Origin of the sequence: Haloarcula sp. CBA1115, assembly GCF_000827835.1 — an archaeon.
GTDB classification, from domain to species: domain Archaea; phylum Halobacteriota; class Halobacteria; order Halobacteriales; family Haloarculaceae; genus Haloarcula; species Haloarcula hispanica.
On record NZ_CP010529.1, the window covers coordinates 784946 to 898406 of the forward strand.

At 64.7% G+C, this 113461-nt stretch carries 111 protein-coding genes, 1 tRNA gene and 1 pseudogene (2 of these 113 cut by a window edge); 62 read left to right on the plus strand and 51 right to left on the minus strand.

All coding sequences use genetic code 11. The features are described 5' to 3' along the window. On the plus strand, positions 1 to 871 hold the 3' portion of the coding sequence (locus SG26_RS03830; protein ID WP_014040958.1) for a DUF92 domain-containing protein. Its footprint begins 488 nt before the window's first position; the window shows 871 of its 1359 coding nt (coding positions 489-1359); its start codon lies off the left edge, out of view; the stop codon is at positions 869 to 871. Then, on the plus strand, positions 868 to 1284 hold the full coding sequence (locus tag SG26_RS03835) for an N-acetyltransferase (RefSeq protein ID WP_050036884.1): 417 nt from the start codon (positions 868 to 870) through the stop codon (positions 1282 to 1284). The genes SG26_RS03830 and SG26_RS03835 overlap by 4 nt, the downstream gene beginning before the upstream one ends. Here the strand turns inward: SG26_RS03835 and dnaG are convergent. Together dnaG and SG26_RS03845 are read right to left on the minus strand one after the other, a co-directional pair. Continuing rightward, complete coding sequence (dnaG, locus tag SG26_RS03840) at positions 1281 to 2618, minus strand: DNA primase DnaG (protein ID WP_050036885.1); 1338 nt, start codon at positions 2616 to 2618, stop codon at positions 1281 to 1283. The two genes, SG26_RS03835 and dnaG, sit on opposite strands and share 4 nt — an antisense overlap. A 180-nt stretch (positions 2619 to 2798) precedes the next feature. Next, a complete protein-coding gene (locus tag SG26_RS03845; RefSeq protein ID WP_050036886.1) occupies positions 2799 to 3509 on the minus strand; it encodes a sugar phosphate isomerase/epimerase in 711 nt (236 codons plus the stop codon). Positions 3510 to 3560: 51 nt separating this feature from the next. Here SG26_RS03845 and SG26_RS03850 point away from each other — a divergent pair, with 51 nt between their 5' ends. From SG26_RS03850 to SG26_RS21500, 7 genes are all read left to right on the plus strand, one after another. Beyond that, positions 3561 to 3905, plus strand: coding sequence for a tRNA-binding protein (locus tag SG26_RS03850; RefSeq protein ID WP_050036887.1), 345 nt, complete (start codon positions 3561 to 3563; stop codon positions 3903 to 3905). 75 nt (positions 3906 to 3980) lie between these two features. Further along, the gene (locus SG26_RS03855) at positions 3981 to 4190 is read left to right on the plus strand and encodes a DUF3311 domain-containing protein (RefSeq protein ID WP_004957724.1); all 210 of its coding nucleotides are present in this window, start codon (positions 3981 to 3983) and stop codon (positions 4188 to 4190) included. Position 4191: 1 nt separating this feature from the next. Next, complete coding sequence (locus SG26_RS03860) at positions 4192 to 5718, plus strand: sodium:solute symporter (protein ID WP_014040963.1); 1527 nt, start codon at positions 4192 to 4194, stop codon at positions 5716 to 5718. A 102-nt stretch (positions 5719 to 5820) separates the two neighbouring features. After that, positions 5821 to 6246 (plus strand): DUF2892 domain-containing protein, encoded by a 426-nt coding sequence (locus SG26_RS03865; protein ID WP_008312632.1) that lies wholly within the window; start codon positions 5821 to 5823, stop codon positions 6244 to 6246. 72 nt (positions 6247 to 6318) lie between these two features. Further along, the gene (locus SG26_RS03870; RefSeq protein WP_014040964.1) at positions 6319 to 7236 is read left to right on the plus strand and encodes a DUF6293 family protein; all 918 of its coding nucleotides are present in this window, start codon (positions 6319 to 6321) and stop codon (positions 7234 to 7236) included. A 229-nt stretch (positions 7237 to 7465) separates the two neighbouring features. Beyond that, the gene (locus tag SG26_RS03875) at positions 7466 to 10138 is read left to right on the plus strand and encodes a valine--tRNA ligase (RefSeq protein ID WP_050036888.1); all 2673 of its coding nucleotides are present in this window, start codon (positions 7466 to 7468) and stop codon (positions 10136 to 10138) included. Between the two features lie 96 nt (positions 10139 to 10234). Beyond that, positions 10235 to 10411 carry a hypothetical protein gene (locus SG26_RS21500; RefSeq protein ID WP_008312626.1) on the plus strand — a complete coding sequence of 59 codons (177 nt, stop codon included), beginning with the start codon at positions 10235 to 10237 and terminating at the stop codon, positions 10409 to 10411. Positions 10412 to 10446: 35 nt separating this feature from the next. On the opposite strand, the gene SG26_RS03880 is transcribed toward SG26_RS21500, so the two are convergent. Beyond that, positions 10447 to 11217, minus strand: coding sequence for a DUF1405 domain-containing protein (locus SG26_RS03880; protein ID WP_050036889.1), 771 nt, complete (start codon positions 11215 to 11217; stop codon positions 10447 to 10449). Positions 11218 to 11383: 166 nt separating this feature from the next. On the opposite strand from SG26_RS03880, the gene pdxS reads away from it, so the two are divergent. Together pdxS and SG26_RS03890 are read left to right on the plus strand one after the other, a co-directional pair. Continuing rightward, positions 11384 to 12292: a pyridoxal 5'-phosphate synthase lyase subunit PdxS gene (gene pdxS, locus SG26_RS03885; protein WP_050036890.1), complete on the plus strand. Its 909-nt coding sequence runs from the start codon at positions 11384 to 11386 to the stop codon at positions 12290 to 12292. Positions 12293 to 12385: 93 nt separating this feature from the next. Further along, positions 12386 to 13609 carry a mechanosensitive ion channel family protein gene (locus tag SG26_RS03890; protein WP_008312620.1) on the plus strand — a complete coding sequence of 408 codons (1224 nt, stop codon included), beginning with the start codon at positions 12386 to 12388 and terminating at the stop codon, positions 13607 to 13609. A gap of 1 nt (position 13610) precedes the next feature. Here the strand turns inward: SG26_RS03890 and SG26_RS03895 are convergent, their stop codons facing one another. Continuing rightward, positions 13611 to 13919, minus strand: a complete 309-nt coding sequence (locus SG26_RS03895; protein ID WP_050007027.1) for a hypothetical protein — start codon at positions 13917 to 13919, stop codon at positions 13611 to 13613. A gap of 213 nt (positions 13920 to 14132) precedes the next feature. Between SG26_RS03895 and SG26_RS03900 the strand changes: the two genes are divergently transcribed. Both SG26_RS03900 and SG26_RS03905 read left to right on the plus strand, forming a co-directional pair. Further along, complete coding sequence (locus SG26_RS03900; protein ID WP_014040970.1) at positions 14133 to 14714, plus strand: DUF2150 family protein; 582 nt, start codon at positions 14133 to 14135, stop codon at positions 14712 to 14714. A 46-nt stretch (positions 14715 to 14760) separates the two neighbouring features. Next, positions 14761 to 16776: a PKD domain-containing protein gene (locus SG26_RS03905; protein WP_050036891.1), complete on the plus strand. Its 2016-nt coding sequence runs from the start codon at positions 14761 to 14763 to the stop codon at positions 16774 to 16776. Between the two features lie 19 nt (positions 16777 to 16795). Here the strand turns inward: SG26_RS03905 and SG26_RS03910 are convergent, their stop codons facing one another. Then, positions 16796 to 17545, minus strand: coding sequence for a CAP domain-containing protein (locus tag SG26_RS03910; RefSeq protein ID WP_014040972.1), 750 nt, complete (start codon positions 17543 to 17545; stop codon positions 16796 to 16798). A 181-nt stretch (positions 17546 to 17726) separates the two neighbouring features. Between SG26_RS03910 and SG26_RS03915 the strand changes: the two genes are divergently transcribed. Both SG26_RS03915 and hmgB read left to right on the plus strand, forming a co-directional pair. Next, positions 17727 to 18413 (plus strand): hypothetical protein, encoded by a 687-nt coding sequence (locus tag SG26_RS03915; protein ID WP_014040973.1) that lies wholly within the window; start codon positions 17727 to 17729, stop codon positions 18411 to 18413. Between the two features lie 98 nt (positions 18414 to 18511). After that, positions 18512 to 19849, plus strand: coding sequence for a hydroxymethylglutaryl-CoA synthase (gene hmgB / locus SG26_RS03920; protein WP_008312608.1), 1338 nt, complete (start codon positions 18512 to 18514; stop codon positions 19847 to 19849). Positions 19850 to 20460: 611 nt separating this feature from the next. On the opposite strand, the gene SG26_RS03925 is transcribed toward hmgB, so the two are convergent. From SG26_RS03925 to SG26_RS03935, 3 genes are read right to left on the minus strand one after another with little or no spacing between them, the layout of a single operon-like run. Further along, positions 20461 to 21168: a helix-turn-helix domain-containing protein gene (locus SG26_RS03925; RefSeq protein ID WP_008312606.1), complete on the minus strand. Its 708-nt coding sequence runs from the start codon at positions 21166 to 21168 to the stop codon at positions 20461 to 20463. 52 nt (positions 21169 to 21220) lie between these two features. After that, positions 21221 to 21769 carry a type IV pilin gene (locus tag SG26_RS03930; RefSeq protein ID WP_079980807.1) on the minus strand — a complete coding sequence of 183 codons (549 nt, stop codon included), beginning with the start codon at positions 21767 to 21769 and terminating at the stop codon, positions 21221 to 21223. A gap of 54 nt (positions 21770 to 21823) precedes the next feature. Beyond that, entirely contained in the window at positions 21824 to 22393 is a 570-nt protein-coding gene (locus SG26_RS03935; RefSeq protein WP_050036892.1) for a hypothetical protein, read from the minus strand. 99 nt (positions 22394 to 22492) lie between these two features. Between SG26_RS03935 and SG26_RS03940 the strand changes: the two genes are divergently transcribed. Then, positions 22493 to 24019, plus strand: a complete 1527-nt coding sequence (locus SG26_RS03940) for a replication factor C large subunit (protein ID WP_050036893.1) — start codon at positions 22493 to 22495, stop codon at positions 24017 to 24019. Here SG26_RS03940 and SG26_RS03945 read toward each other — a convergent pair whose 3' ends face one another. The 5 genes from SG26_RS03945 to SG26_RS03965 all read right to left on the minus strand — a co-directional run bounded on the left by SG26_RS03945 (position 24020) and on the right by SG26_RS03965 (position 27787). Next, positions 24020 to 25000, minus strand: coding sequence for an amino acid ABC transporter permease (locus tag SG26_RS03945; protein ID WP_050036894.1), 981 nt, complete (start codon positions 24998 to 25000; stop codon positions 24020 to 24022). A 3-nt stretch (positions 25001 to 25003) separates the two neighbouring features. Further along, positions 25004 to 25756, minus strand: coding sequence for an amino acid ABC transporter ATP-binding protein (locus SG26_RS03950; protein ID WP_050007030.1), 753 nt, complete (start codon positions 25754 to 25756; stop codon positions 25004 to 25006). Continuing rightward, on the minus strand, positions 25753 to 26433 hold the full coding sequence (locus tag SG26_RS03955; protein ID WP_014040983.1) for an amino acid ABC transporter permease: 681 nt from the start codon (positions 26431 to 26433) through the stop codon (positions 25753 to 25755). Before SG26_RS03955 ends, SG26_RS03950 begins: the two co-directional genes overlap by 4 nt. 3 nt (positions 26434 to 26436) lie before the next feature. Beyond that, on the minus strand, positions 26437 to 27234 hold the full coding sequence (locus tag SG26_RS03960; RefSeq protein WP_050007031.1) for a basic amino acid ABC transporter substrate-binding protein: 798 nt from the start codon (positions 27232 to 27234) through the stop codon (positions 26437 to 26439). A gap of 64 nt (positions 27235 to 27298) precedes the next feature. Then, positions 27299 to 27787, minus strand: coding sequence for a COX15/CtaA family protein (locus SG26_RS03965; protein WP_014040985.1), 489 nt, complete (start codon positions 27785 to 27787; stop codon positions 27299 to 27301). Between the two features lie 128 nt (positions 27788 to 27915). Between SG26_RS03965 and SG26_RS03970 the strand changes: the two genes are divergently transcribed. Then, positions 27916 to 29829 carry a methyl-accepting chemotaxis protein gene (locus SG26_RS03970; protein WP_050036895.1) on the plus strand — a complete coding sequence of 638 codons (1914 nt, stop codon included), beginning with the start codon at positions 27916 to 27918 and terminating at the stop codon, positions 29827 to 29829. 171 nt (positions 29830 to 30000) lie between these two features. After that, on the plus strand, positions 30001 to 32253 hold the full coding sequence (locus SG26_RS03975) for an NADP-dependent malic enzyme (RefSeq protein WP_008312566.1): 2253 nt from the start codon (positions 30001 to 30003) through the stop codon (positions 32251 to 32253). 284 nt (positions 32254 to 32537) lie between these two features. Here the strand turns inward: SG26_RS03975 and SG26_RS03980 are convergent, their stop codons facing one another. The 4 genes from SG26_RS03980 to truD form a co-directional block, all read right to left on the minus strand. Beyond that, positions 32538 to 32798, minus strand: a complete 261-nt coding sequence (locus SG26_RS03980; RefSeq protein WP_014040987.1) for a hypothetical protein — start codon at positions 32796 to 32798, stop codon at positions 32538 to 32540. 333 nt (positions 32799 to 33131) lie between these two features. Further along, positions 33132 to 33794 (minus strand): hypothetical protein, encoded by a 663-nt coding sequence (locus tag SG26_RS03985; protein WP_014040988.1) that lies wholly within the window; start codon positions 33792 to 33794, stop codon positions 33132 to 33134. A 398-nt stretch (positions 33795 to 34192) separates the two neighbouring features. After that, positions 34193 to 34888, minus strand: coding sequence for a phosphoribosyltransferase (locus SG26_RS03990; protein ID WP_014040990.1), 696 nt, complete (start codon positions 34886 to 34888; stop codon positions 34193 to 34195). Positions 34889 to 34958: 70 nt separating this feature from the next. Continuing rightward, a complete protein-coding gene (gene truD, locus SG26_RS03995; protein ID WP_050036896.1) occupies positions 34959 to 36341 on the minus strand; it encodes a tRNA pseudouridine(13) synthase TruD in 1383 nt (460 codons plus the stop codon). A gap of 146 nt (positions 36342 to 36487) precedes the next feature. Here truD and SG26_RS21870 point away from each other — a divergent pair, with 146 nt between their 5' ends. Next, positions 36488 to 36616 carry a hypothetical protein gene (locus SG26_RS21870; protein WP_255355537.1) on the plus strand — a complete coding sequence of 43 codons (129 nt, stop codon included), beginning with the start codon at positions 36488 to 36490 and terminating at the stop codon, positions 36614 to 36616. A 13-nt stretch (positions 36617 to 36629) separates the two neighbouring features. Here SG26_RS21870 and SG26_RS04000 read toward each other — a convergent pair whose 3' ends face one another. Together SG26_RS04000 and SG26_RS04005 are read right to left on the minus strand one after the other, a co-directional pair. After that, the gene (locus tag SG26_RS04000; protein ID WP_014040992.1) at positions 36630 to 37979 is read right to left on the minus strand and encodes an MFS transporter; all 1350 of its coding nucleotides are present in this window, start codon (positions 37977 to 37979) and stop codon (positions 36630 to 36632) included. A gap of 78 nt (positions 37980 to 38057) precedes the next feature. After that, positions 38058 to 39461: a short-chain fatty acid transporter gene (locus SG26_RS04005; protein WP_050036897.1), complete on the minus strand. Its 1404-nt coding sequence runs from the start codon at positions 39459 to 39461 to the stop codon at positions 38058 to 38060. 159 nt (positions 39462 to 39620) lie between these two features. Between SG26_RS04005 and SG26_RS04010 the strand changes: the two genes are divergently transcribed. Next, positions 39621 to 40592: a C-terminal binding protein gene (locus SG26_RS04010; RefSeq protein WP_050036898.1), complete on the plus strand. Its 972-nt coding sequence runs from the start codon at positions 39621 to 39623 to the stop codon at positions 40590 to 40592. A gap of 21 nt (positions 40593 to 40613) precedes the next feature. On the opposite strand, the gene SG26_RS04015 is transcribed toward SG26_RS04010, so the two are convergent. Further along, positions 40614 to 41537: a thiamine-phosphate synthase family protein gene (locus SG26_RS04015; protein ID WP_014040995.1), complete on the minus strand. Its 924-nt coding sequence runs from the start codon at positions 41535 to 41537 to the stop codon at positions 40614 to 40616. 196 nt (positions 41538 to 41733) lie between these two features. Here SG26_RS04015 and tenA point away from each other — a divergent pair, with 196 nt between their 5' ends. From tenA to SG26_RS04035, 5 genes are all read left to right on the plus strand, one after another. Then, positions 41734 to 42393, plus strand: a complete 660-nt coding sequence (gene tenA, locus SG26_RS04020; RefSeq protein WP_050036899.1) for a thiaminase II — start codon at positions 41734 to 41736, stop codon at positions 42391 to 42393. Continuing rightward, positions 42390 to 43154, plus strand: coding sequence for a TenA family protein (locus SG26_RS04025; protein ID WP_050036900.1), 765 nt, complete (start codon positions 42390 to 42392; stop codon positions 43152 to 43154). Before tenA ends, SG26_RS04025 begins: the two co-directional genes overlap by 4 nt. After that, a complete protein-coding gene (locus tag SG26_RS04030) occupies positions 43155 to 44663 on the plus strand; it encodes a sodium:solute symporter family protein (protein ID WP_050036901.1) in 1509 nt (502 codons plus the stop codon). After that, on the plus strand, positions 44660 to 44788 hold the full coding sequence (locus SG26_RS21875; RefSeq protein WP_004957827.1) for a hypothetical protein: 129 nt from the start codon (positions 44660 to 44662) through the stop codon (positions 44786 to 44788). The genes SG26_RS04030 and SG26_RS21875 overlap by 4 nt, the downstream gene beginning before the upstream one ends. An 83-nt stretch (positions 44789 to 44871) precedes the next feature. Next, entirely contained in the window at positions 44872 to 45267 is a 396-nt protein-coding gene (locus tag SG26_RS04035) for a universal stress protein (protein ID WP_014041000.1), read from the plus strand. A gap of 53 nt (positions 45268 to 45320) precedes the next feature. Here the strand turns inward: SG26_RS04035 and psmB are convergent, their stop codons facing one another. The 3 genes from psmB to pth2 form a co-directional block, all read right to left on the minus strand. Next, positions 45321 to 46013, minus strand: coding sequence for an archaeal proteasome endopeptidase complex subunit beta (gene psmB, locus SG26_RS04040; protein ID WP_014041001.1), 693 nt, complete (start codon positions 46011 to 46013; stop codon positions 45321 to 45323). After that, a complete protein-coding gene (gene psmA, locus SG26_RS04045; protein WP_007188840.1) occupies positions 46013 to 46747 on the minus strand; it encodes an archaeal proteasome endopeptidase complex subunit alpha in 735 nt (244 codons plus the stop codon). Before psmA ends, psmB begins: the two co-directional genes overlap by 1 nt. Positions 46748 to 46816: 69 nt before the next feature. After that, positions 46817 to 47155, minus strand: coding sequence for a peptidyl-tRNA hydrolase Pth2 (gene pth2, locus SG26_RS04050; RefSeq protein ID WP_014041002.1), 339 nt, complete (start codon positions 47153 to 47155; stop codon positions 46817 to 46819). Positions 47156 to 47253: 98 nt separating this feature from the next. Here pth2 and SG26_RS04055 point away from each other — a divergent pair, with 98 nt between their 5' ends. From SG26_RS04055 to SG26_RS04070, 4 genes are read left to right on the plus strand one after another with little or no spacing between them, the layout of a single operon-like run. Then, positions 47254 to 47976, plus strand: a complete 723-nt coding sequence (locus SG26_RS04055; RefSeq protein WP_228841572.1) for a YIP1 family protein — start codon at positions 47254 to 47256, stop codon at positions 47974 to 47976. Positions 47977 to 48017: 41 nt separating this feature from the next. Further along, complete coding sequence (dcd, locus tag SG26_RS04060) at positions 48018 to 48605, plus strand: dCTP deaminase (protein ID WP_008312536.1); 588 nt, start codon at positions 48018 to 48020, stop codon at positions 48603 to 48605. Positions 48606 to 48637: 32 nt separating this feature from the next. Then, positions 48638 to 49534, plus strand: a complete 897-nt coding sequence (locus tag SG26_RS04065) for a thiamine-phosphate synthase family protein (protein WP_014041004.1) — start codon at positions 48638 to 48640, stop codon at positions 49532 to 49534. After that, complete coding sequence (locus tag SG26_RS04070) at positions 49531 to 50181, plus strand: class I SAM-dependent methyltransferase (RefSeq protein WP_050036903.1); 651 nt, start codon at positions 49531 to 49533, stop codon at positions 50179 to 50181. The genes SG26_RS04065 and SG26_RS04070 overlap by 4 nt, the downstream gene beginning before the upstream one ends. 83 nt (positions 50182 to 50264) lie before the next feature. Here the strand turns inward: SG26_RS04070 and SG26_RS04075 are convergent, their stop codons facing one another. Continuing rightward, positions 50265 to 51137 (minus strand): ABC transporter permease, encoded by an 873-nt coding sequence (locus tag SG26_RS04075; RefSeq protein ID WP_050036904.1) that lies wholly within the window; start codon positions 51135 to 51137, stop codon positions 50265 to 50267. Beyond that, positions 51134 to 52201 carry an ABC transporter ATP-binding protein gene (locus SG26_RS04080; RefSeq protein WP_050036905.1) on the minus strand — a complete coding sequence of 356 codons (1068 nt, stop codon included), beginning with the start codon at positions 52199 to 52201 and terminating at the stop codon, positions 51134 to 51136. Before SG26_RS04080 ends, SG26_RS04075 begins: the two co-directional genes overlap by 4 nt. An 89-nt stretch (positions 52202 to 52290) precedes the next feature. Between SG26_RS04080 and SG26_RS04085 the strand changes: the two genes are divergently transcribed. Continuing rightward, on the plus strand, positions 52291 to 52965 hold the full coding sequence (locus tag SG26_RS04085; protein WP_050036906.1) for a helix-turn-helix domain-containing protein: 675 nt from the start codon (positions 52291 to 52293) through the stop codon (positions 52963 to 52965). Here the strand turns inward: SG26_RS04085 and SG26_RS04090 are convergent. The 3 genes from SG26_RS04090 to SG26_RS04100 form a co-directional block, all read right to left on the minus strand. Further along, positions 52962 to 53723: a DUF7001 family protein gene (locus SG26_RS04090; RefSeq protein ID WP_050036907.1), complete on the minus strand. Its 762-nt coding sequence runs from the start codon at positions 53721 to 53723 to the stop codon at positions 52962 to 52964. The genes SG26_RS04085 and SG26_RS04090 overlap by 4 nt on opposite strands. Before the next feature lie 193 nt (positions 53724 to 53916). Further along, the gene (locus tag SG26_RS04095) at positions 53917 to 54405 is read right to left on the minus strand and encodes an HTH domain-containing protein (RefSeq protein ID WP_050036908.1); all 489 of its coding nucleotides are present in this window, start codon (positions 54403 to 54405) and stop codon (positions 53917 to 53919) included. A 128-nt stretch (positions 54406 to 54533) separates the two neighbouring features. Beyond that, entirely contained in the window at positions 54534 to 55469 is a 936-nt protein-coding gene (locus SG26_RS04100; protein WP_008312519.1) for a sulfide-dependent adenosine diphosphate thiazole synthase, read from the minus strand. 156 nt (positions 55470 to 55625) lie between these two features. Between SG26_RS04100 and SG26_RS04105 the strand changes: the two genes are divergently transcribed. Continuing rightward, complete coding sequence (locus SG26_RS04105) at positions 55626 to 57047, plus strand: YjiH family protein (RefSeq protein ID WP_050036909.1); 1422 nt, start codon at positions 55626 to 55628, stop codon at positions 57045 to 57047. Here the strand turns inward: SG26_RS04105 and SG26_RS04110 are convergent. Next, complete coding sequence (locus tag SG26_RS04110; RefSeq protein WP_050036910.1) at positions 57042 to 57686, minus strand: helix-turn-helix domain-containing protein; 645 nt, start codon at positions 57684 to 57686, stop codon at positions 57042 to 57044. The two genes, SG26_RS04105 and SG26_RS04110, sit on opposite strands and share 6 nt — an antisense overlap. Positions 57687 to 57767: 81 nt before the next feature. Here SG26_RS04110 and hutU point away from each other — a divergent pair, with 81 nt between their 5' ends. The 4 genes from hutU to hutH are packed head-to-tail and all read left to right on the plus strand — an operon-like array spanning position 57768 to position 63266. After that, positions 57768 to 59516, plus strand: coding sequence for a urocanate hydratase (gene hutU / locus SG26_RS04115; protein ID WP_050036911.1), 1749 nt, complete (start codon positions 57768 to 57770; stop codon positions 59514 to 59516). Beyond that, positions 59513 to 60436: a formimidoylglutamase gene (hutG, locus tag SG26_RS04120; protein WP_050036912.1), complete on the plus strand. Its 924-nt coding sequence runs from the start codon at positions 59513 to 59515 to the stop codon at positions 60434 to 60436. Before hutU ends, hutG begins: the two co-directional genes overlap by 4 nt. Next, entirely contained in the window at positions 60433 to 61695 is a 1263-nt protein-coding gene (hutI, locus tag SG26_RS04125) for an imidazolonepropionase (protein ID WP_050036913.1), read from the plus strand. Before hutG ends, hutI begins: the two co-directional genes overlap by 4 nt. Further along, complete coding sequence (gene hutH / locus SG26_RS04130; protein ID WP_050036914.1) at positions 61692 to 63266, plus strand: histidine ammonia-lyase; 1575 nt, start codon at positions 61692 to 61694, stop codon at positions 63264 to 63266. Before hutI ends, hutH begins: the two co-directional genes overlap by 4 nt. Positions 63267 to 63273: 7 nt before the next feature. Here hutH and SG26_RS04135 read toward each other — a convergent pair whose 3' ends face one another. Both SG26_RS04135 and SG26_RS04140 read right to left on the minus strand, forming a co-directional pair. Beyond that, a complete protein-coding gene (locus tag SG26_RS04135; protein ID WP_050036915.1) occupies positions 63274 to 65826 on the minus strand; it encodes an AAA family ATPase in 2553 nt (850 codons plus the stop codon). Further along, positions 65823 to 66572: a 4-phosphopantoate--beta-alanine ligase gene (locus SG26_RS04140; protein ID WP_050036916.1), complete on the minus strand. Its 750-nt coding sequence runs from the start codon at positions 66570 to 66572 to the stop codon at positions 65823 to 65825. The genes SG26_RS04135 and SG26_RS04140 overlap by 4 nt, the downstream gene beginning before the upstream one ends. A gap of 142 nt (positions 66573 to 66714) precedes the next feature. Between SG26_RS04140 and SG26_RS04145 the strand changes: the two genes are divergently transcribed. From SG26_RS04145 to SG26_RS04195, 11 genes are all read left to right on the plus strand, one after another. After that, the gene (locus tag SG26_RS04145; RefSeq protein ID WP_050036917.1) at positions 66715 to 67626 is read left to right on the plus strand and encodes a PhzF family phenazine biosynthesis protein; all 912 of its coding nucleotides are present in this window, start codon (positions 66715 to 66717) and stop codon (positions 67624 to 67626) included. A gap of 121 nt (positions 67627 to 67747) precedes the next feature. Continuing rightward, positions 67748 to 70057 (plus strand): phosphoenolpyruvate synthase, encoded by a 2310-nt coding sequence (ppsA, locus tag SG26_RS04150; RefSeq protein WP_014041022.1) that lies wholly within the window; start codon positions 67748 to 67750, stop codon positions 70055 to 70057. A gap of 58 nt (positions 70058 to 70115) precedes the next feature. Then, positions 70116 to 71018: a chemotaxis protein CheY gene (locus SG26_RS04155; RefSeq protein WP_050036918.1), complete on the plus strand. Its 903-nt coding sequence runs from the start codon at positions 70116 to 70118 to the stop codon at positions 71016 to 71018. A gap of 144 nt (positions 71019 to 71162) precedes the next feature. Beyond that, positions 71163 to 72215, plus strand: a complete 1053-nt coding sequence (gene mfnA, locus SG26_RS04160) for a tyrosine decarboxylase MfnA (protein ID WP_050036919.1) — start codon at positions 71163 to 71165, stop codon at positions 72213 to 72215. A gap of 138 nt (positions 72216 to 72353) precedes the next feature. After that, positions 72354 to 72938: a YqaA family protein gene (locus tag SG26_RS04165; RefSeq protein WP_050036920.1), complete on the plus strand. Its 585-nt coding sequence runs from the start codon at positions 72354 to 72356 to the stop codon at positions 72936 to 72938. Between the two features lie 46 nt (positions 72939 to 72984). Beyond that, positions 72985 to 73662, plus strand: coding sequence for a LiaF domain-containing protein (locus tag SG26_RS04170; protein ID WP_050036921.1), 678 nt, complete (start codon positions 72985 to 72987; stop codon positions 73660 to 73662). A 71-nt stretch (positions 73663 to 73733) separates the two neighbouring features. Further along, on the plus strand, positions 73734 to 75878 hold the full coding sequence (gene metG / locus SG26_RS04175; RefSeq protein WP_050036922.1) for a methionine--tRNA ligase: 2145 nt from the start codon (positions 73734 to 73736) through the stop codon (positions 75876 to 75878). A gap of 45 nt (positions 75879 to 75923) precedes the next feature. Then, positions 75924 to 76280: a hypothetical protein gene (locus SG26_RS04180; RefSeq protein ID WP_050036923.1), complete on the plus strand. Its 357-nt coding sequence runs from the start codon at positions 75924 to 75926 to the stop codon at positions 76278 to 76280. A 73-nt stretch (positions 76281 to 76353) separates the two neighbouring features. Further along, complete coding sequence (locus SG26_RS04185; RefSeq protein WP_014041028.1) at positions 76354 to 76956, plus strand: NfeD family protein; 603 nt, start codon at positions 76354 to 76356, stop codon at positions 76954 to 76956. Positions 76957 to 77027: 71 nt separating this feature from the next. Continuing rightward, on the plus strand, positions 77028 to 78215 hold the full coding sequence (locus SG26_RS04190) for an SPFH domain-containing protein (protein ID WP_050036924.1): 1188 nt from the start codon (positions 77028 to 77030) through the stop codon (positions 78213 to 78215). Positions 78216 to 78267: 52 nt separating this feature from the next. Continuing rightward, a complete protein-coding gene (locus SG26_RS04195; protein WP_050036925.1) occupies positions 78268 to 78873 on the plus strand; it encodes a MarR family transcriptional regulator in 606 nt (201 codons plus the stop codon). Positions 78874 to 78892: 19 nt separating this feature from the next. Here SG26_RS04195 and SG26_RS04200 read toward each other — a convergent pair whose 3' ends face one another. Both SG26_RS04200 and SG26_RS04205 read right to left on the minus strand, forming a co-directional pair. Next, positions 78893 to 80773 carry a PAS domain S-box protein gene (locus SG26_RS04200; protein WP_050036926.1) on the minus strand — a complete coding sequence of 627 codons (1881 nt, stop codon included), beginning with the start codon at positions 80771 to 80773 and terminating at the stop codon, positions 78893 to 78895. A 200-nt stretch (positions 80774 to 80973) separates the two neighbouring features. Next, a complete protein-coding gene (locus SG26_RS04205; RefSeq protein WP_050007044.1) occupies positions 80974 to 81216 on the minus strand; it encodes a hypothetical protein in 243 nt (80 codons plus the stop codon). 253 nt (positions 81217 to 81469) lie between these two features. Here SG26_RS04205 and SG26_RS04210 point away from each other — a divergent pair, with 253 nt between their 5' ends. Then, the gene (locus tag SG26_RS04210) at positions 81470 to 81868 is read left to right on the plus strand and encodes a TRAM domain-containing protein (protein ID WP_050007045.1); all 399 of its coding nucleotides are present in this window, start codon (positions 81470 to 81472) and stop codon (positions 81866 to 81868) included. Between the two features lie 2 nt (positions 81869 to 81870). Here SG26_RS04210 and SG26_RS04215 read toward each other — a convergent pair whose 3' ends face one another. From SG26_RS04215 to SG26_RS04225, 3 genes are read right to left on the minus strand one after another with little or no spacing between them, the layout of a single operon-like run. After that, entirely contained in the window at positions 81871 to 82620 is a 750-nt protein-coding gene (locus tag SG26_RS04215) for a YkgJ family cysteine cluster protein (protein ID WP_050007046.1), read from the minus strand. Between the two features lie 33 nt (positions 82621 to 82653). Further along, positions 82654 to 83442 carry an MBL fold metallo-hydrolase gene (locus SG26_RS04220; RefSeq protein WP_050036927.1) on the minus strand — a complete coding sequence of 263 codons (789 nt, stop codon included), beginning with the start codon at positions 83440 to 83442 and terminating at the stop codon, positions 82654 to 82656. 9 nt (positions 83443 to 83451) lie between these two features. Continuing rightward, the gene (locus SG26_RS04225) at positions 83452 to 83721 is read right to left on the minus strand and encodes a helix-turn-helix domain-containing protein (RefSeq protein ID WP_004591318.1); all 270 of its coding nucleotides are present in this window, start codon (positions 83719 to 83721) and stop codon (positions 83452 to 83454) included. A gap of 249 nt (positions 83722 to 83970) precedes the next feature. Between SG26_RS04225 and SG26_RS04230 the strand changes: the two genes are divergently transcribed. Together SG26_RS04230 and SG26_RS04235 are read left to right on the plus strand one after the other, a co-directional pair. Beyond that, on the plus strand, positions 83971 to 84675 hold the full coding sequence (locus SG26_RS04230) for a class I SAM-dependent methyltransferase (protein ID WP_014041035.1): 705 nt from the start codon (positions 83971 to 83973) through the stop codon (positions 84673 to 84675). Between the two features lie 93 nt (positions 84676 to 84768). Beyond that, on the plus strand, positions 84769 to 85674 hold the full coding sequence (locus SG26_RS04235) for a glycosyltransferase family 2 protein (protein WP_014041036.1): 906 nt from the start codon (positions 84769 to 84771) through the stop codon (positions 85672 to 85674). 55 nt (positions 85675 to 85729) lie between these two features. On the opposite strand, the gene SG26_RS04240 is transcribed toward SG26_RS04235, so the two are convergent. Then, complete coding sequence (locus SG26_RS04240) at positions 85730 to 86539, minus strand: amidohydrolase family protein (RefSeq protein WP_014041037.1); 810 nt, start codon at positions 86537 to 86539, stop codon at positions 85730 to 85732. A 175-nt stretch (positions 86540 to 86714) separates the two neighbouring features. Here SG26_RS04240 and thsA point away from each other — a divergent pair, with 175 nt between their 5' ends. Further along, positions 86715 to 88274, plus strand: coding sequence for a thermosome subunit alpha (gene thsA, locus SG26_RS04245; protein ID WP_014041038.1), 1560 nt, complete (start codon positions 86715 to 86717; stop codon positions 88272 to 88274). 73 nt (positions 88275 to 88347) lie between these two features. On the opposite strand, the gene SG26_RS04250 is transcribed toward thsA, so the two are convergent. After that, entirely contained in the window at positions 88348 to 88779 is a 432-nt protein-coding gene (locus tag SG26_RS04250; protein WP_050007049.1) for a DUF371 domain-containing protein, read from the minus strand. Positions 88780 to 88805: 26 nt separating this feature from the next. Then, positions 88806 to 88979: a hypothetical protein gene (locus SG26_RS21505; RefSeq protein ID WP_165353761.1), complete on the minus strand. Its 174-nt coding sequence runs from the start codon at positions 88977 to 88979 to the stop codon at positions 88806 to 88808. A 108-nt stretch (positions 88980 to 89087) separates the two neighbouring features. Here SG26_RS21505 and SG26_RS04255 point away from each other — a divergent pair, with 108 nt between their 5' ends. The 3 genes from SG26_RS04255 to SG26_RS04265 all read left to right on the plus strand — a co-directional run bounded on the left by SG26_RS04255 (position 89088) and on the right by SG26_RS04265 (position 92826). Next, positions 89088 to 90932: a hydrolase gene (locus tag SG26_RS04255; protein ID WP_050036928.1), complete on the plus strand. Its 1845-nt coding sequence runs from the start codon at positions 89088 to 89090 to the stop codon at positions 90930 to 90932. A 267-nt stretch (positions 90933 to 91199) separates the two neighbouring features. After that, entirely contained in the window at positions 91200 to 92090 is an 891-nt protein-coding gene (locus tag SG26_RS04260) for a coiled-coil protein (protein ID WP_014041042.1), read from the plus strand. A gap of 37 nt (positions 92091 to 92127) precedes the next feature. Then, positions 92128 to 92826 carry a LysE family translocator gene (locus SG26_RS04265; protein ID WP_050036929.1) on the plus strand — a complete coding sequence of 233 codons (699 nt, stop codon included), beginning with the start codon at positions 92128 to 92130 and terminating at the stop codon, positions 92824 to 92826. Here SG26_RS04265 and SG26_RS04270 read toward each other — a convergent pair. Further along, positions 92821 to 93537 (minus strand): HD domain-containing protein, encoded by a 717-nt coding sequence (locus SG26_RS04270; RefSeq protein ID WP_008312457.1) that lies wholly within the window; start codon positions 93535 to 93537, stop codon positions 92821 to 92823. The genes SG26_RS04265 and SG26_RS04270 overlap by 6 nt on opposite strands. Positions 93538 to 93824: 287 nt before the next feature. Between SG26_RS04270 and SG26_RS04275 the strand changes: the two genes are divergently transcribed. Then, a complete protein-coding gene (locus SG26_RS04275; RefSeq protein ID WP_008312456.1) occupies positions 93825 to 94022 on the plus strand; it encodes a hypothetical protein in 198 nt (65 codons plus the stop codon). Here SG26_RS04275 and SG26_RS04280 read toward each other — a convergent pair whose 3' ends face one another. The 8 genes from SG26_RS04280 to SG26_RS04315 form a co-directional block, all read right to left on the minus strand. Continuing rightward, entirely contained in the window at positions 94023 to 94751 is a 729-nt protein-coding gene (locus tag SG26_RS04280) for a GNAT family N-acetyltransferase (RefSeq protein WP_014041044.1), read from the minus strand. Between the two features lie 283 nt (positions 94752 to 95034). After that, positions 95035 to 95107 (minus strand) — tRNA-Gln (locus tag SG26_RS04285). Positions 95108 to 95227: 120 nt separating this feature from the next. After that, a complete protein-coding gene (locus tag SG26_RS04290; protein ID WP_014041045.1) occupies positions 95228 to 95662 on the minus strand; it encodes a metal-dependent transcriptional regulator in 435 nt (144 codons plus the stop codon). Continuing rightward, a complete protein-coding gene (locus tag SG26_RS04295; RefSeq protein WP_008312442.1) occupies positions 95659 to 96141 on the minus strand; it encodes a hypothetical protein in 483 nt (160 codons plus the stop codon). Before SG26_RS04295 ends, SG26_RS04290 begins: the two co-directional genes overlap by 4 nt. Positions 96142 to 96483: 342 nt before the next feature. After that, a complete protein-coding gene (gene sufD, locus SG26_RS04300; protein WP_050036930.1) occupies positions 96484 to 97695 on the minus strand; it encodes a Fe-S cluster assembly protein SufD in 1212 nt (403 codons plus the stop codon). 2 nt (positions 97696 to 97697) lie between these two features. Beyond that, positions 97698 to 99128, minus strand: a complete 1431-nt coding sequence (gene sufB, locus SG26_RS04305) for a Fe-S cluster assembly protein SufB (RefSeq protein ID WP_050036931.1) — start codon at positions 99126 to 99128, stop codon at positions 97698 to 97700. Between the two features lie 36 nt (positions 99129 to 99164). Beyond that, entirely contained in the window at positions 99165 to 100097 is a 933-nt protein-coding gene (locus SG26_RS04310; RefSeq protein ID WP_014041049.1) for an ABC transporter ATP-binding protein, read from the minus strand. A 125-nt stretch (positions 100098 to 100222) separates the two neighbouring features. Beyond that, on the minus strand, positions 100223 to 104257 hold the full coding sequence (locus SG26_RS04315; RefSeq protein WP_050036932.1) for a DNA polymerase domain-containing protein: 4035 nt from the start codon (positions 104255 to 104257) through the stop codon (positions 100223 to 100225). A gap of 107 nt (positions 104258 to 104364) precedes the next feature. Here SG26_RS04315 and SG26_RS04320 point away from each other — a divergent pair, with 107 nt between their 5' ends. From SG26_RS04320 to SG26_RS04330, 3 genes are read left to right on the plus strand one after another with little or no spacing between them, the layout of a single operon-like run. Then, positions 104365 to 104556 (plus strand): hypothetical protein, encoded by a 192-nt coding sequence (locus SG26_RS04320; RefSeq protein ID WP_004517169.1) that lies wholly within the window; start codon positions 104365 to 104367, stop codon positions 104554 to 104556. A 42-nt stretch (positions 104557 to 104598) separates the two neighbouring features. Then, positions 104599 to 105003 (plus strand): hypothetical protein, encoded by a 405-nt coding sequence (locus SG26_RS04325; RefSeq protein WP_044951976.1) that lies wholly within the window; start codon positions 104599 to 104601, stop codon positions 105001 to 105003. 27 nt (positions 105004 to 105030) lie between these two features. Continuing rightward, positions 105031 to 105453 carry a hypothetical protein gene (locus SG26_RS04330; RefSeq protein ID WP_050036933.1) on the plus strand — a complete coding sequence of 141 codons (423 nt, stop codon included), beginning with the start codon at positions 105031 to 105033 and terminating at the stop codon, positions 105451 to 105453. Between the two features lie 25 nt (positions 105454 to 105478). Here SG26_RS04330 and rad50 read toward each other — a convergent pair whose 3' ends face one another. From rad50 to SG26_RS04345, 3 genes are all read right to left on the minus strand, one after another. Beyond that, positions 105479 to 108154 (minus strand): DNA double-strand break repair ATPase Rad50, encoded by a 2676-nt coding sequence (rad50, locus tag SG26_RS04335; RefSeq protein ID WP_050036934.1) that lies wholly within the window; start codon positions 108152 to 108154, stop codon positions 105479 to 105481. A gap of 13 nt (positions 108155 to 108167) precedes the next feature. Next, entirely contained in the window at positions 108168 to 109424 is a 1257-nt protein-coding gene (gene mre11 / locus SG26_RS04340) for a DNA double-strand break repair protein Mre11 (RefSeq protein WP_050036935.1), read from the minus strand. Positions 109425 to 109493: 69 nt separating this feature from the next. After that, entirely contained in the window at positions 109494 to 109862 is a 369-nt protein-coding gene (locus SG26_RS04345) for a hypothetical protein (protein WP_050036936.1), read from the minus strand. A 190-nt stretch (positions 109863 to 110052) separates the two neighbouring features. Between SG26_RS04345 and SG26_RS21880 the strand changes: the two genes are divergently transcribed. From SG26_RS21880 to SG26_RS04365, 5 genes and pseudogenes are all read left to right on the plus strand, one after another. Continuing rightward, positions 110053 to 110175 (plus strand): hypothetical protein, encoded by a 123-nt coding sequence (locus SG26_RS21880; protein ID WP_023843382.1) that lies wholly within the window; start codon positions 110053 to 110055, stop codon positions 110173 to 110175. A gap of 92 nt (positions 110176 to 110267) precedes the next feature. Beyond that, positions 110268 to 110780, plus strand: a complete 513-nt coding sequence (locus SG26_RS04350; RefSeq protein WP_050036937.1) for a hypothetical protein — start codon at positions 110268 to 110270, stop codon at positions 110778 to 110780. Continuing rightward, positions 110777 to 111250: a hypothetical protein gene (locus SG26_RS04355; RefSeq protein ID WP_050036938.1), complete on the plus strand. Its 474-nt coding sequence runs from the start codon at positions 110777 to 110779 to the stop codon at positions 111248 to 111250. The genes SG26_RS04350 and SG26_RS04355 overlap by 4 nt, the downstream gene beginning before the upstream one ends. Then, positions 111243 to 113101 (plus strand): annotated as a pseudogene (locus SG26_RS22195) (ATPase, T2SS/T4P/T4SS family). The gene SG26_RS04355 and the pseudogene SG26_RS22195 overlap by 8 nt, the downstream one beginning before the upstream one ends. After that, on the plus strand, positions 113098 to 113461 hold the 5' portion of the coding sequence (locus SG26_RS04365) for a type II secretion system F family protein (protein WP_050036939.1). It continues 1382 nt past the right edge of the window; the window shows 364 of its 1746 coding nt (coding positions 1-364); the start codon lies at positions 113098 to 113100; the stop codon falls past the right edge of the window. Before SG26_RS22195 ends, SG26_RS04365 begins: the two are co-directional and overlap by 4 nt.

The window sequence follows — 113461 nt, forward strand, 5'->3', positions numbered from 1 at the left end:
ACTCGTGCTGTTTCTCGCCGCCAGCGGCGCGTTCGTCGCTGCCCTGCTTCGCTCGGTCCTGTTCGAACGGGACGACCCGCTGGTGATGCTCACGGTGGGACTGCTGCTGTGGCTGTTTTTCGAACTCGACCCGTCGGTGACTGCACAGCGCGTCGTCATCGCGCTCGCCGTGACAGTACTGCTCGGCTATCTCTCCTACGCGCTCGACACGGCGTCCCTCCCGGGGATGCTCACCGGCGTTCTCCTCTCGTTTTTGACCATCGTTCTCGGCGGTTTCGGCTGGTTCGCCATGCTGATTTCCTTTTTCGCGCTCGGTGGCCTCTCGACGAAGTTCCGCTACGAGGAGAAACTGGACCGCGGCATCGCCGAGGAGAACGAGGGCGCACGCGGGAGCGGGAACGTGCTCGCGAACTCCATCGTCGCGCTGTTCGCCGTCGTCGCCGCGGCGGCGAGTCCGAGCCACATCGCCGTCGACCCGCTGCTGTTCTTCTATGCCTTCGCCGGGGCCGTCGCCGCCGCGATGACCGACACGTTCTCCAGTGAGTTCGGCGGGCTCTACGACAACCCGCGACTCATTACGACGCTCAAACCAGTCGAGCCGGGCACTGACGGCGGCGTCACCTGGCAGGGCGTGGCCGCCGGGGCCATCGGGGCAGGCATCATCGCTGGCATCGCCGCGCTCACGCAGGACATCAGTACAGTCGGCAGCGGCGTCATCCTCCTGTGTGGACTGGTCGGCATGACCGTCGACAGCCTGCTGGGTGCGACCGTCGAGGGCTCGGTCGTCGGCAACCAGGGCGTCAACATGCTCGCGACCCTGGCGGCCGCGCTGACCGGCGCTGGCGTCGTGCTGACCGCCGGCCTCCTATGATCCGGGAGGCTCGTTCCGAAGACGAGGTTCGTCTTCGGGCCATCCAGACGGACGCGCTCGACGAGCCGTGGCCGGAGCTCCTCGGCGTCGGAATCGACGGCCCGCCGCTCGTGCTGGTCCTCGATATCGGCGAACCGCTCGGCTACGCGCTTGTCGTGCCGGACCACCCGGTCGCGTACCTGGCGGAGTTCGCCATCACGCCCGGCAAACAGGGGCAGGGCCTCGGGACGACACTTATGCACGGGCTTCTGGACAGGCTCCGGACTGGTGGGTTCGAAACAGCGAGACTCACCGCGCGCGCTGACGACGAGCGAGCGCGCTCCTTCTACGACGGGTTCGGGTTCTCGGTCGCCGACGAGCTACCCGACCACTACGACGACGGCGACGGTGTGTTGCTCGTTCGCGAACTCTAGTCCTCGATGCGAACCTGTACGGCCGTCGGCTGTTTGACGTACTCGCCGTGGCCGGCAGCGACGACGACATCGACGCCGCGCTGGGCGGCAACGTCGAGGAGCTTCTGCGTGCAGTCGGCATCGATGACGACGGTCTTGGGAACGGCCTCAGCGGCTGCAAGCAGCGAGACGACGGTATCAGCATCGCCTTCAGCGAGCAGCGTCGCGTCCTCGTCGACCAGCCTGGCCGTCCCGCTGTGGTTCTGAATGACGGCCTCGATGTGGTCCGAAAGCGAGGGGATGGTCGGTCCGTCGCCGCTTTCGGTCGACTCCTCGTCGGCTGCGGCATCCGCCACAGCGGTTGCGTTCGAGTTGTCCGCGACACTCGTCGCCCCCTCGGTCGTTTCGGCCTGCGCCGACCCGGCCTGCGGAGCGGGCGCGGGCTGGCTGTCTGCGGTGTCCTCCGACGTCGCGGCCGCCACGGCACCGCCGTCAGCGGTCGTCGACTCCTCGGGATGGGACATCTCCTCGCGGATGCTGTCGAGGCTCTTGGCGCTTGCGACCGTCTCGTAGGGAACCTTGTCCCGGAGCGCCGACATCACCTCGCTGCGTGAGAGGTCCTCGACGGACTTGCCGGTGGGAGTGACAGCGACATAGTCAACGTCGCCGACCTGCGCGAGTTCCTTCAGAATGAGGTCCCCGCCGCGGTCACCGTCGAGGAACGAGGTCACCGTCCGGCCGGCCGTCAGGTCCGCAATGGCGTCGGGGACGTCCGTTCCCTCGACTGCGACGGCGTTTTTGATGCCGTATTTGAGCAGTTGCATCACGTCCGAGCGACCCTCGACGACGACAATCGCGTCGGAGTCGGCCACCCGCGGGCCGGCCGGGAGTCCCTCGTAGTCGGTCACGTCGGCGACCCGGACCTGCTGTCTGACCGTCTCGACGATGTCCGCGGTCTGGATCGACTTCTCCTCGAAGTCGTTCAGGAGTTCCGTCGCGCGCTCGACGACTTCGCGCCGCTTGGCGCTGCGTACGTCCTCTATCTCTGAGACCTCGATTTCGGCGCGACACGGCCCCACCTGTTCGATGGTCTCCAGTGCTGCGGCGAGGATCGCTGTCTCGACTCTGTCGAGACCGCTCGCGACGGTGATCTCGCCGAAGGACTGTCCGCCTTCGGAGCGTATCTCCACGTCGATGCGGCCGACCTTCTTCGAGTCCTGCAGGTCCCGCAGGTCCAGTTCGTCGCCGAGTAGCCCTTCCGTCTGGCCGAACACCGCGCCGACGACGTCGCTCCGCTCGACGACTCCCGCCGCCGTGATGTCGGCATGTATCAGATATTTCGCCGTATCTTGCATGATTGTCCTGTTTTCCAGCCCGTCGAACGCTGTTCCGACGGACTGCTGTCACTATACTGATGTTGGGAAGTACAGCGGAATAACCTTGCGCACGCGAGTCGGTGGAGGAAAACCTCACTCAGTTGACTTTCGAGCCGACACTGCCTCGATGGATCGCTGTGCACCAGACGGGTCAGCCACTCACTCCAGCAACGGGCGCATACCGCCGATACCCGCCTGGATGGCGTCGACCGGGTCCTCGGGGTCGTCGTGTTCGAAAACGAGCCATTCAGTCCCGGCCTCGCGGGCCGCATCCACCACGGCCTGGAGCGGGACGACCCCCTCGCCGAGAGCGGTCGGCTCCCCGTCCTCTGTCATGTCCTTGAGGTGGACGACGGGAACGCGCCCGTCGAGTCGCCGAATCAGGGCGGCAGGGTCTTGACCCGCCGCGTGCGCCCAGCCGGCGTCGAACTCGAAGTCGATCGTCGTCCGGTCGACGAGCGCGTCGAAGGCGGTGCCATCGCCGAGCGGGACGAACTCGTGGTCGTGGTTGTGATACAGCAGGGGTCGGTCGAACTCCGTGTCGAGCATCCCGAGCAGCGTCGCGGTCGACTCGACGGCGCGCTCGCTCGCGAAATGGTCGTCATCGAGATACGGAAGGACGATGGACGGCGCGTCGAGCGTCCGGGCCTGATTCTCAACGGTGCGAGAATCGGACTGCAGGTCCTCCAGTTGGACGTGGACGCCGGCGATACCGAGCCCCGCCTCGTCGAGCGCACGTCGGGATGCGCCCGGGTCGCCGATGCCGGCGAACTCCACGCCGTCGTAGCCGGCGGCGCTGATGCGGTCGAGCACGTCCGATAGCGGCTCCCGGAGTTCCCGGAGCGTCCAGAGCTGGATCGCTGTCTGCATACCGTTGCTGCGAACGCTGTCGTAAAATAACTGGACGGACTACCGGGGGGCATGGGATTCACTGAAACGGAGATCGACCCCGCGCGGTTCCTCGAAGACGTAGAGATGCGTATCGGCGAAATCGTCGACGTCGGACCGTTCCCCGAAGCCCGCAAAGACGTGTACAAGCTCGACGTGGCGTTTGGCGACGAAACGCGCCAGTCCGCCGCAGGGCTGACAGACGTGTACGATCCTGAGGACTTGCTCGGGTCGCAGGTCGTTGCCGTCGTCAACCTCGGGACGGTCTCAATCGCCGGCTTCGAGAGCGAGTGTCTGGTGACCGGGGTCGACAGCGAGGACGGCGTCGTCCACCTGACGCCCGAACGGGACGTCGAACCCGGGACCCGCGTGTATTGAAGAATATAGTTCTTCAACGGCTGTCGGTGAAGGTTCGTTACCCATTAGTACCGCCAGCGGCTAGACTGTCGTAATATGAGTACAGTCAGGGCCGCTGGGTGGACAGTCGTCGCGCTCGTGTTGATGGCGCTGGCAGTGCCGTGGTTCCTCTGGGACACCAGCACGGTCGCGGCCGGGCTGCCCGTATGGCTGTGGTGGCACGTTGGATGGATGGCGCTTGCGAGCGTCGTCTTTGCTGTCTTTGCGCGCACCGACTGGGGCCTCGGCGTCGAGGAGGTGAACTGACGTGGCCGATACTGCGCTCCAGTTGGGTATCGTCGGCGCGTACATGGTCGTCGCGCTCGCGGTGGGCGCAGTCGCCTACCGGCTCACCGAGCGCACCGCCGAGGACTACTACCTCGCAAGCCGGACGCTCGGCACGGTCGTGCTGTTGTTTACCACCTTCGCGACGCTACTGTCGGCGTTTACCTTCTTCGGCGGCCCGAACCTCGCGTTCAGCGCCGGCCCCGAGTGGATTCTCGTGATGGGGCTGATGGACGGCATCATCTTCGCCGTCCTCTGGTACGTGCTGGGATACAAGCAGTGGCTGGTCGGCAAGCGCCACGGCTACGTGACGCTCGGCGAGATGCTGGGCGACCGGTTCGGGTCGACGGCGCTCCGCGTTGTCGTCGCCGCTGTGAGCCTCGTCTGGCTGTTCCCGTACGTGATGCTCCAGCAGAAGGGGGCCGGCCAGGCCATCGTCGGCCTCACGAACGGCGCGGTTCCGTTCTGGGTCGGAGCCGGCGGCATCACGCTGTTCATGATCGCCTACGTCGCGCTCTCGGGCATGCGCGGCGTCGCCTGGACAGACACGCTTCAGGGGCTGTTCATGCTCTCGCTGATCTGGGTCGCCGTCGCCTGGGTCCTGTCGGCCGTCGGCGGCGCGGGTGAGGCGACGGCCCTGCTGGCGTCCGAAAAGCCGGCGTTTGTCGGTCTCGGCGGCGGCCTCTACACGCCGCAGTACATCATCTCGACCGCAGTCAGTATCGCCTTCGGCGTGACGATGTTCCCGCAGATCAATCAGCGCTTCTTCGCCGCCGGCTCGAAGAAGGTGCTCAAGCGCACGTTCGCGCTCTGGCCGGTACTGGTCCTGCTCCTGTTCGTCCCGGCGTTCATGCTGGGGGCGTGGGCGGCCGGGCTTGGTATCACCGTCCCAGAGGGCGGCAACGTCATCCCGGCGCTGCTGGGCGAGTACACGCCGACGTGGTTCACCGCGCTGGTCATCGCCGGCGCGATGGCCGCGATGATGTCCTCCAGCGACTCGATGTTGCTTTCGGGGTCGTCGTACCTCACCCGTGACCTCTACCGGCCGCTGACCGGCCGCGACGATGCCAGCGACGAGGCGACCGACCGTCGCGAGGCGCTCGTCGCCCGCCTCGGTGTGGTCGCTTTCGCCACCCTCTCGTTCATTGCGAGCCTCTACACGCCGGGGACACTGGTCCAGATTGGTGACACCGCCTTCAGCGGCTTCGCCCAGCTAACTGTCCCAGTCGCGCTGGCGCTGTACTGGCAGGGAACCACACGCACCGGGATGTACGCCGGCGTGGTGGGTAGTCAGGTGTTCTACGGCCTGCATGTCTTCCCGGTCATTGCGACGGTTGGGGGACTGGTCGGCCTCGACGTCGCCCTGCCGACAGCGTACCTGGGCTGGACGCCCGGCATCGTCGGCATTCTGGTCGGTCTCGTGTTGACAGTCGCCGTCTCGCTGGTGACTGCCCCCGCCGCGACCGAGAATCGCACTGCCTACGCCGTCACCGGTATCGAAAGCGACTGAGACACGGTCGGTCTGCGTGCCGCCCTCCGGCACGGCAACCACTGGACGGCGGCCGCCGGCAGACATGTAAACCTACAAAAGCGTCCAGACCAATGTGCCGGTATGGACTCCGACCAAAACGTCGGCGGTCGCGACCGCCTGATCCGAGCGGTGCTGGCAGTCGTTCTGACAATCGTCTCCCTGCGCTGGCTTCGCAGCGGGAAGCGCAAGCGCGGCCTGCTCGCCGGAATCGGCGCGCTCGGCCTGGGATTCAACGCCTCGACAGGCTACTGTGGGTTCAACGATACGCTCGACATCGACACGTCGGCCGATGACGACGACGTGTTTGCCCCGGATGCGGACGACGAGCCGGCAGCCGACGAGTCGACGGACGTGAGCGTGGACTTCACCTCCTCCGGCGATACCGAGGCCTCGAACGGCCACGCCAGCGGTAAGCTGACCTGCGCCGTCTGCGAGGACCCTATTGTTCCCGGGGAGCGCCGTGGGCCGAACGATGACGGCGCTATCGTGCACGAAAGCTGCGAGTAACGCGCCGCCCCGATACGCGCTCGGCAGCCCGAGTCTGGTTCTTTTTATAATCACCGTCCCAGTCTTTCACGTATGCAGACCCACATCGTCCCGGTCGGATTCGACTACGACCGGCTCATCGCGCCGCTCGTGCGCGAGCAACTCGACGTTGACCGCGTCATCCTGCTCGAGGGCGCGGTCGGCAGCGAGGCCAACGTCGAGTACTCGCGAAACCTCGCCGAGAAGTTAGAGAAGGACTACCAGAACCTGCTCGGAGCGGAAACCGAGCGGTTCGTCGTCGCCGACGTGTACGACTACGACGAGGCCTTCGAGCAGGCCTTCGAGCTCATCAACGCCGAACTCGACGCGGGCAGCGAGGTGTGGGTCAACGTCTCCGCGATGCCTCGGACTGTCTCGTTTGCCTTTGCGACCGCAGCCCACTCGATCATGGTCGAGCGCGAGGGCGACCGGGACCGCATCCACACCTACTACACGGTCCCCGAGAAGTATCTGGAGACGGAACTCGCCGAGGAACTGCGCAAGCAGATCGACATGCTAGAGGACATGCGCACGGGCGAAGAAGTCGACGAGCGAATTGACGACCGACTCGAAACCGCGCGGGACCTGCTATCGGAGTTCGACGAGCGGGGGACAACCATCGGCGCGAAGGAGATCGACGGCTCCCACATCGTCGAACTGCCGGTCGCCTCCTTCTCGAACGTCAAGCCCTTCGAGGAGGTCATCCTCTTCACGCTGGGCGAACACGGCGAGTTCGAGTCCGTCTCCGAACTGGCCCAGCAGTTGGCCCGGGATCTGGGTGAGGAGTACACCGACTCCTTCCGCTCGAAGGTCATCTACAACGTCGACCGGCTCGGCCCCGGCGGAAAGGGGTACATCGAGCAGGAGGAACACGGGAAATCCTACCGGACGACGCTCTCCCGCATCGGGCAACTGTGGGTCCGGGCCCACTCCGCCGAGGACCGCAAGCACCGCGAGTCCGACCTGCCGTGAGCTGGTCGCTGGTATGAGCCCGTCGGGACGCTGGCGAAAACCGAAGTCATTAATCCTGCCGTAGGTCGAGTATTGTACAGATGGTGCGTCGACTCTCCCGAACGCTGGTTCTCGCGCCCGTCGGTGTAGGGGCCCCACGCCCCACACCACCCCCACCTATCGACGCACGCACCGCTGATAACCACGCCGCAGTCCGATGCGACCCGGGTGTTACACCCACAGTTTGAATATGAGTGACACACAGGACCCACCGCAGGACGAATCGACCGCAGACGAATCAGAAAACGCCCTCGACGGGGAGTACGACCCCCGCGAGGTAGAGCCGGAGTGGCAGGACCAGTGGGTCGCCGACAAGACCTACGCCTACGACGAGGACGCCGACACCCGCTTTACTATCGATACGCCGCCGCCGACGGTGTCGGGGAACCTCCACATGGGCCACCTCTACCAGTTCACGCTGCAGGACTTCGTCGCCCGCTTCCACCGGATGCGCGACGACACCGTCTACTTCCCCTTCGGCTACGACGACAACGGCATCGCCTCGGAGCGGCTCACCGAGCGCGAACTCGGCATCCGCCACCAAGATTACCCGCGCCGAGAATTCCAGGAGAAGTGCCGAACGGTGTGTACGGAGTTCGAGGACGAGTTCACCGAGGACGTGCAGTCGCTGGCGATTTCTATCGACTGGGACAACACCTACAAGACCATCGCGCCGGACGTGCAGCGAGTCTCCCAGTTGTCCTTCCTCGACCTCTACGAGCAGGGTCGGGAGTACCGCCAGCGCGCGCCGACCATCTGGTGTCCGGACTGTGAGACGGCTATTTCACAGGTCGAGCAGGAGGACAAGGACAAGCACACGAAGTTCAACGACATCGCCTTCGATCTGGTCGAAACCGGCGAGGGACCAGCCGACGAGGGCGCGACGTTCACGATTTCGACGACCCGGCCCGAGCTACTGCCGGCGTGTGTCGCCGTCTTCGTCCACCCCGACGACGACGAAAACCAGCACCTCGTCGGTGGCTCCGCGCGGGTCCCGATCTTCGAGCAGGAGGTGCCCATCATCGCCGACGAGCGCGTCGACATGGAGACCGGCAGCGGCATCGTGATGTGCTGTACCTTTGGCGACCAGAACGACATCGAGTGGTATCAGGCCCACGACCTGCCGCTACGGCTCGCCATCGACGAGTCCGCGACGATGACCGACCTCGCCGGTGAGTACGAGGGGATGCATACCACCGAGGCCCGTGAGGCCATCATCGAGGACCTGCGCGAGGAGGGGTCGCTGCTCGAGAGCCGCGACCACGACCACACCGTGCAGGTCCACGAGCGCTGTGAAGAGGAGGTCGAGTATCTCGTCACCGAGCAGTGGTACATCGAACTGCTCGACAAGAAAGAGGAGTATATCGAGGCCGGCCGCCAGATGGAGTGGTACCCTGAGAAGATGGCCACCCGCTACGAGCACTGGATTGAGGGGCTCGAATGGGACTGGTGCATCTCCCGCCAGCGCGATTCGGGCATCCCGATCCCGGTGTGGTACTGTGACGACTGCGGCGAGCCCGTGATGGCCGAGCGCGAGCAGCTGCCGGTTGACCCGCTGTCGGACGCCCCGCCGGTCGATAGCTGCCCCGAGTGTGGCCACGACTCGCTGACGCCCGAGGAGGACGTCTTCGACACGTGGGCAACCTCGTCGCTGACGCCGCTCGTGAACGCCGGCTGGGACTGGGATGCAGACAGTGAGTCGTTCACCATGGAACTGCCCGAGCTGTACCCCTTCGACCTGCGCCCGCAGGGTCACGACATTATCTCGTTCTGGCTGTTCCACACCGTCGTCAAGTGCTACGAGCACACCGGCGAGGTGCCATTCGAGAACGTGATGATAAACGGGATGGTGCTGGACGAGAACCGCGAGGCGATGTCCAAGTCCAAGGGCAACGTCATCCCACCGAGCGAAGTCCTAGAGGAGTTCCCGGTCGACGCCACGCGCTACTGGGCCGCCGGCACCTCCATCGGCGACGACTTCCCGTACAAGGAGGGAGACCTCGAAGCTGGTGAACGGCTCCTCCAGAAGCTCTGGAACGCCTCGCGGCTGGTCGACCAGCTCACGCCGGCCGCCCAGCCCGACGAGCCCGAGGAGTTGGCCGCGGTCGACGAGTGGCTGCTTGCCGAACTCGATGCGACCGTGGAGTCGGTCACGACGAAGTTCGAGGACTACGAGTTCTCGAAGGCCCGGAACGAACTCCGGTCCTTTTTCTGGAACACGTTCTGTGACGACTACCTCGAAATCGCCAAGCAGCGGCTTTCGGACGGGGAAGACGCGTCGACCGAGTTCACGCTGCTGCAGGCCCACCGGACCTTCCTGCAGTTGTTCGCGCCGTTCCTCCCACACATCACGGAGGAACTGTGGGAGCGGTGCTACGAGGAAGATAGCTCGATCCACACGACGGACTGGCCGACAGCGGGTGGCTATGACGCCGACCTCGAAGCGGGCGAGACGGCGATGGAAGTCGTCTCCGCGCTCCGGCGGTACAAGACCGAGAACGGGCTGCCGCTGAACGCTGACCTCGACCACGTCGAGGTGTTCGGCCACATCGCCGGCTTCGAGGACGCCGTCGCCGAGGCGATGCACGTCACCCAGCTGGACACCTACGATGAGGCCCCGGACATCACGACCGAAGTCAGCGGCATCGACCTCGACTACTCCATCGTCGGCCCCGAGTTCGGCAGCGAAGTCGGCTCGATTGACGACGCTATCGAGAGCGGCGACTACGAGATCGACGGCGACACGCTGCGGGTCGCCGGCGTCGAACTCGACGACGAGATGTTCGCCGTCGAGGAGTCCCGGACCTACTCCGGCGAGGGCGAGATGACCGAAACCGAGAGCGCAGTCGTCGTCGTTCGGTAAGCTCGCCGCGTTTTTCCGACATCCGGCACTCCTATCCGGTCGCACCCATCGCCGCGACCAGTAGCATCAAGACCTGTGGGTCCGGTCATTGGAACCATGCGAACAGAGGAAACGATCCGGGACCGCATCGAGGCGCTGCAGGACGAGTACGACAGGCACGACCCGCCGTCGACCGAGCTAGAAGACGAGGCCGAGGTCGCCATCCTGCGCGCTATCGAGGAACTAGAGTGGGTCCTCGACGAGCGCGAGGCCGAGGACGGGTTCACGACCTGAGACCCGAGGAAACCACTAGCTGAGGACAGCGCCGGTCAGGCTTGCCGCTTCACTTTCTCTACGCGCGTCGCCAGTGCGAGAAACGTCGCCATGAGCGTCAGCACGACCGCCCAGCCGGCCGCGAGGTCGTGGGCCAGCACCGTGTGGTCGAACCCGCCGGCTGCGGCCAGCGGCTCGGCCCGCAGCCAGGTGTGGTGTGGTCCGTCGAGAACCGGGAGGAAGTAGTCCACGATGTCGTTGAAGCCGTACCAGAACACCGCAACGGCGACGGATACGACGGAAAAGCTCGCGTAGCGGTGGATGAGGAAGGCCTCGGCGGCCATCGCCAGGTGGCTCAGAATCAGGAACCAGTAGAGCCACAGCGGAATCCCACCGGGGCCGTTGAGAACGAGTTGGACGTACGGCGTCCACAGACCGAGCTTGATACAGCCGAAGAAGCCGAGCATGTGGAGCCATTGCGTATCCCAGTCGAGCCGCCAGGCCACCAGCGAGAGCCCGATGAACATCGTCGCGACGGGCGAGTCCGGAATCAAGGGGTAGGCGGCCAGCGGAGCCGCGCCGAGTTGGCCCTCCACGAGCGGCGGCGCTGTGTTCAGCGGGCGGCCGGCGTAGTACCAGAAGCCGAACAGCGTCCCGACCAGATTGACGAGCGCGATTGGCCAGGCGAGTCGAAGCCCGACGTTCTCCAGCCACGCCGGCAGCGGCGCGACGTACCGCGGGAGCCCTTCGGCGTCTGGGAGCCGACGGCTGAACACCCGTGCGACAGCCGCGTCGATGCGCCCGCCGACACCCTCGTCCGTAGCCATGTCGATGCAGTGGGGAGACGCGATGAAAACGGTAGTGGTCTCAGCCCCGTCCCCTGGAGAATATTGTGGTCGCTGGCGCGATATCGGGGCCTCTGCGCGTGGGTCAAACGCCGTTCTGTCCCTCGAAAGGACACGCGTTAAGTAAATCCAGTCCTAAGTCTGGGTAATGACTGAAGAGACCGACCTCGAGGACCTCCGTCGCGGGACTGACCTCGTCAAGCGCGGCTTCGCGAAGATGCAGAAGGGCGGCGTCATCATGGACGTCGTCAACCGCGAGCAAGCCCGAATCGCCGAAGACGCTGGCGCAGTCGCCGTGATGCACCTGGAGTCGGTGCCGGCCGACATCCGCAAGCGAGGCGGTGTCGCCCGGATGGCGGACCCCGGCAAGCTCGAAGAGATCATCGAGGAAGTGTCGATTCCGGTGATGGGCAAGGCCCGTATCGGCCACACCGCCGAGGCCCAGATTCTGGAAGCGGCTGGCGCGGACATGGTCGACGAGTCGGAAGTGCTGACACAGGCCGACGACCGCTACCACATCGACAAGCGGGAGTTCACCGCGCCGTTCGTCTGCGGGGCGCGGAACCTCGCCGAGGCGCTGCGCCGCATCGACGAGGGCGCGGCGATGATTCGCACCAAGGGCGAGGCGGGCACCGGCGACGTGAACCAGGCCGTGACTCACCAGCGCAACATCCAGCGCTCCATCGGGATGCTTGAGGGGATGGCCCACGAGGAGCGCGACGAGTGGGCACGCGAACACGGCGCACCGCGGCGACTCGTCCACGAGACGGCGGACCGCGGTCGGCTGCCGGTCGTCAACTTCGCGGCTGGCGGTATCGCGACGCCCGCCGACGCCGCACTGATGATGCAACACGGCTGTGACGGCATCTTCGTCGGCTCGGGCATCTTCGGCGCGGAGAACCCCCAGGCCATGGGCGAGTCCATCGTCGCGGCGGTCAACAACTACGATGACCCCGAACAGCTCAAGGAGATCGCGAAGAACCCCGGCAAGGGCATGAAGGGACAGGCGAACGCGGACCTAGACGAGGAAGAGCAGTTGCAGGGCCGCGGCGTCTAACTGGGGCCGCGACCAGCCGTATTTTCTCCGGTGTCAGGTTCATTACAGACGGCCGCTCAAAGACGAAGACACAAGTTCCTACGGCGGCGATAGGTGGCTGTGCAGGGGACGGCCACGCCGACGCCAGCGGCCAACGACACCGGGGAAGGCCTTTTGGAACTCTTTACCGTGTTACAGCGGTCGCTGGACCAGTTGGTCGCGACGCAGGGGCGACTCGTCGCGACGCTCATCCTCCTGGTCGTCTTGCTTTTCAGTGTCGTCGTCGTTCCAGCAGCCCTCTCCCGGCTTCGGTCTGTCACGTCAGACCGAACTGGCGACTGGCTGCAAGTCATGGCCGACTACACGCCGACGACCATCCGGGGTGTGTTTCTCCGGATCGCCCAGTTCTCGATGGTCGTCCTCGTCGTCGTCTCGTTTCTCATCGTCTGGGGAGTCCTCGATGTAGTCCAGACAGTAGGTCCGTACCTCGACGGGAGCGACCAGTCGGTGCTGGCGACGATACAGACGGTCGTCCTCGTCATGCTGGCCTTTGTCCTGTCCGACCAGATGCAGCGGTGGATCGGCCGGTTCAGCCAGGCCGTCACTGGCTTCACCGAACACCAGGAAGAGATCCTCCTCCGACTGGGGCAGGTCACTGTGTTCGTCACCATCGGCGCGACGATCTTCGCCGTCTGGGGCATCGATCTCAGCGGCCTGCTCGTCGGGGCCGGCTTCCTCGGTATCGTGGTCGGTCTGGCCGCCAGACAGACGCTCGGGTCGCTCATCGCCGGCTTCGTCCTGATGTTCTCCCGCCCGTTCACTATCGGCGACTGGGTGCTCGTCGGCGACCAAGAAGGGATCGTGACCGATATCACCATCTTCAACACGCGGCTGGAGAACTTCGACGGCGAGTTCGTCATCATTCCGAACGACCGCGTGAGTGACCGCGCGGTGACGAACCGTAGCCGCAAGGGGCTGTTGCGTCTCACGGTCGACATCGGTGTGGACTACGACACCGACGTTGACCGGGCGATGGACCTCGCTCGCGAGGCGATGGCCGACATCGAACACGTCGTCGATTCGCCGACGCCGGACGTCGTCCCGAAAGATTTCGGGGACTCCGCTGTGGTGATGGAACTCCGGTTCTGGATAGACCACCCGACGCCACCGCGGAAGTGGCGCGCCATCTCGGCGGTCGTCCGGGGTGTGAAAGCCACCTTCGACGACGAGGACATCACGATCCCGTTCCCCCAGCGGACCCTCTCGAATCGCGTGGACGCGGCGGACGAGGAGTCGCTGGAAGGCGGCGTGGAGATGCGTCCGGACGGCGACGGTTGACCTACAGGTCGAGGCCGTCGAGAAGGAGTCCCAGTCCGAGAACCCAGCATCCCAGTGCGGTCCCGAGCGTGCTGACATAGAACAGCAAAGACAGCCCATGCTCTGTTGTCAGCGGCCCACTCATCGCGGCAGTCGCGGCATCGCTCGCGGCCAAGAGCGACCCAGAGGTCAGAACCATACCGGCGAATGTGCCGACGGCGACCGGTAACGCCACGGCGATCAGCACCAGACCGACACGTTCGGCCAGCGCGGCGACTACAGCCGGGTCGAGGGATCGGCCACAAGTCGGGACCGGCTGCCGCTGTGCCATGTTACTTCATAACATATTCGAATGACATAAAAGTGCGTTCCTCGACAGAGACCGTGACACATATTCGGAGTGCACAGCCGATCCGGTAATCACACAGAACAGCTGCCTTAGGCGCTAAAAATGGTGTTTGCTGTTCGCTCTGGACGGTAGACACGCCGCGGCGGAACGGCCGCCGGTCGAAACTACTATCCCCAACGGGACGAACGGAGTGATATGAGCACTCCGCCGGGGGAGTATTACACCGAAGAACGCTGGCAGAACTGGCTAGACCGTATCGAGGAAGAAGAAGTCGACCCTGAAGACGAGGATTCGGCGCGGCTCCTGTTGAACCTCCAGGACGACGCCGCGATTGCGGTCGCGAAGATCCTCACGGACTACGAGGACGGACCGCTCGACGAAGAGGCGACCATCGACGAGCTTACCGGTGTCCGGGAGATCGTCCTCGACGACATCGACATCGACGACGAGGAGACCGTGATGCTGATCGACGGCGTCCAGACCTCGCTTTTGTGCGTGTTCTACGCAGCCGAGGAGTTCGTCGCGGAAGGTCCCGCGGACGACGCAACCATCACGGACTACATCGAGGCCGCCGCAGACGCGGAAGCGGAGGAGGACCTCGACGCAGCGCTCGGTTACTGTGTGCAGGCCGGCACGCAGATCATCGGCGGGTCGGAGCTCCCGATGGAGGTCGCCGAGGACCTCGAATACGGACTCGTCTCCGAGTGGGTCAACGGACTCGACAGTCTCCAGACCGCGATGAGCGACCCGGAAGTCGTCGAAGAAGACGAGAGTTGATAATTCGGCAGTCAGGTTTTTACCGCCGTCTCCGCAACTCATCGGCATGACTTTCACGGGCGATGAGCGCGCGCAGTCAGTGCAGGTCGGGGCTGTACTGCTGTTCGGCGTGCTTATCATCGCCTTCTCCTCGTACCAGGCGTTTGCCGTGCCGGAGCAAAACCGGGAGGTGGAGTTCAACCACAATCAACAGGTACAGACGCATTTACAGGACCTGCGGAACGCTATCGTCTCCGTCCCGGGACAGCCGAGTCAGCAAGCCGTCTCAGTGCAGTTGGGGACGCGATACCCGAGTCGGCTGGTGGCGACGAATCCCGGACCGCCGTCGGGGCTGCTGTACACGGACGGAACGACCAACGAGTCGCAGAACCTCACGATTCGTAACGCCGAGGCGATTAACCCCGAGACGGCAGATTACTGGGACGGAACCGCACCGCGGCACTACAACACAGGGGCCATCGCCTACAAGCCGGAGTACAACGTCTACGGGGAGGCCCCGGAGACCGTGTACGAGCACTCGGTCGTCTACAACCAGTTCCGCGAGGGGAACATCACGCTCTCGGAACAGGCGATGGTCGATGGGCGCGACATCACGCTCGTCGCACTCAACGGGTCGATGAGCCGCTCGGCGAGCGATTCGGTTACGGTCGACGTGCGGCCGACATCGCAGTCGTCCCGAACGGTTCGCGTCACGAACGCGACAGAGACGTCGAACGTGTCGGTCTCGTTTCTCTCCCGGCTCCCGGCGGAGGAGTGGAGAGTGCTTCTCGAAGACGAAATCGACCCAAGTCCGGGTAACAAAAGCAACGACCGGTACATCGCAAACGTCATCGAGGCCGAGGGGCCAGGCTCGCTCTACAACGTCACAGTCGTCTTCGAGCGGGGAGCCACATATCGCCTGAAGATGGCGAAAGCGGGCGTCGGCACTCGTGTTGCCTCTGAAAGTGACGCGTACCTCACCACTGTCGGCAGTGAGAACGTTACTGTCGCAAAGGGCGACGACGAAGAGATTGTGCTGGAGGTTCGGGACGCGTACAACAACCCCGTAAGCGATGTCGAAGTGAACGGCTCAGTCGATGGGAGTAACGCGGGGTCGCTTACCACGGACACAGAGTCATCCGACAGCGACGGTCGCGTCAGGTTCGTCTACGAGACAAGCCAGTCGACGACAACTGGAACAGCCACCGTCCAGTTCAGCCTCGACGAGATCAATGGTTCGTTCGACGGCGAATCTCCTGAAGACGTCTCAGTGCCGGTGACAGTGACGGAAGCGAATCCCGGATCTGGGGGCGGGTCCGGCAACACAGGTCTCATCTACAACGAGGACGCTATTGCCCTCAACAGCAATGGGAACACTGATGGGGGCGTTGATGGGGGCGTCCAGTTTAGTGTCACCAATGAATTAGGCGAGGAGATCACAATAACGACGGTGGCAATCGACCCGGTTAACGACGATATAATCCGACTCAGTGACACCTTTAGCAACGACCGTGACCCAGCACCACAAGAGAACGAAGTATATATTCAGGCAGACACTAACGGATATACCGACTTCGGTGGCGGAACAGATGTCCCACGGACTGTTGATGTCGACAGTGATGGCAGCCTGAACGGTCCAAACCCAGTGCTGTCCGATACGTCAACGGCGACATTCCACCTGTTCGAGTTTATTCAGGATACCTTGTTTGGCTCTTCCGAGATAGATATGACTGGAGAGAGCGTCACGATAACCGTCACCTACGAGCTATCGAGTGGTGGTACCGATTCGAAGATGTTCACCGTCACTCCCGGAGGTGCGAACACGAACGAGCAACCGAACGCCGACTTCACGATAACCTCTGACGGGTCGGAATCGAATGGCAAGTGGGACTTCGACGCCAGCCCGTCCAGCGATCCGCAAGGCGACATCGTGACCTACGAATGGGATTTCGACGAAGACGGTATCTTCGAAACGACCGGCCAGACAGTAGAAAAGAAAAGAGTGGACTCCGGCACAGTGGTCGCACTCCGCGTCGTTGACTCAGAAGGGAATGCCGACACTGTCCGCAAAGAGGTTCCGTAACGGCCGTTCTCACCGCCCCTCAGCAGAGACTCACGGTAATGTAGACGACGCCGTCAGCGGTGGCCGCACCGACGCCGATGTGGTTCGCGTTCGCCACGTACAACGTGTCACGGGGGCCAGAGAGGTCGAACCAATGGTCGGCGACGGCGTCGGCCGTCCGAGTCGCGTTCGCGCCGTTGGGGTCGACGCTCGTGACCAGTTCGAGGTCGGTTACCGGGCGGATGTACGCGTTTCCTTCGTGGCGGAGGCGACACTGCTCGGACAGTCCGGCGGCCGCGTACCGGTCCGCCGTGTCTGACCCGTTCGCGATCGGTGAGGCCGACCCCTGCGCGGCCATTCGCTCGCTGTGGTTGCCGGCCATGGCTGACAGCGTCTGTCCGGTTTTGGTCTCATCCGAGAGGGAGCCGTCGAAGGCGTCGTTGGCAACCGGGTTGCCGCGTCGGTCGTTGATCGCCGCCACAAGCCGGTCTTCGAGGCGGACCGTATCGATAGCCGTCCCCGAATCAGCTGGCGTGGTCTGTGCCGCGTCCGGGGTCGCGGTCGGTTCTGCGGACTGCGTCACTCCGGCCGCAGTCGCCTCGGTACTCGGCGTCACCGGTGACGCACTTTCTGCACTGGGCGTCGCTGCCAGTGACGGCTCCGTGGATTCCGCCGGCGCTGACTCGGTCGCGTCTGCACCAAGCGTCCCTTCGACTGCTACTCCTGCGAGTCCCGAGACACTGAGTGCCGCCAGAACAATCAATCCGAATGTGATGACCGATCTGTTCATGTGAAACGTTCCTGTCCTGTTCCGAGAGATGATAGCTGAGATACAGTTCTCTCGGGACTGGGTCGAACGGCGTAGATTCGGCTCTCTCTCCACAAATATGTTTGGACAGAATCGGCGTTCTGATTACCAGCGACGAAAACCTGCCCGTAAACATCTTTACTGTGGCTGCGTGTGCTGAGGTATGGGTGACCTGTCGCGGCGCGGCTTCGGGGCCTCGGTGCTCGCCGCGCTCTCCGCCGGCTGTCTCGGGAATCGACCGACACAGGAGTCCGAGACGACGCCAGTTCCGGAACCGACAGCGTCACAGCGTGCTGCTACAACTGACCACGCCGGGGCTGCCTCGACGCCAGCGGCGGACAGTGCTGCGGCTTCAGCGGACCCCCCGACAGCACAGCGCGCCGAGGCGTCGCAGACGAATAGCTCGACGGAAACGTCGGCACGGCTGCAGGTCGAAACCGAGACACCGACGCCGACACCCGAGCCGAACCACCGGTCGGTCGATACGACGTTCCGGCTGGAGGAAGACGAGTACCAGGATTTCACGGTCGAGGCGACCGGCCAGACGACGCTCACCTACGACCTCATCGTTCGGCGTGGCCCGGCCGTCGATGTCATGCTGTTCACCGAGGAAGAGTACCGGGCGTTCCAGAGCCGCTACCGGGCCAGATACGCCGGTGAGGTGTCGCGGTTCCACGAGACGAACATCCGCGACAAGCGGATCACCATCTCGCCGGGGACGTATCGGCTCGTAGTCAACAACACCGACTGGTCGCGTGCCGTTCCGTCACCGGATGAGCCGTACGACGTTCTCGAAGGCGAATGCATGGTCGATTTCTCTTTTAGTACGGAACCGGCGACCAGCGAGTAACTGTCCCACAGAGAGTTCGCGGCCCATCGGCGCAATACTAGTCAACCGTCGAAAAGCCAGTCGACAAGCCCATATACATCCACGCTGACGCTAGACTCATGACTGCAGTCGGTATCGACGCCATGGAGATCTGGACCGGGAAGCTCAAACTTGACCTCGCGGAGACGTTCGCGCCGGCTCAAGGAGACGACCCGGGGAAGTACACGAAGGGGCTCGGCCTGCGCGCGTCGTCGTTCCCGGACGTGTACGAGGATATCGTCACGATGGGGGCGAACGCGGCCCATCGCCTGATGGAGCGCAAGGGGCTGACGCCCGAGGACATCGGCCGGATCGACGTGGCGACCGAGAGCGCCTTCGACAACTCGAAGCCTGTCTCGACGTACATCGCGGGCTGTCTCGAACAGGTGTACGACGAGAACTTCCACCACGCCAACAAGGGCGAGCGGAAGTTCGCCTGTATCTCGGGGACACAGAGCCTTGACGACGCCTACAACTGGATCCGCGCCGGACGGAACCGCGGCCGAGCCGCACTCGTCATCGCAACTGACACCGCACTGTACGCCCGCGACGACCCCGGCGAGGCCACGCAGGGGGCCGGCGCGGTGGCGATGCTCGTCGATGAAGATCCGAATCTGGTCGAACTCTCGACCGAACAGGGGTACGGCAGCGCCGACGAGACTGACTTCCTCAAGCCCAATCAGCAGTTCCCGTCCGTCGACGGCAAGCGCTCGGTGAACGTCTACCTCGCCCGTATGCGCGAGGCGCTGGAGGACTTCGCGGAGGTGGCCGGCGACATCCACCCGGGCGACTACGAGATGATTCCGTTCCACACGCCGTTCCCGGGGATGGTCCGGAAGGCCGCGGCACTCGGCTACCGACACATCATCCGCGGCACCGACGTGGGCGACCTGATGGCCGAGGAAATCGGTCACCAGCCCATGCGCGCGGACTTCGAGACCGACGACGAATTCCACGCCGCTATCAAGGAGTACACCGACGCACTCACGGAAACCGAGCGCTATCAGGACTGGTACGCTAACACCATCGAACCGACGCTTGCGATCTCCCGCGAGGTCGGCAACTGGTACACCGGCTCCGTCCACATCGCCCGCGCCGCCGGCCTGAAACACGCCCGCGAGAGCGGACTGGATCTGGACGAGGCCCGTTTGTTAGTTGCCTCCTACGGGTCCGGCGCACAGGCGGAAGTCCACGCTGAGACCATCGTCCCCGGGTGGGAGGAGGAAATCGGCGCGCTCAACATCGACGAGCAGATACGGAACCGCTACGACCTCTCCTTCGCCGAGTACGAACAGGTCCACGACGTCCATAATCACGAGACCGAGACCGATGTCGAGGAGTTCACCGCGCCCGAAGACGAGTTCGCCTTCGACGGCTGGGGCCGGATGGGTGAGCGGAAATATCGGTACGTGGAGTAGCGAGAGGCACGACCGAAGGGAGTGGCTCTCGAGTCGGAACGGCGACCGCAGGGAGCCGTGGAGAATAGCGAGAGCCCGAGCGAAGCGAGGGGTCTCGTACAGACGAGCGGCGCAGCCGCGAGAATAGCGAGGTTCGGAGCGAGCAGCACGAGCGAGAACCTCGAAATGCGAACGGGGAACGGAGTGACCCGTGAGCAGCGAGGGGTATCCCATCTATTGTCGTGGATACGTGGAATTCTATTTGTGCTGCACTGGACAGTATACACTACCCGACTACGGCTTATCGTTGTTGAGGCGGCTAATACTGTCGTCGAGAGACACAGAGAGGGTTCCCCCACTGTTGTAGTATTGAAGCGCAAGCATCGTCCCGACGAATGAGGCAGCAACAAGAAGTCCAAAGCCGGCGAACGCCCAGAGGATAAGATAGTCCAATTGCACCATGCGTGGACATGACACCTCGGTATCAAAGTAGTTCTCCCTAGAAACTCTGCAGTCCGGCGGAGCAGTTGTGTCACGCTGTCCGGTGAACAAAGAGATCGCAGTCACGACAACAGTCGTTTTCCAGAGAGTACGTCGACGGGCGCGAAACAGCACGGCCGGAACCGGCGCGCTCAGGGAAGACTCCGCAGCCCGCCGAGCAGGTCCTCCAGATCGATATCGGTGATCGCAAGGGAGAAGTCGTCGATGCGGGCGAGGTCCTGTGCGTGCTCCCAGACCGCCTCGTCGTCAAGCCCGTGGAGGATAACCGCGTTCGGCGTCGGTGAGACGACACGGAGCGCGACCAGCGGGGATTCGCCGCGGGTCACGTTCGTGAACACGAGGGCGCGGTTCGTCGACTGCCCGTATAGCTGGTAAAACTCGTCCGAGGAGAGGCGCGTGATGGCGGCGATGGAGTTGATGACGGTGTGGCCCGCGACGGTGTCCTGACTGCCCCGGAACAGTTCTTCGGCGTCGATAGCGTCGTAGACGCGCTCGACGCCGACGTTGGCGGAGTACTCGCGGAGGTCGTGGACAACGTCGCTGTCGAACCCGGCCGAGAGCACGCGGGCGTGCTGGCGGATGTGGTCGCCGCCGCGGTTCTCGTCGATATCGAGCAGTGCGACGACGAGTCGCCTGACCACGCCGATACCGGGGTTGTCGCGCCGCCCGCTCTCGTAGTCCGAGACCACGGACGGAGAGACGTCGAGTTCGTCGGCGAGTTCGGTCTGTGCAACGTCGAAGTCAGTGCGCCACTTCCGCAGGGTCGCCCCTGGGTCGTCGCTCAGTGCCACCTCACCCGCCATTTTCTCCGCGAGGTCGTCGCGTGCGCCCCCTGCCATTAGTTCACACGCTGGAGGGTCGCGAATAAAAGGGTATCGGAACCACGGGCGCTTACCGGCGGGCGGTCAGTTCGACCGCAGCGAGGACGCCGTTTGTGGGAGCGTGAACGACGCGCACTTCGATGCTATCGCCCGGGTCGACAGTGCCGCCGCCGGCGTTCAACTGAAAGGTGATTGCCCGGCCCGCTGACCACCGCTTGCCGCCATTGGCGATGACACCGCCGACACAGTAGTCGTAGACGATGTTGTCGGGGTCGTCGGTGTTGCTCGCTGACAGCGCCGTTCCGGAAACTGGCAGGTCGAGGATGCGGGCGTCGGTGTCTGGCAGTGCAACAGCGATTGCCAGTTCGTCGGCCGGGACCGGGTCGCCGCCGGCGTGTCGAATCGCTACTGTGTTCCCGCCGCATCCCCCCGACGGGCCAGTCACGAAGTTTCCGGTCGAGCGGGCGACGGTGGGCGTCCGCTGGTCCAGGTCGGTAGTCGCAGTGAGTGCGAACCCACCGACTGTCGCGGCTAAGAGGACGGTGACCGAGAGCATGAGCACCACGCCAATGACGGGGCTGACGCCGCGACGGTCTCGGCTGAGGCTGGAGGAATACACGACTGGGACGTACTGTCCTCCTTTTCGGTCAAAAGTCTCAGGAGTGGGGGCCCGCTATGAGTCCCCGAACGCGGTCGCGATTGCGGCCCCGACAGTCCCGAAGACGGCCGGGTAGACGATGCCGGCGAGGACAACTGCCGTCAGCAGCGTCGGCGCGCCCTGTCCGGAATCGCCGGCGCTGACAGTAAACAGCACCGCCCCGAGCGCCGCAAGCGGGAGGTAGCCCAGGACGACAGCGGGACCGACACGGACCGCACGGCTGAGGTCAGTTGTCCCGTCGATACGAGCCGTCGCGATCCCTGCGGCCGTCAGCACTGCCGGCGGGAGCAGGTACAGGATCGGCGACAGCGACTCGTTCTCGGCGATGAAGTTGACCGCCGACGTCCCGCCGAGGAAGGGGATGTTGACCGTAACTGTCGTTGTCACGAACTGGGCGTTGAAAAACACCCAGCCGACGATTTTCCAGGCCGCCCGGTCGTCGCCGAACGACTCGGCGATGTTCGTCAGCAGCGCGTCCTGAACGGTGGAGATGCTCAGGGCGTAGACGAGGACGTACGCCAGAACGAACGCCGCGATACCGGCGAGGGCACCGACCGCGTAGCGCTGACGGGGTGTGTCACTCATGACGGTTAGCCCGCGGCCAGTAACGGGGATATGTCTTCTGGCTTGAGGAGCGGTGTGGCTCCGCAATCCCTAAACGCCGGTCGCGCCAATCACGATCCAATGGATTGGACGGAGAAGTACCGCCCGACGACGCTGTCAGAGGTGCGGGGCAACGACAAGGCCCGCGACGCACTCAAGAAGTGGGCGGACACGTGGGACGACCACCGCGAGGCGGTCATCATCCACGGGTCCCCGGGTATCGGGAAGACCTCGGCCGCCCACGCGCTGGCAAACGACATGGGGTGGTCGACCATCGAACTCAACGCCAGCGACTCCCGGACCAAGGACGTTATCAATCGGGTGGCCGGCGAAGCTGCCAAATCCGGCACGCTGACCGCCGGCGGTGGCGGCCGTCGACTCGTCATCATGGACGAGGCGGACAACATCCACGGCAACGCCGACCGCGGCGGCGCGCGGGCCATCACCGCGCTGGTGAAGGAGGCCAGCCAGCCGATGATTCTCATCGCCAACGAGTACTACGAGATGTCAAACGGCCTGCGGAACAACTGTCAGGACATCGAGTTCCGGGACGTCTCGCCCCGCTCTATCGTCCCCGTCCTCCGTGATCTCTGTCGCCAGGAGGGCGTCGAGTACGAGTCCGACGCGCTGCAGGAACTCGCCGAGCAAAACAGCGGCGACCTGCGGGGCGCGGTCAAGGACCTCCAAGCTATCGCCGAGACGACGGAGCGCCTGACCGCCGACGACGTGGTGACCGGCGAGCGCGACACGACCGAGGGCATCTTCGAGTACCTCGACGTGGTACTCAAAGAAGCCGGCGCGCAGGAGGCGCTGGAGGCCAGTTACGACGTGGACGAGACGCCCGATGACCTCATCAACTGGATCGAGGACAACATGCCCAAAGACTACGAGGGGGCCGAACTGACCCGGGCCTACGAGTTCCTCTCGAACGCCGACCAGTGGCTCGGCCGCGTCCGCGAGACACAGAACTACTCGTTCTGGCGCTACGCCGGCGACAACATGACCGCGGGCGTCGCCGCGGCGCGGGACGGGACCAAGGGCGGCTGGACCCGCTACGGGCCGCCGAGCTACTGGTCGAAACTCGGTCGGTCGAAAGGAACCCGGAACACACGGGACTACGTCGCCCAGCAGATAGCCGCCATCGACGGCGTCTCGATGCGGACCGCCCGCCGGGAGATCATGCCCTTCCTCTCGACGATGACCCACCACTGTCGGAACCGCGAGCTAACGGTGGCGATGGCGGCGACCTACGATATGGAGGCCGAACACGTTTCCTTCGTCACCGGATCGGGCAAGGACACGAACAAGGTGCAAGACATCGTCGCTGACGCCGAGGCGCTCAAGGAGGAAGCCGCCGTCGAACACTCCGGCGGAGTTTTCGAGGGGGCGAGTGCGGACGGCGGTGACGGAGCGGGTGTGGCGGATGGCGACGAAACCGCCGACGCTGACGAGGAGAACGGCGACCAGCAAGTAACGCTTGCGGCCGACGACGAAGCAGGGTCCGATGACACCGGAGCAAGCGATGCGGCTGACAGCGACGATACCGAATCCGCGAGCGAGGCGGCCGAAGACGACGACCAGCAGTCCGGCCTCTCTGACTTTATGTAGTCACCGCCCGGTCGTGCCGAGACCGGGAATCGCGACACGGTCTTCGACGTACTCCATCAGGAGCGACGCCGAGATGACCAGCGCCAGGTACAGCAGGCCGGCGAGGACGAACAGCTCCGTATAGCGGTAGGTCTCACTGGCGATAGAGTCGGTTCGCTGGAACAGTTCGCGGACGGTAATGAAACTCGCGAGCGAGGAGTACTTGATGAGGTACACCAGTTCGTTCGACCAGCCCGGAATCGCGTAGCGCAGGCCCTGGGGCAGGACGACGTGCCGGATTCCATCGACCTTCGAGAGGCCGATAGCGCGCGCGGCGGTGAGTTGCCCCTCCGGGACGGAGTTCAGCGCTGACCGAATGTACTCCGACTGGTAGGCGGCGCTGTTAAGCGTGAACGCGATGACGGCCACCCAGAACGCCTGTGCGGGGATGAATCCGGTCCCGACGGTGGGTAGCTCGCGGATGATCGTCGTCAGCGGCGTCGCGAAGTAGAGGACGAACAGCTGAGCGAGCAACGGCGTCCCGCGGAACAGTTCGGTGTACCCCAGCGCGACCGAGCGGGTGGCGCTCCCGCCGTACACTCGGGCGACGCTGAGCGGGACGGCGATGACGAACCCGAGGGCGATACCCAGCAGCGTCAGCAGTATCGTCGCCCACACGCCGGTCGCCAGCGGTGGCAGGTAGGGGATCGACGCCGCCAGGAACTCGAAGAAGCCGGCGACCCAGCCGACGGGGAACCCGACCGGACCGAGACTCGCCGCGAGACCGCCAAGCGTCGACGCGGCCGACTCGAACGGTGCCGTCGGGAAAAACGACGTGTTGCGCTCGATGAGCGCGCCGTCCAGCAGGAAGTCGTTCGTCCAGCGCACGACGAGCCACGTCCAGAAAGCCCCGACAGTCAGCAGCGTCAGCGGCTGGTCGGTCAGTCCGGCGGCACGGGCGCGGATCGTTCGGCCGGTCGTCGTGGACTCCGGCGTCCCCATCGGTCACTCCCCCTCGTGGGTCGTCTCCAGGCGACTGAGGAACTCGCCGGTTCGGGCCGCCTGCGGGTTCTCGAACAGCTGTTCCGGCGGGCCGTGTTCGACGATTTCACCGTCGTCGAGGAAGATGATGTCCGACGCCGCCGACCGCGCGAACCCCATCTCGTGGCTGACGACGAGCATCGTGATGCCCTCGGCGGCGAGGTCGCGCATCACCGCGACGACTTCCCCGACGAGTTCCGGGTCGAGCGCGCTGGTCGGCTCGTCGAACAGCAGGAGCTTCGGGTCCATGGCGAGCGCGCGGGCGATGCCGACCCGCTGTTTCTGGCCGCCTGAGAGTTCGGCGGGGTAGGAGTCAGCCTGATCCAGTAGCCCGACCTGTTCGAGGTGTTCGTAGCCTTGCTCCTGAGCCGCCGCCTTGTCCATGCCGCGGACTTTCCGCAGGCCGAGCGTGACGTTCCCCAGCGCGGTGAGATGGGCGAAGAGGTTGAAGTCCTGGAACACCATGCCGACCTGTTTCCGGAGTTCGTTCACGTCGGTGTCGACATCGGTGACGCACTCACCATTGAGGTAGATGGCACCGCCGTTAATCTCGGTGAGACGGTTCACACAGCGCAGCATCGTCGACTTGCCGCTCCCGCTGGGGCCGATGACCACGTCGACGTCGCCGGCGTCCATCTCGAAGCTGACCCCGGAGAGCACCTGTTCCTCGCCGTAGGACTTGTACACGTCGTCGAGTTCCAGCAGCGGATCGCTCATGCACGCTCACCGCCGGGGATGCTGAAGTGATCGTCGACGTAGTCGAGCGAACGGTTCGTCACGAACGTGAGAACGAAGTAGATGAGGCTCACAGTCAGGAAAATCTCAAGCGCGGCCGTGCTCTGACCGCCCTGATAGAGGTTCTGGCCGACGGTCAGCAGTTCGCCGAGGCCGATGACGATGGCGATACTCGTGTCTTTCAGGACGATCGTGAACTCGTTTTGGAAGCCGGGCACGCTCCGGCGCAGCGCCTGCGGGACGACTACGCTGCGGATCGCCTGCAGTCGGCCCATGCCGACGGCGCGAGCGGCTTCCAGTTGCCCCTCGTCGACGCTCTGGAGCGCGCCACGGAATATCTGTGATTGATACGCGGCGCTCCGGAGTCCGAGCGCGATAGTCGCCGTCACGAAGGCGCTGCTCGACACCGAGAGACCGAAGAACAGCAGGATAATGATGACGAGCAGTGGCGTCCCGCGGAGGACGACACCGGCCGTCTCGACGGCGCGTTTGAGTGGGCCGCGGCCGTACACCTCGACGGCGCCCGCCGGGAACCCGAGCAGAAAGCCAAGCAGGATGCTCGCCGCTGTCAGGGCGACCGTGACACCCGTACCGACGAGTAGCAGGTCGAGGTTCCCGACAACGAACGCCCAGTCACTCTGCAACGGGAGGGGTGGCATCGGTTACTGCTGGCCGAACCACTTGTTCGTCAGGTCCTGGTAGGTGCTTCCATCCCTGACGGTGGACAGGCCGTCGTTGAGTGCCTGCGTGAACTCGTCGTCGCCATCGCGGACGCCGAAGCCGAAGTTCTCGCCCGTCTCGTAGGTGAAGGCGATGGTGACCGGGCGCTGGGCGGCGAATGTCTGTGCGACCGGCTCGTCGATGACGACGGCGTCGATGTTGCCGTTTTGGAGGTCCTCGACAGCCAGCACGTAGTTGCCGTAGGAGTTGTAGTTCGACTCGTCGAGGTTCCCCGGTTCGATGAGCTCTGACTGGACCGTGCTCTCGCCAGTTGTCCCCTTCTGTGCGCCGATGGGGCGTCCGGAGAGGTCCGACAGAGACTCCGGCGAGAAGTCGCCGTCTTCACGGACGACGATTGCCTGATTGGAACTGTAGTACGGGTCGGTGAAGTCGATGGTCTCGTCGCGCTCGTCATTGATAGTCATCCCTGCGGCGACCACGTCGATGTTCTCGTTGGTCAGCGCCGGAATCAGGGACTTGAACTCGAACTCTTCCCAGCCGGCCAGGGTGTAGTCGGTCTCGTCGACGACCGCTTCAAGCAGGTCGATATCGAACCCGACGAGTTCGCCGTCCTGCTTCATCTCGAACGGGGGGAAGCCCGGTGCAGTTCCGGCAGTGATTTCGGTAGTGCCGTCATCACCGCCACCGCCGCCGCCGAAACAGCCGGCGAGCGATACGGTCACTGCAGTTCCACCGACCGTGGAGAGATACTGGCGTCGTGAAAGGCCGTCGTCTGACATAATCCCCACCACACGACAGACCGGAATATATCTTACGTGTTAACCACGGGGGTGGTACTCGTGTTCAATCGTCTGCGCGTGCCGTGTGCTGGCTGTCGGCTGATTGCACCGACGGCGACTCCGCCGTATCGGTGTAGGCCCACGCCGTCGCCGCGACCATCGCCCCGAAGATGAGTTGTGCAGCCCCGTGGTGGAGGACCTGCGCCGTGGCACCGAAGTTGAAGATGGTGTTTGCGCCGAGGAGGACCTGCACCGGGAGCACGACCGTGGCGACGCCTGTTGCGAGCTTGATCCGCCGGCTGTACTCACCGCGCCACGCGGCGATGGTCGAACCGAGAATACCGAAGCCGGTGATCATCGCGACTAAACGGTGGAACCACTCGACGAAACTCGCCCAGTTTGCGGGGAACAGACCCATCCAGCCGTCACAGAACGGCCAGCGTGCCTCACAGGTCAGCCCGGCGCCGATAGCCCCGGTGTACACGCCAAGCAGGATGAGTGCGAACGTCAGCACCGTCGTCGTCGCCACCAGTCGGCGGAAACGGGTGGTCATACCTAGCACTTCGGTTGCACGTACTTATGCTCTCTTTTCGCGCTCTGCCGACGAGTACAATTATCTTTGCTGATATTCCCGGAGTCATCTTTATCTACAGGTGCCCTGGAATGGAACATAGCTAGCTTATGTTCGAACAGATCCGCACCTACATCTACGGCCAGGCGTCCCGTTCTTCGGACGCTACGGCCCGACGGGCGGACGGCGGTCTCGGCGCGAGTGACGGGCAAGCCCGCTTTCTGGCCGACGCCATCGACCCGGACTCGCCACGCCTCGCCGACCGCTTCGACGACCCGGATAAGGCCGCTACCGGGACCCAACACGTCGAGCGGCAGTTCGAACTCGAACCTGACGAACTCCGAGCGCTGATCGACGAATACGAAACCGCCGGAATCAGCCAGAGTGAGTTCATTGCGGCCCAGGGCTTCGTCACCGAATCGCTCGTCGAAGGCGCGTTCGAGCAGCTTCGGGACGAACTCGGCCCGGATGCACAGGCCGCTATCGACTCCGTCGAGGCGGAGCTCCAAGAAGGGCTGGAAACGACACAGTCTGTCTCACAGGCCGGTATCGATGCGTTCACCGACTCTGTGGCGGACAGTGGCTCCGGCACGGGACTCGACTACCACAGCGTGTTGCAGCATATCGGGACACCGCTCTTTATTCTGGATACGAACGGTGATATCCTCAGCTGGAACCGTTCGATCGAAAACCTCACCGGCGTCTCCGAGGCCGAAGCAAAGGAGATGGAGATGGCGAGCATGGCGTTCTATCCGGACGGCCGACGCGGGAAGACTCTCGCCGACAAGGTTCTCGACGCCCCGGAGACGACCCACACGGAGTACGACGTGCCGAAGGTCGAGGACGAGGAGTTCACGCTGTACCGCGACACAAGCGTGATGGCCGACCAGCACGGGAACGAACGCCACATCTCCTTTAGCGCTGCCCCGATTTACGACGACGACGGCGAACTCATCGCGGTCGTCGAAATGGTCCAGGACCGGACTGACGAGGCCAACCGCCACGAGGCCGTGACGAGTCTGGTCGATGAGATCAAATCGACCATGGCCGCGCTCAAGAACGGCCGCCTCGACGCCCGGGCGTCGTTCGACCGGACCGACGGCGGCGAGTACGTCGACGACCAGTTGTACGAAGTCGTCGGCTCGCTCAACGATATGGCCGAACAGGTCGAGCAGTTGGCGGACCAGGTGGACGCACAGGCGCAACAACTTGCGACCACTATCGAGCAGGCGAATTCGTCCGCAGAGGCTGTTGAAAGCCGGGTTACCGAACAGACCGACTCCCTTACCCAGGCGGCCGACAACATCCAGGATATCGGGGCTGGGATGGAAGAGGTCGCCGCGACGTCTAGCGAAGTGGCGTCGGCAGCACAGCGTGCGAAGGCGGCCGCGGAAGACGGGTCAGACGCCGGCGAAGCTGTCATGGACGTTACCGACGGGCTCGCCGAGACGAGCGAAGACCTCGTGGACACCGTCACAGACCTCGACGACCAGATGGACGAAGTGAGTGAGATCGTCGAGATAATCGCCGACGTGGCGGAGCAGACGAATATGCTCGCCCTGAACGCCAACATCGAGGCGGCCAGAGCCGGCGAAAGCGGGAGCGGGTTCGCTGTCGTGGCTGACGAGGTGAAGACGCTCGCTAACGAGACGAGCGAGTACGCGTCCGAGATATCGACGAGTATCACCACGATTCAGGACCAGGCGTCCGAGACGGCCGAGATGGTCGAGACGTCACACGAGCAGGTCGAGCACGCGGAATCCGAGATCGCGGACGCCCTGGATGCGCTGGACGAGATTTCCGACGCCGTCGAGGAAGCGACGCGAGGCATCCAGGAGGTCGCCGACGCCAACGACGATCAGGCGAGCGCTATCGAGAACGTGACTTCGATGGTCGAAGACGCACAGAACCACGCTCAGGAGGCCGAAACGGCGACGAAGGAGATCGTCGAAGCGACCGACCGACAGGAAGACGCGGTCACCGAACTGACCGACCGGGTCGGCGAACTCACCAACACGAACTGAGGTCCGCGGCCGGTCCATCGGGCGGGTCCCCGGCGGCGGCTGTTTTCCAATTGATGGGACACGACCGGGGCAAAAACCGCTGCAACAAGCCGACATTCGACAACCGTCGTTGTACCGCTCGTCCGTTGACGGTAAACTTGTCTTTTTTACAGTAGGGTTCGACATCCGGATATGGGACTTGACGAGGATGCACTGGAGTACCACCGGAGCAAGCCGCCGGGGAAGATAGAGATTGCGACGACGAAGCCGACGAACACACAGCGAGACCTCTCGCTGGCGTACTCGCCCGGCGTGGCCGCACCGTGTGAGGAGATCGACAAAGATCCCGAGAAGGCCTTCGAGTACACCGCGAAGGGGAACCTCGTGGGCGTCGTCTCCGACGGGTCCGCCGTGCTCGGCCTCGGCGACATCGGCCCGGAAGCCGGGAAGCCGGTCATGGAGGGGAAGGGCGTGCTGTTCAAGCGCTTCGCCGACATCGACGTGTTCGACGTGGAACTGGACACGGACAACGCCGAGGCGATGATACAGACGGTGGAGGCGATGGAGCCGACCTTCGGCGGTATCAACCTCGAAGACATCGCCGCCCCGGAGTGTTTCGAGGTCGAGCGCCGACTCAGCGAGAAACTCGACATCCCGGTGTTCCACGATGACCAACACGGGACCGCGATCATCTCCGGCGCGGCGCTGGTCAACGCGGCCGACATCGCCGACAAGGATCTGGAGGAGCTGGAGGTCGTCTTCTCCGGGGCCGGAGCGTCCGCTATCGCCTCGGCGAAGTTCTACGTCTCCCTGGGCGTCTCGAAGGACAACATAACGATGTGTGACTCCTCGGGCATCATCACCGAGGAACGAGCGACCCACGAGGAACTCAACCGATTCAAACAGGAGTTCGCCCGCGACATCCCCGAGGGCGACCTCGCCGACGCGATGGACGGGGCCGACGTGTTCGTCGGGCTCTCCGTCGGCGGCATCGTCGACCAGGAGATGGTGCGGTCGATGGCCAGCGACCCCATCATCTTCGCGATGGCAAACCCGGATCCGGAGATCGGCTACGAGTCGGCCAAGGCCGCCCGCGACGACACGGTCATCATGGCGACCGGCCGTTCGGACTACCCGAATCAGGTCAACAACGTCCTCGGGTTCCCGTTCATCTTCCGCGGCGCACTCGACGTGCGGGCGACCGAAATCAACGAGGAGATGAAAGTCGCAGCGGCCCGCGCGCTGGCCGACCTCGCAAAGCAGGACGTGCCCGACGAGGTCGTCAAGGCCTACGGCGACCAACCCCTGCAGTTCGGCCCGGACTACATCATCCCGAAACCGCTGGACCCGCGGGTCCTGTTCGAGGTGACCCCCGCCGTCGCCGAGGCCGCCATCGAGAGCGGCGCGGCACGGACGAATATCGATACGGAGGCCTACGTCGAAGAGCTCGAAGCGCGGCTGGGCAAGTCCCGCGAGATGATGCGCGTCGTGCTCAACAAGGCCAAGAGCGACCCCCAGCGGGTCGTGCTCGCCGAGGGCCACGACGAGAAGATGATCCGCGCGGCCTACCAGCTGGTCGAACAAGGAATCGCCGAGCCGGTCCTCATCGGTGACGCCGACCGCATCGAGTCCACGCGCCGGAAGTTCGGCCTGGAGTTCGACCCCGTCGTCGTCGACCCCGAGACAGCCGACGTGGCAGACTACGCCGACCGACTGTACGAACTCCGCCGGCGGAAAGGCATCACCCGCCGCGAAGCCGACGAACTCATTCGGGACGGGAACTACCTCGGCAGCGTGATGGTCGAGATGGGTGACGCCGACGCGATGCTGACCGGGCTTACCCACCACTACCCCTCGGCCCTACGCCCGCCGCTGCAGGTCATCGGGACGGCCGACGACGCCGACTACGCGGCCGGCGTGTACATGCTGACGTTCAAGAACCGCGTCATCTTCTGTGCTGACACCACGGTCAATCAGGACCCCGACACGGACGTACTGGAGGAGGTCACCCGTCACACCGGGGAACTGGCCCGTCGGTTCAACGTCGAACCGCGAGCGGCGATGCTGTCGTACTCGAACTTCGGGAGCGTCGACAACCCCGGGACGAAGAAGATCCGCCGGGCGGTCTCGCGCCTGCAGGACGACGACCGCGTGGACTTCCCGGTCGACGGAGAGATGCAGGCCGATACCGCCGTCGTCGAGGACATCCTGCAAGACACCTACGAGTTCTCCGAACTCGACGACCCCGCGAACGTCCTCGTGTTCCCCAACCTCGAAGCCGGGAACATCGGCTACAAGCTCCTCCAGCGGCTGGGCGGCGCTGAGGCCATCGGGCCGATGCTCGTCGGCATGGACAAGCCGGTCCACGTCCTCCAGCGCGGCGACGAGGTCAAGGATATCGTGAACCTCGCGGGCGTCGCCGTCGTCGACGCTCAACAGGAGTAACAGACGCGAGCGTGGCGAGCGTTTTTCGCCGCCGAAAGACTCGCTGCCCTCGTCTTTCGAGCCCTCGTTCGCTCCGCTCACGAGAACCACGTTTTTCAGGGAGTGGTGTGCGAGTGCTGCGAGCACACCCGAGCTGAAAAAGGTGGTAGCGACATCGTGAACCTCGCGGGCGTCGCTGTCGTCGACGCACAGCAGGAGTAGCGACTAGCGACTGCTTTTTTTGAGCTAGGTCGGAATCATCCGTCAAAAAACGTAGCGTTCAGGCCTGTCGCCGGAACGCGATGTCACGTATCGCCTCGCCGTCGGCCGCGGGTCGGTGGGTGGACGAAGAGTGCGTCAATGACCGCCACAGCACCGACAACTGATGCGCCAGCGATCGCTACCTGCATCGAGAGGCCCAGAACGACCGCGGCGACGAGTGTGAGGACGAACACCGCGGGGATGACGGCGAGAACGAGGTCGTGCCGCGTCGGCGACTGACGCGGCAACAGCTGCTCGACGTACTGTCCGCTGAAACCGTCCGGTCCGTCAGTTCTGGTACTCAACGTTGCTCACCTCCCACTGCATACTATCTCATTTCTAATATATAAAATTTGGTCTGTGTGACGTTCCCCAAACGTACGCTAGAATGGTTCCAACTATCTACATAACTTATAGCGATTATCTTCTGTGAAACGTGACTGACAGAGAGCCTCGGAACCACCAGTTACGATGTTTTCTGGCTGTGGTCAGATTTATCCACAGAATCGCGGTCGTATGTGATATTTCAGGTACGACAGCTGTGTGCCGGTCGAAGGGCTGGTACGGCTACGTGCTACTGTCGGCAGCGGCGTGAGAGAATGGGATACCGTGGCCGGCAGGGGTGCCGGTGCGCTCCGTCAGTCAGATGCGCCGCCACGCTCCGCGCGTGATGGCGGCGGGACGCGTTCGTTTACCGTCGGCGCGTCAGGGAGGACACATCGGTCCGGCTCGCCGTTGACGTGAGCGTACTGGTCGGGTGCGTTCGCCAGCGGATGAGCGGGGTTACGGTCGCCGGAGATCCGTGCGGCACGGACCTCGCCGAACCCGTTGATACGTGCCTGGATTCCGCGCCAGTGCAGTCCCGTTGCCGGCGGGACCGACACGGAGTGTGGCGGGTCGTAAGCGGAGCCATGGGAGGCCAGCACCTCCGCGTTCACGTTCTCGGCGAGCTGGTCGTGGTCGATGAGCAGGCCGACGCGGGCGTTGGGCGGGGCCCGTCTCGCAAGCACGTCGAGCCCCAGATGGAGCGCCCGGTACTCCGCGACGTTGTTGTCGGGGCAGGTGTCTGGGACAGACAGCCTGACGACGCGCTCACCGTCGAGCGTTTCGACGACGACACCCAGCCCGCCTGTCGGGCTGTCCGAATCGCTGTCGGGCGATGTCGTGCCGCCGTGGGGCCTGAACGACCCGTCTGTGGCAACGTAGAAGTCTCGATGGTGACTCCGCGGCGGATGCGCGATGTGCGGCGTCGGTGATTCATCGAACAGGTCTCGAAGTGACGGCCGGCCGTAAGCGGCCATAGTTTCCGTTGGGTAAGCAGGGTATTAAATATATTCCCTCGACAGACTTCTCGTCTCAGTACAGCGGTTTGACGGCTTACTGGACGGGCTACTCTCTACTTCAGACCCGCACCCCGTGTCGAATCTGTTAGCTGGTGAGAAAGAGTTATATCTACACAGTTCCATGTTACCAACACACATGACTCCGACGAAAATTCGTGAGCGACTCGAAGAGGCAGAAGGCCGGGTCGACAAAGAGCAGTTCGTCAGCGCGTTAGAGTACGTCCGGGACGACGGTCGCACGCGTCGCTAACCGTATTTTTATCCTGGCTAGCGGAGGCGCGTACTGGGCCTAGCGATGGTGAGCGACGAGACTAGCGGATCTGAGCGATACCTGTTGGGCCACTTTGTGGCCCGGTTCAGTCGTCGGTGAGTTGCCAGCCGTCGCCGACCGATTCGACGACGCCGCGCCGCTCCATCTCGGTCGTGACCTCGCCCAGTCGATTCGGCTGTGCGATCTCTAAATTCGTGCGGCTGACGCCGTGGTACTCCCGCAGTAGCTGACGGATGTCGTCTTCGTTATGGGTCTGCTGGTCGCTCTTTTCCATCACGCCTGCGACGAGTTCGACCATGTCCTCGACGAAGTTCCAGGGGTAGACGACCCAGGTCCACTCCTCAAGGCGCTCGCCGACGAACTCCGGCTCGTGGTCGCTGGTCTGGAGCAACTGGAGCGTCGCTGTCCGGACGCTGCTCGGGTTTCGGTCGCGCACGCACTCGGCGGCCGTTTCGATGGACTGGCCAGTGTCGGCGATGTCGTCGACGACCAGCACGTCCTTCCCCTCGACCGCGCCGTCAGCCAGCGGGTATTTCACCTGCGCCTCCTCGCCTTTCGCCGCGGTCCCGACGTAGTGTTCGACTTTCAGGCTCGCCAGGTCGTCCAGCCCGAGGAAGTCACAGAGACAGCGCCCGCCGAACCAGCCGCCCCGTGCCAGCGCGACGACCACATCGGGTTCGAACTCGGCGGCCTTCACGTCGTCAGCCACGTCTCGACAGAGGCCGTAGATGTACTCCCAGTCGGTGATGGTACACGAGAACTCATCCGGTAGCTCGCCCATACGAGATGGCGTGTGTGGCCGGACTTAACCGTTGCATATTCCGCATCAGTTGCCGAGCACGGTTGAACCGCTACGCGTTCGGGTCGCCTTTCCGGAACTCCCGGAGGAGGACCGTCGCGTAGCTCCCCTTTGGCAGCGAGAACGAGAACGTCAGGTCGGCGTCGTCGCGCTCGACACCGAGGTCCGTTCGGAGCAGGATGGCCCGCCGCGTCCCGTCGCTGTCGAACGCGCCGGGGAGGTCGAAGTCGCCCTGTTCGAGGCCGACGTCGTCGAGGACTTCACGGGCGATGTCGCCCGGTTCGCCACTGCCCAGCTCAGTATCGGTCCCGACCAGCGGCGCGGTGACAAACGCTCTCCCGCGCTCGCAGTGGCGCTCAACGGTCGACAGCCGCTTGGCAGTGACTTCCTGGGTGCGGTCGGCGTCCGGAATCGGGAAGGCCTCGGGTGCGTCGCTGTCACGGAAACAGACTATGTCGCCTTCCACGGGCCGGTCGAAGGGGAGCCCGCGGTCCAGCCGCTCGGAAAGGATGCGGTTGAAGACGTAGGACTGGGCGGCGTTGACGAACAGCGACTGGAGGTTCGACGGCAGCACCTCCAGCGCCTCGCGGAAGTCCGCCGGCTCGCTGGCTCCGTTCTCGACCAGCCGGTGACAGATGGAGCGCTCGTAGCCCAGCGCGCCGGGCAGCCTGTCCAGCGCGCCGGCCCAGTCGTGGGTTTCGTCGACGTATGCTCGCGCCTCCTGCGTCGACTCCGGTTCGCGCTCGTCCGGGTTTCCGACGTAGGCGAGGACTGCGTTCTTCCACTCGCCGCGGGCGATGGCCAGCCCGACCTCGTGGGTGACCGGCCGGCGAGACCCGAACCGCTGCTGGCCGAAGTAGTTGGGGACGCCGACCGTCGTGTCGCCGTCTGGCAGCGTGGCGTCGCTGGACCGGGCCCTGTCCCCCGTCGGGTCCTCTCCGCTGGCGAACGCCTGCAGGTCGGCCACCACGCTGGCGGCGTTGTCGGTGTTCTCGGTGTCCCGGACGACAATCTCGAAGGCATTGCCCGCCAGATCGCCGAAGAGGATGGGGCGGCCGGCGCGGCCGATAACCTCGATGTCCGTGCCGCCGATCTCCGGCAGGTCCTCGGCTGCGACTCCCTTTACCGAGAACAACTGGGTCGTGACCGCGCGCTTGTCTTTCGTTCCCGCCCACGACACCCGCTCGCGGGAGATACCCAGCCTGTCGGAGAGTTTGCTGGCAAAGTCGTTGGTCTCCCAGTTACGAAGCTCCGCCCGGAAAACGAGATGCGGATACGCCCCGGTGTCGGCGTCGACCGGTTCGGTGCCGAACGCCTCCAGTTCCCGAACCCGGAAGTCCGCAGGGGAAGCGCGGAGGTGGCCGCCCACCCCGTCGGCGTCGCTGACGTAGTACTCCATACCGACCGCTCGCTCGATTGGGTGGGCCGCTTGCATTGTGTGGCTGTTTGCGGGTCAGCGCTTAGGGCTGGCGTTTGCGGACGCACCCTCGTTTTACGCCGTTCCTCGCACCTAGTGTTATCACGACACACAATCTAGCTGTTTACAGGTCGTGGCTATGCGGGCGACCGGAGAGCACCACGATGCCAAAGCTAGCATGCGAGAGTTGCGGACGAGAGATAACGTTCGACAGGGACGGTCAGGAGTCCCGCGCGCCGATGCGGTACTGTCCACGCTGTGGCGAGGAGTTCCCGCCGCGCGACGAGTGGTAGGCCGGCACGGCGATTATCTGTAGGCCTCGAACTCCCGGCCGAAGATAGCGAAGTAGACGACGCCGACGAGGCCGACGACCGTAGCGACGCCGAAGGCCAGTTCCGGACCGGCCTGTATGACGACATCGCCAACGGGCACTGCCCACTCGCTCCCGTAGAGCCAGCCGCCGAGCGCGGCGCTCGGGATGACCAGCGTGTTCCGAAGCAGGTAGTACGTCCCGGTGACGCGGCCGCCAGCGTCCTGTTCTGCCGGGCCGACGATGAGCGCCTTGTGGGCGGGCAGGCCGGCAAAGCGCAGGCCGGAGAACGCGAACAGGAGCACCAGCACCCACTGGTTGCCCGGCGCGAAGATGAGCAAGAGCGGGAACACGGCGTAGACGAGAAAGCCCAGCGCGACGGCGGGCTTGAGGCCGGCCCACTCGGTGAGCTTTGCGACGGGAGCCATCGAGATGATGGCGACGACCATCTCGACGCCGAGCAGGACGCCGAAGAAGGCGTCGGGCCGTAGCTCCACGCCAAAGCCGGTGAACCCCACCGAGAGAAATTCCGTGACCACGATGACGAAAAACACGTACACCATACCGTTGGCGAAGCGGACGAACGTATCGGCGACCAGAAGGGGGCGGAGTGTCGCCGGCATCGTCCGCAGGTCGGCGAGTATCTGGTCGATGCCCTCGAAGGACTTTCCGAGCGTGTCCTCGCTGGCGTCGTAGAGGAAGTGCTGTGCAACGGTGGCGACGAGACCACAGGCCAGCGCGACCAGTAGCACGCGCTGGAACCCATCGACGAAGGTTGCCGTCGTCGCGAGCAGCGCCGCGGCAGCGAGGGGCCCGAGCAAGAAGCCGATGCGGCGGAACATCTCCGTACTGGCAAACCCCATCGCAAGCCGCTGTGACGGGACGCTCTGTTTGACGATGGCGAAGGTCGCACCCAGCCCGAAGGACTTCCAGGCCTGTGCGAGAAAGAGCCCGACGAACACGAGCGTCCACGCCGGCAGCGTCGTCGCGCCGAGCGTGATGTCGCCGACGACCGAAGCGAGATACCAGATACCGAAGCCGACCGTCGCCAGCGTCGCGAAGGCAGTCAGTGCCAGCCGCGAGCCGATGCGGTCCGACACCGCGCCGCCCGGATAGGGATACACCGCGCTGATGAGGTTCCCGACGCTCCCGTACAGGCCGATGACGCCGGCGCTGGCCCCCAACAGCCGCATGTACTCGGGAATGTAACGGCTGGTCATCTGGAACGCGAGGCTGAACGCCAGCATGGACAGCGACAGCACGAGCACGTCCCGCTCCAGCGCGAAGAACTGCCGGAAGGAGTCGAGCAGGTCCACGTCCTCCTCGGCTCCCGTCTCGGTTGCCATTATCGGAGTACAGTTTCTCTAACAACTTAACGCTCGAAGAAGAGGCAATCAGCCTCGGCTGTCCCGCCGGGTCCCTGCTCAGTACGGCAAGACGAACAGCACGACCGCCAGGAACGGCGTGAGCGCGAGCATCATCGCGATAGCGTAGCCGAACATCTCCCGGGCCTTGATGCGGGTGATGGCGAGCAGCGGCAGCGCCCAGAAGGGGTTCAGGAGGTTCGTGTGGGCGTCGCCGACGGCGTAGGCCATCGTCGCCTGGCCAACCGGGACGCCGAGGTTCTGGGCGGCTTCGAGAATCGGCGGCCCGAGGATGATCCACTCGCCGCCGCCGGAGGGAGCGAAGATGTTGACCGTCGCACCGGTGAGCCAGGCGATGACCGGGAACGTCTGTGGCGACGAGACCGAGATGAGCGCGTTGGCCATCAACTGCGCCAGCCCGGAGGTGGCCATCATCCCCTGGATGCCGGCGAAGAACGGAAAGAGCAAGACGATGCCCGACGCGGCGGTCGCCGCCTCGCCGAACTTCTCCCGATAGGTCTGTGGGTCCATGTAGATGAAGATCCCAATCGTCAGGAAGCCGAAATTGACGATGTTCAGTCCGAGCGCGTCGATGCCGGACTGAACGAACTGCGAGGCGACCAGCGCGATGCCGGTCAGGCCGATAATCCCACCGAGAACGCGGCTGTGGTTGATGCGCTCGGCCGGGACCTGCTTGGATGTCGCAGTCGCTTCCACGCCGCCGTCGCTTGCGGACTCGAACAGGTCGTCTTCGGGGATGTAGTGCGTGATGCCCCGTGCCTGGTCGCCGGTCGGCGTGATGACGTAGAGGACGACGAGGGCGTAGGCTATCGAGAGCCCGGTCAGAATGAGGCCGTAGGGGTGGAAGATGGTCTCCGAGGCGGAGACGACAACGTCGATGACGCCCTGCTGGATGAACTCGTTGCCCTCGGTTGCGAGGAGGAGCGGTGCGGACCCGGACAGCCCCCAGTGCCAGGTGAGGCCGAGGCCGAGATAGCCGGCCACGCAGAGGACCGGATAGTGAGCGTCGATGTCGTTCTCGTGGGCGGTCTTGCCCATCTCCCGGGCGAAGATCGCACCGAGGATGAGGCTCAGTCCCCAGTGAACCCAGCCAAGCAGCATCGTCAGCAGGCCGACGAGAACGACCGCCTGTTTCCCGGTGTTGGGAATCTCCGTCAGCCGGCGGATGCCGGCGTTGATACGCGGGTGGTACGCCACGACGAAGCCCGTCATCAGGATGAGGACCATCTGCATCGAGAACGTCAGGAAGGCCCAGAAGCCGTCGTACCAGAACCCGACCATCTCGACAGGGCCGGACCCGGTGAGGCCGACGCCGGCCAGAAACACGACGTAGCTGAGGATGAGCGCGAACAGGAACGGACTGGGCATCCACCGTTCCACCCACGCGGAGAGTCGATAGCCGATACGTTCGAGGGAAGTTTCATCTGTGTTACCAGCCGACATACTGTTGCCACCTCCTCGCGAATATGTCATAAAAGTTTGCTGCTATTTTGTCAGTTCTCCGCTAGTCACCGCTGTGCAGCCACAGTCCTGTGACGCGATTCCGACGACCGGACCGATCCTGACAGATGATTTTATCTCGGGTCCGAAGCAAGTCAGAGTATGTCATACAAAGTCGTCGTCTCTGACACCAAAGTGATGGACGGGGAGACACGGGCGGCGGTGCTGAACGCTGTCGACGCGACTGTCGAAACGATAACGGCGAAAGAGCCGGCGGCAGTCGCACGCGCAGTGAAAGACGCCGACGCGTTAATCGTCGACGCCGGCACGCAGGTCACGGCCGAGGTCATCGACGCCGCCGACTCGCTCAAAGTGGTGGGCCGGGCCGGCATCGGCGTGGACAACATCGACGTCCAGGCGGCAGTCGAGGCCGGCATGGCGGTCGTCAACGTCCCAGAGTACTCTGTCGAAGAGGTGTCGACCCACACGTTCGCGCTCGTACTCGCCTGCCTGCGGAAGATACCCACGTTCGACCGCTCGGTCAAGCGCGGCGAGTGGGAGTGGTCGGTCGGGCAGCCGGTCCGTCGCCTCGCCGGCAGCACCGTTGGCCTCGTTGCCTTCGGCAAGCTCGCCAGCCGGTTCGCCGCGAAGCTCCGGGGGTTCGACGTGGACGTCGTCGCCTACGACCCGTACGTTCCCGAGTACCGGATGGGCGACCTCGGCGTCGAGTCGGTCACGTTCGGGACGCTGCTGGCCGATTCCGACATCGTCTCGCTGCACGCGCCGCTGACCGACGAGACTCGGGGGATGATCGACGCGGACGCGCTCGACCAGATGCGCGACGACGCGCTGCTCGTAAACACGGCCAGGGGCGGGCTCGTCGACGAGACGGCGCTGTACGACGCGCTCGCCGGCGGCGACCTCGGCGGGGCCGGACTGGACGTTCGCGAGGCGGAACCGCCCGGTGACTCGCCGCTGCACGACCTCGACAGCGTCGTCTGTAGCCCCCACGTCGCGTGGTACTCCGAAGCGTCCCGGGTCGAACTGACACAGACCGTGGCCGAAGACGTCATCCGGGTACTGCGGGGCGAGGAGCCGGAGAACCCCGTCGACCCCGAGACCGGCTGGTTCTGACGGTCTCGGCGGCCGAGACGGTTATGTGTCGGCTTCGGCGAGGAGTTCGACCGCAAGTTCGGCCGCCTCGACCGCCGACTCGCCGAAGACGTAGGTTATCGGTTCGATGCCGAACGCGCCGCTGTGGTAGATGACACGGGGGACGCCGCCGCGTTCGCGGAAGGCCGCTTCGAGCCGTTCGTCCCGGTCCTCGTAGCCGGCGTCGAACTCCAGCAGCTCGATGCCCTGCTCGTGGGCGGCGTCGAGGACCGCCTCGTCAGTGCTCAGATTGAGCGCCGCCCGGCGCGAGGGGTCGACGGCCATCGCCGCCAGTATCGTCCCCGCGACGTGTTCCGACGCGCCGAACTCGGGGTTCGACGGGACGTTGACCCGCCCCCGCAGATCGTGAATCCGGCCGGGGACCGCCGCCACGTCGAGGGCGTCCCCGGCGTCCGGCAGCGCCATGCCGACGTTCATCCCCACGTTCGGGATGGCGTCGACGACGACGGCGCTGTCCGCCAGCAGTCGCGTGGCTCGCCGGACCGACGACAGCACGGCCCGTTCCGCTTTCACGGCGGTATCTGTTCCCCGAACACAGAGGTCACAGCCCATCCCCTGTAGCGCCGGCATCTCCTCCTCGTGGACTGCACAGATGGGTCCCCTATCCTCGAACTCCCGTACCAGGGCGAGCAGTTCGCCAAGCACCGCGAACTCGTCCATCTCGCCCGCGGCCAGTCCGTCGGCGATCCGCTCGATAGTCTGTTGCATCCGGGCGTCCTCTCGAAACCGCTCTTCTACGGTGACCGAGCCGCTGCCGTACTTGCTTACTGCGGCCTGTGTCACTCCGAGCTGGTCGGCGATCTCCTGCTGGGTCCACCCCTTCTCGTCGAGTCTCGTGGCGAGCATCGCCCGGGCCGTCGGGAGGAATCGCTCGACCACGATTTCGCTCGGCAACTGCAGTGTCATTGCCAGAAGTGAGGGCCGTAGTTCGTTTAGCAGTTTGGACTACGAAAGCTGCTGGTCGACTGCGGCGTTCTGGAAGCAGACAGCCGGAGGGGCCCGCTCGTACTCGGAGTTCGCCGTGTGCGTCACGAATTACCTTGTTACAACTTGGTTGTATTAGCAGGATATAATACGTCGGAGGTTGTTGTGTTGGCCACCAATGGCGTTCAGCGACCACCTGCTCGACACCGGCGAAGACATCTGGGACGCACAGAAGGACCACCCGTTCGTCCGCGAACTGGCCGACGGGACACTCGACGAAGCGGCGTTCGAGCACTGGGTGAAACAGGACTACCGGTACCTGCAGGACTACGCGCGGCTGTTCGCGCTCGCCGGCGCGACGGCAAACGACGAATCGACGATGACGCACCTGCTCGGGGTCGCCCATCAGGTGCTCGACACCGAGATGGACCTCCACCGGGAGTTCGCGTCGGACTACGGCATCTCGCGTCGTGAGTTGGAGTCTACCGAGAAAGCTCCGACCTGTCTGGCGTACACGAACTTCCTCGTCCGAACGGCCTATGAGGGCCACGAGGCGGAGATCGCCGCCGCGCTGTACCCCTGTATGCAGGGGTACCTCGACGTGGCCGAACACATGGCCGACCTGGCCGACGGTGAGCACCGGTACACGCCCTTTATCGAGATGTACACCAGCGACGACTTTCGGGAGGCGACGGGCTGGTGTCGGGCGTACGTCGACCGCTGTGGCGAGCGCTATCCCGGCCAGCACGACGCCATGGAAGCGGAATTTCGCACGAGCGCGAAACTCGAACACCGGTTCTGGGAGATGGCCTACACGCAGGAGGGGTGGGAGCTATGACTGGCGAGACGTACTCGGCGTACGCCGAGCGAACCGACGAACCCCGATTCACCGACTGGCTCCGGGAGCAGAGTCAACCGGACTGGGACGCCGCCGTCGAGCACCGCTTTGTCGAGGAACTCGGGGCCGGTACGCTCGACGAGGACGCGTTCGCCGGGTATCTGGTACAGGACTACGCCTTCGTCGACGAACTCGTCGGGACGTTCGGCCACGCGGTCGGGCAGGCCCCAGATATGGCCGCCAAACGCCAGTTTGTGGAGTTTCTCGATACCGTGACCGACGAGGAAGACGACTACTTCGAGCGCTCTTTTGCCGCACTCGGCGTCGAAGATTCGCGCTGGCAAGACCCCGAGCAGACGCCGGCGACGAGGGCGTTCATCGACCTGCTCGCTCGTGCCGCCCGAGAGGGGGGCTACGCCGAGACGCTGGCCGTCCTCGTCCCGGCAGAGTGGATATACGAGTCGTGGGCGACGGCCGCCGCGGCGGCCCACGGCGACCCGGACAGCGACGGCCTCCCCAGCTCCGGGATGGGACTGCCGTTCTACTTCGCCGAGTGGGTCGATCTCCACGCCGTCGACTCCTTCGTCGCGTTCGTCGACTGGCTCCGGGGCGAACTCGACGCCGTCGGGCCGACGCTTTCGCCCCGCCGGGAGGCCCGCGTCGCGTCGCTGTTCGACCGCACGGTCACGCTTGAACAGCAGTTCTTCGAGACGGCCTACGAGGAAACCGCTGAGACGCCCGACCACGAGGTGAGCCCGTAGATGGTATCCTCAGCTATCGTTCTCGGTCTGACCGCGGCGACCGTTCTCGTGTTCACCGGCATCGGCCTCTTCGCCGCCCGCGGCCGAATCGACTCGGTGGAGACGTACATCTCGGCCCGTGACTCGGCCGGTAGTGGGACCCTCGCTGCGACGGTCATCGCGTCGATGATGGGCGTCTGGATTCTGCTGAGCCCCGCCGAGGCCGGGGCCGCCTTCGGTGGGCTGCCCGCCGTGCTGGGCTACGCCATCGGCAGCGCGATTCCGCTCATCCTCTTTGTCCCGGTCGGCGCTCGCATCCGCGAGGTGATGCCCGCAGGCCACTCGCTGACGGAGTTCGCCTACGCTCGCTTTGGCTCCGGGATGTACCTGCTCGTCTTGCTCGTCTCGGTGTTTTACATGTTCATCTTCCTCGCCGCGGAGATGACCGGCATCGCCGGCGCGCTCGCGCTCGTCGCAGACGTGCCGCTCTGGCAGACCTCGCTGCTCATCGGCGGCTTCGTCCTCGTCTACACGACCTACGGCGGCCTGCTTGCGAGCATCGTCACCGACACCGTCCAGACGCTGGTCATCCTGCCGCTTCTGGCCGTCGGCTTCGGCGGCGCGCTCCTCTCGCTGGGCGGGACGAGCGAGTTCCACGCGACGGTGGTGTCGGCCGACCCGACGCTGCTGGACCCCGGATTCGGCCCCGGCCTGGAGTTCGGGCTGTACGTGGCCTTCGCTCTCCTGGGCGCGAACATGCTGAACCAGGGGGTCTGGCAGCGGGTGTACGCCGCCGACGGGGAGCGCGCCCTCCGTCGCGGACTGGGCATCGCCGCCGTCGTCGTCGTGCCGATGCTCCTGCTCGCCGGCCTGTTCGGCATCGCCGCCGCGGGGCTGGGCCTCACGGAATCCGGTTCCGCCAGTATCGCCTTCTTCCTCGTGGTGGCGGAGGCGTTCCCGACGTGGGTGACCCTCGCCATCGTTGTCCTCGCCGTATTGCTGGTGATGAGTTCCGCCGATACGATGTTCAACGCTATCGCCAGCGTCGTTACGGCCGACCTCGCCCGGTTGCTCGACGATCCCGACCAGCGGACCCTGTGGCTGGGCGGGCGCGGGCTGACGGTCGCCGTCGCGCTCGCCGCGATGTTCATCGGTGCGCAGGGGTACAGCGTCCTCCAGTTGTTCCTGACTGCCGACCTGCTGGCCGCTGGCGTCTTCGTGCCCTTCCTCGCCGGTCTCTACACTGAGCGGCTCGCCGGGCCGGGCGCGCTGGTCTCTGGCATCGCAGGATTACTCGTCGGCTTCACGTACTTCCCGTCGCTCCGCGGCCTTATAGCCGCGATACCGGGCGTCGGGAGTATGCTGCCAGCGCCGTCGTTCCTCATTGCCTTCGCTGGCGCGACGCTCGTCTCGGCCGCCCTCACCGTGGTTGCGACGCTTCTCGGCGGGGCCGACGCCGACCTCGAAAGCCTCGGCCGGGAGGTCCGTGCGCTTGACGATCCGGTGGCCGACGGGGGGTCCGAGCAATGACGCTACCAGCCGTCCTCCCCCTCGCCGCACTCGGGTCGACGGCGTTCGCGGCGCTGGCCTGGGGGTCGATTCTGCTTGTGCTCGCTGTCTTTCTCGCCGTCGGCTGGCTGGTCCTGACCGAGTAGTCCGGCGACCGTGAGAGTCCGGATATACGGCGTTTCGTGGTAACAAGACACATACTTATCATGATGGGTGAGGAACGTCGCATATGCAGACTTTCGTGCTCGCAACCAATTCCGAGACAGTCAGCCAGACACTGTGTTCATACCTCGAAGACGTCCTCGACCCGGACGACAGCGTATACGCGGTCAACTCACAACCGGGCGGAGACAGGACGCCACCGGATGCGGTTGCCGACGGGAAGGCCGCACTCGAAGTCGTCTCGGACCGTCTGGGCGACCAGGTGTCCGTCGAGACCTACCAGATAATCCGGGGGAACAGCCCGGCTGAAGATATCTTCGACATCGCCGAAGAGGTCGATGCCGACGAACTCGTCATCGGCGTCCGCAAGCGGAGCCAGACCGACCGGCTCATCTTCGGGAGCGTCGCCCAAGATATCATGCGGCAGTCGAACTACCCAATGCGGGTCGTGCCGCGGGAGTAGCGACTGGCCGCCGGTAACGGACCGCAGAGAAAGCAAAGACCGAGACAGCCGCGCTATTCGGCCGACTCGTAGTCGTCGAAGGCGTCGATCTCGACGCCCTCGTCGGTGATTTCAGCCAGCACGACACCGTTGCCGGACCCGGTGTCACGCTCGGCCGCGGCGTTGACCGCGCGAATCGCCAGATTGCGAGCCTCGGAGAGACTCATCTCGGGGTCGTACTGCCCTTCGATGGTCCCCGTCGCGACCATCGTCCCGGAGCCGGTGACGGTGTAGTCGTCTTCGAGCACGCCGCCAGCTGGGTCGACGCTGTAGACGTGGCTGCCTTCTTCGTCGACGCCGCCGACGATCGGGTTGATGGCGAAGTACGGGCCACCGCGGGCGAAGTTACCCGCGAGCGTCGCCAGCGCGTGAATCGAGAGCGGTTCGTCGCGGCGGACCTCGTAGAGGTCGGCCTCGGCGCGCAGCGAGCGGATGAACGATTGGGCCCCGCCGACGCTGCCGACCAGCGTCATCGCGGCCGTCGGGTGGATCTGCTCGACCTTCTGGACCTGCTTGTTCGAGACGAAACGGCCGCCCAGCGAGGCGCGGCGGTCCGTCGCGATGATGACGCCGTTCTCCGTCGAGATGCCGACGGTCGTCGTCCCGGTCTTGACGACGTTCTCCTCGTCGCGGCCGCCGTCCTCGTTCGGCAGGTTGCCGACCTCGGGTTCGTAGGCGTCGGTCAGTCGGTTCTCGGGGTCGTACATCAGTTCTCACCTCCGAGTTCGAACTCTTCCAGGCGCTCGGCGATGTCGTCCTCGGCGAGCTTTTCGAACTGCTCGCTTTCCACGTCGATGGTGGCGATGTCGACGCCGGTCGCGTCGAGGCCGTCCTCGTTGACCGAGGCCAGCGCCCGGAGCGCGAGTTCGATGCCGGCTTCGAGGTCCATCTCCTCGGCGTACTCGTCTTCGAGGAACGTCTGGATGTCCTCGCGGGAGCCGCCGATGGCGACTGCCTGCCACTCGTAGGGCGTTCCCGAGGGGTCTGTCTCGAACAGCCGGGGTTCGCCGTCCTCGATACCAGCGACGAGTAGCGCCACACCGAACGGGCGTGCGCCGCCGGTCTGGGTGTACTGCTGGATGTAGTCCGTAATCTCCTTCGTCAGCGACTCGACGGAGGCGGGCTCGTCGTAGCGCAGACGGTTGACCTGGGCTTGGCGGCGCGCCACGTCGATGAGCTGGCGCGCGTCGGCCACATGGCCCGCGCTGGCGACGCCGACGTGGGAGTCGATCTCGTGGATCTTCTCGATGCTGTCGCGCTCGATGAGCGGGGACCGGGCGTGGCGGTCAGCGGCGATGACCACGCCGTCCTCGGTGCGGACCCCGACGCTCGCGGTTCCGCGCTTGACGGCTTCTCGTGCGTACTCGACCTGATAGAGGCGTCCGTCCGGGGAGAAGATGGTAATCCCGCGGTCGTAGGCCTGTTGTTCGTTTCCTTGCATGATGTATCGTGTTGTTGTTCACCTGAGGTTAGGGTTGCTCTTATATAACCGTATCGCGGACCGCTGCCCTCAGAACAGCGGCAGGTCGCCGGTGACGCGGTCCACCAGCTCGTCCTCGGCGGGGCCGACGGCGAGTGCCGTGACAGTCCCCGGGTCGAGCTGTGTGTGGCCGGCGTCTCGGACGACCGCATGCGGCAGGCCTTCGCGCTCGGCCACGTCCGCGAGTTCGAACAGCTCGGACTCGCTGGTGACCTTCAGGACGACTTTCTTCTGGCCCGCGCCCTTCCAGGCTTTGCGGGGTTTCGGGCCGGCGTCTTCGTAGGCCGACAGCGAGGCGTGGGCAACCTGGGCGGCGAGCTTGCCCTCGCCCATGCCGATGTCGGCCCGCGCGACGATAGCCTGCTTCATACGATTACATGGCCACCCGTACTTAAACGCCCGTCGGACTCCCTCCACGGTTGCACATACCACAGAGTACATACGCCGTGGCCGAGCACACCCCGGAGATGCCCTCCATCATCCGAACGTTCCTCCTGCGACCGGGCGCGTTCTTCGAACAGCGACGTGACCGGCTGAACGGACTCCGTGGCGGCGGCCTCGCTCTCGGCATCGCTGTCGTCGTCACAATCGTTCTCGGAGTCGCGCTCCGGCTGTTCGCTGACCAGTTCACCGGCACCGTCGAGCGAGACAACCCCGCACGGCCGCCGGAACAGCTGTGCGAAGACGGCGGCGTCGGCGGAATAACCGTGTCCGGCTGTGACGAACCGGCGACACAGACCGTCGAAGTCGGGTCGTTCATCTGGGACTACGCGACTAGGGCCCTTCCAAGACTGTTTTTCGGCTTGATTATCGCCTGGATCGGACTGATGATCGGGCTGTATGTCGGCGCAAAGCTAGCCGGCGGCTCCGGGCGGTTCGGCGAGACGGCAGAGATCACCGCCTGGGGACTGCTCCCGTCCGTTGTCGGCGTTGCCGCTGGCGGTGCTGCACTCGTCTTCTTCGCTGCCACCACCGACCTCTCCGCGTCCTCGCCGGAGTTCCTACTCGAACAGGTACGGCGTCTACAGAACGGCCTCTCCGGACTCGTATTTCTCGCAATACAGGTCGGGACAGCGGCCTGGCAGGCGTACGTCTGGGCTGGCGGCCTCCGGGTCGTCCACGGGATCAGCAGGTACGCGGCAGTCGCCATCGCCGTCATCGCCGCGACGCTCCCCGTGATTGCCTCCTGAGAATCGGGGAGTTTAGGCTTCCGGCCGCACACGCCACTGTCATGATACTCTCAGATGCGGATATTCTCCGACGACTGGAGCAGGGTGACCTCGTCGTCGAACCGCTCGACGACCCGGACATCCAGATTCAGCCCGCCAGCGTCGACCTCCGTCTCGGTCGTGAGTTCCTGGAGTTCCAGCACGCCAACATCCCCTGTATTCATCCGAACTCCGAGGACGAAGTCGCCGACTACGTCGAGGAGACTGTCGTCGAGGAAGACGAGGAGTTCATCCTCCACCCCGGCGACTTCGTGCTGGGGACGACCCACGAGCGCGTCGCCATCCCCGACGACCTCATCGCCCACGTCGAAGGGCGCTCCTCGCTGGGCCGACTTGCGATTGTGGTACACGCGACGGCCGGCCTGTGTGACCCCGGCTACGAGGGCCAGATTACCCTCGAACTGTCGAACCTCGGCACTGCGCCCGTTGCGCTCACGCCCGGAATGCGAATCTCGCAGCTCACCTTTACCGAACTCAAGACACCCGCCGACCGCCCGTATGGGGCCGAACGCGGCTCGAAGTACCAGGGCCAGTCCGGACCGCAGGCGAGCAAGATACAGGGAGATAGAGAATTCGGGGGCGACCAATGAACGGGACGGCTCACGGTGGAGGGCGGCGATAGATGCGGTTCATCGAGGAAATCGTCGTCGACGACTTCCTGCCGACGTTTCGCTCGCTGCTGGCCGACGCCCTCAGAGAGCGCGGGCTGACACAGTCCGAAGTCGCTGACCTGCTGGGCATCAGCCAGAGTGCGGTCTCGAAGTACGTCCACGGCGACGTGGCGCGCCACGACGACCTGCTGGCCCACCGCGGGCTGGAGGAACTGGTCGAGCGACTGGCCGACGGGCTGGCCGACGGCGATATGAGTTCCGTTCAGGCGCTGGTCGAAACGGAAGTGTTCATCCGCGAACTCGAACAGGGCGGCGTCCTCGCGCAGTTACACGAGGACGCGGTCCCAGAGCTGGGCGACTACGACGACGAGTTCGCTGTCCACGACCCGGACTCGCAGCTCCGGTCGGCCGAGCGGACGCTCGCGTCGGTGCGGCGGGGGCTCAGCGTGCTGGAAAACACCAGCGGGTTCGCGACGCTCATCCCGGCGGTCGGGTCGAACCTCGTCCAGTGTCTCCCCGAGGCCGATAGCATCGAGGACGTGGCCGCCGTCCCGGGGCGGATTCTCGACGTGAAAGGACGGGCAACGATTCCGGCGGACCCGGAGTTCGGCGTCAGCGAGCACGTCGCGTCGCTGTTGCTGGCGGCGCGGGCCGCCGGGAGCGACGCCCGCGCAGTGTTGAACGTCCGCTACGACGACGGTGTCGTGACCGCACTTCGAGATGCCGGTCGGACTGTGGTCGAGTTCGACGCCGAGGAGAGCGTCGAGCCGGCCGTCGCGGCCGCGCTGGCTGACGACCCGGGGGCCGACGTGCTCTACCACACCGGCGCGATGGGTATCGAGCCGGTGGTGTACCTGCTCGGGGACGACGCTGTGTCGGTCGCTGAAACGGCGCGCGAAATCCTGTGACCGACGCGCAATCATTCTACGGCCGGTGGGCGCGAGTGTACGATTGGCTGGCGAGTGCTCCCGGTGTGGCGTCCTGGCGCGACCGGACGGCAGACGCGCTGGCGCTCGCACCCGGCGACACCGTCGTCGAGATGGGCTGTGGCACGGGCGCGAACGTGCCGGCCCTCCGCGAGCGAGTCGGGCCGTCGGGTCGGGTCGTCGGCATCGATGTGACCCGAGCGATGCTCGACCGCGCACGCGAACGGCCCGCGAGAACCGGCGAGACCGTTCATTACGTGCAGGCCGACGCCGCCCGCCCGCCAGTTCGAGCGGCGGATGCCGTCCTGGCGACATTCGTTGCCGGTATCTTCGAAGACCCCGCTTCGGCCGTCGACGCGTGGTGTGACAGCGTTGGCCCGGGCGGCCGTGTCGCCCTGCTGAACTTCCAGCGAAGCCCCAGCGCTCTCGCCGCACCGTTGAACCTCGCGTTCGAGGGGTTCGTCCGCCTCTCCGCGCCGGGAACGCGCCTGTCCAGACAGTCACACGTCAGCGCGTTCGAGCGACGGGTGCGGGCGGCCCGCGAACGACTCACCGAGCGGACGGTTGCGCGCCGCTACGAGACGATGGCCGGCGGGTTCGTCGGCCTGCTCAGCGGGACCGTCGCGTAGCGCACGCGGGTTCCGGCGGGCACCGGGAGGGCCGAAACGCTTCCAGCGGATTCGGCGGGCGGAGAGGGGGCAGGGCGGCCCGGTCACGCCACCTCGGACCCCGTCGCACGGCCCATGAGCCAGACGGAGACGGCACCGAAGACGACATCGAGCGCACAGAGAACCGCGAGCGCCGGCACGAGGGTGTCGTAGACGCCGCCGAACGCCGTCACCTCGACGACTGTCAGCACGTCCCGACCGAGGACCAGCGCTCGAATCGCGTCGACGCCATAGGTGACCGGATTGACCGTGGCGACCACCTGCACCGACTCTGGCAGCGAGGACGCGGGGAGAAACGCCGAGGAGAGGAACAGTAGCGGGAACAGCAGGAGGTTCCCGACCGCGTCGAGCGTCTCCTCGTCCCGGGTCGCCACCGCGACGGCGTTCGAGAGCGCCATGTACCAGAGCGCGAAGAGGACACAGACGAGGACGATGCCGAACAGCCCCACGAGTCCGGTCTCGACGGTGGCGCCCATCGCCAGTCCGAGGCCGAAGATGACGAGCACGTAACAGACGAGGCGGAACAGTTCGGCGGCGGCCTTGCCGGCGAAGACGGCGGTCCAGCGCATCGGCGAGACGGTCACCTTCTCGAACATCCCCGTCTGGAGGTCCTCGACCAGTCCGAGGCCAGAGGAGAGCGAGGACGACATCGACACCTGGACGACGGCCGCGGGAAGGACGAACTGGAGGTAGCCGATGCCCTCGAATCCGGCCCGTTCGAGAGCGAGGGTGCCGACGTCGCCGAAGACGGCCGTGAACATCAGCAGGGAGAACACCGCCATGAAGAGTTCGAGAAAGACGACGGTCGGATTCCGAATCGCCTTCCGGGTCCACCGCTTGAAATTGACCCAGATGTCTCCGACGAGGGAGTTTCCGGCCGACCGCGACGGACCGGCGTCGACGCCCGCGGAACTCATCGTGTCCCTCCGGACGGTCCCGGCCCCGTCTCGCCGTCGTCCCCGGCGTCGAAGCCATCGGTTCGCCCGTCTGCGATGGCGAAGAAAACGTCGTCGAGCGTCGGTTCGTCCACGTCGAACCCGGTCACGGCGACGCCCGCCTCGCGGAGCGCAAGCAGGTAGTCCGTGCCGCGCTCGGCGGCGTCCGTCGTCGTCACCCGAACCGTGTCGTCGACGGTTTCGACCGTCGCGTCCGGACCGAAGCGCGTCCCCTCGCGGGCCACGTCGGCCGCCGCTTCGGCGGTCTCACGGCCGCCGTCCACGTCGACTTCGAGGATCTGACCGCCGACGCGGCGCTTCAGTTCGGCGGGCGACCCCGTCGCGGCGATGCGGCCGTCCCGGAGGACGGCGACGCGGTCACAGAGCGCGTCGGCTTCTTCGAGATACTGGGTCGTGAGGAATATCGTGGTCCCCGTCTCGTTGAGTCGGCGGAAGTGGTCCCACAGGCGGTTTCGCGCCTTCGGGTCCATCCCCGTCGTCGGCTCGTCAAGGAAGACGAGGTCCGGGTCGTGGACGAGGGCCGTCACGGCGTCCAGTCGCTTCTTCATCCCGCCGGAGAACCGTTCAGCGGGTGTGTCGGCGACATCACCGAGGTCCGCGAGTTCGAGCAGTTCCTCGATTCGCTCTGCTCGCCGACCACGCGGGACGCCGTAGGCCTCGCAGGCGAACGCGACGTTCTCCCGCGCGGTCAGTTCCGCGTCGACACTCACGTCCTGTGCCATGTATCCGATGGTCTCCCTGACCGCCGTCTGCGCCGCGGTCGCGTCGTGACCGTTGACGACGACTTCGCCCTCGGTCGGTTCCAGCAGCGTCACCAACACCTTTACCGCGGTCGTCTTGCCAGCACCGTTCGGCCCGAGGAACCCGAAGAACTCACCGCGAGGGACGGTGAGCGACACGTCCCGGACGGCCGTCGTTCCGTCCGCGTAGGTGACGCGGAGGCCGTCGACGCGTATCGCCGCCGTCGACACGGCGGCCGGCCGGTCGGGATCGTTCGCGACACGTCGCTGTTTCGGTTTCGTCATCGCCGTCAGAGTGGTTGCTCGCCGGTATCGAGAGCGTTCTGTGACGTATGAGAGGTGGATTTATGTGACGGTTCCGGCACACTTCGGGCATGAAACACCTCCGGGTCACCGCTCGCATACCGCCCGACTACGCGCCGGAGTTCTTCGACCTGCTGGCGAACGACCCCGAAATCGAGGAGTCGCGCATCGTCGACTGGAACCGCACCCCCGAAGGGTGTGATACCGTGCTGTTCGCCATCGATGGTGACGCGACCCGGTTCGTCGACCGCGCGCCCTCGACGCCCGGCGTCGAATCGGTGACGCTCTCGGGGGCCAAGCGGCGACGGACGTACGCACTCGTCGAGAATCGGCCGCTGTCGATGCCGATGTTCGACGCGATACACGATGCCGGCACTCGGCTCGGCATCGTCGTCCTCAAGCCGCTCATCTATCGCGACGGCACGGTCTCCTGTCGCGTGGTCGGCGAAGCGGGGCCGCTGCAGGACGCCCTCGACGACGCGCCAGCGCCAATCGACGTCCGGCTGGACAGCATCAGCGCCGTCAGCGACGGACTGGCGCGGCCGTCGTCCAAACTCAGCGAGCGTCAGCGCGAGGCCGTGAGGACGGCCCTCGGCCTGGGATATTACGACCGGCCTCGCGGTGCGACCCACGAGGACGTGGCCGCCGAGCTGGGGTGTGCCCCCGCGACGGTCAGCGACCACCTCCAGCGCGCCGAGGCGAAACTCGTCCGCGCCGTCATGGACGACTTCGGTCCGACGGTCTAGCGCCGATAGCGCTCGGCGTGGCGGGGACAGAACTCGGGTTCACGTAGCTGCGCGGTGACGACGCCGGGCTGGCGGTGAGGATTGTGGAGCCTACAGGTGTCCTCGTCGCAGAACGCCTCGCCGGTGTCGAGGTAGTGGTAGGTCTGCAGGACGTACCCTTTGATGGTGTCGGTCGTCCGCGGGTCGTCCTCGACGAGGAACTCGCCCTCGACTTCGTTTTCGAGCACTTCTCGGGGCGGTGCGCCACCCCCGAACAGGGCGTGTTTCTGCTGTTCCTTGTAGTACTGTTCGGGCTTTGCGGGGGCCTCGTAGAGTCCCGGCACCGAGACGACCGCGGACTGCCCGAGGACGTTTACGCGCTTGTGCCAGCGGCCGTCGTGGTCGCCCCAGGTCCCGACGACGCGGTCCAGCAGCGGGACGTGGAGGTGGTCCAGCGAGCGCTCGGCCTCGGGCAGGCGCTCGTGGAAGGCCTGCTGGACCGCCAGTCCGTCGTAGATGACGCCGCCGGCCCGTTCGGGCGATTCGAGCGCTCGCTCCTCGTAGCGGACGATGCCGAGCATCGTGTTGCCCGTCTCCCGCTCGTGGGGCGAAAGGACGCGTGCCTCGGCGAACGATTCGGCGAGGGCCGGGTCGCCGTGGAGCGAGAGGAACCGGTCCCGGACGGAGACGGTGGCGTCGACCCGCGCATCGAGCCAGTCAGCGACGGCGTCGGCGTCGGCGACCGTCGTCGGAGCGCGGTACAGCGTGACGGACTCCATTGTATTAGTCAGTGGTACCGGTGAGTAATACCATTTACGTCTCGGGGACTCTCACGGATTGAGAGATGGGTCGTCGGAGTGGGGGAACCGGGTCAGACCGATCAGCGTGACGGTTCAGGCGAGGGACAGTCGCTCTACTGCAGTGTCGGACAGGACGCCGCCGGCGGACAGACCGAGCCGTTCGTGTGGGGAGTCACTGCTCCGGTTCGTGCGGGAGCGTCGTCGGGTCCGCAGTGAGCGCGTCAATGCAATCGGTGACGGACCACGTCGTCTCCCCGTCTGTACACGGATACACGCCGACCAGTTCGTCGTCCGCGTACACCGCGACGGCCAGCATCGGCAGCCGCAACACCTCCGTGCTCCCGCCGACCAGTAGCGACGACGTTCGCGTCTCGAACGGCGGTCGGAGACTCAGTCCCCGTTCGGTGGCCCACTGCTCGTACCGGTCGACAGTCGCCAGCACCTCCCCGTGCTCGCTCCGCTGGGAGACCGGAATTTCCTCGGGCCACGTCTGGACATCGAAATCCTCGATAACTCCGGTCGTGGCGAGTTCCGTGAACTGGTCGATGGCTGTCGTTCGAGGGCCACAGACCGGCCGCCGACTCCAGAGTTGGACCCCGATTTCGCTGCCGACTGACTCGTCAGCCCTGTGGTTGTCGCTCCGTTGCATCTCTTCAGACATTGATTGTCAATCACTAACATCTCTGAACTACTATTGTTTAATTGTTTTCTTCAGGGCGATATTTCGGCCTGAATGGTCAGCTAAGCGGCCGAAAGGTAGTCGGTTAAAAACCGGGGCGTGGGAGGGTTTCAGTCGTCAGCAGGGGATGCGGCGTCGCGGCTCGTGACATCGACCGGTTCGGCGTCGACTTCCAGCTCGTCCAGCGCGACCTGCGCGGCGCGCTTGCCGGAGACGAGCATGGCCCCGAACGTCGGTCCCATACGCGGGAGGCCGTAGGTGGTCGCGGTCGCCATGCCGGTGACGACGAGGCCATCGTGGGCGAGGCCGGTGTGTTCGACGACGGCGTCCTCGCTCTCGCCGACCCACATGGAGTCGTGGCCGGGCGAGTCGTGGCCGGGCGCGCCGTAGGTGTCGTCGTCGGTCTGGTCCATGCCGCTGGCTTCGTCTTCGAGGCCCGGCGCGTTCAGGACACCGCGCTCGTCGAGTTTCTTGACGGCCATCGCGTCGTGGCCCGTCGCGTCGATGACGAGGTCGGCCTCGACGGCGATTGGGTCGACGCAGGTGATTTCGCGGGGCAGTGCGTGGACAGGTGTCCAGTTCATGACGATGCCGCCGACGCGGTGGTCCTCGCGGATGACGATGTCGGTGAACTCCGTCATGTTCTGCATCTTCGCGCCGGCGTCGCAGGCGGCCTTGATGAGGCCGGAACAGGCCTCAGGCCCGTTGGCGACGTAGAGCCCCTCGCTGTCCTTGGACTGCTTGTGGTCGACGTCGAGTTCGTCCAGCACCTGCTGGGCCGGGTCCCGAACGGTAACCTTGTTCATCAGGAAGCCGCCGAGCCAGAAGCCGCCGCCGAGGTAGTTGTTCTTCTCGACGACCATCACCTGCACACCGCGCTCGGCGAGTTCCTTCGCGGCCATCAGCCCCGATGGGCCACCGCCGACGATGATGACATCGGAGTCCGAGAAATCCATGAACTCCTCGGTCCATTCCTGCCCGATTGCGCGTGTGACCTCTGCTTCGCCAACGTCGCTGAACTGTTCGAATGAATCTGAATCGCTCATACCACCTAGTGATATTCTTTGGTGGTACATAGTCGTTCTGATGGCCTCGTCTGTTTGCTGAATCTCGCGCACGGCCGCTGGCGTGGAAGGCAGTAATAAAAATGGTTCCACACGGTGGTTTCAGGACTAACTATCAAATGAGAGTATTGTGTGCTAATGTCTACCGAAACAGGCAACACGTACACGGTCGACACTGAACCGGCGGCAAGAGACATCGACGATATCGACCTGCACGAATACGAAACGCGGCCGGTGCTGAAGTTCCAGATCGCGTTTCTCATCGGCGGGGTGTTCTTTCTTCTGCCGGTCCCGTACCAGGGCGAGGTAACAGTCCCGTTCGACATCGTCGTCAGCAACATAACCGGGGCGTTCCCGAACGTCATCGGCGTCTACTCACTGGCGATCATCCTCGCCGGCGGGATACTGACGACGCTCGCGATGGCCAGTGACGGCGAGGTCGCGGGGTACGACCTGTCATCCTTCGAAACCTCGGGAGTCTTCTGGGCGCTCCGAGTCGCCGGCGTGCTCGTCGCGCCAGTGATGTTCTTCAAACTCGGTCCAGAGTGGCTCCACACACCCAGCACCGGCGGGCTGATGTGGGGGACGCTGGTGTACAGCGTCGGCGTCATCATCCCCATCGGGGCCATTTTCATCACGATATTCGTCGAACTCGGCGGGCTGGAGTTCGTCGGAACGCTTGCGAGGCCGATAATGCGACCGTTGTTCAAGGTCCCGGGGCGGGCCGCACTGGACAGTCTCGCATCGTGGGTCGGCTCCTACAGCGTCGGCCTGTACGTCACCCGCAATGTCTTCGAAGACGGCGGCTACCACAAGCGCGACGTGTTTACCATCGCGACGTGCTTTTCGACGGTGTCAATCGGCTTCGTCGGCGTCGTCGCCGCCACGCTCGGGATGCTCCCGAAGTTCCCGCTCATCTTCGGGGCGTACTTCTTCTGTGTCGTCGTCACCGGCGTTATTCTGGTCCGGGTGCCGCCTATCTCCAGGATTCCCGAGGAGTACATCGCTGAACCCGACCCGGAACTCGCCTTCTCCGGGACGCCGTCGGATTACGTCCGGCTGGCGGTCAGCGAGGCCGTCGGCAAGGCCAAGGACGGCGAGACGTTCGCACAGGCAGCCAAGCGAGGCTTCGTCGACGGCCTGAAGCTCACCAGTCTCATCCTGGGAACCATCCTCGCTGTTGGACTCGCCGCGACGCTGCTCTCGGCACACACCCCAGTCTTCGACATTCTGGGTCGCCCGTTGACGCCGGTCATCGCTGCGCTCGGAATCCCGAACGCAGAGGTGGTCGCGCCGGCGACCATCGTCGGTATCACCGAGATGTACGTCCCCGTCCTGCTCGTGAGCGAGACAGCGACGAAGGCAAAGTTCTTCGTCGGCGTGCTGGCCGTCTCTCAACTCATCTTCTTCTCCAGCGTCGGCCCGATGATGATGGACATGTTCAGTGACGTCCCCATCCGGTTTCGGGACCTCGTAGCGTTGTTCATCATGCGGACGGTGCTTCTCGTGCCGCTCATCGCCGGCATTACTCACGCTCTCGCTGCGCTGGGCCTCCTATAGGTATTCGACCAGCGCTTCAGCCAGTTTCTTTTCCGCCCGCCGCAAGTGGTCCTCCGCGGTTCGGCGCTCCACGCCCACCTGCTCCGCAATAGCCGCCGTTGTCGTCTCGCGGGGCAGTTCGTAGTACCCCTGCTCGTAGGCCGTCAGGAACACCTCACGCTGCCGCGGCGACAGATCGGGGAGCATAGCATCGACGGTCAAAAGCGGTGCGTCCGGCGTTACGGAGGTAATCTCACGTTTCGATTCGACGGTAACGTCGAACTGTCCTGCCAGGGACTGGTACACTCTGGCCAGTGCGTCGGGGCTGAGACCGAGTGCCCGGACGAGCTTACCACCGCTGGCGTATTTCAGCGGCGGGACGAGCAGACAGCCTTCACTCGCCAGAAAGCGTTCGACGTTGTTGTCGAGCTGTGCTTTCAGACACTCCTCAGTGACCAGCACCTGCTCGTCGCCGTTTTCCAGCCGCTCACCGATACCGACGGTGGTGCGGACCTGCTCGATAACGTCCCCGACGTCCCCGCCGCTAACGTGCAGAAGGTCGCTGTGGTCGTTACACCACAGCTCGATGCGGGTGCCGGTCCCGTCGGTTGCCGCCTCGTAGGCCCCGTCGCCGTAGACACGGAACAGTACTTCGTACATAGCTAGCGGTGCACAAGAATATATAAAAACAGTTCCGAACGGTGACGATCTGCTAACACGGTTCTCCACTAATGGTGTGGTATGGCACAGCAGTCTTCCCCAGACACCGACCACGACGTCGGGACGCCCTCGGAACAGTGGCGCGAGTACCAGGGTTCACCCACCGGCACCGACATCGAGTGTGAAGGGTGGCGACAGGAGGCCGCGCTCCGAATGTTGAACAACAACCTCGACCCCGAAGTCGCCGAAAAGCCGGAGGAGCTGGTCGTGTACGGCGGGACCGGGCGTGCGGCCCGGTCGTGGGACGCCTACGATACTATCGTCGACGAACTCCGTGAACTCGGCGACACCGAAACCCTCCTCGTCCAGAGCGGCAAGCCGGTCGGTCGGTTCGAGACCCACGAGAAGGCCCCGCGCGTCCTCATCGCGAACTCGAACCTCGTCGGCAAGTGGGACACCTGGGAGCACTTTCACGAACTTGAAGCGAAGGGACAGATCATGTACGGCCAGATGACTGCCGGCTCGTGGGCCTACATCGGCACGCAGGGCATCATCCAGGGGACCTACGAGACGCTGGCCGCGCTCGCCCGGGAACACTACCCGGACAACGACGGGCTCCGCGGGAAGATTGTCGTCACCGGCGGCCTCGGCGGAATGAGCGGTGCGCAACCGCTCGCGGTGACGATGAACCACGGCGTCTGTCTCGCGGCCGAAGTCGATGAGGACCGTATCGACCGGCGCATCGAAACGGGGTACTGCCAGGAGAAAACCGACGACCTCGCGACGGCCATCGAACGCGCACAGACGGCCGCGGCGAACGGTGAGCCCTACAGCGTCGGCGTCCACATGAACGCCGCGGACATGCTCGCTGAGATGTTGGACATGGGGTTCGTCCCCGATGTAGTGACCGACCAGACGAGCGCTCACGACGAACTCGAAGGGTACTATCCCGCTGGCTACACTGTCGAGGAAGCCGACCGACTCCGCGAGCGCGACCCCGAAACGTACGTCGCGGAGAGTCTCGATACGATGGAGCGCCACGTCGAGGGCATTCTGGAACTGCAGGACAGGGGTGCCATCGCTTTCGAGTACGGCAACAACATCCGCGGGCAGGTCGAGGACCAGCGCGACCTCGACACCGCGTTCGACTTCCCGGGGTTCGTTCCCGCGTACATCCGCCCGCTGTTCTGTGAGGGCAAAGGACCGTTCCGCTGGGCCGCGCTCTCGGGCGACCCCGCGGACATCCACCGGACAGACGACGCGGTCAAGGAGCTGTTCCCGGAGAAAGACGACCTCCATCGCTGGATCGACCTCGCCCAGGAGCAGGTGTCTTTCCAGGGCCTGCCATCGCGAGTGTGCTGGCTGGGGTACGCGACCGAGGATGGGCTGACCGAGCGCGCCCGCCTCGCGCTCCGCATCAACGAACTCGTCGCCGACGGCGAGATTACGGCACCCATCGTCGTCACGCGGGACCACCTAGATGCCGGGAGCGTCGCCTCGCCACACCGCGAAACGGAGGCGATGAAAGACGGGACTGACGCCGTCGCCGACTGGCCGATTCTGAACGCCCTGCTGAACTGCGCCGCCGGCGCGGACATCGTCAGCGTCCATGACGGCGGCGGTGTCGGCATCGGCAACTCCCTGCACACGAACAACCACGTCGTCCTCGACGGGTCTGATCTCGCAGCCGAGAAGGCCCGCCGTGTGTTCACGACCGACCCCGGGATGGGCGTCATTCGCCACGCCGACGCCGGTTACGAAATCGCACAGGAGATGGCCGACGAGAACGACGTCGCGGTCCCGATGCGTGACCGCAACCGCGACCGATGACCGACCTGACAGACCCGTCGCCGTGGACCGGGCCGTCCAGCGACCCGAACGACGAGCAGTTCGGTGACATCGTCGAGACGGCCACGCTCGCGACCGCTGCCGAGTACGACGTGGTGCTGGTGGGCGAGCCGTACGACGGGGCCGTCATCGGACGGCCGGGCGCGCGTGCCGGCCCGGCGGCTCTCCGACGCGAACTCGGCGGAACGAAGACGCATCACATCGAACGCGGACCGGTCCGCTCGGTCGCCGACCTCGGCGACATCGAGATTCCGGCCGGCGGCGTCGAACGGGTCCAGAGCGCTGTCCGCTCGATGACGGCCGAGATTCACGCAACGGGCGCAGTGCCGGTGTTTCTCGGTGGCGACAACTCACTGACGTTCCCGAACGCCGCGCCGCTGTTGGCTCACGAAACGGTCGGCGCAGTCAGCTTCGACGCCCACCTCGATTGCCGCGCCGTTCGGGACGAGCCGACGAGCGGGACGCCGTACCGACAGCTCCACGATGCAGGCCTCGACGCACTGGCCGTTGTCGGCGCGCGCCACTTCGAAACCTCGACAGCGTACCACGACTACCTCGCCGAGCAGGGCGGGACGGTCCTGCCGCCGGAGTCGGTGGCTGGCGACCCTGCCGGCGCGGTGGACGATGCGCTTGCCGCGCTCGGCGATGTCGACGCCGTCTATGTCAGTCTGGACCTCGACGTGCTCAGTGCCGCGGCCGCACCGGGCGTGAGCGCACCGACACCGGGCGGCCTCTCGACGCGAGACCTGTTCCGGATGCTGGGCCGCGTGGCGGCCGACGACCGTGTCGCCGGGTTTGAGGTGGTCGAGTGCGCGCCACCGCTTGACGCTGGGAACCGGACCGCCCGCGCCGGGGCCCGCGCCGTCGCACACTTCCTCAGTGGCCTGGGAGGTGACCGATGACAGCCCCCGATGCCGTGGTCTACGGCGCGGCCGAACTCGTCGCGGGCCCGGCGGCAGACGGCCGCGGACTGGAGACCTACGAGGACGGCGCAGTCGCCATCGTGGACGGCACTGTCGCCGCTGTCGGTCCGACCGCGGAGGTGACTGCCGAATACCCGCCGGAGAGCGCCAACCACGCTATCGATGCCAGCGGTCAGGCCGTCATTCCGGGCTTCGTCGACCCCCACACCCACGCGCTGTTCGCCGGCGACCGCTCGGACGAGTTCGCCGCCAAACTGCGCGGGAAGTCCTATCAGGACATCCTCGCCGAAGGCGGCGGCATCCTCAGAACGGTCCGAGCGGTCAGGGAAGCCGACGAGGAAACGCTGCTGTCGAACCTGCTGGCCCATCTCGACACCATGCTCGCTCACGGGACGACGACAGTCGAGGTGAAGTCCGGCTACGGACTCGACACGGAGACGGAGCTACGGATGCTCCGAGTTATCGACAGGGCCGACGACGTCCATCCCGTCGACGTGGTCCCGACGTTCATGGGCGCACACGCTGTTCCCGAGGGGTGGGACGCCGACGACTACACCGCGGCGGTCGTCGACGAGCAGCTTCCGGCTGTCGAATCGCAGGGCATCGCCGAGTTCTGCGACGTGTTCTGTGAGGAGGGCGTCTTCTCGGTCGCGCAGTCCCGACGGGTCCTCGAAGCAGGCGCAGCCGCCGGGCTGACGCCGAAGGTCCACGCCGAAGAACTGGCCCACATCGGCGGGACACAGCTGGCGGCGGACGTGGGCGCGGCCAGTGCCGACCACCTCCTGCACGCGACCGGCGAAGACATTGACGCGCTTGTCGACGCTGCCGTAACGCCGGTGTTGCTCCCCGGAACGGCGTTCGGTCTCGGCGCAGCGTACGCGGACGCGACGGCGTTCCGCGACCGGGGCGCGTCTGTCGCGGTAGCGACGGATTTCAATCCGAACTGCCACAGTCACAGCATGGGATTTGCGCTGTCGCTGGCCTGCGTCGAGATGGGACTGACACCGGCCGAAGCGCTGGTCGCTGGAACGAAACACGCCGCGCTCGCGCTGGACAGGACCGATGGGCTGGGGACGCTCCGCGAGGGTACGCCCGGTGACGTCACCGTCCTTGCCGCGCCGAGTCACGTCCACATTCCTTACCAGTACGGGACCAACGTCGTCGACACCGTCCTGAAAGACGGCTCGGTCGTCAGCACCCCAACGCATGAGTCATACGCTCGGGATATGCAACCATGACCGCCGAAGTTGTCCTCGACGGCGAGTCGCTCACGCCCGCCGACGTGGTCGCCGTCGCCCGGAACGGCGCGACCGTCACCGTTGCCGACACCGCCCGCGAGCGAATCCGCGAGTCCCGCGAGCGCGTCGAGAGCGTGCTGGACAGCGGCGAGGCGGTGTACGGCGTCACCACCGGTTTCGGCGACCTCGTCGACGAGCGCATCCCACGCGAGGATCTCGATGCCCTCCAGCGGAACCTACTGCGGAGCCACGCCGCCGCGGTCGGACGGGAGTTGACGACCGAGGAAGTCCGGGCGATGATGGTCACACGGGCGAACACGCTGGCGAAGGGGTATTCAGGCATCCGTGAGTCCGTCGTCGATCTGCTGGTGGCGATGCTCGACGCTGGTGTCCACCCGGTCGTCCCGTCGCGGGGCAGCCTCGGCGCGAGCGGCGACCTCGCGCCGCTCGCCCACATGTCGCTGGTCCTCATCGGCGAAGGAGAAGCCGAGGTCGAGGGGGACCGACTCCCCGGCGACGAGGCGCTCGACGCAGTCGGCCTCGAACCGGTGACGCTCCGGGCCAAGGAGGGGTTGGCGCTCATCAACGGGACACAACTGACCGTCGGCGTGGCCGCACTCCTCCTCGCCGACGCGGAACGGCTGGTCGCCGCCGCCGACATCGCCGGTGCGCTCACGACGGAGGTGACCCTCTCCTCGACAGTACCGTCCCACGAAGCCATCACCGACGTCCGGCCCCACGCCGGCCAGGCCGCGAGTGCGCGAAACGTCCGGCGGCTGACGGCCGACTCCGACGTGGTCGAGTCCCACCGAAACTGCGACCGCGTACAGGACGCCTACGCGATGCGCTGTCTGCCGCAGGTCCACGGCGCGGTCCGCGACGCCGTCGCCCACCTCCGGGAGGCCGTCGAGGTGGAACTCAACAGCGCGACCGATAATCCGCTGGTGTTCCCCCGTGAGGCGGTGGGGGACCGGGCCTCCGGCTCCGACAGCGCGGGCGTGCTGTCCGGCGGGAACTTCCACGGCGCGGTACTCGCCATGCGCCTCGACTATCTGACGAACGCGCTCACCGAACTCGCGGCCATCTCGGAGCGCCGGACGGACCGGATGCTCAATCCGAATCTGCAGGAGCCACACCTCCCGCCGTTTCTCACCGAGCGAAGCGGCGTCCGGTCGGGCTACATGATCGCACAGTACACCGCTGCCGCACTGTTGAACGAATGTCGGTCCTTCGGCCGGCCCTCGATGGACAACACGCCCGTCAGCGGCAATCAGGAGGACCACGTCAGCATGAGCGCGCAGTCGGCCTATCTGGCCCGAAAAGCAGCCCGAAACGCCGCCGCGATTCTCGGCGTCGAGCTGTGCTGTGGGGCGCAAGCCGCCGACTTCGTCGACGACGCCCTCGAACTGGGCGTCGGGTCGGCCGAGGCCTACGACGCCGTCCGTGCAGTGGTCCCGAAGCTAACGGCGGACCGACCCATCCACGAGGACATCGAGGCCGCGGGCGCACTCGTCGAGTCGCCGGCCTTCATCGAGCGGGTTGCTGCGGCGCTCGACGAGGAACTGGAGTGACCCGGCCTCAGGACCCAAGCCCCAGGTCCGCGGTCCCCTCTACTCCCTGATAGCGCTCCCGGTCGTCCCAGTCGGCGATGCTCGAATGGGTCTCCCGGACGGCGATTTCGAGATGCTCCTGTGTTATCTCCGAGCCGTCTCGCAGGGCGTGCCGCGCCGCGTCCTCGGCGACGAGTTCGAGGTCGCTGGCGGCGTAGCCAGCCGTCGGTTCAATGATGGCGTCCCAGTCGATGTCACCGGCGACGGGCCGGTCCTGCAGGTGGATCTCCAGAATCTGTTTGCGAGCCTCGGCGTCCGGTGGCGGGACTTCCACGCGCTCGTCGAAGCGGCCCGAGCGCCGTAGTGCCGTGTCGATGTCCTCGACAAAGTTCGTCGCGGCGACCACGACGATGTCGTCGGCCGCCGCGCCTTCGAGTTCGGTGAGCAGTTGGTTGACCAGTTGCTGCTCGCTCGTGTTCATCGACCCGCGCCGCGAGCCCGCGATGCCGTCGATTTCGTCAATGAACAGCACGCAGGGCGCGTTCGCGCGGGCCACCTCGAACACCTCGGCGACGTTGCGGGCCGGCTCGCCCATCCACTTGCTAGTCACGTCTGCGGGACTGATCTCGACGAAGCTGTGGTCGAGTTCGCCAGCGAGCGCGCCGGCGAGGTGGGTCTTCCCGCAGCCGGGCGGACCGTACAGCAGCAGGCCGGAAAGCACGTCGATGCCGTACGTTTCGTATTCCTCGGCGTTCTCAAGCGGATCGAGGACCGTGTCTTCAAGTCGGTCCTTCAGTTCACCCATCCCACCTACGTCGGCGAAGTCGCGTCCGGCGTCAGTCTCGACGAGCGAACTGGCCTGCAGGTCGACGCCGTCGGGCTGGACGACGCCGTTCTCGGCGACCATCTCGGGGTCGACCCAGTCCGGGATGCTGGTGTCGGTCTCTGTGGCGGCCTGCAGCAGATGGTCCGTCCCAATCGGGGCGTCGGCCCGCAACGCCTTTCGGGCGGCGTCCTCGGCAAGGAGTTCGATGTCGCTGGCCGCGAAGCCGGCCGTCTCCTCGACGACGGGGCCGAGGTCGATGTCGGCCGCTGTCGGCCGGCCGGCGAGGTGAATCTCCAGAATCTGCGTTCGCGCCGCGGGGTCCGGCGGCGGGACCTCCACGCGCTCGTCGAACCGGCCCGAGCGGCGGATCGCGTCGTCCACGTCCTCGACGAGGTTCGTCGCGCCCAGCACCACCACGTCCTCGTCGGCGATCCCTTCGAGTTCGGTGAGCAGTTGGTTGACCAGTTGCTGCTCGCTGCTGTTCATGTTGCTGTCGCCGTCGCGTGCGCCGGCGATGCCGTCGATTTCGTCGATGAAGAGGATACAGGGGGCGTTCGCGCGGGCGATCTGGAACAGTTCCTCGACTTTCTGTGCGGGTTCGCCCATGTACTTGCTGGTCACGTCGGCGGGCGTGACCTCGATGAAGGCGTGGTCGACCTCGCCCGCGAGTGCGCCTGCGACGTGTGTCTTCCCACAGCCGGGCGGGCCATGCAGCAGGACGCCGTTGACGACGCCGATGCCGTACTCTTCGAAGGCGCTGGGGTCCTGCAACGGCCGGACGACCTTGTGGTTGAGCGTCTCAAGTAGCTCGGACATCCCACCGACATCGGCGAAGCTCCGGGACGGGTTTGGGTCGACCAGCCCGTCGGCTTGCATATCGACGCCGTCGGGCTGGACCACCGTCCCGTCGTCCGAGGGTCGTTCGCGGTTTATCGAGGGCGGGCCGTCGGTGCTGTCGGAGCCAGAATCGCCGCCCATCCCGGCCGTGCCGGATTCGTCGGACTGGTCGATCCGCTCCCGGATGTTCCGTTCGAGGCGGTCCGGGTTGACCTCGTAGCCGTACTCGGCCAGCCGGCGGGGTTCGGCGCTCAAAAACTCCGCGAGCCAGCCGTGGCGCTGTAGCTCCTCGGTCGAGGCGTCTGGGTCCCGGAACGTGACGAGCTTGACGTCCGTGCTGTCGGGCGAGTGGAACTCGGCGAGCCAGAAGGGGAGATACAGGCGCTCGACGCCGGTCACGCCGTCGAATCCGTCGGGGTCGAAATCCCCGGGGAGCCCGTAGGACTCGCGAAGCTTCCGGAGGAACACGTTCGCCGCGCCCGAGGCGGAGTCGTGGCGCTGCTCGCGGTACTCGGCGACACGCTGGGGCAGTAGCGACCGGGCGTCGTCGTCGGTGACCTGGAACTGCAGCAGGACGGAGCGGCCAAGCGCGGGGTCGTCGCGGCCGAAGTCGTAGTCGCCCGTCGGCCGGCGGACCACCGAATCAGTGTCCTCGACGTACTGCGAGACGGCCCGGTCGTTGTCTGCCCAGAGACCGTCGAGGAACGCGGTCTCGGATCGCGTCGTCGTGCCGAACAGCTTCCCCTCGCCGGTCTCGTACTCGTAGTCGACTTTGAACACCGGATAGAACACCCGGTGGAGCCGTTCGAGTCGCTCGGTATCGCCGAAGGCGGTCATCGTCCGCTGGTCGAGGGTTTCCCTGACGGTTTCCTCGTCGGGTATCCGCCGGTCGGCGTAGATGTACGGCGGCAGGCTCATTCGAGGTCCCCCTCCCGAATCGTGTGCTCGGCGGCAGTCAGGGCGCTATCGGCGTCGAACGTCTCGATAGCGTCCCGCTGGGCATCGGGTTCACCGCGGAGATTACGGGCGTGCTCGGTAATGTTTGGTATCGCGCGGATGATGTTGTCGATGATGGGGACCGTCGCCACCTCGGCAGAGCGGCTTCGAGGGTTGAGGTCAATGACCAGTTCCGTCTTCCCCATCTCGCCCAGCGCCTCGGCGCGGTCGCCGTCCTCCAGCGGCACCAGCACCACGTCCGCTGCGCCGATGCCGTCGGCGTCGACCTTCGCGCGCTCGTGGTCGAGGCCGGGAATGCGCCCGTCGGCGGTGAGCCCCTTCACGTCCGTCGCCCCGTGCTCGCGAAGGTAGTCGGCGATGGCCTCGATGCGTTCCTCGGTCCGGTTGAACAGGTTCACTTCGAGGTCTGCGCGGGTCACCTCGGCCAGTTCGACGAGTTCGCCGGGCACGAGGGCGGCGGCGTTGCCGTTGACCGAGACGACGGCGTGCTCGGCGGACAGAAGGTGTGCCGCGGCGGCACGCTCGGCGTCGTCGGCGCTGTCGATGGTGCGCTCGCCCAGCAGGTAGTCGAAGGCTTCGCCGCGGCCCTGTGCGATGAGGCCCTGCCGGGAGGTGATACCGCGGTCGACGCCCGCTTCGATACGGTGGCGGGTCAGAAGCGACTCGTAGCGGGGGTGGCTTTCAGGGAGGTCGACGTCCTCACTCATACGTTCCAGTGATAGCTCCCTGTACTAAAGTCGTCCGTCAGGCGCGTCCCGGGCGTTGTTGCGTGTCTCACCGGAACCGATCACCGGACGACGATGGCTAGCTCCGGAAAAGATTATCTGCGGGTCAGCACAACTCCGTGCCATGGATACCCGACAGGCGTTGCTTGTCGACGCGTTCGCCGCGGAGCCGACGGCGGGCACACCGACCGGCGTCGTCCCTGAAGCCGACGGACTGACCGACGACCAGATGCAGGCCGTCGCCAGCGAACTGGGGGCCACCGAGACGGCCTTTGTCCTGCCGGCGGCGGACGCCGACCGCCGACTTCGCTGTTTCTCGCCGACCGAGGAACTGGCGCAGGCAGAGACGGCGACAATCGCCGCGTACGCGGCGCTCTACGAGCGTGGTGAAGTCGACGCCGCCGAATTAACGGTCGCCACAGCTGGAGGCGAAATCGCCATCGAAACCAAACCGAACGGCATGGTCTGGGTCGAGCAGGGCCGGGCCGACATCACCGAGGTCGATATCCCCTACAGCGATGTCGCGGACGCGCTCGGACTCGACGCGGCCACGCTCAAGGACGTGGGCGCGGACCTCCCGCTCGTGACAGCCGACGCGAGTGAGTCGTGGCTCATGGTCCCGGTCAACTACTTCGAGCATCTGAGCACCCTCGCCGTGGATGGGACCGCCGTCGCCTCGCTCTGTGACCGCGCGGACGCAGTCGGCGTGTACCCGTTCACCTTCGACACCATTGGCGGCGACGCAACGCGCCGGTCGACGTTCCACGGGCGAGCCTTCCGCGCGGGGAGCCGGACAGAAGAGCCGGTAAGCGCGGCAGCATCGGGGGCCTGCGCGGCGTTCGTCCGCCGCTACGGGGCGCTCGATGACACCGTCGAACAGATCATCGCCGAGGGCGGGCATTTCCGCGACCGACCCGGGACGGTGTCAGTCGATACCGACGGGACCGAGGTGTGGGTCGGCGGTCGCGGCGTGACCGCATTGGACGGCACGGTAACTGTCCCCGCTGTTGACGACGACGATATTATCGAAGCGTGACCGTCCACACCGCACCGGCAGCCTGACCGCCTAATTCACTCGAAATCGAGTGAAGAGCGATCTCTCACTGGTTGCAACCGGAACATCCTTAATTGTCGTTGAAGATGGTACGAATGAGTCCATGCCAACACTGTGGCTCGACGAAATCGGTGCCGACGACCTGGCGCGGGTCGGCGGCAAGGCGGCGTCTCTCGGAGAACTGACCGGAGCGGGCCTGCCCGTTCCGTCGGCGTTCGTCGTTACCGCCGACACGTATCGGTCGTTCATCGAAGCAACTGGAATCGACGAGCCGCTGTTCGAGGCCGTCGATGTCGACAGCGATGACTCGCAGGCGCTGGCCGAGGCAGCCGAACGCGCTCAGGAGTTGATCCTGGAAACCGACACCCCACCGTCGGTCCGCGAGGACCTGCTGGCTGCATACGACGAGATGGGCGACGAGGACGTTGCGGTGCGGTCTTCGGCAACTGCCGAGGACCTCCCGGACGCCTCCTTCGCCGGCCAGCAGGACACGTACCTGAACGTCTCGCGTGCGGACCTCCTGCAGCGAGTCAAGGAGTGCTGGGCCTCGCTGTTCACACAGCGGGCTATCTACTACCGCAACGAGAACGACTTCGCACACGACGCCGTGGACATCGCCGTCGTCGTCCAGCAGATGGTCGACGCGGAGAAATCCGGCGTCATGTTCACCAGTCATCCCTCGACCGGTGGCCCGACGGCCATCATCGAGGCCGCGTGGGGACTGGGCGAGGCGGTCGTCTCCGGTGCGGTTTCGCCCGACAACTACATCGTCGACCGCGAGACGGGCACCATCGACGAGGTGACCGTCGCCGACAAGAAGGTGATGTGTGTTCGGGGAGAAGACGGCGAGACAATCGAGCGCTCCGTCCCCGAGGAGAAGCGCAACGAGCGCGTCCTCTCGGAGGACGAGATTCACCGGCTCATCGAAATCGGTGAGCGCGTCGAAGACCATTACGATACACCACAGGACGTGGAGTGGGCGGTCTACGAGGGGGAGGTGTACCTGCTGCAGTCCCGCCCGATCACCACTATCGACGATCCTGAAGGGAGCGCCGGCTCGGCCAACGAAGCCGAGAGTCAACCGCCGGGGGCAAAATCGGGTGTCGCCGACGGCGGAGCGATGGAGAGCCAGTCGGAGTCGGTCCGGCTCTCCGGAATCGGCTCCGCGCCGGGCCGGGTCACTGGCGTCGTCCGCATCGTCGACAAACTCGACAACCTCGACAAGGTCGAGGACGGCGACATCATCGTCGCCGAGATGACCACGCCGGACATGGTCCCGGCGATGAAACGCGCCAACGGTATCATCACCGACGAGGGCGGGATGACCAGCCACGCAGCCATCGTCTCCCGTGAACTCGGCGTTCCAGCCGTCGTCGGTGCCGAGGACGCGACACAGAAACTCCGGGACGGCGAAACGGTCACGCTCGACGGCGACAAGGGCACAGTCGAGAAAGGGGCCAAGGTTCCCGAGACGACCGGCGAGGAAGAGGATGCCGGGCCGGTCGAGGCACACTCGCCAGTCAAGCCGATGACCGGAACGGAAGTCAAGGTCAACGTCTCCATTCCGGAGGCCGCGGAGCGAGCGGCTGCGACCGGTGCCGACGGCGTCGGCCTGCTGCGCATCGAGCACATGATCCTCTCGACGGACAAGACGCCCTCGCGCTACGTCGAGGACCACGGCGAGCGCGCCTACGTCGACGAAATCGTCGAGGGGGTCCGCTCGGTTGCCGAGGCGTTCTACCCGCGGCCGGTCCGCGTCCGGACCCTCGATGCCCCATCCGACGAGTTCCGCCAGCTCCAGGGCGGCGAAGACGAGCCGAGCGAGCACAACCCGATGCTCGGCTATCGGGGCATCCGGCGCTCGCTTGACCGACCCGGCGAGTTCAAGCTCGAACTCCGGGCGTTCGAGCGCCTGTACGACCTCGGCTACGACAACGTCGAACTGATGCTCCCGCTGGTGACCGACGCCGAGGACATCCTGCGGGCGAAGGCGCTGATGCAGGAGGTCGGCATCGACCCCGAGAAGCGCGACTGGGGCGTCATGGTCGAGACGCCGGCGAGCGCGCTGTCCATCGAAGACATCTGTGAGGCCGGTATCGACTTCGTCTCCTTCGGGACGAACGACCTCACGCAGTACACGCTGGCCGTCGACCGCAACAACGGCAACGTCGCCGACCGCTTCGACGAACTTCACCCGGCCGTTCTCGAACTCATGCGCCAGGTCATCGGGACCTGCCGCGAGCACGACGTCGCCACGAGCATCTGTGGCCAGGCCGCCTCGAAGCCCCAGATGGTCGACTTCCTCGTCGACGAGGGAGTCACCTCTATCTCGCCGAACATCGACGCCGTCCGCGACGTACAACACGAGGTCAAGCGCGTCGAACAGCGCCTGCTGCTGGAATCGGTCCGCTGAGGCCGCGGCCGCCCGACGTAGCCAGCAGATTTTTTTGCACCGTTCGCTTCGTTGCGGTATGGCACCCGAATCGACACCGGAAGCCAAGAGTATCAGTTCCGGTGTGTCCTACATCCCTTTCGGCATCCCCGGACTGGACGGACAGGTCCGCGGGATTCCGACCGGGAGCACGGTCCTGCTGGCCGGGGCGTCGGACGCGGGCGGCGATGCGTTCACCTACACGAGTCTCGCGACGCTGATGCTCGCGAAACACCGGCCCGAGATGGTCCCGAACAGCGTTGCCCGGCGCAGCGAGGCGATTCCCAACTCGGTGACCTACATCACGCTCTCGCACGACCGCGAACACGTCTACAGCGAACTTGACGCCGTGCTCGACGGCTATCAGTTCGACACGCTCACGGACAACATGACCGTCGCGGACTTCTCCCAGCGTTTCATGGAGCTGTTGCCGGTTCCGGAGCCGCTGTTCGATGCGCGACGGAGCGACGCCGAAATCGAACAGCCCGACGCGGAGCCACCAGAGTCGGAGCCCGACGAGGAGACCTTCGAGAAACTGCTCGCCGACATCAGCGACCGGGTGAGCGACGCCGCGGAGACGCTCATCGTCATCGACTCGCTGACCGACCTCGAACGGGCGACGGAGTTCGGCCTGCCCCAGAACCACGAAATCGCGTTCCTCATGGGGCTCCGGGAGGCGGTCGTCAACTGGGGGACCGTGGCCTTCGTCAAACTCGACCGGCCCGCGAGCGACGTGCGCTCGGACGAACTCATCCACGGCCTGCTGCACGGCAGCGTCTACTTCTACTCCAACGACAAGGGGTTCGAGACGTACCGGACGATGCGGGTCGGCTCCTTCGGCGGCGCGCTCGACACCGAGCGCCAGACCGTCTTCGAGTCGCTGATCGGTCCCACGGGCTTTCGAGCGAAGGCGACGAAGAAGATCGGGCCGTCGAACTGGTAATTCGGTCGGGACGAGCGCTACAGGACCAACTACGGACGGCTGCCCCGTTCTGGCCACCGTTTCGCCGTCAGGGCGAATAAACAGCAGACAACGGACATGCCCGAGCACAACGGCTAAACCGCTCCCCCTCTATACTCGCGATAGATGCTCCAGCGGGCAGAGCCACAGGACTTCGAGCGCGTCCTCTCGTCGATGTGTACGGTGCCGCATCCGTCGGCACGCGAAGCGGCGGAACGCTTCCTCGCGACGAACCCCGGGGACCCCGGTACGTACGAGACCATCGCCGATCTGGAACGTGAGGCCGTCGATTGTCTCGGCGAAATCACCGGGCTCTCAAACCCCGCGGGCTACGTTGCTTCGGGCGGCACGGAGGCCAACCTCCAGGCGATACGTATTGCCCGTAACCGCGCCGATACGGACGACCCGAACATAGTTGCGCCCGTCCACGCACACTTCTCCTTTACCAAGGCCGCTGACGTACTCGGTGTGGAACTGCGGACCGCGCCAGCGACGGACTACCGCGCCAACATGGAAGCGATGGGTGAACTCGTTGACGAGGACACGGTGTGTGTCGTCGGCGTCGCCGGCTCGACCGAATACGGCTACGTCGACCCGATTCCGGCCATCGCCGACCTCGCCGAGACGGTCGACGCACTCTGTCACGTTGACGCCGCGTGGGGCGGTTTCTACCTCTCCTTCACCGACCACGACTGGCACTTCGGCCACGCGAACATCGACACGATGACGATTGACCCGCACAAGGTCGGGCAGGCGGCGGTCCCCGCCGGCGGGCTACTCGCGCGCGACCGATCACTGCTTGATCAACTCGCCGTCGAAACGCCATATCTGGAGTCGACTGACCAGCTCACGCTGACCGGCACGCGCTCGGGCGCTGGCGTGGCCTCCGCCGTCGCGGCGATGGAGTCGCTGTGGCCGGCTGGCTACGAGCAGCAGTACGAAACGTCGATGGCCAACGCCGACTGGCTGGCCGACCAGCTGTCGGCGCGGGGCCACGACGTGGTCGGCCCCGAGCTTCCGCTTGTCGCGGCCGATCTCTCGATGCCGATGACCGACGAACTCCGGGACCGCGGCTGGCGGGTCTCAAAGACCGGGGCTGGCGAGATGCGTGTCGTGTGTATGCCCCACGTTACGCGGTCGATGCTGCGGTCGTTCGTGGCGGACCTCGACTGGTACTGAATCGCGGACCTCGACTGGTACTGAATCGCGGACCTCGACTGGTACTGCGTCGCCGCCCTCGGTCCCGAACATACTGGTATTGACTACTCCCGAGAAGACATACGAAGGTTTAGAAGTGCCTGTTTGCTACAGAGGGTCGTGGACCTGGTAGTACCGACCACAGCGTTCATTGCCTTCATCGGTGACTGTACGACCGCCGGCACTCCACTGTCGCCGCTGGAAGAGGCCGTCTGTACGGCCACCGGTCCAACCGGACTGGGTATCATCGCGGTGTACTCGTTTCTGATCGCGTTCATTCTCCCACTCCCGAGCGAAGTTGTACTAGTTCCGGCCGAAACGCTTCGGCTTGGACTCTCTACGAACGGGAATCTGGTGGCGATTATCCTCGTCAGTGGTCTCGGGAAGGCGTTCGGCAGTCTCGTCGCCTTCCACATCGGTCAGGAGGCAAAGGAGTACGGCCCACTCGTGCGCTGGATCAAGCGCTCACGGTTCAATATCATCGAATGGTCGGAGAAGAAGACGGTACAGCTCGCACAGAAGTACGGCTACGTCGGTCTGGCGCTCGCGCTCTGTGTTCCCTTCTTCCCCGATACGATCTCTATCTACGCGTTTACCGTCCTCGAACGCGACTACTATCGGTTCGGCGCGGCGACGTTCTTCGGCAGCGCCGGGCGGCTTGTGGTGACACTCGCACTCGCAGGCGGCACGCTCGTGCTGCTGTGAGCGGCCGGCACACAGATTTATGTAATCTGTTTGAGTAAATGCACGCATGTCCCGAAGCCGTTTGGCGGCCCAGACCCTCCTCGGCGGAATCGTCGTGTTGATCGGCCTGGCGCTGCTCGGACGGTCGACCGGACTGTTCGACGCCAGCGCGCTGTTCGTCTACGTCCCATCGTTGTTCGTCCTCGTCGGCATCTACGCGCTAGTGTCCGGCGGGCTACGGAACCTCGTGGGTCCGCTGCTGGTCATCCTCGTCGCTGGCGCGTGGCAACTGGTCACGCTGGGCGTGCTCGCCGCCCGTGACGTGGTGCAGTTCTGGCCGCTGTTAATCATCCTGTTTGGACTATCGCTCCTCCTCGGACAGTACCGGGCGAAAGCACGATCCGAGCGGAGCGATCACGTCCTGCTATTCGCGTTCTTCGGGGGCGCGGAGCGACGCATCACGGCCGACGCCTTCCGGAGCGCGGACCTGACCGCGCTGTTCGGCGGGATCGAACTTGACCTCCGGGACGTGAGGAGCAGCGACGCGCCGGCCCACGTCAGCACGACGACCATCTTCGGCGGGACCGAGATACGGGTCCCGCGGGAGTGGAACGTCCGCCTCGACGTGCTACCGCTGTTCGGCGCGGCGGAAGACTCTCGCCCTCGTTCCGACGAGGAACACAAGGATGTCGACCTCGTGATCACCGGGTTCGTCGCCTTCGGCGGTCTGGAACTGCTGGACTGACGGACAGCAGCCCGTCCAGCGCGGCGCCGAAACCAACCCCCTTTTGACCCGTCGGTGGCACACGAACAGGTATGAGCAACGACGAGTTTCCGACGGACCAGCCGGCGGTCGTGACCTGTGGGTTGCCCTACGCGAACGGTGACTTGCACGTCGGCCACCTCCGGACGTACGTCGACGGGGACGCGCTGTCGCGCTCCCTCCGACGGATCGGCCAGCAGACGGCGTTCGTTTCGGGGTCGGACATGCACGGTACACCGGTAGCGGTCAACGCCGCCGAGGAGGGTGTCGAGCCGCGGGAGTTCGCGCTTGACTTCCACGAGACCTACGCCGAGACGTTCCCGCAGTTCAACATCGAGTTCGACAACTACGGGCACACCGACGACGAGACCAACGTCGAACTCTCCCAGGAGTTCGTCCGCTCGTGGGTCGAAAACGACCACGTCCACGAGAAGGAGATCGAGGTCGCCTGGGACACCGAGGAGGACCAGCCCCTCCCCGACCGCTACGTCGAAGGGACCTGTCCCTACTGCGGGGAACAGGCCCGCGGCGACGAGTGCGACGAGGGGTGCCAGCGCCACCTCGAGCCCGGCGAGATCGAGGACCCGGTGTCGACGCTGACCGGCAACCCCGCCGAGTACCGCACCCGCGAACACAAGTTCCTCCGGCTTGCAGACTTCCAGGAGTACCTCCAGGGCTTCCTCGACCGCCTGGAAGGCACCGACAACGCCCAGAACCAGCCCCGCGAGTGGATCGAGGGCGAACTGCAGGACCTCTGTATCACGCGGGACATGGACTGGGGCGTCGATTATCCGGAGGACGTCGATGGCGGCGACGAACTGGTGCTGTACGTCTGGGTCGATGCACCAATCGAATACGTGGCCTCGACGAAGCAGTACGCCGAGCGCGTCGGCGACGACGAGTACGACTGGGAGCAGGTCTGGAAGGTCGACGGCGAAGAGCACCACGGCACCGAGTGGGACGACGAGTGGTCCGACGACAACGGCGAAATCATCCACGTCATCGGCCGGGACATCATCCAGCACCACGCAGTGTTCTGGCCCGCGATGCTTCGCGGCGCGGGCTACAACGAGCCCCGGTCGATTCTGGCGACCGGATTTGTCGGCATCGACGGCAAGGCCCTCTCGACCTCACGGAACCGCGCCGTCTGGGCCGACGAGTACCTCGACGCCGGCTTCCATCCCGATCTGTTCCGGTACTACATCGCGACCGGCGCTCAGATTGACACCGACGTGGACTTCTCGTGGGACCGCTTCCAGGAGCGGGTCAACGGCGAACTCGTCGGCAACGTCGGCAACTTCATCTACCGCTCGCTGCTGTTCGCCGAGCGCAACTACGACGGGACGCCCGACGCGCCCGTCAGCGACGACGTGCGCGACCGAATCGAGTCGGCCATCGAGGACTTCGAGGCCGCCGTTCGGGAGTACGACGTGCGCGAACTCGCCGAAATCGCCATCGAACTCTCGAACTACGGCAACGAGTACATCCAGCGCAACGAGCCCTGGAACCTCGTCGACGACGACCCCGAGCGCGCCGAGCAGGTCATCCGTGACTGCGTCCAGCTAACGAAGGCTGTCGCGGTGCTCATGCAGCCCGTTCTGCCAGGCAAGGCCGAGCGCCTCTGGGGCCAGCTCGGCGAGCAGGGCTCCGTCGCCGACGTGACCCTCGACAGCGCGCTCGAAGCGCCGCCGGCCGAGTTCGGCGAGCCCGCGGAACTGTTCGAACAGGTCGAGGACGACCACATCGAGGCGCTCAACGAGGAACTACAGGAGCGCGTTGAGGCGGCCAGCGACGACGAGTCCGAGGACGATGACGGCGAAGCCGCCGGAGACGAAGGAGATGACGACGCAGAGACCGCCGACCTCCAGCCCCTCGTCGAGGACCGCATCAGCTTCGAGGACTTCGAGGGCGTCGACATGCGCGTCGGCGAGATCCGCAGCGCCGAGCCGGTCGAGGGCGCGGACAAGCTCCTGCGGCTGGAAGTTGACATCGGTCACGAGGTCCGGCAGGTCGTCGCCGGCCTCCGACAGCTCCACGACGCCGAGGACCTCCCCGGAACGCGGGTCATTCTGCTTGCCAACATGGAGAAAGCCGAACTGTTCGGCATCGAATCCAACGGCATGGTCCTAGCCGCTGGCGACGAGGCCGACCTGCTGACGACCCACGCGGACGCCCCGCTGGGGACCCGCATCAAGTAAGCCCAGTCGCCAGCGCTTTTGTAGTCACGGCACGTACCGCGAACCATGGATGACGACGGGGCCGCACGAGACGATGCGGCCGCTACGGGTGACACGTTCACCGAGGAGTACGAACTGGCGACGGAAGCCGACGTGATTCAGGTCGACGGTGACGCAGCCGACGAGGAGGAGGGCGCGGTCGCCGGCTCGTTCGCCCCGGACCTGGAAGTGACTCCCGATGCGCCGAAGCCTGAGAACGTTGTCTTCGTCGCGCTAGGGGTCTGCATCGCGATTCTCGCCCTCGGACGGATGTTCCTCGGGGCGGAGATGTACGCGCCGTCCATACTCGGCGGCGTGGTCCTGTCTGTCGCGCTCGGAACCGCTGTACTGTACGGGTTCTTTGTCCGGACGAGCGACGCGTAAGACCTGCACCGGTGCCTTCAGAGTCGCGCTCTCTACCCCGACACTTAATCCTGCTCCGACACTAAGTCGGGGCATGGTGAACCCGCTGGCGGCAGTTGCCCCACTGCAGGCCGAACCACTGTTAGGTATGTCGCTCTCTATTCTGCTGTTTCTGGCCGGCGCGGGCCTCATCGTGGGCGAAGCGCTCGCCCCTGGGACCCACTTTTTCGTCCTCGGCGTGGCCCTGCTGACGGCGGGGCTGGTCGGGCTGTTCATCCCAGCGAGCCTGGGTATCCTCGCGCCACTCATCCTTACTGTCGTCGTGCTTGCAACGACGGCGGTCACGCTCTGGGGATATCGAAAGCTCGATTTCGCTGCGCCGGGCCGCGGCCAGACGCTCAGTTCTGACTCGCTTACGGGCCAGTTCGGAACCGTTACCGAGCGCGTGACCCGGAGCGACGGCCAGGTCAAACTGGAAGACGGCGGCTTCAATCCGTACTATCAGGCCCGCAGTTCCGGCGACCCGATAGAGGAGGGAACGGAGGTCATCGTCATTGACCCCGGCGGCGGGAACGTGCTGGATGTCGAGCCGGTAGAGTCGGCGAGCGACGAAATCGACCGCGCACTCGAACGTGATCGAAACCGGGGCAACGAGAGCGACGACACCGAACCGGAGCGAGAGTCGGAGCGGGCGTAGGTGTGTAATTCGGTAGTTTGTGACAGGGACACCGAAGCCTTTTCCTTGAGCGCTCCGGAGGTTTGACTGTCATGTTCCCCGCGACAGCACCGCTACAGCCTGGAGGACTCATCGGCTTCGTTACCGTAATCTTCCTCCTGATCGCCATCGCGCTGGTATACTCCAGCGTCGTGATCATCCGCCCGTACCAGAAAGGTGCCTACACGGTCCTCGGTACCTATCGCGGCGTCCTCGACCAGGGGATTCACTTCATCTACCCCTTCGTCTCCGACGTGACGCGGTTCGACATGCGGACCCAGACACTCGACGTGCCACGGCAGGAGGCTATCACCCGCGACAACTCGCCGGTGACCGCCGACGCCGTCGTCTACATCAAGGTGATGGACCCGAAGAAGGCGTTCCTCGAAGTCGATAACTACGAGCGTGCCGTCTCCAACCTCGCCCAGACGACCCTCCGTGCCGTGCTGGGTGACATGGAGCTGGACGACACGCTGAACAAGCGGGGCGAAATCAACGCCCGAATCCGGAAAGAACTCGACGAACCCACCGACGAGTGGGGTGTCCGCGTCGAGAGCGTGGAGGTCCGCGAGGTCAACCCGTCCAAGGACGTCCAGCAGGCCATGGAGCAACAGACCTCCGCCGAGCGGAAACGCCGTGCCATGATTCTGGAAGCCCAGGGTGAACGGCGCTCCGCCATCGAGACGGCGGAAGGTGACAAGCAGTCCAACATCATCCGCGCGCAGGGTGAGAAGCAGAGCCAGATTCTGGAAGCCCAGGGTGACGCAATCTCGACCGTCCTCCGCGCGAAATCCGCCGAATCGATGGGCGAGCGCGCCGTCATCGACAAGGGGATGGAGACGCTCGCCGAGATCGGCCAGGGCGAGTCGACGAAGTTCATCCTCCCGCAGGAGCTCACCTCGCTGGTGGGCCGCTACGGCAAGCACCTCCAGGGCTCGGACGTGAAGGAGAACGGGCACGCGCTGGAAGCGCTCGACTTCGACGACGAGACCCGCGAGATGCTCGGTCTGGACGACATCGAGGAAATCCTCGGCCAGATCGACGAGGAAGCGCAGGTCGACGTCGAAGCGATGGAAGAGGAAGCCCAGAAGATCAAGGAGGGCCAGGACAGTGGCCTCGACAGCGCCGACGAGATGATTCAGGAGATGGACGCCGAAATCGACGACGACTCGGGCACGACTGACGTGGCCGGCGGCCCCGACGACACGACGCGAACGTCGGAAGTCGACAAGGACGACTAGTCCTGATAACCAGGCGAAGACGTTTTATTACCGACCCACCTTTTCGGTAGCAATGACGCGTGAGGGCGACGTGGACGAGGACAAGCGGGCGACGCTCCGTCGCTTTGCCGCCCTCGGTGCAGCGAGCCCGTTTGCCCGCTTCGGCGATAGCGGGAGCGAGAGCGACGCGCCCGACGCCATCGCCGGGTACGTCTCCGCACATCCCGGGACGCACTTCTCGAAGCTTCGCGACGACCTCAAACTCGGGACCGGCGAGGCCCAGCATCACCTCCACCGGCTGGAAAACGAAGACGTCGTCGCCTCACAGAAGGACGGCGACTACCGGCGGTACTTCCCGGCTGGCCAGTTCTCCGAGTTCGAACAGGTGGCGCTTGGCTACCTGCGACGCTCGACAGCCCGCGGGATGCTCGTCACGCTCCTTCGCCGTCCGGACGTGACGGCCTCTGAACTGGCCACCGAACTGGACGTTTCGCGGCCGACGGTGAGCAACTACGCCGGCGACCTGGAGTCCGCCGGACTGCTGTCCCGAGAAGACGGGTACGCGGTGACCGAGCCAGAGACAGTGTTGACACTGCTTATCCGGTACGCCGATTCGTTCGATGACGATGTTGCCGAGCTAGCGGGCGAGGCCGACTCACTGCTGCGGTACGATCCCTGAGCTGATTCTTTCCGCCGAGTTACGTCTCCCGGTCAACACCGGTGATTTCGAACCTGGCTCCGCCCGACTCGCTGTCGGTCACACTGACATCCCAGCCGTGGACGGCGGCGATCTCGGCCACGATTGCGAGGCCGAAGCCGGTGCCGTCGGGCGCGGTCGAGTAGCCCGCTTCGAACACCGTGTCTCGCTCGTCTTCTGGAACCCCCGGACCGTCATCAGCGACGTAGAAACCACTGGCGTCGTCGATGTCACCGACAGTAACCGTCACTCCGGTATCGCTTTCGACGATCTCGTCGGACTGTCCCGGACTGCCCACAGAGCCCTGCTCCATGCTGTTTTCGTGCATCTGCGAGAGCGAGGGTTCCGACCCGTGTGCCACGCAGTTCCGAAACAGGTTTTCCAGCAGGCGCTGCAATCGGCGGGGGTCAGCAACGACGACACTGTCCGTATCGGTCACCAGAGTCCCGTTCTCCGTCCCGATAGTCTCCCAGCACGCGCTTGCGGCGGTCTGTAAACTGACGGGCTCGGTGGTCGTCGCCTCGCGTCCGTCCCGTGCCAGCGTCAGGATATCGTCAATGAGCGTCTGCATCCGCTCGTGGGCGTCGTCGATACTGTCGAGGTGGTCGTTGGTCACTGCCTGTTGGGCCAACTCCAAGTGGCCCTGTGCGACTGTCAGTGGCCCCTGAAGGTCGTGGCTGACGACGCTGGCGAAGGACTCCAGTCGATCGTTCTGAACGCGGAGTCTGCGTTCGCGCTCCTTCTGTTCGGTGATATCCTGGATGAACCCCCGAACTGTCCGCTTCTCCGCGCCTTCGACGCGTTTGCCGTGGGTCCGGACCCACCGACAGTCGCCTGTTGCGGTGATGAGCCTGGTCTCGATATCGTACGGTTCCCCGTCTTCGAGGGCCGCATCGACGGCGTCCGAAACCATCTCCCTGTCTTCGGGATGATAGAAGGACAGTCCCTCTTCGATTGTCGGATCGAAGTCGTCGTCGACTCCGTGGATACGGCGAGTGCCCGCTGTCCAGGTCAACGTCCCGGTTTCGTCGAACTCCCAGGCACCGAGGTCGCCGAGTTCCTCCGCCTCGGCGAAGAAGTCCCGTAACTGGGCGAGGTTCTGTTCGTGCTCGATGCGCTCCGTGACGTCCTGGCAGTGCGAGAAGATGGTAACGACATCGCCCGAGTCGTCAGTGACGAGGCGATTGTGCCACTCGACCATGATACGCTCCCCGCCCTTCCGGACGTTCTCGTTGACGCTGTGGTAGCCACCGCTGGCCTCGCTAAGTGCGGACGTGACCGCGTCGACGTGGTCGTAGCTTTCCTCGCTGACGAACACCTCCCACGTCTCGCCGACCAGTTCCTCCTCGGTGTAGCCGAATATCTCTGTGAGAGTGTCGTTGACGCGGACGATTTCGAAGTCTTGGTTATACTCGACGAACCCGAGCGGCGACTGGTCGATAAACAGCGAGAGCCTGTCTTTACTCGCTTCGAGGGCGCGCTGTGACCGGTACTGTTCGACGGCGTTGACGATGCGGTTCGCGAGAAGGGCGTAGTGGCTGGTGTCTGACGTCTTCTGTAGATAGTCTGTGACGCCCGCGGAGATAGCGTCACCGGCGACTGCCTCGCTGCCGCGACCTGTGTACAGGATAAACGGGAGGTCAGGGTAGTCCTCGCGGACAGATTCGAGGAAGTCGATGCCGTTCTCGCCGGGCATTTCGTAGTCGGAAACGATACAGTCGACCGGCTCTGTTTCGAGCAGACGCAGGCCCGCTGCTGCACTCGTTGCGGTCTCGATGTCGAACGCAGGACGCTCTCGCGTGAGGAATGCCGCTGTCGTCTCTGCGTACTGCCGGTCGTCGTCGACGTGAAGCACCCGGATAGCGGAGCCAGCCTCGCCCATTGATGTGTACAACTATGGCTTCAATGGTTATCAATATAGACATTCACCACTTACAATATGTCTGGATATATCAGGGATAAATCGTCTGAAACGATGAATGAGCGACGGCACCGAGCCTTCTCTAGAGTAAGATACAGTTTGCACTCACTCGGACGACCGAGTGAGAGTGGGGATGTATCCGCGGTCGAACCGGCACCGGTTCAGGTCTCGACCATCCACGTCGTCGAGGAGGAGTAGCCCCACTTCTCGACGGCCAGATCGTGGTCGCCGTCGGCGATGGCGGTCATATTGGTCCCGACCTCCTTGGCCGAAAGGTCGAGTTCGTCGCCGATAAGCCGCGATTTGAAATACGTCTGGTCGTCAGCATTGGAACGGAGATACTCCAGAATACGTCGCTGCTTGTCCGAGAGCGGACTGTCGGGGGTTTGTGCGGTGGCGCTCATTAGTACAGGTACTAGCAGTACCGAGACACCCTTATGGGATTTGGTACAGACGGTTAACGGCTCGCAGTCTTGCGGTTTTCACTCGCTCCAAGCGGGGATACTGCCGCGAGTTGGGCCACGCGACAGGTAGTTGGTACAGGCGGGAAACACCGTGAGCGCCCGTCGTCGCTCCGCAGTTGAGACGGTCACAGTCGTTCGCTCCGGCAGTTCTTTAGTAATGGCCCGTTTTGTGGCCGAACGGAGGTCTATCACATTGGAAATCTCGGATCAACTGCTGTGTCTGTTCAGTGCCGATATCCGCGACGAGGGGGACCGGTACGTCGTGGAGGTCCCGCGTCGAGAGATCGAGACGGGCGCAGTCGACTCGGGCAGTACCTATCGTGTTGCGCTCATCTCCGCAGACGAGGGGACAGAGACGGAGGAGGAGACGGTGTCAGACACGCCACCGGACCAGCCACAGCCGCCGGTCGAACCGGGCGAAACGCGCTACGTCGAGATCGAAGACATCGGGAAGCAGGGCGACGGCATCGCCCGCGTCGAACGCGGCTACGTCATCATCGTTCCGGGGGCCGAAATCGACGAACGAGTCAAGATCGAAGTTACCGAAGTCAAGTCGAACTTCGCGGTCGGCGAGATCATCGACGACGTCTGAAACTACTCGTAGGCACTGCCGTCGGGGCGCTTTGCCCCTTCGGAGTCGTGGACGACGACCTGTCCGGCTGACGGGTCGACGGGCCGGTAGTTGTCGCGGACGCCGATGGCTTCTTCGAGTTCCCGAACGGCGCGTTCCTTGAGCGCCGCCGCCAACTCCTCGGCGTCGGCTCTGGAGATATCCCGGCCGAGTCCCTCACATTCGTGAGCCCGGACCATCCCCTCCTCGTCGACGGCTTCGCCCATCGGCTGGCTCGTCCCGCCCAGCGCGACGCTGAACGGGTAGGTCCGGCAGATGAGCGGGCGGTCGCCGTGGACCGTACAGGCACCCGTGCCATCGTCGTCTTCAGCGTAGAACGTGCAGTCGCCGCAGTCGTCAGTCTGGAGCGCCCACTCGAACGTCTCACCCTCGGGGCCGTCCGGGCCGTCGGCCAGTCCGTACGGCATCGGGCGGGCGACGTCACGGAAGTCGTACTCCCCGGCGGACTGTAGCTGCCTGATCTCGTCGGGAAACACCGTCGCCGTGTGGGGTTCGGCGTCGGTTTCTCCAGAGCCGTCGTTCTCATTCTCACCGGCACCACCGGCGACTCTGTCCGTCTCGTCGGCACCCTCTCCCCTCTCGCCACACGCCGACTCGGCCTTGCAGCAGGCCCCACAGCGGGTGCATTCGAACCCGATGGTCTCGATAGCGTCGGCCAGTTCCGACTCGTCGAGCGCGCGGGCCCGTTCGAGTTCGGTTTCCAGGGAGTCCACAGCCGTGGTAGCGGGCCGACGGGCAAAAAGGCGTCACTCCGCCGGGTTCGGTATAGCCCGGGCACCGTCCCACGAAACAGTGCCCTCGACGGCGAGCTTTTCGAGGTGAGCCAGCACTGTCGCGCGGGCCAGGTCGCGCACCCCGGTAAGGTCCTTTTCGTAGGCGGCGTCGAGGATTTCGTCGAGTGTGTCGGCCCCGTCGTCGTTGACAGCCGCCCGAACACGTTGCTCGCGCTCCAGTCGGTGGCTGATGAGGCGCGCACAGGTCTCCCGCGGCGTCTCGATACGCGGGCCATGGCCCGGTAACAGCACGTCGGGGTTTCTGGCGTGGAGTCGCCGCAGTGACGCGAGATAGGCCCGAACGTCGCCCTCTGGTGCGCCGACGACGACGCTGCCCTCGGCCACGGCGAGGTCGCCGGAGACGACGGTCCCGTCAGTTGCGAAGGCGACGTGCTCCGGCGCGTGGCCCGGCGTGTCGAGGACGGTCACCGGGCCGGCGTCGGTCGGAATCGTCGTCCCGTCGCTGAACAGTTTGTCAGGGGTAACGCCGGTCGCAGCCTCGAATGCGGTCGCCCGGCCACGCCGCGCCCAGACCGTCGCGTTCGTCTCTCTGGCGTAGTGTGCGACGGCACCGGCGTGGTCAGGGTGGTAGTGTGTGAGCGCAATGTGAGCGAGGGTGCGGTCACTGAGAAGCGAATCGAGCGCATCATCCGTATCCGCGGGGTCCACGAGAAGAGCCGCCTCGTCGCCGCAAACGTATACCGCCGTGGTGCCGGTCGGTGCCCGCGTCGGGACGGGCACGTCGGCCCGCTGCCAGTCCATACCGACGGGTCAGACTGTGAGGAAATAAACCTGTTTGCGTGCGTCAGTGAAGCTGTACCGCGAGTCGACCAGCTCTGACTCCTCCAGTCGGTTCAGGGCGTACCTGACAGTCCGGTCCGGGAGCAGCGAGTTCTCGGCTAGTTCGCCCTGTGACAGCGGGGCGTCGTCCTCCAGCACCTTCGCGACGAGCTTCGCGCTCGGCGGGAGTTCACGCAGGGTGTCGCGGAACTCCTCGTCGGTGAAAGGTGCTGGTGCAGCGTTTTCAGTTAATGCGCTCATAGTGGCTGATATTCCAGACTTACTGGTAAAACTTGGCTATATGCATGACCAAACAATACAGATTCTATGAAGTGTTTAATGTGTCCTTATACAGAACCGCCATCGTGCGGTTCTCGTCGCTATCCGGAAAGTACGACCAGAACTATCAGGGCCGAGAGCGCGAGCGGATCTGACCTGACTGGAAAACAGCCAAACCGATGAAAGGGGATTCCAGTATCGTTTTATCCCCCGCGGGGTGAGCAATACACCGTGAAAGGGCAGGAGTGGTATCAGGCCGACACCGTGGCCGAAGAGTACGAGGCCAAGCGGTTCTCCCGTGGCGGTCGGCTTATCGACCGACGCGAGAAACAGGCCGTCCTCGACGCAATCGGCCCCGTGGCCGACAAGGACGTGTTAGAGGTAGCTTGCGGAACCGGACGGTTCACTGTGATGCTGGCCGAGCGCGGCGCGAACATCACCGGGCTGGACATCTCAGGACCGATGCTCCAGCAGGGCCGTGAGAAAGCACAGGCGACTGGTGTCGACGACCGTGTCGAGTTCATGCGGGGTGATGCGGCCCGGCTCCCGTTCCCGGACGACCACTTCGACACCGTGTTTGCGATGCGCTTTTTCCATCTGGCGGACACGCCGGCGGCGTTCCTCGCTGAGATGCGCCGCGTCTCGAAGGAACAGGTCTTCTTCGATACGTTCAACCGGTTTTCGACCCGGTCGATATACAACTGGGCGCTCCCGATGGGGTCGCGGCTCTACTCCCGCTGGGAGATCGACCGGCTGCTGGACGGAGCCGGACTGGAACTGACCGAGGCGAACCACGACTGGCTGCTTCCCTACGGATTCTACCGGAAGATTCCGAACGAACTGGCCGCCTCGTTCCGCTCGCTCGATACGGCGCTCGGCGGCACGCCACTCGGCGAAAAGCTGGCATCGGTGTCGTACTGGAACACCCATGTGTAGCTCGCCGCCGCTCGGACAGCCCGTTTTCCCTGAATGGATGTCGCCGTCCGTCTCCCGCGACTTTTAAGCGCCTTCGCCGCCGTACCCAGAGGTATGGATATCTCGGTAGTGGTCCCGACGTTGAACGGCCGGGAGGAGCTGTCCGGCTGTCTGGACGCACTCACCGAGCAGGTTCCCGATGCCGAAGTGATTGTGGTCAACGGCCCGTCGGCCGACGGCACGACGGGCATGGTCCGCGACCGGGACGACGTGTCGATCCTCGTCGAGATCGCCGACCGCTCGGTCACGGTCGCCCGCAACGCAGGGATCGACCGGGCAACGGGAGACGTTATCGCGCTCGTCCACCAGGCTCTCTCGGTCGAGTCCGGCTGGGCTGACGCGGTGAAAAACGGGCTCTCGGGGGCAACCCAGGCCATCACCGGGCCGACACACCAGCAACTCTGGGCCGGAATGACGACCGAAACCGAGGAGACGCGGACGATAGCCGGCCGCGACGTGACGTATTTCAATCCCGGAAACGTCGCGTTCGACGCGGAGGTGCTGGAAGCGCTCGACGGGTTCGACGAGTACCTGAACGTTGGCAGCGCCCGGGACTTCGCGCACCGGATGGCCGCCAGTGATTACGGCGTCGACTGGAGCACGGCGATGTGCGTCAGCCGCGAGTTCGAGGCCGACGGCGGCACCACGGAGACCGACTGGAACTGGAAGTACCGCTCGCTCGCCTACCGGCTGGTGAAGAACTACAACGTCCGCCCAACCGTGTTGCGGCGACTCCTCAGCCACGCGGTGAGTGACGCGACGGACGCGCTGATCGATGTCGTGCGCGGGGAGACGACGCCGTCGCAGTGGCTCGGCAACGGGCAGGACGTGTTCGGCGGCGTCGGATCCGGCATCGTCGACGGCCTCCGCGCACGCGTGACCGACCGGACACCCTGTCGGAACCCGAACGGCCGCTCCGCGCGCGCGGACCGCGCGGTGACTGTGTACGACTGGCGGTAGTAGCGGTAACCGGTACTGGCCGCAACCGTTCGACCGGAATAGGAGTTGTCGGCGGTCAGGGGGCCAGCGCCTCGATGACGCGGTTGGGATTGTTCGAGAACACCTTTCGCATCGCGTCTTCGGGAACGTCCAGTGTCAGAATCTCCATCACGGCCACGTTCGGGTGGACGCTGGGGACGCCGCTCCCGAAGAGAACGCGGTCAGGGTGTTCCAGAATCGCCCGCTCCATCGGCCGCCGGTAGCGGACCGCACTGGTGTCGAGATACAGATTGTCGTGGGTCTCCAGCAGGTCGATAGCTCGTTCCATCAGGTCCCGCCGGAGCGGGTGGGCACCGAAATGCGAAAGGATGACCGGGAAATCGTACGCTAACAGCGATTCGGCGACAGTTTCGGGCGGAAACCCTTCGCCGCCGTGGACGATGACGGGCAGTGATACGGACGCCAGTTCTGCGAGGACTTCTTCGTCGGGTAGTCCGTCAGTCGGTGGATGGATCTTGAAGCCATAGAACCGGTCGTCGTAGGCGTACTGCTCGATGTCCTCGGGCGAGGTGTGTTCCTCCGTGCGACTGCTCGCGAGGTTGCGGAGGGTCGACCCGGGACCGGTCCCCGGGTCCCGAGCGCCGTTGACTCTGGCGAAGGCGACCATCGGCCGCTCGACAGTCATCCGGGCGACGGCGTTGTTCGCTTTCAGATACGAGCCGTCTCGCTCGCCGGGAAAGACGACGGAGCGGACGACACCGGCCTGGTGCATCTCCCGTTCCAGTTGCTCCGGGTCACCCATACCGTCTCGGGGTCGGCGCTGCTCGTCGGGTTCCAGTCGCGCGTGCACGTCGACCACCCGAAAGCCGTGCTCCAACTCCAGCATCTACTATACGGTGTGTATACACCCATATTAAAAGGTGTGTAGGTCCAGCCGGGATTACAGGGACAGCACGGCGCTGTCACCCGACGAGCGGTCTACGCCGTTAGAAAGTTTTATATAGAACCGCTTGCCTTGTCTTAAGTGAGGTTCAACACATATGTCATCTGGCCAGCGACGCATGGGCGGCCAGCCTCTTTTCATCCTTGATGAGGACGCCCAGCGCACACACGGGAAGGACGCACAGTCATCGAACATCTCCGCCGGAAAGGCCGTAAGCGAGTCCGTACGGACCACGCTCGGTCCCCGCGGCATGGACAAGATGCTCGTCTCCGACGACGGTGATGTGGTCATCACCAACGACGGGGCGACCATCCTCTCCGAGATGGACATCGAACACCCCGCGGCCCAGATGATCGTCGAAGTCGCCCAGACCCAGGAGGACGAAGTGGGCGACGGCACGACGACGGCGTCCGTGCTGGCCGGGGAACTGCTGACGAAAGGCGAGGACCTGCTCGACGACGACGTCCACCCGACAACGATCGTCGAGGGGTACTCCGCCGCGGCCGAACTCGCACAGGACGCTATCAACGAGCTCGTCCTCGACGTCGACCTCGACGACGAGACACTCGTCGAAGTTGCCGAGTCCTCGATGACCGGCAAGGGAACCGGTGACGTCGAGGCCGAGAAACTCGCCGAAGTCGTCGTCGACGCCGTCCGCCACGCCAAGAGCGACAACGGCGTCCGCCGGGACAACATCGAAGTCCACACCCAGACGGGTGCGGCTTCCTCCGCGACCAAGCTCGTCGAGGGCGTTATCGTCGACGAGACGGCCGTCCACGACAACATGCCGACCTCGGTCGAGGACGCGTCCATCGCGGTCATCGACACCGAACTCGACGTCCGCGAGAGCAACATCGACGCCGAGTACAACGTCTCCAGCGTCGACCAGCTCAACGCCGCGCTCGACGCCGAGGAGCAGGAACTCAGCGGCTACGCCGAGGAAGTCGTCGAAAGCGGCGCTGACGTGGCCTTCGTCACCGAGGACGTCGCCGACCGCGTCGCCTCCCAGCTCGCCAAGGAAGGCGTCTTCGTCGCCGACAGCATCGGCTCCTCGACCGCCAAGGACATCGTCGAGGCCACCGGCGCGAAGCGCGTCGGCTCGCTGGAAGCCCTCGACGAGGACTCGCTCGGCCACGCCGACAGCGTCGACGTCGAGAAGCAGGGCGACGACGACGTGACGTTCATCACCGGCGGTGCGACCGCCGAGTCCGTCACGGTCATCGCCCGCGGCTCCACCGAACACGTCGTCGACGAGCTCGAACGCGCGCTCAACGACGCGCTCGACACCGTCATCGCCGCGCTCGACGCCGGCGGTGTGGTCCCCGGCGCAGGCGCGACTGAGATCGCTATTGCCGACCACATCCGCTCCGAAGCGGCGTCCATCGAGGGCCGCAAGCAGCTCGCCGTCGAAGCGTTCGCCGACGCCGTTGACGTGCTGCCCCGCACGCTCGCGGAGAACACGGGCCTCGACGCAATCGACGCGCTCGTCGACCTCCGTGCCGAACACGAGAGCGAGGGCATCGCCGGCATCATCAGCGAAGGCCAGACCGGCGTCGTCGGTGACCCCGTCGACTACGGCATCCTCGACCCCGCCGCTGTCAAGCGCGAAGCGGTCGACTCCGCCACCGAGGCGGCGACGATGATCGTCCGCATCGACGACGTTATTTCGTCGAGCTAAGCTGGTTTAGACATCAAACCTGTTTTCTTTTGACCGCGCCAGAGAGCGGCGCGACCGCTGTAGAAACCACCGCTCAGTCGCCGCTGGGCTCGACAGAAAGCGTCAGCGTCGCATCGGCCCCGTCAGCGAGCGCTTCGACGAGGTCCCGGTCAACGTCGCCGGCCGCCGCGTCGGCGTTTACCATCACAGTCCGGTCATCGACGTAGTCGCTCGTCCGCAGGACGTGGCTCCGGTCGTTCTCGAAGGAGAGGTCGGGATGGCCGGTTCCGGTCACAGTAACGGTCTGCTCGCCGGCTTCGATAGTCGCTGTAATCGTCGCGTCGGCGTCTTGGCAGGCCGTTACGAACTCGCTGTCGAAGTCGGCAGGAACACGGTCGGCCTCGATAGCGAGGATGCAGTCACCTGCAGGGGTTAGAAAGTCGTCGCTCGTCACTTCCAGCGTGCTGGCGTGCTCGCCGGAGACGTTCTCGTGGCCCTGTGCACGGACCACTTCCTCGAGTGTCATACCTCCCGGTCACTGCCGGGCGTACTTCAGCGGGACGACTCCGACCTGACGACGGTAATCGTCACCGCACCGCAGGCGCACTCGTGGGCCTCGCGGCGGCCGGCCTCGGTCTCGAACACCAGCGCTGGCTCGCCGAGCGGGCGCTCGCAGTGCTGGGCCTCGCAAGTCGGTGTCGCCGCCTCGTGTAGTTCGGTGAGCATATCTGGATAGTAGATGGCTACCTATGTCAAGGCGAGCCATCCCCGTAGTGAAAGTGAAAGTGAAGCCGTGGGGCAAAGGATATGCCCCCGCGGAACGGGCCACAAGGTATGTCGCTGGAGTGGCGCGGCGCGGCGGTTGCGCCGGACGACGAGATGCCGTCCCCGGAGTCGTGGGAACCGGTGTCAGTGCCCGGCCGGCCCGAGGGGTTCGCCGGCGCCGAGGCCGTGGCCTACGAAACGACGTTCTCGGACCCGCGGGACGAGAGCGATGCACACACGCTGCTGGTGCTGAACGGAGCGTACGCGCACACACGCGTGTGGTGCAACGGTGATCTGCTCACCAGCCACGACACCTACTTCGAGCCGCTCCGGGTTCGACTCCCCGAAAGCGAGGAGTACCGGATCGTCGTGGAGTGTCGCGCGCCGGCGGACCGTTTCGGCGGGTTGCACGCGACCGACCAGCTACCGCCGGAGCGCTGTGTCCCGGGCATCTGGTGGGACGCACGGCTCGAAACCCGGCCCGACCCCTGCGTGAGCGAGCTTTCGGCCCAGCCACAGGTATCGGAAGCCGACGTAACCGATGCGACAGTGGAAGTGTCGGCGACTGTCCTGTCCGAAGAGCCGCTTGACGACCGGATTACGCTCTCACTCCGGCCGGAGGGTGACGTTCGTGGCGGCGGGATGATGGACCGCGCTCGCGTCTCGACTGACGAGGAGACGACGTCGGTGACCTACACGATAGACGTGCGCGACCCGTCGCTGTGGTGGCCCCACGACCGCGGCGAGCAGTCCCGCTACGTCCTCAGCGCGAAGCTCGATGACGACGAACACTCGGTGACGACGGGACTACGTACTGTTTCGTACGACGACGGCCTGCAGGTCAACGGCGAGGAGGTGCCGGTTCGCGGCGTGACACTGCTGGACCCGACCGCGGAGGACGTCGTGCGGGCCGTCGACGCCAACGCAAATCTGGTCCGGGTTCGGGCACAGGGGACGCCGCCCGAAGTGGCCCGCGCCTGTGACGACCACGGCGTCCTGCTCTGGCAGGACCTCCCGTTGTCGGGCCCCGGTTCGTTCGACAACGAACGGGGAACCAATCTCGCGGCACGGCTCGATGCGACCTACGCGCAGCATCCCAGTTTCGCGGCGGTCGGCGTTCACGACGAGCCAGTGTCACCCTACGCCGACGGCCTTGGGTCCGGGTTCCTCGACCGACTACGCTTTCGCTGGCGGGCCTGGCGAACCGGATACGACAGCACCGAGGCCGAGACCGTGGCTGGGGCCGTGGACTCCGTCCCGGCGTTCCCGGTGGTCGGCCCGCCCGGAATCGACCCCGACGCGGCCACGCTGTACCCGGGGTGGCGGTACGGCGACACGGCCGACCTCCCATGGCTCTGTTCCCAGTTCGGCGTCGGCGACGTCGTCGCCGGCTTCGGGGCCGGCGCGCTCGGGACGGCCGACCAGGCGGATACCCCGGGGTTCGACCGCGCCCGGCACGACCGCCACATCGGCGACGGGGTGGCTGGGTCACAGGCGTACCAGGCTGACGTCGTCCGCGAGGTGGCCGAGGGATTGCGCCAGCGCCGCGCACCGGTCGTCGTCCTCGACAGCCTCCGGGACGTCGGCGACGCGGGCATGGGTGTACTCGCCGCTGACGGGAGCGAAAAGACGGCACACGACGTGCTCGCCGACAGCTACGAGCCCACACAGGTCGTCCTCTCCGCACCCAGTCCCGGAGAGCGGGACGTCGTCGTCCTCCACGACAGGCCGGAGAGCACGAACCTCACCGTCGAGTGGGACTGCAACGGCGAGCGCGAGCAGGCCGAACACACTGTCGGTCCTTTCGCCCGCGTCCCCGTCGACACGCTCACGCTGTCGGCCGGCGACGAAGTGACACTCGCCGTCACCGACGGGCAGCGGGTCGTCAAAAACGAATACACCATTAGCCAGTAATATATGTCCGTGATATACAAGGGTAATCCGGTGAGGTTACGACCGGTTCACCCGCCGAATTGGGGCGTGTGAGACGTTGACGCGGTATTCAATGCACCGGAATGTTTAAACAATATCCACCTCTATTTGTAGACACCAGAACGCTTCCGCGTTCAGGCAGTATCGCTTTCAGCCCAACATGAGAGGGAACCCTTGTTATTGGTGTCAGCCCCTCAGTAGTGGGCCGACTGTCTGTGCTGAAGCGGTGATGGCATAGAGGATTCAACAATGGCAGACTCGATAGACGAATCAAAGAACGTTACAGTAACCGAAGAGGATCTCGAAAACAAATCGAAAGGCGAGCTCATCAAACTCGCCGGCCAGCTCCGCGACCGACGGAACGAGCTGAACCAGATGGCGTCCGAGCGGGCCTCCGCCCGTGACGACCTGAACGCGAAGACTCGCGAGAAGGTCGATGAGGCCCAGGAACACCGCGAGAAGCGCGACGAGCTCAACGAGCAGGTCCAGGAGCACAAGGACCAGCGCAACGAGCTCAATGCGGAAGCAAACGAGCTGTTCGACAAGGTCGACAACCTGAAAAACGACCTCGAACTCGACGAGGGCACGTCGGTCGAACAACTCAAAGAGGAGATCGAAGACCTCGAGTTCAAGCAACAGACCGAAGTACTCTCCTCGGAGGACGAGAAGGAGCTCATCGAGAAGATCGAGACCAAGCGCGAGAAGCTCCAGGAGAAACAGGAGAAGCTCGACCAGGGCGGCGACCTCGAAGAGCTCAAAGAGGAAGCGGAAGAGGTCCGCTCGGAAGCCTCAAAGCACCACCAGAAGGTCACGGAGCTGGCCGACGAGGCCCAGAAGCACCACAACGAGATGATCGAGGCCTACCGCGAGGCCGACGAGATCCGTGACGAGGCCGACGAGAAACACGAAGAGTTCGTCGAAGCGCAGGAAGCGGCCGACCAGCACCACGAGGACTTCGTCCGCGTCCAGAAGCGCCTCCGCGAGCTCGACAAGAAGGAAGAGGAGCAGGAGCGCTCCCAGCGCGAGGAGAAGCAGGAAGCCGCTCGCGAGGAAGCCGAGGAGATTTATCAGAAGTTCAAGGAGGGCGAGACCCTCGACACCGAGGACCTGATGAAGCTCCAGAAGGCCGGCAAGCTGTAAGTCTGTAGGATTTTCTCTCTGTTTTCACCGATTGTAGATGCATCACTCACTCGGCCTGCTCCAGCTCAGCGCGCTCTCGCTCGTCCCGACAGCTCTCGGTGGAGTCCTGTTCGGCCTCGCACTCGCCGCGCCACCGGGTCCGATGAACGCCGTCATTGCTGAGGAGAGCGCACTGCGGGGCTGGCGGGCCGGCTTTTTCGCCGGCCTCGGCGCGATGACCGCTGACGCCTGTTTCCTCGTGCTCGCCGTGCTCGGCGCTGCGACAGTCATCACCGAGACGCCAGGCGTTCGGCGCGTGATGGTCGGGGCCGGCGGGCTCCTGATGCTCTGGTTCGCCTACGGTGCAGTCAAAGAAGCGAATACAACAGTTACCGAGGGGGACTCGTCGGTCACGTCTGGGGACAGTCGCGGCTTTCGCAAGGCACTCGTGCTGGCGCTGACCAACCCCTATCAGGTCGCCTTCTGGCTCACCGTCGGCGTCGGCCTCCTCGAACCCGGTGTGGTCGACGTGGCGTCGTACGTGCCTGCGGTCGGGACTGATGCGCTAACCGTCCAGACCGGACATCCGGTGCTGCTGGGTGGGTTTTTCGGCGGTATCGGCCTCTGGATCACGGGGTTTCCGGCGGCGATTGTCGCCGCGAGAACGCGTATCGAGCGGCTCGCACCGCTAATCGCGTGGGTCAGCGCTGCTGTTCTCGCCGGGACCGGCGTCCTGTTCCTGCTGCGAGCGCTATGAGTCGCCCATCCCGGTCGCCACGTCATCGAGGTCGTCTTCGACGGCCATTTCGGCGACCTCCATCGTCAGCCACTCCTGGAACCAGCGGGTCCGCTTGAGCCGCTGGTGGACGATGGACTCAGCGGTGTCGCTCTGAACACGCTCGCGGGCATCCTCGCCGCGCTCGATGACCCGGTCGACCATCTCGGCCGCGTCCATGTGCGTCCGGGACTCATAGCCCATCCGCAACAGCATCAGGGCGGTCCCGTTCGCGCCCACCTTATCCAGAATGTCCGCCTCGATGAGACACTGTACTTCCAGGGGTAGGTCGTCCAGCGGCCCCTGATACGAGTGGGCATCGACGGCGGAGCAGACCTGTTCGATAAACGATTCGGGGTAGTCACCGTGTGCCTTCAGGTACTCGCGTGCGATCCGAGCGCCGGCTTCCGCGTGGAGGTCCTGCTCGGCTTCCAGTTTCGCGATGTCGTGAAACAACGCTGCCACGCGAGTCACGTCCACGTTCGCCCCTTCCTTGCGGGCGATTTTTGTCGCGATGTCGACGACGTTGAGGATGTGGTTGAAGCGGTATTCCGCGGAGTGCCACGGGTACCAGCGCATGCGGCCGCCCTCTTCTTCGTTTTCGACGCTCGCCGCAAGGTAGTCGTGGACGAACTCCTTCATATCCTCGAACGCGTCGGCTGAGACAGGTGACTCCCTAATCTCGACGCCCACAGCACCACCTCCGGAGACGGATTTCGATAGTCATCTTACACATATAGACGTACGTTCGACTCTTTAGCGTTACGACAGGGAGAACGGCTGCCACACCCGGTATTTCTGTCTGCAAACAGCGTCACAGAACCGGCCTTCGGAGCGGTTGTCCGGACGCCGGACAGCCACCATCCCTGGCCCCGACTCCGTGTCGAGTTGGGTCGCTGTCGGGTGACTGCCGACGACTGGTTCTCAACGGCTGAGAACATTAGTCCGGCTTTTTACAGCTAATAGATAAATCAGTACATATGCCTCTCCAGCCACTCCACACGCCCGTCGGCGATGTGTCGATCGTTACCCACGCGATAAACGAACACGCAGTGACTGACGTACTCGTCGGCGTCGGTATCGCCCTGTGTCTGTTCGGACTGTACTACAAGCTGATACTGGTCCCGGCGAACAGGCAGGAATCGTCACAGCGCTCGGGAGACCAGTCGCCCCCGTAATTACAGGTAGGCGGCGTCCCAGCGCATCGGCTTGCGAACGTTCCCGCAGTTGTCACATTCGATGCGCCCCATCGAGTCCATCGCGTTCGCCAGCGTCTCGCAGTTACTGCAGTAGTAGCCGTAGCGGTCGCTGCCCTCCTCTGTGACGTGGACCACATGGAACGGCGCCATCGACCCTGACTCGTGGTTGTTGTGGTCGACGTAGACCGTCCGACCGTCGTCAGTTACGGGTTCGCGACCGAGTTCGTCGGCGTCGGTGTAGAGGTTCTCGACGTAGGTTCGTCCGGCGATGTCGACTTCACCCGTGCCGGCGCGTTCGAAGCCGCGGTCCTCGTAGAAGCTGTTGCCCTCGACGTTGTCGGCCAGCACGCGCCCCTGGAGTGTCTCGGCACCCCGGTCATGGAGTTCCCCGTGGGTCTCGTCGAACAACGCTGACCCAATCCCCTCGCCGCGGTATGCCGGGTCGACGTGCAGCCAGAGAATCGTCCCGATACTGTCGCCCGACAGGACGCTCTCGGAGAGGCCGACCACCTGCCCGTCCTGCTCACCGACGAGAATCAACCGATTACTATCGTCGTCCAGCACTTCCTCGATGCGCGCTTCGTCGTACCACTCCTCGATAGCGCTCGTAATCGCCTTCGGCCCCAGCGAATACGACGCCTCTAGTGAGCGACGCGCCACGTCACGGATAGCCGGCCGATCCGACGGCACTGCCTCCCTGATTTTCATATGCCACTAGTTGGCACGGAACATCATAAATCTACAGTTCAGTGTCAGAATTTGTGACACCCGTTGGGCTATTCATGCGAGGACACCGCGAATTGTGACCTCGACCGGCCTGTAGCTATCCTGTCCACTCGCTTGCGCGTCGGACAGGAATGCGGGCGCTGTTCGTGCTCATGTCGTAGGGTACTTCGGGCGGATTCGAACCGCGGTCGCTCCGCGTTGCTCCACTCCCTGCTTTGAATCCGCTGAACATATTTGTCGCTCGCGGTGTTGCTCGCGACAAAAGTAGTCCCGGGCGGATTCGAACCGCCGTCAAGGGCTCCAAAGGCCCTTATGATTGGCCACTACACCACGGGACTTCGCTTCGCTCGTCCCGCGTACCTCGCAGAACCGTCCGGTTCTGCTCACCACCACGGGACTGCACTTACCGCGTTCGGAATAATCGACGGAACGCACTTGAACGCTTCGAGAGCGGGCGGTCAGTCGCTGGTGACTTCGGCCTCGACTTCGAGCAGGCCACAGACGTCACCCTCGGGGTCGAAACAGTCCGGACACTGCGGTTCGCGGTCGATAATCGTATCGAGGCGATCAGCGACCGTTTCGTCGATGACGCCCTCCAGTTGTTTTGCCTCGGCCTGGAACTCCTCGACCTCTAGCACTTCGATGAGGAACCGCTCGATGATGCAGTAGTTCTGGAGCGCCTCGCGAGCCTGTGCGATGCCGTCGTCGGTGAGGTCGACGCCCTTGTACTTCTCGTGGTTCAGCAGCCCTCGGTTTTCGAGTTTGCCGATCATCTCGTTGGCGCTGGCCGGACTGACATCGAGCATGTCGGCCACGTCGCCGGTGGATGCCGGACCGTCTTCTTGCTGTTGCGTGAGATAGATCGCTTTCAGATACTGGGCCTGCGTGTTCATTGATAGTCCTCCATCAGGTCGGTCACGTCTTCGACACCCTCTGCTTCGTCCTCGCGGATATCCGACAGCACGGCAAGCAGCCGCTCGCGGTCGATGGTGAATGTCACGTCGGACGCCTCGATGGCTTCGATGAGGTCGTCGTAGAACTTGTACGCCGTCTCCTCGTTACAGAGTTGGTCGTACAGCACGCCGTCGAAGTCCTTGTCGGCTTCGTACTGGGCCTCGACTAGCATCTCGATTTCCTCGAAGGGGACGGTGTCCGCTTCGAGGTCGTCGATGAGCGCCTCCAGTTGCCGGCGGTGCTCGGCCGACTCCGTCTCGGCGTGCGCGAGGAGGTCGAGCACCGCCTGTTCGTGCTCTCCGCTCGTTTCCTCGGCATGCTTGGCCGACCGTGCCTCGACGACCTCTTCGAGGACGATACCGATCTGTAGCAACCGGGCGAGCTGATGGTCGGATGCGACCGGCTGTGTAAGACTCACGGCAACACCCCCACTCGGCACTGTGCTGCAGTCATACACGTAGTTCGGGGAGGCCCGGACTTAAGCGGTTCCCTGTCGTCGAGCCCGCGTTTCGCTCCGGTAGGGGACGTTCTCAATCTCCGCCTGCCGAGCACTCGTATCAGGCGGACCGCCACGATACCGGCGCGAATGAAATGAGCGTAGACGACATCAAGCAACGCTCTGATGAGCCCGCGTTTACAGCCCTACGGGCTATTCACGAAGACGCCACGGGAACAGAGTTCCCGCGAGCCTGTGCTCGCGTTACTCGTGCAGACACCGGGTGAGCAAAGCTCTCCCGAGACTTCGTTCGTAGCCTACCGGCTACTCACGAAGACGCTCGTAAATCAGCTGGTCGAGGTCCTCGCGGAGTTCGTCGACCTGCACTTCTTCGAGCACGGGGACGTAGAACCCTTCGACGAGCATGTTCTTCGCTCGCTCAGGGTCGACACCGCGGGAGGTCATGTAGAACATGTCCTCTTCGTCGACCTGCCCGACCGTCGCGGAGTGGGAGGCCTCGGTGTCGTGGTTGTTGATGATGAGCTTCGGTGACGCGTCGGCCTCGGAGTCGTCAGAGAGCATGAGCGTGTTCTCACGCTGGTACGACGACGTGTCCCAGGCCTCGCGACCGACGTCCTGAACGCCCTCGTACACCGAACGGGCGTCGTCGTCGAGGACGCCGCGGGTGACGAGGTCGGCGATGGTGTGTTCGGCCTCGTGCCAGACACGCGACGCGATGTCGAAGTGCTGGTCCTCGTGGCCGAAGAAGGCCCCGAGAATCTGGGACTCCGAGGAGTCGCCGAGCAGTCGGGTCTCGACGTTGGACTTGGTCAGGCGGGAGCCGATGTTGCCGTCGATCCAGTTGACCGTGGCGTAGGTGTCGGCGTGGCCGCGCTTGACCTGGAAGTTGTAGGTCTCTTCCGAGAGGTTCTGGAGCGCGCCGTACTGGACGTAGGCGTTCTCCTCGGCGACGACCTCGACGATACCGGAGTAGTACTGGTCAGCGTCGGTCGTCTCGCCCGTCTGCTGGCGCTCCAGAATCGTGACCGAGGAGGACTCCTCGGCGAGGACGAGCGTGTAGTTGAACAGCGACTGGCTGTTCATCGTTGTCCGGATCTTCACGTCCTCGGCGTCGACGCCCTCGGGGACGTAGACGACTGTCCCGGCCGAGAACAGGGCCGTCGACAGCGCAGTGAGGTAGTCCCGCTGCGGGTCGACAACGCTGCCGAAGTGTTCCTTGACGAGGTCCGCGTGCTCGTCGAGCGCCTCGCTCCAGGACAGCACTTCGACGCCCTCTGCGTCGACGCGGTCCTTGTCCTGGGCGTAGTCGAGCGGGTCGACCAGCGACTCATATTCGAGCGCGTCGAGGTTCGTCCAGGTGCGACCCGGCGTCCGGATGACGTCCGGCATGTCGAGCTCTTCGAGCGCTGCGAGCGCGTCCTTTCGCGTCTCGAGCAGCCACTCGGGCTCGCCGAGGTCGTCTGAAATCTGTTCCACCTGGGTCTCTGTGAGATTGGCGTGTACCTGCGTACTCATGGTTATCCGAGCGACCCCTCCATCTCAAGCTCAATGAGGCGGTTCAGCTCAACGGCGTACTCAATCGGCAGTTCCTCCGTGATCGGCTCGATGAAGCCGGCGACGATCATCTGCTTCGCGTCGTCGTCGTCCAGTCCGCGGGACTGGAGGTAGAAGACGTCCTCATCGCCGATCTTGCCGACGGTCGCCTCGTGGGCGACGTCGACTTTGGACTCCTTGATCTCCATGTACGGCATCGTGTCCGACGTGGACTCGTTGTCGAACATCAGGGCGTCACACTCGACGGAGGTCGAGGAGTCCTCGGCTCCGTCGGCGATGTGGACGAGGCCACGGTAGTTCGTGCGGCCGCCGTCCTTGCTGATGGACTTGGACTCGATGGTGGATTTCGTATCAGGCGCGTTGTGGTAGACCTTCGCGCCCGTGTCGATGTCCTGGCCCTCGCCGGCGAAGGCGATGGTGATGTGGTTGTCCGTCGCGCCGGGACCCTTGAGAACGGTGGAGGGGTACAGCATCGTGGCCTTCGAGCCCATGCTGCCCGAGACCCACTCCATCGTGCCGTCGGCCTCACAGATGGCGCGCTTGGTGTTGAGGTTGTACGTGTTCTTCGACCAGTTCTGCACCGTCGAGTACTGGACGTGCGCGTTCTCCTTGACGAACACTTCGACGCCGCCGGAGTGGAGGTTGAACTCGGAGTACTTCGGGGCGGAACAGCCCTCGATGTAGTGGACCTCGGAGTTCTCCTCGGCGATGATGAGCGTGTGCTCGAACTGGCCCATGCCGTCGGAGTTCATGCGGAAGTACGCCTGCACGGGCATGTCGACCGTGGTGTCCTCGGGGACGTAGACGAACGACCCGCCGGACCAGATAGCGCCGTGTAGCGCCGCGAACTTGTTGTCGCTCGGCGGCACGGCCTTGGTCATGAAGTACTCCTTGAGGATGTCTTCGTGTTCCTGGACAGCCTTGTCCATGTCACAGAAGATGACACCCTTGTCTTCCCAGCGCTCCTGCATGTTCTGGTAGACAATCTCGGACTCGTACTGCGCACCGACGCCCGAGAGGGCGTTCTTCTCGGCTTCCGGGATGCCCAGTTTGTCGAAGGTGTCCTGAATCTCTTCGGGGAGATCGTTCCAGTCGTCGACGCCGCCGCGTGTCTCGATGTCGGGGCGAATGTACGGGACGATCTCGTCGACGTCGACCTCGGAGAGGTCGGGTGCACCCGGCCAGCCGTCCGGCATCGGCATTTCCTGGTACTGCTCGAGTGCGCGAAGGCGGCGTTCGAGCATCCATTCGGGCTCGTCCTTGTCTTCGGAGATGACCCGGATGGTCTCCTCCGTGAGGCCCTTCTCGGCTTCGAAGGCGGACTTCTCCTCTTTCTTGAACTCGAAGCGCTTCTCGGTGTCGGTCTCTTTGAGGTGGTCTTGATCTGAACTCATAGTGTGTGTAATGTTATCGCTGTGTACGGAAGGGCGTTACGCGGCCTCGTAGGCTTCCTCTCGGACCCAGTCGTACCCTTCGTCTTCGAGCTTTTCGGCGAGTTCGGCACCGCCGGAGGTGGCGATCTGGCCGTCGAGCATTACGTGGACGTGGTCGGGTTCGACGTAGTCGAGGATGCGCTGGTAGTGGGTGATCTGGAGGATGCCCGCGCCCTGCTCGTCACGGAGCGCGTTGATGCCGTTGGAGACGTCCTGCAGTCGGTCGATGTCCAGCCCGGAGTCGATCTCGTCGAGCACGGCAACGGAGGGCTCGAGGATCGCGGCCTGAAGGACTTCGTTTTGCTTCTTCTCGCCGCCCGAGAAGCCGGCGTTGAGATACCGGGACGCGAACTTCTCGTCCATGTCCAGCTGCTCCATCTTCTCCTGGAGGATCTCCTGGAACTCGGCGACGCCGATTTCGCCCTCTTCGACGTTGCCTTCCATCGGGGAGGTGTCGTAGCCGGCGGCGTCCTCGTTGGTGTCGCCGCCCTCTGCGTCGGCTTCCGCTTCTTCGTCGTCATCCTCGAAGAGTTCCTCGCGCTCTTCGAGCTTGGCGTTGAGCGCGGTGCGGAGGAAGTTCACCATCGTGACGCCCTCGATCTCGGCCGGGTACTGGAAGCCGAGGAAGATGCCGAGCGCGGCGCGCTCGTTCGGTTCGAGGTCGAGCAGGTTCCAGGTGCGGAGGTCCTCCGGGATTGCCTCGTCACCGAACTCGTTCTCGTCGAGGTGGATGAGCACTTCCCCGTCGGTTACCTCGTAGGCGGGGTGGCCGGCGATGATCTTCGCCGTCGTCGACTTCCCCGAGCCGTTGGGACCCATCAGCGCGTGGATCTCACCGGACTCGACTTCGAGGTCGACACCGCGGAGAATCGTCTCACCGTCCTCTTCTGCGACTTCTGCGTGGAGATTGTTGATTTCGAGTTTAGCCATAGGTATCTCTTAGGTCAACCGAAAGAAGGTACGTTTCACCCATGAAGCTTTCGCATTGCTGTGAACTCAACTTCTTCATATGGAAACAATATTTCTCGTAGCGGTAATCGCCCGTATTCTGTGGGTTACATGAAGCTACCGAGTCCCGTCTGTTCCTGACCGGACTTGACCTCCTCCCAAGAGATATCCATGGCTTCCAGAATCCGAGCAATCGGGCCTTTCAGCGTCTTATCGAGCATCTTGTCCCAGTCTATCTCGAACTCCTCGGGGATCTGGTCTGCGTACTCGAAACAGATTACGTCAGGGTCCCGCCGGAACTCGCCGTACAGCGGGTCCCGCTGGGGGTCCAGTCCTTCTTCCTCCTCGATACGCTGGAAGAAGTCCGAGTGGACCCGGTCGAGATACAGCCGCTTGGGCTTGGAGCCGCTCTGGAAATTCGTCCCCAGAAGCATGTTGGCGTACTTCGCGCCCCGGACCTGCGCGGTGTCGGTGTCGTAGTTGTCGAGTTTCTTCCCGATGCCACCGGGAATGCCCACGTCGTCGTAGTTGACGTTGCCGTCCTGATAATCCTCGATGACGTCGCTGACATACTGCTTGATGGACTCGGCATCCTCACCGCGGACGATGCGGTCGATGACCTCTTTCTGGACCCGTTTGGTGATGGGGGCGATATCCGAGCGCTGGTACTCGAAGCCCGTGATGTCGATGTCGTCGACGTGCTTGCCCTCCTTCCAGACGATGTTGCCCGCGTAGCGCTTCTTTTTCCCCGCCTGGAAGAACCGCCGGTAGAGCTTCTCGAACTCGATCTCGAAGCGGTGGAACTCGGCGTTGAGCTGCTCCATCGCGAACTCGTCGTAAGAGGCGTTGATCGTCTCCTCCAGCTCGAACCCTTTCTGAATGGTCGTGGCGATGAGTTCGAGTTCGTCGTCACCCATTTCGGGGTGCTTCTCGCGCATCTCGTCGGTGATTTCGACGTCGCCTTCTACGTCGTTGGGACCCACATCGCCAAGCTGGAGCATGACGGAGTCGGTGTCGCCGTAGACGACCTCGTACCCCTCGTTTGCGACGACCTCGTCTGTGTAGTCGATGACCTCTCGTCCAGTGGCGGTGACCGCTGCGCCCATCTCCTTGTCGTAGAGGCGGAAGCGGTCCCACCCCAGAACGCCGTAGAGCGACTGACCGACGAACTGGAATTTTCCGTTGCGGCCGGCCATCAGCGTGTGGTTGTCTTCGACGGTGACGCAGTAAACACCGTCCTCGGCCGTACTCCGTGACCCGCTGCGATGCATCCGGAGCGTGTTCTTGCTGTCTTCCGTGACGTAGAGTCGCCAGGAGCCGCTGTCACGGTTGTAGTTCGCAGTCAATCCGAGATGCGCACAGAGCCGTAGCACGTCGTCGCGGAGTTGGTCACTGGAGGTGGTGTACCGCCAAGAGTTCTTCTGTCGGTCTCCGTCACCGGCGATAAGCGTGTCGAGGAAGCGCCGCTTCTGTCGGTGGCTCAGGTCGAAGACGAACTCGGGAATCCGCTTCTCGAAGGTCCCGCCGCCACAGATATCCCGGAGCAGGTCGCCAAGCAGTGCCGAGGTGAACTGGTAGCTCCGGTCGTCGACGTAGTAGTCGAACCCCAGTCGGTCGAGCAGATCCCCGATTGCCGCGTGGTCGGACTCGCCACCATCAGCGATGGCGTCCTGAGCGATCTGGACCGTGGTCGATGCGCCGCGCGTCTTCTCGCCGAACTGCTTTGTTTCGGAGGTGTAGACGTTCCCTTCTGTGATGTACCACGCGAGCAGTTCGAGGAAGTCGTCGCCATCGAAGGTTCGCGGTATCCACTTCCGACCCGATTCGGCGTGGATATACGTCCGTTCGGCGACCGATTCGATATACTCACGGTTGGCCTCGAACTCGGTGGGGTCGAAGACATATCCTTCCTCGCCGATGTCGTTTTTCAGAACCGTATCCGGATAGTGGCCGATCTCGGCGGCGAACGTGTGGCCATGGACTGACGGCCGGACCCACACCTCGTAGTCGTCGGCGTACTCGGTCAGATCCACCGTGTCCAGCGGGTCGCCGTCCGGTCCGTCCCAGTCGTGGGGGAGTTCGTAGTCCGTGGCATCGTCGAGGTCACCGGCTTCGACGAAACTGTACCCGTCTTCAGTGATTCCGTTGGTCTCGTTCTTTCGGACGAGCATCCGGTGGTTCGGCGTCACACGGAAGTCCATCTTGCTCGTCTCTATATCCACGAGGTCGCCGCGGTAGTCCGGATACGACTGTGTCTCGACCACCGGTTTGACCTCCATCTCCTCCGTCTCGGGGTCCAGCGAATACACCTCGTCGCCGATATCAAGGTCGCGAATGTTCTGAACGCCTGCCGGTGTCAGCACGTCGGTATCCGGCGTGAAGCAGTTCATGATGACCTTAACTGCCGCTTGCTGCCGGTCAAAGCGCTCGTACTCCGGGTTATCGGGGTCGAAGCTGTTTCGTTCGGCCTTCTTCTCCTCGCGCTCGGTCAGCAGTTCGTCGACCATCTCCCGGATGACGCCGTCCGGTTCCTTCCGGAAGTGGGTGCCATTGGGCGCGCGGTAGGTGTCGCCGTCGTAGACATCGGGGTCGACCTTCGTCTCCGGGCTGGCGTTGGTCGTCACCATGCACATCGGGTACAGCGATTTCAGGTCCAGCACGGTGACGTTCTCGCGGACCCCGGTGATGGGGTCGAAGACGGCCCCACCCTCGTAGTCCTCGCTCTCCTGCTGGCCCTTCGACGGCAGTGCGAACTCGCCGTGGAGCTTGTGGAGGACGTACATGTCGACGGCGTCGCCGGGTGTCGTCGCGTCCTCCAGCTTACAGCCGACGAAAGTGCGGACCTCGTCCCAGAAGTCGATGATGTCCTGCTCGCGGTCGAGTTCGACACACAGCTCCACGTCCCGGAGGTTGTACTCCAGCAACTGCTCGGGATCCTGTTCCCAGAGGTCGCCGATGTCGCCGGTGTAGCGCTCCTTGCCGACGCCGAGTTCCTGCTCGCCGACGGCGTCAAGCCGGTAGGATTCGAGTTCGGTGAACTGCGTGCGCTTGTAGGCATAGAGAAGGTCGAAGACGACCCGGCCCTTGATGTCCGGGCCGCCCCAGCCCGAGCGCCAGACCTCGTCGACCCGCGAGAGGCGATCTATCTGGAGGTCGAAGTCGTGGGTGTAGCTCTGGAGTTCCTCCAGCCGGTCGAGGAAGTACGGCGCGTCGAAGTCGTCGAAGTTCCAGCCAGTCAGCACGTCAGGGTCCGTGTCGACGATGTAGTCGACAAAGGCCTCCAGCATGGCCTCCTCCTCGTCGAAAACCCGAACGTCGGCCTCGAAATCTTCCCGAATCGGCTCGTAGCCGGCCAGCGCCTCGGGGCCGTCGATGCCGTCGGGGGACTCGTACAGCCAGACGACATACTCGTCGCGGTAGGAGTCGTGAGAAGTGAGACAGATGATGGGCTCCTCGCCGTCCTCGGGGAAGCCGTGGCGGTCGTCGACCTCGATGTCGAAGGTGTTGACCCGCGGGTCGGCGTGGGCTTCGACCGGCGTTATCTCCTCGTGATGGACTTTCAGGCTGCCGTCGTCGAGTTCGCGGGCGGGGACGCGAACGCCGCTCGTGATGTCCTTGTCGATGAGCAGGCGGTTCGGAAAGAGGATGTCCGCCTCGTAGTGGTCGAAGTCGTCGCGGATTTGCCCCACGTCGCGGGGCGTCCGTCCGAATATCTTCGTCAGGCGCTCACCGCGAATCGACTCGTAGGGCTCGCCGTCCTCGTCGGCCGCTTCCCAGTCGGTGATGCTGTCGTACTGGCGGAGCTCGTCCTCGGTGACGCTGTCGGTCGGTGCGTAGAAGTACGGCTTGAAATCGAAGACCCGCGCGTGTATCGGTTCGTTGTCGTCGGTGCGCCCGAAGACGTGGACGACCGGGAACTCGTCGTCGCCCTGCCCTTCGATGGTGTAATCGACCTGCGTGACGACGAACTCGACGGTCTCCTCGACCGGCGGGAACTGGCGCTCGTCGAGGTCGACGACGCTCGTGTCACCGTCGTCGCTCCCACCGTTGCCCGCGATGGCCGCCGCTTCGTCGGCGACCGGGCGATCCTCATCCGCATCTTGCTCGAAGTCCCCCAGCGTGCCCTGGGTCCCGTCACTCATTCTTGGCCTTGTTTCGAGATGCCGCATAAAAACACCGGCGGTCGACGGGGTATTGCCACAGGCAGAAAGTATATGCCATCGAGTACCATACCCAAGTTTGACGGCCAATGTCGCACCACGCATCCCCCCACGGCGAGGCGGATAGGTCCGAAGAACTGCGGTCGGAGCCGGCGCTCCCGGACGCCATCCAGACGACCGAGACCTACGAGACCGAGGAGGGGACAGTGTTTTACGACGCCGAGAACCCTCTCGCGTGGCTGCAGACCGATACGGCGCTCACCTTACAGGAGATCGCCTGACACAGAGTCCTTTTATTTGCCGGACGACGTAATGCGCCTGTGATGGATATCCCCGGCGAGGACGACCCCAACCAGAGCCCGGGGGTTCTCTCCGAAAAGAGCGAGCACGAACCCGCTGAGTTCGATCCGGAGAGCCTCGGCCCGGACGTACCCTCGCCGTCAGACAGCGATTACGACGGCGAGGCCACGGGCCTGTTCGTCAGGCTCGTTATCGTGTTCAACGTCGCGCTGCTGGCCCTCTCGCTCGGGCCGATGCTGGCCTACTTCGAGGGGCAGGTCGACCTCGGGATTCGTATCTTCCTCGTGGGCGTCATCGCCTTCGGCTACGGCACGTTTCGGTACGTGAAGTTCGAGCGGGAGCGCAAATCGGACGACGACGAGGGCGAAACAGCCGAGACAACGGATACCCAGCCTGACAGCGCGGAGTCAGGCGACCACAACGGCTAACCGGCCCGATCAGCTACGGACGGCCATATGCGTACTGTGCGGGACAACGACGGCACGCGTTACTTACTGCTGAAGGAGTCCACCGAGTCGAGTCTGGTCCGGGACCCCGAAACCGGCGAACAGCGCCACGTCCCGAACGCCGATCTCGAACCCATCGAGGGTGAGTCACCGCTGGCCACGGCCGCCGCAGCGGTTCCCGACGCCGCTCGTCGCGTCCTCACAGCGGCCCACGACGACCAGGCACTTGGCCTGCTCGTGGAACTCGACGAGCGTGGGCCGGTCTCCGTGGCAGAGCTGCTTTCGGCCTACGACCTCTGTGAGAGTGACCTGCATGGCCTGCTGGCCGAGTTCCGCGCCGCCGGCCTGCTTACAGAGGCGACGGTCCACGGCCAGCGAGGCTACGACACAACTGAGACTGCCAGCGATGGACTGGCTCATCTCCGCGACTGAGGCCAGCTCAGCGTCGTGACTGCGTTCAGGCCAGTTCCGCGACCGTTGCTTCGACCTGCTCGACCCGTGAGCGGTTGGTCGTGGCGTCTTTCTCAACGCGGACGAGGTCGTCCGCCGCACCGACCAGTTCTTCGTCGTGGCTGACCACCAGAATCTGCTCGACGCCGACCTCGTCGCGCATGTACTCCACGAGGTCAAGCAGTTGCGTGACGTGGCCCGAGTCCAGAAACACCGTCGGCTCGTCGAGGATGAGCGGCGGCATCGGCGCTGCGCCTTCGATACCCTCCGCGAGCAACCGGTAGATGGCACATCGCAGGCTGAGGTTGAACAGCGCCCGCTCGCCGCCGGAGAGCTGTTCGGGCTCCAGCGGCTCGCCGTCCTTTTGATACACCGTCAGCTGGTACTGCCCGTCGAGTTCGATGTGGGAGTACGAGTCGTTCTGATACACCAGATCGAACGTCTGATTGAGCATCCGTTCGAGCGTTTCGACGTTGCGCTGGCGCAGTTCCGCCCGAAGTGTGCCGTACATTTCCTGTAGTTCCTCTGTCTCCTCGTACAGCGTTTCGAGTTTCTCTAGGGTCGCTTCGAGGTCCTCGCGGCGCTCCCGTAGCGACTCCAGCTCCTCGATCTCGTTTGTGACGCCGCCGATGGCGTTCTGGAGTTCGTCGCGCTTTTCGCGTTTCTCCGCCAGTGCTTCCTCGGCCTGCTCGATGTACTTTTTCGCGCGCTGCTTCTCACTTCTCGCTTCTTCGATACGGTCCTCGTCGAACGACTCAGCCAGGTCCTGCTTGCGCTCGCGTTTCTCCGCGAGCTGTTCGCGGCGCTGGTCGTTCAGTTCGGCTTGCTGACTGCGCTTCTCGCGCAGGCGCTCGATGTCGTCGTCGCAGTCGTCGATGTTCCCAAGGAGGTCTTCGACCCGCTCCAGATGCTCGATTGACTGCTTGACCTGCTGGCGCTCCTGGTTGCATTCGGCGACGACCGAACGGCAGTCCTCGGCCTGTTCGCGGGCCTCGGCCGCCTTCTCGCGTTTCGTCTCGGCCTCGGACTCGTGGTCCGCTGCTTCCTTGCGGAGCGTCTCGATGCGCTCCTGATCCGCGTCCAGCCCGTTCTCCTTCTCCTCGACGAGTTGGACGATATTCGAGCGGTTGTTTTCGAGCGTCGATAGCTCGTCGGCAGTCTCGACCAGCGCTTTCGCCGTCTCGTGTTTCGACTCTAGGGCTTCGACGTCCTCGCGGGCGTCGGTAAGCGTGGCCTCCAGCTCCGATATCCGCTCGCGGTCGTCCTCGATGGAGTCGACGTGGGGCGACTCGGCCACGTCCTGCCCGCATTCGGGGCACTTGCCGGCCTCCAGCAGCGCCTTGGCTTCTTCGAGTGACTCCCGCTCGTTCTTTAGCTTCGTCTCCAGTTCGGTTACCCGCTTCCGGGCCTCTTCGAGGTCACTGGCGACGGATTCCTTGTACGACTGTGCCTCCTCGCGGCTGGTCGGCCCATCCTCGAACTCGGCTTCGAGGTCAGCGGTCTGGTCATCGATGTCGCTGATCTGTTCGCGGCGCTCGGCGATGGTCTCCCGCGCCGCTTCGAGATCGGATTCGAGCTCGTCGGCCTCCTCGCGCTTGTCCTCGGCCCGCGATTCGAGGTCGGTGGCGCTCTCGGCCAGCGCGTCGGCGGTGCTGCTGTGTTCCTTCGCGTCCACGCGCTGGTCCTCGATTCGGTTCTGTAGTTCGTCGTCGCGGGACTGCAGTTCGTCGAGTCGCGCGTCGACGGTGTCCGGGTCCGGCTCTGCGCTGTCGAGGTCTGTTTCGGCCACCGTTTCCGAGAGCTCCTCCCGTAGCGACTCCCGGTGGTCCTGCAGGTCGCTGATCTGCTCTTTGAGCTCGGTTCGTTCCGTCTCCGTCTCGGTGATGGTAGCTTCGAGGTTCTCGATATCGGCTTCGAGGGTCGACAGTTCGTCGCGTTTCTCTTCGTACTCTTCGAGGACGGACTCGGCCTGGGTGAGCGTCTCCTCAGCGGTGGCCTTCTGGTCCTCGATGTGCTCGATCTCGTCCTGCAGATTGGATTCCTGCGTTTCCAAACTGTTCAGGCGCTCGTGGAGCTCTTTCTCCTCTTTCTCCTGAATCTGCTCGTCGAGTTGTGAGAGTGCCCCCTGTTTGTCATCGCGCACGCGGCCGACGCCGACACGGGCGTCGCTGGCCCGCTCCCGGTACGCCTCCAGTTTCCCCAGTTGCAGGAGGTCGTCGAGCATATCCTGCCGGTCGCCGGGGGAGGCGTTGATGAGTTTGTTCACCTCGCCCTGACGGACGTAAGCGCAGTTGACGAACGCCTCGCTGTCCATCCGCAAGAGTTCCGTAACGCGTCGGCGCACATCGCGCGCGCCTTCGTAGTTCCCTTCGGGCGTCTCCAGAACGCATTTCGCCGTTGTCGGCTGCGCTCCGGTCGCGCGGACCCGGCGCGTGAGGTGGTAGTCGCCGCCGGCGTGGGAAAACCACAGTTCGACAGTACAGTCGTCGGCCCCGATGGTGACCACGTCACCGAGGTTTTCGTCCAGCGCTTTCGAGCCGTACAGCGCGAAGAAACAGGCCTCAAGCAGGGAGGACTTCCCGCTCCCGTTGAGCCCGTGGATGACGGTCACGCCGTTGTCCAGTCGCAGGTCAGCATCGTCGTAGCACTTGAAGTTGGATAGTTTGACGCGTTCGAATTTCATTGTCGACCCTCCATTACAGGAACTCCTCGACGCTCGCCTGGCCATCGTCGTCTGTGCCGTCGGCCTCGTTCACCGCCGCTCCGTCTTCAGTATCGTCCTCGTCCGTGCTTGCGGCCGCATCTGTGCCGTCTGCTCCATCGCTCGCGGCCGTCTCAGCGTCGGCTGCGAGGGCATCTGAACCCTTAGAGAGCAGTTCACGAACGTGCCGTTCAACCTCGTCTTTGACGTTCGCATCGGCGACCTTCGAGGCGCGAATGGTCTCGTCGATGTCGTGGGCGGCCTCACTCAGTCCGAGGTCGCGGACGCGCTCGGTGACGGCGTCGTCGGGGTCGGCGAAGCTGATATCCGTTTCTTGCTCCTCGGCCGTGATTTCCCGGTGGTCAGTAACGCGAGCCACGAGCGCCCCTCGGTCAAGCGCGAACGATTCGACGCTGGCTGGGGTCACTGGGTCGCCGTCGCCGCTGATAGAGACGATGACGACGGCGTCCTCCAGGTCGTGCTGGCCGACGCGGCTCCGGACCCGTTCGACACCCTCTTCGGGGCCGAGGTCAACGTCGACGAAGACGAACTCGCGGGTGTCGAGGCCGCGGCGAGTGATACGGACCTCATCGTCGAAGGTGACGATATTGTAGCCGCGGTCCTCTCGTTCACTCGCGCTCGCGCGCTCGGTCGACCCGCAGTAGGTGACCCAGGCGTCCTCGACCTGCTGTTTGCCGGGGTCGTGGTTGTCGCCGAGCAACATCGCGTCGAAGGTCACCGACGACTCGGCCAGGATTTCTTCGGCGTCCCAGTCGCCGTAGTCGAAGGGCTGGAACAGGCCGTGAGTGACCAGCGCGGCGCTGTCGGCGTCGTGGGCGGCGAAGTCGTAGTCGAGGTCGTCGCGCTGCGAGCGCGGGACGAAATCGAGGCCGTAGAAGGCGGTGTCGCCGACGACCGTCGGCTCGTCGTCGAGCCGCGTCGCCAAGCCCAGCGACTCGTACAAATCGAGCCACTGGGCGTCCCGTTTGGCTTCATGGTTACCCACGACGGCGAGAAACGGAACATCGGCTTCGGAGAGTTCTTCGAGAACGGTCAGCGTGCCCATGATATCAGCCAGCGCCGGACGGCGGTCGTGGAACAGGTCACCGGCGTGGACGACGGCGTCGGCGTCGTCCGCGATGGCGTCTCGGACCACCTGCCGGAACGCATCGAGGAAGTCGTCCCGTCGGTCGGGGACGTTGTACTGCTGATACCCGACGTGGGTATCGCCGGTGTGTATCACCCGTGTCATTTGCCCATCCGTAAGCCAGCGCCACCTAAAGGGGTATCGTGACCGCAGTGAGAGTGGTCGACCCGGTGGCTACGACCCATCGCTGGGCCCCGCCGCGGCGTCCCGGTACCGCCGGAACGCTCGCAGAGCCGCCCGACCCTCGTCGGCCAGCCCGCTCACTTCGTGTTCGGCCTGTGCGACGGCCGCTTCGAGTCGCCCGACACCGAACGTCTCGACGAAGGCGACCGCCTCGTCTAAATCGTCGGTCGCCTGGGTCGCTCGCTCAATGACTGTCCGATAGTCGGCGTTGCCGCCTGTATCGTGGGTTCCAATCCGGCCTGCGCTACAGTCGCCCTCTCCGTCGGCTATTCCCATCGTCCCGCCTCCGTCGTCGCTGTTGTCGGCCTCCCCGTCAGCTAGTGCCGCGAGTGCCGCTTTCACCTGGTCGCTATCGGCCATAGAACGGCGTGGCCACGGCATCCGAAATAAACGTTTGCTGGCTCCGGGTCAGTTGATGGCGCGTTCGAGAACCCGTTCAACTCGAACCGATTGAAAAAGCGTACAGTTTGGCGAGGTGACTGGTTCGATAGAATTAACAGCCCAGTCCCGGTGGTACAGGACGAAAATCCACTGTCGGATGGCCTCCACAATGTCTCTACGCGCACTCCGCTCCGACGACAACGCGCTCTCCCCGGTCACAATCGTCGCGCTACTGATTCTGGCAACCCTGCTCATTTCCGTCGTCCTCGCGCTGTTCATCCTCGGCGGGTGAGGCGGGACGAGCACTTGCTGGCAGCAGCCGGTACGCTTCCCGCAGTCCCCCCGTCCGAGCGTTCAAATACCAGCACGCGACCAGGGCCGGGCATGACAGATATCGAGACGCTGGCCGAACGGCTCCGCACGGTCGAACGCGCGGTCACGGACGGAACGACTGAGTTCCCGGAGGTGACGGAACTCGCTGAGTTGGAAAGCCGCGTGGCCACCGTCGAGCAGCGTATCGACGACATCGACGAGCGGACGGCGGAGCTCGAAGCCGCCACGCAGGCCCTCCGCGGCTACGTGGGGAACATCCGCGCGGTCAACGAAGATGTCGAGCAACGCGCCGACGCGGCGCTGGCGGCGACCGACCGACTGGAAGTCCGACTCGACGAGGAACTGGCATCGCCGTCGGCATCTGACCCATCAGCGGCGGGGACCGACCAGTTACGGGCGGAGGCGGTACAAGGCCATCCAGGCTTGTCGGATAGCGGCGAGCACACAGAAGCGAACGCCACGACCGGGAAACCGACCGATTTCTCCGCCATCACCGACGGCGGTGACCCCGACGATGAGACCACTGATACGGGCGTTATCGGACGTATTCGTGCGCTGCTGTGATATACCGGCTGGTTCTCGCCGTCGCAGTCATGACCGCACTTGTCGGTGTAACAGCGCCGGCGTTATCGACGGCCCGAGCAGACGCGGCCAGTGGTTCCATGGAGCGTCAACTGGACGAACTGGGGGCCGAATTGACCACTTTAGTTGAGACTGACGACGCGACGGTAAACGGCGACGCGCGGCGCGCGGTGGAGATACGACTCCCCCCGCGGACCTACACGAATGCCGGCGTCAGTCACCTGCAGTTCGCGGAGCGGGCCGGTGTCAGCGTCGCGACCTGGACCGTCGAGTCCCGGAAGCGGACCGAGCGGCTGGTCGGCATCCCGATCCGAACGACGGCGTCGACCGACCGGCTCGACGAACCCGGTACACATCGACTCGTGTTCGTCTTGACGCGGTCGGACGGCCAGCGGGTGCTGCGGGTCCATCGGTTTAAGTCCGAAGCCGCGGCGAGGGGGAGCCATGCGTGAGTGGCTCTTCGGGTCATCGGCGTCGGACTGCCGCTGTGAAACGGCAATCGAGGGTGAGCGGCTGGTAGTGACGGCGGACCAGTGTCCGGGCGGTGGTGACCTCGCCGCGTCGGCTGACTGCCGGGCGACAGTCATCGGTTCGCTCTTTTCGGCTAGTGTCGATACCGTCGTTACGGAGCAAGCCGGACAGGAGCGGATGTACAGCGACCGGGCGGCGGCGGTGCTCATCGCGGCTGGCCGGTTTGCAACCAGAGTTGCCTCGCTGGACGACCGCCTCGCAAACCGCGCCCGCCGCGACCCTGTCGCTGCTGCGTCGGAGGCAATCGGTCGGTCGGGACCGGTCGCTGACCTGGCTGCGGAGACTGGACTGGCGGTCGCCACCGAAGGCTTCGACACCAGCGAGCAGGCGCTCACTGCATACACTGGGCCAACGATTAGCGACGCCCGCGTCGGGGCAGCGCCACCAGTGGACGCAGCGCTTCGGGACCAGCAGACGCTCCCGACAGAGGCCGTCGTTCGGCGATACGACACGCGCAGCGACCACCTGCCGATGTATCATATCGAGCCCCGCGAACAGCGGTTCGACGCGGACACGATGGAGACGCTCGTCGAAGCGTACGAGCGAGTCGCCACCGCTGCCGCCGACGGCGGCTGTCACCCGTACGACGCAGCTACCGCGGTGGCCGGCGACAGTACGACGGCAACCGCTGTCGGTGCCGTGCTGGAGAAACACACGGGCGGGCTCGGGATTCTGGAAGATATCTTCGCCGATCAGCGGGTGTCCGACGTGTTCGCGACAGCCCCAGTGAGTGATACCCGGCTCCGAGTGCGTTGTGACGGCGAGACGATGCGAACGAATGTCCGCCTGACGCCGGCGGGCGCGAACACGCTGGCGTCGACGTTCAGACGGTCGAGCGGCCGGGCGTTCTCGCGAGCGAGCCCGACGCTCGATGCAACGGCGACGGTGGCTGACCGACAGATTCGCGTCGCTGGCGTGAGCGAACCGGTCAGCGACGGCCTCGCCTTCGCCTTTCGCGCCCACGACAGCGACGTGTGGCGACTGGCCGACTTCGTCGACAACGGGACGATGCCGACAGCCGTCGCCGGGCTGCTCTCCGTCGCCGCGGAGCGCGGCGGGGCCTGCCTCGTCGCCGGCCCCGCGGTGCGGGCAAGACGACGACACTCGGGGCGTTGCTCTGGGAACTCCCCCACGAGGTCCGGACGCTACTCATCGAGGACACGCCCGAACTGCCGGCGTCGTCACTGCAGTCCGACGGCCGGGACGTACAGGCGCTTCGGACCGCCAGCGGAGAGGGGCCGTCGGTCGACGCCACGGAAGCCCTGCGGACCGCGCTCCGGCTCGGCGAGGGCGCGCTCGCCGTTGGGGAGGTCCGCGGCGAGGAGGCCAGCGTTCTCTACGAGGCGATGCGTGTCGGTGGCGGCGACGGGGCCGTCCTCGGGACGATTCACGGCAACGGCCCCGAAGCGGTTCGGGAACGGCTGGTGTCGGACCTCGGCGTCCCGGTGCAGTCGTTCGCTGCGACGGACCTCGTGGTGACGCTGGCTCCGCCCGCGTCGGAGCACGGCCGCGGCATCGCATCTGTCGCGGAAATCGTCTCCCACGGCGACGACGTTTCTTTCGAGATGCTCTATGAGCGCAATGGGCCGACAGCGACAGCCACCGGTCGCTTAGAGCGGGGTAGCAGCCGTCTGGTGGAGTCGCTCGCCGCACCCGGCGAGTCCTATGCTGAGGTACGCGACACTATCGAGGCGCGAACCGAACGATTCGAGGAGTCAGTGGCTGTCGAGACACGCGGGAACGAACCGCCCACAGACGAGGCCCAGCCGTGAGACACGCCAGCGGTTCAGACGACTCCGGCGACAGCGCGAGCACGGCACCAGCCGCACCACTCACAACCGCGGTCGGTGCGACCTATCCTGACACTATCGAGGTACCAGACGACTACCGGCGAGCGTGTCGGCTGCTCTCGGTTTCGGCCCCGCCTGAAGCACTGCTGACGGCGAGCTACGCCGTTGCGGTGTGTGGCTCCCTGCTCGCACTGCTCGCCGCTGTGACGGTGACCGGACTGCTGGCGACGACTGTCAGCCTCGGACTCCTCGCTCTGTCCCTGAGCGTCGCGGCGCTGGGACGGTACGGCGTGCCGTTCGCCGCCGAAGCAAAGCGGATTCGAGCGCTGGGGACCGCGCCGT

Bases quoted from the DNA above. Each gene is read 5' to 3' on its own strand.
- SG26_RS03835 (WP_050036884.1), top strand. From the start codon at position 868: ATGATCCGGGAGGCTCGTTCCGAAGACGAGGTTCGTCTTCGGGCCATC.
- dnaG (WP_050036885.1), bottom strand. From the start codon at position 2,618: ATGCAAGATACGGCGAAATATCTGATACATGCCGACATCACGGCGGCG.
- SG26_RS03845 (WP_050036886.1), bottom strand. From the start codon at position 3,509: ATGCAGACAGCGATCCAGCTCTGGACGCTCCGGGAACTCCGGGAGCCG.
- SG26_RS03850 (WP_050036887.1), top strand. From the start codon at position 3,561: ATGGGATTCACTGAAACGGAGATCGACCCCGCGCGGTTCCTCGAAGAC.
- SG26_RS03855 (WP_004957724.1), top strand. From the start codon at position 3,981: ATGAGTACAGTCAGGGCCGCTGGGTGGACAGTCGTCGCGCTCGTGTTG.
- SG26_RS03865 (WP_008312632.1), top strand. From the start codon at position 5,821: ATGGACTCCGACCAAAACGTCGGCGGTCGCGACCGCCTGATCCGAGCG.
- SG26_RS03870 (WP_014040964.1), top strand. From the start codon at position 6,319: ATGCAGACCCACATCGTCCCGGTCGGATTCGACTACGACCGGCTCATC.
- SG26_RS03875 (WP_050036888.1), top strand. From the start codon at position 7,466: ATGAGTGACACACAGGACCCACCGCAGGACGAATCGACCGCAGACGAA.
- SG26_RS21500 (WP_008312626.1), top strand. From the start codon at position 10,235: ATGCGAACAGAGGAAACGATCCGGGACCGCATCGAGGCGCTGCAGGAC.
- SG26_RS03880 (WP_050036889.1), bottom strand. From the start codon at position 11,217: ATGGCTACGGACGAGGGTGTCGGCGGGCGCATCGACGCGGCTGTCGCA.
- pdxS (WP_050036890.1), top strand. From the start codon at position 11,384: ATGACTGAAGAGACCGACCTCGAGGACCTCCGTCGCGGGACTGACCTC.
- SG26_RS03895 (WP_050007027.1), bottom strand. From the start codon at position 13,919: ATGGCACAGCGGCAGCCGGTCCCGACTTGTGGCCGATCCCTCGACCCG.
- SG26_RS03900 (WP_014040970.1), top strand. From the start codon at position 14,133: ATGAGCACTCCGCCGGGGGAGTATTACACCGAAGAACGCTGGCAGAAC.
- SG26_RS03905 (WP_050036891.1), top strand. From the start codon at position 14,761: ATGACTTTCACGGGCGATGAGCGCGCGCAGTCAGTGCAGGTCGGGGCT.
- SG26_RS03910 (WP_014040972.1), bottom strand. From the start codon at position 17,545: ATGAACAGATCGGTCATCACATTCGGATTGATTGTTCTGGCGGCACTC.
- SG26_RS03915 (WP_014040973.1), top strand. From the start codon at position 17,727: ATGGGTGACCTGTCGCGGCGCGGCTTCGGGGCCTCGGTGCTCGCCGCG.
- hmgB (WP_008312608.1), top strand. From the start codon at position 18,512: ATGACTGCAGTCGGTATCGACGCCATGGAGATCTGGACCGGGAAGCTC.
- SG26_RS03925 (WP_008312606.1), bottom strand. From the start codon at position 21,168: ATGGCAGGGGGCGCACGCGACGACCTCGCGGAGAAAATGGCGGGTGAG.
- SG26_RS03935 (WP_050036892.1), bottom strand. From the start codon at position 22,393: ATGAGTGACACACCCCGTCAGCGCTACGCGGTCGGTGCCCTCGCCGGT.
- SG26_RS03940 (WP_050036893.1), top strand. From the start codon at position 22,493: ATGGATTGGACGGAGAAGTACCGCCCGACGACGCTGTCAGAGGTGCGG.
- SG26_RS03945 (WP_050036894.1), bottom strand. From the start codon at position 25,000: ATGGGGACGCCGGAGTCCACGACGACCGGCCGAACGATCCGCGCCCGT.
- SG26_RS03950 (WP_050007030.1), bottom strand. From the start codon at position 25,756: ATGAGCGATCCGCTGCTGGAACTCGACGACGTGTACAAGTCCTACGGC.
- SG26_RS03955 (WP_014040983.1), bottom strand. From the start codon at position 26,433: ATGCCACCCCTCCCGTTGCAGAGTGACTGGGCGTTCGTTGTCGGGAAC.
- SG26_RS03960 (WP_050007031.1), bottom strand. From the start codon at position 27,234: ATGTCAGACGACGGCCTTTCACGACGCCAGTATCTCTCCACGGTCGGT.
- SG26_RS03965 (WP_014040985.1), bottom strand. From the start codon at position 27,787: ATGACCACCCGTTTCCGCCGACTGGTGGCGACGACGACGGTGCTGACG.
- SG26_RS03970 (WP_050036895.1), top strand. From the start codon at position 27,916: ATGTTCGAACAGATCCGCACCTACATCTACGGCCAGGCGTCCCGTTCT.
- SG26_RS03975 (WP_008312566.1), top strand. From the start codon at position 30,001: ATGGGACTTGACGAGGATGCACTGGAGTACCACCGGAGCAAGCCGCCG.
- SG26_RS03985 (WP_014040988.1), bottom strand. From the start codon at position 33,794: ATGGCCGCTTACGGCCGGCCGTCACTTCGAGACCTGTTCGATGAATCA.
- SG26_RS03990 (WP_014040990.1), bottom strand. From the start codon at position 34,888: ATGGGCGAGCTACCGGATGAGTTCTCGTGTACCATCACCGACTGGGAG.
- truD (WP_050036896.1), bottom strand. From the start codon at position 36,341: ATGCAAGCGGCCCACCCAATCGAGCGAGCGGTCGGTATGGAGTACTAC.
- SG26_RS21870 (WP_255355537.1), top strand. From the start codon at position 36,488: ATGCCAAAGCTAGCATGCGAGAGTTGCGGACGAGAGATAACGTTCGAC.
- SG26_RS04000 (WP_014040992.1), bottom strand. From the start codon at position 37,979: ATGGCAACCGAGACGGGAGCCGAGGAGGACGTGGACCTGCTCGACTCC.
- SG26_RS04005 (WP_050036897.1), bottom strand. From the start codon at position 39,461: ATGTCGGCTGGTAACACAGATGAAACTTCCCTCGAACGTATCGGCTAT.
- SG26_RS04010 (WP_050036898.1), top strand. From the start codon at position 39,621: ATGTCATACAAAGTCGTCGTCTCTGACACCAAAGTGATGGACGGGGAG.
- SG26_RS04015 (WP_014040995.1), bottom strand. From the start codon at position 41,537: ATGACACTGCAGTTGCCGAGCGAAATCGTGGTCGAGCGATTCCTCCCG.
- tenA (WP_050036899.1), top strand. From the start codon at position 41,734: ATGGCGTTCAGCGACCACCTGCTCGACACCGGCGAAGACATCTGGGAC.
- SG26_RS04025 (WP_050036900.1), top strand. From the start codon at position 42,390: ATGACTGGCGAGACGTACTCGGCGTACGCCGAGCGAACCGACGAACCC.
- SG26_RS04030 (WP_050036901.1), top strand. From the start codon at position 43,155: ATGGTATCCTCAGCTATCGTTCTCGGTCTGACCGCGGCGACCGTTCTC.
- SG26_RS21875 (WP_004957827.1), top strand. From the start codon at position 44,660: ATGACGCTACCAGCCGTCCTCCCCCTCGCCGCACTCGGGTCGACGGCG.
- SG26_RS04035 (WP_014041000.1), top strand. From the start codon at position 44,872: ATGCAGACTTTCGTGCTCGCAACCAATTCCGAGACAGTCAGCCAGACA.
- psmB (WP_014041001.1), bottom strand. From the start codon at position 46,013: ATGTACGACCCCGAGAACCGACTGACCGACGCCTACGAACCCGAGGTC.
- psmA (WP_007188840.1), bottom strand. From the start codon at position 46,747: ATGCAAGGAAACGAACAACAGGCCTACGACCGCGGGATTACCATCTTC.
- pth2 (WP_014041002.1), bottom strand. From the start codon at position 47,155: ATGAAGCAGGCTATCGTCGCGCGGGCCGACATCGGCATGGGCGAGGGC.
- SG26_RS04055 (WP_228841572.1), top strand. From the start codon at position 47,254: ATGCCCTCCATCATCCGAACGTTCCTCCTGCGACCGGGCGCGTTCTTC.
- dcd (WP_008312536.1), top strand. From the start codon at position 48,018: ATGATACTCTCAGATGCGGATATTCTCCGACGACTGGAGCAGGGTGAC.
- SG26_RS04065 (WP_014041004.1), top strand. From the start codon at position 48,638: ATGCGGTTCATCGAGGAAATCGTCGTCGACGACTTCCTGCCGACGTTT.
- SG26_RS04075 (WP_050036904.1), bottom strand. From the start codon at position 51,137: ATGAGTTCCGCGGGCGTCGACGCCGGTCCGTCGCGGTCGGCCGGAAAC.
- SG26_RS04080 (WP_050036905.1), bottom strand. From the start codon at position 52,201: ATGACGAAACCGAAACAGCGACGTGTCGCGAACGATCCCGACCGGCCG.
- SG26_RS04085 (WP_050036906.1), top strand. From the start codon at position 52,291: ATGAAACACCTCCGGGTCACCGCTCGCATACCGCCCGACTACGCGCCG.
- SG26_RS04090 (WP_050036907.1), bottom strand. From the start codon at position 53,723: ATGGAGTCCGTCACGCTGTACCGCGCTCCGACGACGGTCGCCGACGCC.
- SG26_RS04095 (WP_050036908.1), bottom strand. From the start codon at position 54,405: ATGTCTGAAGAGATGCAACGGAGCGACAACCACAGGGCTGACGAGTCA.
- SG26_RS04100 (WP_008312519.1), bottom strand. From the start codon at position 55,469: ATGAGCGATTCAGATTCATTCGAACAGTTCAGCGACGTTGGCGAAGCA.
- SG26_RS04105 (WP_050036909.1), top strand. From the start codon at position 55,626: ATGTCTACCGAAACAGGCAACACGTACACGGTCGACACTGAACCGGCG.
- SG26_RS04110 (WP_050036910.1), bottom strand. From the start codon at position 57,686: ATGTACGAAGTACTGTTCCGTGTCTACGGCGACGGGGCCTACGAGGCG.
- hutU (WP_050036911.1), top strand. From the start codon at position 57,768: ATGGCACAGCAGTCTTCCCCAGACACCGACCACGACGTCGGGACGCCC.
- hutG (WP_050036912.1), top strand. From the start codon at position 59,513: ATGACCGACCTGACAGACCCGTCGCCGTGGACCGGGCCGTCCAGCGAC.
- hutI (WP_050036913.1), top strand. From the start codon at position 60,433: ATGACAGCCCCCGATGCCGTGGTCTACGGCGCGGCCGAACTCGTCGCG.
- hutH (WP_050036914.1), top strand. From the start codon at position 61,692: ATGACCGCCGAAGTTGTCCTCGACGGCGAGTCGCTCACGCCCGCCGAC.
- SG26_RS04135 (WP_050036915.1), bottom strand. From the start codon at position 65,826: ATGAGCCTGCCGCCGTACATCTACGCCGACCGGCGGATACCCGACGAG.
- SG26_RS04140 (WP_050036916.1), bottom strand. From the start codon at position 66,572: ATGAGTGAGGACGTCGACCTCCCTGAAAGCCACCCCCGCTACGAGTCG.
- SG26_RS04145 (WP_050036917.1), top strand. From the start codon at position 66,715: ATGGATACCCGACAGGCGTTGCTTGTCGACGCGTTCGCCGCGGAGCCG.
- ppsA (WP_014041022.1), top strand. From the start codon at position 67,748: ATGCCAACACTGTGGCTCGACGAAATCGGTGCCGACGACCTGGCGCGG.
- SG26_RS04155 (WP_050036918.1), top strand. From the start codon at position 70,116: ATGGCACCCGAATCGACACCGGAAGCCAAGAGTATCAGTTCCGGTGTG.
- mfnA (WP_050036919.1), top strand. From the start codon at position 71,163: ATGCTCCAGCGGGCAGAGCCACAGGACTTCGAGCGCGTCCTCTCGTCG.
- SG26_RS04170 (WP_050036921.1), top strand. From the start codon at position 72,985: ATGTCCCGAAGCCGTTTGGCGGCCCAGACCCTCCTCGGCGGAATCGTC.
- metG (WP_050036922.1), top strand. From the start codon at position 73,734: ATGAGCAACGACGAGTTTCCGACGGACCAGCCGGCGGTCGTGACCTGT.
- SG26_RS04180 (WP_050036923.1), top strand. From the start codon at position 75,924: ATGGATGACGACGGGGCCGCACGAGACGATGCGGCCGCTACGGGTGAC.
- SG26_RS04185 (WP_014041028.1), top strand. From the start codon at position 76,354: ATGGTGAACCCGCTGGCGGCAGTTGCCCCACTGCAGGCCGAACCACTG.
- SG26_RS04190 (WP_050036924.1), top strand. From the start codon at position 77,028: ATGTTCCCCGCGACAGCACCGCTACAGCCTGGAGGACTCATCGGCTTC.
- SG26_RS04195 (WP_050036925.1), top strand. From the start codon at position 78,268: ATGACGCGTGAGGGCGACGTGGACGAGGACAAGCGGGCGACGCTCCGT.
- SG26_RS04200 (WP_050036926.1), bottom strand. From the start codon at position 80,773: ATGGGCGAGGCTGGCTCCGCTATCCGGGTGCTTCACGTCGACGACGAC.
- SG26_RS04205 (WP_050007044.1), bottom strand. From the start codon at position 81,216: ATGAGCGCCACCGCACAAACCCCCGACAGTCCGCTCTCGGACAAGCAG.
- SG26_RS04220 (WP_050036927.1), bottom strand. From the start codon at position 83,442: ATGGACTGGCAGCGGGCCGACGTGCCCGTCCCGACGCGGGCACCGACC.
- SG26_RS04225 (WP_004591318.1), bottom strand. From the start codon at position 83,721: ATGAGCGCATTAACTGAAAACGCTGCACCAGCACCTTTCACCGACGAG.
- SG26_RS04235 (WP_014041036.1), top strand. From the start codon at position 84,769: ATGGATATCTCGGTAGTGGTCCCGACGTTGAACGGCCGGGAGGAGCTG.
- SG26_RS04240 (WP_014041037.1), bottom strand. From the start codon at position 86,539: ATGCTGGAGTTGGAGCACGGCTTTCGGGTGGTCGACGTGCACGCGCGA.
- thsA (WP_014041038.1), top strand. From the start codon at position 86,715: ATGGGCGGCCAGCCTCTTTTCATCCTTGATGAGGACGCCCAGCGCACA.
- SG26_RS04250 (WP_050007049.1), bottom strand. From the start codon at position 88,779: ATGACACTCGAGGAAGTGGTCCGTGCACAGGGCCACGAGAACGTCTCC.
- SG26_RS21505 (WP_165353761.1), bottom strand. From the start codon at position 88,979: ATGCTCACCGAACTACACGAGGCGGCGACACCGACTTGCGAGGCCCAG.
- SG26_RS04255 (WP_050036928.1), top strand. From the start codon at position 89,088: ATGTCGCTGGAGTGGCGCGGCGCGGCGGTTGCGCCGGACGACGAGATG.
- SG26_RS04260 (WP_014041042.1), top strand. From the start codon at position 91,200: ATGGCAGACTCGATAGACGAATCAAAGAACGTTACAGTAACCGAAGAG.
- SG26_RS04265 (WP_050036929.1), top strand. From the start codon at position 92,128: ATGCATCACTCACTCGGCCTGCTCCAGCTCAGCGCGCTCTCGCTCGTC.
- SG26_RS04275 (WP_008312456.1), top strand. From the start codon at position 93,825: ATGCCTCTCCAGCCACTCCACACGCCCGTCGGCGATGTGTCGATCGTT.
- SG26_RS04280 (WP_014041044.1), bottom strand. From the start codon at position 94,751: ATGAAAATCAGGGAGGCAGTGCCGTCGGATCGGCCGGCTATCCGTGAC.
- SG26_RS04290 (WP_014041045.1), bottom strand. From the start codon at position 95,662: ATGAACACGCAGGCCCAGTATCTGAAAGCGATCTATCTCACGCAACAG.
- sufD (WP_050036930.1), bottom strand. From the start codon at position 97,695: ATGAGTACGCAGGTACACGCCAATCTCACAGAGACCCAGGTGGAACAG.
- sufB (WP_050036931.1), bottom strand. From the start codon at position 99,128: ATGAGTTCAGATCAAGACCACCTCAAAGAGACCGACACCGAGAAGCGC.
- SG26_RS04310 (WP_014041049.1), bottom strand. From the start codon at position 100,097: ATGGCTAAACTCGAAATCAACAATCTCCACGCAGAAGTCGCAGAAGAG.
- SG26_RS04315 (WP_050036932.1), bottom strand. From the start codon at position 104,257: ATGAGTGACGGGACCCAGGGCACGCTGGGGGACTTCGAGCAAGATGCG.
- SG26_RS04320 (WP_004517169.1), top strand. From the start codon at position 104,365: ATGTCGCACCACGCATCCCCCCACGGCGAGGCGGATAGGTCCGAAGAA.
- SG26_RS04325 (WP_044951976.1), top strand. From the start codon at position 104,599: ATGGATATCCCCGGCGAGGACGACCCCAACCAGAGCCCGGGGGTTCTC.
- SG26_RS04330 (WP_050036933.1), top strand. From the start codon at position 105,031: ATGCGTACTGTGCGGGACAACGACGGCACGCGTTACTTACTGCTGAAG.
- rad50 (WP_050036934.1), bottom strand. From the start codon at position 108,154: ATGAAATTCGAACGCGTCAAACTATCCAACTTCAAGTGCTACGACGAT.
- mre11 (WP_050036935.1), bottom strand. From the start codon at position 109,424: ATGACACGGGTGATACACACCGGCGATACCCACGTCGGGTATCAGCAG.
- SG26_RS04345 (WP_050036936.1), bottom strand. From the start codon at position 109,862: ATGGCCGATAGCGACCAGGTGAAAGCGGCACTCGCGGCACTAGCTGAC.
- SG26_RS21880 (WP_023843382.1), top strand. From the start codon at position 110,053: ATGTCTCTACGCGCACTCCGCTCCGACGACAACGCGCTCTCCCCGGTC.
- SG26_RS04350 (WP_050036937.1), top strand. From the start codon at position 110,268: ATGACAGATATCGAGACGCTGGCCGAACGGCTCCGCACGGTCGAACGC.